At 70.2% G+C, this 115,343-nt stretch carries 107 protein-coding genes and 1 pseudogene (2 of these 108 running past the window's edge); 50 read left to right on the forward strand and 58 right to left on the reverse strand.

All coding sequences use genetic code 11. The features are described 5' to 3' along the window. A protein-coding gene (locus R8F63_11425; GenBank protein MDW3219211.1) for a phosphatase PAP2 family protein crosses the window boundary here: on the forward strand, positions 1 to 518 show its 3' portion. 19 nt of this gene lie to the left of the window's left edge; 518 of the gene's 537 nt are visible here — the last part of the coding sequence; its start codon lies off the left edge, out of view; the stop codon is at positions 516 to 518. 6 nt (positions 519 to 524) lie between these two features. On the opposite strand, the gene R8F63_11430 is transcribed toward R8F63_11425, so the two are convergent. Continuing rightward, a complete protein-coding gene (locus R8F63_11430) occupies positions 525 to 707 on the reverse strand; it encodes a hypothetical protein (protein MDW3219212.1) in 183 nt (60 codons plus the stop codon). A 118-nt stretch (positions 708 to 825) separates the two neighbouring features. Between R8F63_11430 and R8F63_11435 the strand changes: the two genes are divergently transcribed. After that, positions 826 to 1,905: a uracil-DNA glycosylase family protein gene (locus R8F63_11435; protein MDW3219213.1), complete on the forward strand. Its 1,080-nt coding sequence runs from the start codon at positions 826 to 828 to the stop codon at positions 1,903 to 1,905. Here R8F63_11435 and R8F63_11440 read toward each other — a convergent pair. Next, entirely contained in the window at positions 1,902 to 2,900 is a 999-nt protein-coding gene (locus R8F63_11440; GenBank protein MDW3219214.1) for an LLM class F420-dependent oxidoreductase, read from the reverse strand. The genes R8F63_11435 and R8F63_11440 overlap by 4 nt on opposite strands. A 57-nt stretch (positions 2,901 to 2,957) precedes the next feature. On the opposite strand from R8F63_11440, the gene R8F63_11445 reads away from it, so the two are divergent. From R8F63_11445 to R8F63_11455, 3 genes are read left to right on the forward strand one after another with little or no spacing between them, the layout of a single operon-like run. Next, entirely contained in the window at positions 2,958 to 3,140 is a 183-nt protein-coding gene (locus R8F63_11445; GenBank protein ID MDW3219215.1) for a hypothetical protein, read from the forward strand. 40 nt (positions 3,141 to 3,180) lie between these two features. Further along, on the forward strand, positions 3,181 to 3,732 hold the full coding sequence (locus R8F63_11450) for a thermonuclease family protein (protein ID MDW3219216.1): 552 nt from the start codon (positions 3,181 to 3,183) through the stop codon (positions 3,730 to 3,732). 18 nt (positions 3,733 to 3,750) lie between these two features. Beyond that, positions 3,751 to 4,581, forward strand: a complete 831-nt coding sequence (locus R8F63_11455; GenBank protein ID MDW3219217.1) for a ChbG/HpnK family deacetylase — start codon at positions 3,751 to 3,753, stop codon at positions 4,579 to 4,581. Positions 4,582 to 4,583: 2 nt separating this feature from the next. Here the strand turns inward: R8F63_11455 and R8F63_11460 are convergent, their stop codons facing one another. From R8F63_11460 to R8F63_11485, 6 genes are read right to left on the reverse strand one after another with little or no spacing between them, the layout of a single operon-like run. Next, complete coding sequence (locus tag R8F63_11460) at positions 4,584 to 4,964, reverse strand: SCP2 sterol-binding domain-containing protein (GenBank protein MDW3219218.1); 381 nt, start codon at positions 4,962 to 4,964, stop codon at positions 4,584 to 4,586. Next, a complete protein-coding gene (gene mca / locus R8F63_11465; GenBank protein ID MDW3219219.1) occupies positions 4,961 to 5,836 on the reverse strand; it encodes a mycothiol conjugate amidase Mca in 876 nt (291 codons plus the stop codon). The genes R8F63_11460 and mca overlap by 4 nt, the downstream gene beginning before the upstream one ends. A 10-nt stretch (positions 5,837 to 5,846) precedes the next feature. After that, positions 5,847 to 7,076 (reverse strand): TrkA C-terminal domain-containing protein, encoded by a 1,230-nt coding sequence (locus R8F63_11470; GenBank protein ID MDW3219220.1) that lies wholly within the window; start codon positions 7,074 to 7,076, stop codon positions 5,847 to 5,849. A gap of 38 nt (positions 7,077 to 7,114) precedes the next feature. Next, positions 7,115 to 8,350, reverse strand: a complete 1,236-nt coding sequence (locus R8F63_11475; GenBank protein MDW3219221.1) for a magnesium transporter — start codon at positions 8,348 to 8,350, stop codon at positions 7,115 to 7,117. Between the two features lie 48 nt (positions 8,351 to 8,398). Next, the gene (locus R8F63_11480) at positions 8,399 to 9,334 is read right to left on the reverse strand and encodes a nitronate monooxygenase (GenBank protein MDW3219222.1); all 936 of its coding nucleotides are present in this window, start codon (positions 9,332 to 9,334) and stop codon (positions 8,399 to 8,401) included. A 4-nt stretch (positions 9,335 to 9,338) separates the two neighbouring features. Further along, on the reverse strand, positions 9,339 to 11,576 hold the full coding sequence (locus R8F63_11485) for a hypothetical protein (protein ID MDW3219223.1): 2,238 nt from the start codon (positions 11,574 to 11,576) through the stop codon (positions 9,339 to 9,341). A gap of 104 nt (positions 11,577 to 11,680) precedes the next feature. On the opposite strand from R8F63_11485, the gene R8F63_11490 reads away from it, so the two are divergent. Genes R8F63_11490 through R8F63_11520 form a run of 7 tightly spaced genes read left to right on the forward strand, consistent with a single transcriptional unit; the run spans position 11,681 to position 23,708 of the window. Next, positions 11,681 to 13,993, forward strand: coding sequence for a hypothetical protein (locus tag R8F63_11490; GenBank protein ID MDW3219224.1), 2,313 nt, complete (start codon positions 11,681 to 11,683; stop codon positions 13,991 to 13,993). Then, positions 13,990 to 14,850 (forward strand): ABC transporter ATP-binding protein, encoded by an 861-nt coding sequence (locus R8F63_11495; protein MDW3219225.1) that lies wholly within the window; start codon positions 13,990 to 13,992, stop codon positions 14,848 to 14,850. The genes R8F63_11490 and R8F63_11495 overlap by 4 nt, the downstream gene beginning before the upstream one ends. Beyond that, entirely contained in the window at positions 14,847 to 15,740 is an 894-nt protein-coding gene (locus tag R8F63_11500) for an ABC transporter permease (protein ID MDW3219226.1), read from the forward strand. The genes R8F63_11495 and R8F63_11500 overlap by 4 nt, the downstream gene beginning before the upstream one ends. A 10-nt stretch (positions 15,741 to 15,750) precedes the next feature. Further along, complete coding sequence (locus R8F63_11505) at positions 15,751 to 17,400, forward strand: hypothetical protein (GenBank protein MDW3219227.1); 1,650 nt, start codon at positions 15,751 to 15,753, stop codon at positions 17,398 to 17,400. Continuing rightward, positions 17,397 to 18,392, forward strand: a complete 996-nt coding sequence (locus tag R8F63_11510) for a MoxR family ATPase (GenBank protein MDW3219228.1) — start codon at positions 17,397 to 17,399, stop codon at positions 18,390 to 18,392. The genes R8F63_11505 and R8F63_11510 overlap by 4 nt, the downstream gene beginning before the upstream one ends. A gap of 7 nt (positions 18,393 to 18,399) precedes the next feature. Continuing rightward, on the forward strand, positions 18,400 to 19,269 hold the full coding sequence (locus R8F63_11515) for a DUF58 domain-containing protein (protein MDW3219229.1): 870 nt from the start codon (positions 18,400 to 18,402) through the stop codon (positions 19,267 to 19,269). After that, positions 19,266 to 23,708 (forward strand): VWA domain-containing protein, encoded by a 4,443-nt coding sequence (locus R8F63_11520; protein MDW3219230.1) that lies wholly within the window; start codon positions 19,266 to 19,268, stop codon positions 23,706 to 23,708. Before R8F63_11515 ends, R8F63_11520 begins: the two co-directional genes overlap by 4 nt. 37 nt (positions 23,709 to 23,745) lie before the next feature. Here the strand turns inward: R8F63_11520 and ccsA are convergent. Together ccsA and R8F63_11530 are read right to left on the reverse strand one after the other, a co-directional pair. Then, positions 23,746 to 25,386: pseudogene (gene ccsA / locus R8F63_11525) on the reverse strand (cytochrome c biogenesis protein CcsA). A 56-nt stretch (positions 25,387 to 25,442) separates the two neighbouring features. Further along, positions 25,443 to 28,790 (reverse strand): error-prone DNA polymerase, encoded by a 3,348-nt coding sequence (locus tag R8F63_11530; GenBank protein ID MDW3219231.1) that lies wholly within the window; start codon positions 28,788 to 28,790, stop codon positions 25,443 to 25,445. A gap of 37 nt (positions 28,791 to 28,827) precedes the next feature. On the opposite strand from R8F63_11530, the gene R8F63_11535 reads away from it, so the two are divergent. The 3 genes from R8F63_11535 (at position 28,828) to R8F63_11545 (ending at position 32,305) form a co-directional block, all read left to right on the forward strand. After that, complete coding sequence (locus tag R8F63_11535) at positions 28,828 to 30,057, forward strand: acyl-CoA dehydrogenase family protein (GenBank protein ID MDW3219232.1); 1,230 nt, start codon at positions 28,828 to 28,830, stop codon at positions 30,055 to 30,057. Positions 30,058 to 30,635: 578 nt separating this feature from the next. Beyond that, on the forward strand, positions 30,636 to 31,025 hold the full coding sequence (locus tag R8F63_11540) for a DUF4267 domain-containing protein (GenBank protein ID MDW3219233.1): 390 nt from the start codon (positions 30,636 to 30,638) through the stop codon (positions 31,023 to 31,025). Between the two features lie 26 nt (positions 31,026 to 31,051). After that, entirely contained in the window at positions 31,052 to 32,305 is a 1,254-nt protein-coding gene (locus R8F63_11545; protein MDW3219234.1) for an amidohydrolase family protein, read from the forward strand. Positions 32,306 to 32,309: 4 nt separating this feature from the next. On the opposite strand, the gene R8F63_11550 is transcribed toward R8F63_11545, so the two are convergent. The 6 genes from R8F63_11550 to R8F63_11575 all read right to left on the reverse strand — a co-directional run bounded on the left by R8F63_11550 (position 32,310) and on the right by R8F63_11575 (position 41,007). Beyond that, positions 32,310 to 34,178 (reverse strand): ABC transporter ATP-binding protein, encoded by a 1,869-nt coding sequence (locus R8F63_11550; GenBank protein ID MDW3219235.1) that lies wholly within the window; start codon positions 34,176 to 34,178, stop codon positions 32,310 to 32,312. Next, positions 34,178 to 35,998 carry an ABC transporter ATP-binding protein gene (locus R8F63_11555; protein ID MDW3219236.1) on the reverse strand — a complete coding sequence of 607 codons (1,821 nt, stop codon included), beginning with the start codon at positions 35,996 to 35,998 and terminating at the stop codon, positions 34,178 to 34,180. Before R8F63_11555 ends, R8F63_11550 begins: the two co-directional genes overlap by 1 nt. Then, entirely contained in the window at positions 35,995 to 36,408 is a 414-nt protein-coding gene (locus R8F63_11560; GenBank protein MDW3219237.1) for a MarR family transcriptional regulator, read from the reverse strand. The genes R8F63_11555 and R8F63_11560 overlap by 4 nt, the downstream gene beginning before the upstream one ends. 35 nt (positions 36,409 to 36,443) lie before the next feature. Next, entirely contained in the window at positions 36,444 to 39,209 is a 2,766-nt protein-coding gene (locus tag R8F63_11565) for a DNA polymerase Y family protein (protein ID MDW3219238.1), read from the reverse strand. Further along, complete coding sequence (locus tag R8F63_11570; protein MDW3219239.1) at positions 39,172 to 39,909, reverse strand: hypothetical protein; 738 nt, start codon at positions 39,907 to 39,909, stop codon at positions 39,172 to 39,174. Before R8F63_11570 ends, R8F63_11565 begins: the two co-directional genes overlap by 38 nt. A gap of 630 nt (positions 39,910 to 40,539) precedes the next feature. Further along, positions 40,540 to 41,007, reverse strand: a complete 468-nt coding sequence (locus R8F63_11575; GenBank protein ID MDW3219240.1) for a cupin domain-containing protein — start codon at positions 41,005 to 41,007, stop codon at positions 40,540 to 40,542. A 68-nt stretch (positions 41,008 to 41,075) separates the two neighbouring features. Between R8F63_11575 and R8F63_11580 the strand changes: the two genes are divergently transcribed. After that, complete coding sequence (locus R8F63_11580) at positions 41,076 to 41,675, forward strand: TetR/AcrR family transcriptional regulator (GenBank protein ID MDW3219241.1); 600 nt, start codon at positions 41,076 to 41,078, stop codon at positions 41,673 to 41,675. Between the two features lie 340 nt (positions 41,676 to 42,015). On the opposite strand, the gene R8F63_11585 is transcribed toward R8F63_11580, so the two are convergent. The 4 genes from R8F63_11585 to R8F63_11600 all read right to left on the reverse strand — a co-directional run bounded on the left by R8F63_11585 (position 42,016) and on the right by R8F63_11600 (position 44,938). Further along, a complete protein-coding gene (locus tag R8F63_11585) occupies positions 42,016 to 42,438 on the reverse strand; it encodes a hypothetical protein (protein ID MDW3219242.1) in 423 nt (140 codons plus the stop codon). Positions 42,439 to 42,814: 376 nt separating this feature from the next. Next, positions 42,815 to 43,174: a VOC family protein gene (locus R8F63_11590; protein MDW3219243.1), complete on the reverse strand. Its 360-nt coding sequence runs from the start codon at positions 43,172 to 43,174 to the stop codon at positions 42,815 to 42,817. 13 nt (positions 43,175 to 43,187) lie between these two features. After that, entirely contained in the window at positions 43,188 to 43,775 is a 588-nt protein-coding gene (locus R8F63_11595; GenBank protein ID MDW3219244.1) for a GNAT family N-acetyltransferase, read from the reverse strand. Then, positions 43,775 to 44,938 (reverse strand): serine hydrolase domain-containing protein, encoded by a 1,164-nt coding sequence (locus tag R8F63_11600; protein ID MDW3219245.1) that lies wholly within the window; start codon positions 44,936 to 44,938, stop codon positions 43,775 to 43,777. Before R8F63_11600 ends, R8F63_11595 begins: the two co-directional genes overlap by 1 nt. Positions 44,939 to 45,001: 63 nt before the next feature. Here R8F63_11600 and R8F63_11605 point away from each other — a divergent pair, with 63 nt between their 5' ends. The 9 genes from R8F63_11605 to R8F63_11645 are packed head-to-tail and all read left to right on the forward strand — an operon-like array spanning position 45,002 to position 53,934. Further along, positions 45,002 to 46,393, forward strand: a complete 1,392-nt coding sequence (locus R8F63_11605; GenBank protein ID MDW3219246.1) for a hypothetical protein — start codon at positions 45,002 to 45,004, stop codon at positions 46,391 to 46,393. 17 nt (positions 46,394 to 46,410) lie between these two features. After that, positions 46,411 to 46,848: a nuclear transport factor 2 family protein gene (locus R8F63_11610; protein ID MDW3219247.1), complete on the forward strand. Its 438-nt coding sequence runs from the start codon at positions 46,411 to 46,413 to the stop codon at positions 46,846 to 46,848. Continuing rightward, entirely contained in the window at positions 46,845 to 47,588 is a 744-nt protein-coding gene (locus R8F63_11615; protein ID MDW3219248.1) for an NUDIX hydrolase, read from the forward strand. Before R8F63_11610 ends, R8F63_11615 begins: the two co-directional genes overlap by 4 nt. Then, positions 47,585 to 49,903 (forward strand): HAD-IC family P-type ATPase, encoded by a 2,319-nt coding sequence (locus R8F63_11620; GenBank protein ID MDW3219249.1) that lies wholly within the window; start codon positions 47,585 to 47,587, stop codon positions 49,901 to 49,903. The genes R8F63_11615 and R8F63_11620 overlap by 4 nt, the downstream gene beginning before the upstream one ends. Positions 49,904 to 49,924: 21 nt before the next feature. Further along, a complete protein-coding gene (locus R8F63_11625; protein ID MDW3219250.1) occupies positions 49,925 to 50,764 on the forward strand; it encodes an SDR family NAD(P)-dependent oxidoreductase in 840 nt (279 codons plus the stop codon). Further along, positions 50,761 to 51,603 carry an enoyl-CoA hydratase-related protein gene (locus R8F63_11630; GenBank protein MDW3219251.1) on the forward strand — a complete coding sequence of 281 codons (843 nt, stop codon included), beginning with the start codon at positions 50,761 to 50,763 and terminating at the stop codon, positions 51,601 to 51,603. Before R8F63_11625 ends, R8F63_11630 begins: the two co-directional genes overlap by 4 nt. Further along, positions 51,582 to 52,247: an SDR family oxidoreductase gene (locus R8F63_11635; protein ID MDW3219252.1), complete on the forward strand. Its 666-nt coding sequence runs from the start codon at positions 51,582 to 51,584 to the stop codon at positions 52,245 to 52,247. The genes R8F63_11630 and R8F63_11635 overlap by 22 nt, the downstream gene beginning before the upstream one ends. Then, complete coding sequence (locus R8F63_11640; protein ID MDW3219253.1) at positions 52,244 to 53,041, forward strand: SDR family oxidoreductase; 798 nt, start codon at positions 52,244 to 52,246, stop codon at positions 53,039 to 53,041. Before R8F63_11635 ends, R8F63_11640 begins: the two co-directional genes overlap by 4 nt. Beyond that, on the forward strand, positions 53,038 to 53,934 hold the full coding sequence (locus tag R8F63_11645) for a diacylglycerol kinase family protein (protein MDW3219254.1): 897 nt from the start codon (positions 53,038 to 53,040) through the stop codon (positions 53,932 to 53,934). Before R8F63_11640 ends, R8F63_11645 begins: the two co-directional genes overlap by 4 nt. 6 nt (positions 53,935 to 53,940) lie before the next feature. On the opposite strand, the gene R8F63_11650 is transcribed toward R8F63_11645, so the two are convergent. The 4 genes from R8F63_11650 to R8F63_11665 form a co-directional block, all read right to left on the reverse strand. After that, positions 53,941 to 55,674: a hypothetical protein gene (locus tag R8F63_11650; GenBank protein ID MDW3219255.1), complete on the reverse strand. Its 1,734-nt coding sequence runs from the start codon at positions 55,672 to 55,674 to the stop codon at positions 53,941 to 53,943. 61 nt (positions 55,675 to 55,735) lie between these two features. Beyond that, the gene (locus R8F63_11655) at positions 55,736 to 56,188 is read right to left on the reverse strand and encodes a nitroreductase/quinone reductase family protein (GenBank protein MDW3219256.1); all 453 of its coding nucleotides are present in this window, start codon (positions 56,186 to 56,188) and stop codon (positions 55,736 to 55,738) included. Then, positions 56,185 to 57,060 carry a formylglycine-generating enzyme family protein gene (locus R8F63_11660; protein ID MDW3219257.1) on the reverse strand — a complete coding sequence of 292 codons (876 nt, stop codon included), beginning with the start codon at positions 57,058 to 57,060 and terminating at the stop codon, positions 56,185 to 56,187. The genes R8F63_11655 and R8F63_11660 overlap by 4 nt, the downstream gene beginning before the upstream one ends. Positions 57,061 to 57,117: 57 nt before the next feature. Further along, the gene (locus R8F63_11665; protein MDW3219258.1) at positions 57,118 to 57,465 is read right to left on the reverse strand and encodes a WhiB family transcriptional regulator; all 348 of its coding nucleotides are present in this window, start codon (positions 57,463 to 57,465) and stop codon (positions 57,118 to 57,120) included. 293 nt (positions 57,466 to 57,758) lie between these two features. Between R8F63_11665 and R8F63_11670 the strand changes: the two genes are divergently transcribed. After that, the gene (locus R8F63_11670) at positions 57,759 to 58,412 is read left to right on the forward strand and encodes an alpha/beta fold hydrolase (GenBank protein MDW3219259.1); all 654 of its coding nucleotides are present in this window, start codon (positions 57,759 to 57,761) and stop codon (positions 58,410 to 58,412) included. 54 nt (positions 58,413 to 58,466) lie between these two features. Here the strand turns inward: R8F63_11670 and R8F63_11675 are convergent, their stop codons facing one another. Further along, positions 58,467 to 59,663: a CoA transferase gene (locus R8F63_11675; protein ID MDW3219260.1), complete on the reverse strand. Its 1,197-nt coding sequence runs from the start codon at positions 59,661 to 59,663 to the stop codon at positions 58,467 to 58,469. A 1-nt stretch (position 59,664) separates the two neighbouring features. Continuing rightward, positions 59,665 to 61,128 carry an aldehyde dehydrogenase family protein gene (locus R8F63_11680; protein ID MDW3219261.1) on the reverse strand — a complete coding sequence of 488 codons (1,464 nt, stop codon included), beginning with the start codon at positions 61,126 to 61,128 and terminating at the stop codon, positions 59,665 to 59,667. Positions 61,129 to 61,245: 117 nt separating this feature from the next. On the opposite strand from R8F63_11680, the gene R8F63_11685 reads away from it, so the two are divergent. Continuing rightward, positions 61,246 to 62,442, forward strand: a complete 1,197-nt coding sequence (locus tag R8F63_11685) for an acetyl-CoA C-acetyltransferase (protein MDW3219262.1) — start codon at positions 61,246 to 61,248, stop codon at positions 62,440 to 62,442. A 61-nt stretch (positions 62,443 to 62,503) separates the two neighbouring features. On the opposite strand, the gene R8F63_11690 is transcribed toward R8F63_11685, so the two are convergent. Continuing rightward, entirely contained in the window at positions 62,504 to 63,313 is an 810-nt protein-coding gene (locus tag R8F63_11690; protein MDW3219263.1) for an amidohydrolase family protein, read from the reverse strand. Positions 63,314 to 63,332: 19 nt separating this feature from the next. Here R8F63_11690 and R8F63_11695 point away from each other — a divergent pair, with 19 nt between their 5' ends. The 8 genes from R8F63_11695 (at position 63,333) to R8F63_11730 (ending at position 74,693) form a co-directional block, all read left to right on the forward strand. Beyond that, positions 63,333 to 65,735: a DUF87 domain-containing protein gene (locus R8F63_11695; protein ID MDW3219264.1), complete on the forward strand. Its 2,403-nt coding sequence runs from the start codon at positions 63,333 to 63,335 to the stop codon at positions 65,733 to 65,735. A 251-nt stretch (positions 65,736 to 65,986) separates the two neighbouring features. Continuing rightward, the gene (locus R8F63_11700; protein MDW3219265.1) at positions 65,987 to 67,483 is read left to right on the forward strand and encodes a sugar transferase; all 1,497 of its coding nucleotides are present in this window, start codon (positions 65,987 to 65,989) and stop codon (positions 67,481 to 67,483) included. A 53-nt stretch (positions 67,484 to 67,536) separates the two neighbouring features. Then, positions 67,537 to 68,787 (forward strand): MFS transporter, encoded by a 1,251-nt coding sequence (locus R8F63_11705; GenBank protein MDW3219266.1) that lies wholly within the window; start codon positions 67,537 to 67,539, stop codon positions 68,785 to 68,787. 25 nt (positions 68,788 to 68,812) lie between these two features. Further along, entirely contained in the window at positions 68,813 to 70,021 is a 1,209-nt protein-coding gene (locus R8F63_11710) for a cytochrome P450 (GenBank protein ID MDW3219267.1), read from the forward strand. Continuing rightward, the gene (locus tag R8F63_11715; protein MDW3219268.1) at positions 70,021 to 70,839 is read left to right on the forward strand and encodes an SDR family oxidoreductase; all 819 of its coding nucleotides are present in this window, start codon (positions 70,021 to 70,023) and stop codon (positions 70,837 to 70,839) included. Before R8F63_11710 ends, R8F63_11715 begins: the two co-directional genes overlap by 1 nt. A 275-nt stretch (positions 70,840 to 71,114) precedes the next feature. Continuing rightward, positions 71,115 to 71,363, forward strand: a complete 249-nt coding sequence (locus R8F63_11720) for a hypothetical protein (protein MDW3219269.1) — start codon at positions 71,115 to 71,117, stop codon at positions 71,361 to 71,363. A 7-nt stretch (positions 71,364 to 71,370) separates the two neighbouring features. Beyond that, a complete protein-coding gene (locus tag R8F63_11725; GenBank protein ID MDW3219270.1) occupies positions 71,371 to 73,809 on the forward strand; it encodes a DUF3516 domain-containing protein in 2,439 nt (812 codons plus the stop codon). Positions 73,810 to 73,853: 44 nt separating this feature from the next. Further along, positions 73,854 to 74,693, forward strand: coding sequence for an SDR family oxidoreductase (locus R8F63_11730; GenBank protein MDW3219271.1), 840 nt, complete (start codon positions 73,854 to 73,856; stop codon positions 74,691 to 74,693). Here R8F63_11730 and add read toward each other — a convergent pair. The 3 genes from add to R8F63_11745 are packed head-to-tail and all read right to left on the reverse strand — an operon-like array spanning position 74,676 to position 77,484. After that, on the reverse strand, positions 74,676 to 76,079 hold the full coding sequence (gene add / locus R8F63_11735; protein MDW3219272.1) for an adenosine deaminase: 1,404 nt from the start codon (positions 76,077 to 76,079) through the stop codon (positions 74,676 to 74,678). The two genes, R8F63_11730 and add, sit on opposite strands and share 18 nt — an antisense overlap. Beyond that, positions 76,076 to 76,774 (reverse strand): hypothetical protein, encoded by a 699-nt coding sequence (locus tag R8F63_11740; protein MDW3219273.1) that lies wholly within the window; start codon positions 76,772 to 76,774, stop codon positions 76,076 to 76,078. The genes add and R8F63_11740 overlap by 4 nt, the downstream gene beginning before the upstream one ends. After that, complete coding sequence (locus tag R8F63_11745) at positions 76,771 to 77,484, reverse strand: maleylpyruvate isomerase family mycothiol-dependent enzyme (protein ID MDW3219274.1); 714 nt, start codon at positions 77,482 to 77,484, stop codon at positions 76,771 to 76,773. Before R8F63_11745 ends, R8F63_11740 begins: the two co-directional genes overlap by 4 nt. Positions 77,485 to 77,543: 59 nt before the next feature. Between R8F63_11745 and R8F63_11750 the strand changes: the two genes are divergently transcribed. Then, positions 77,544 to 78,341 (forward strand): SDR family oxidoreductase, encoded by a 798-nt coding sequence (locus tag R8F63_11750; GenBank protein MDW3219275.1) that lies wholly within the window; start codon positions 77,544 to 77,546, stop codon positions 78,339 to 78,341. A gap of 9 nt (positions 78,342 to 78,350) precedes the next feature. Here R8F63_11750 and R8F63_11755 read toward each other — a convergent pair whose 3' ends face one another. Next, positions 78,351 to 79,040, reverse strand: coding sequence for a hemolysin III family protein (locus tag R8F63_11755; GenBank protein MDW3219276.1), 690 nt, complete (start codon positions 79,038 to 79,040; stop codon positions 78,351 to 78,353). Between the two features lie 59 nt (positions 79,041 to 79,099). Here R8F63_11755 and R8F63_11760 point away from each other — a divergent pair, with 59 nt between their 5' ends. Beyond that, positions 79,100 to 80,623, forward strand: coding sequence for an MFS transporter (locus tag R8F63_11760; protein MDW3219277.1), 1,524 nt, complete (start codon positions 79,100 to 79,102; stop codon positions 80,621 to 80,623). A gap of 18 nt (positions 80,624 to 80,641) precedes the next feature. Then, the gene (locus R8F63_11765) at positions 80,642 to 81,514 is read left to right on the forward strand and encodes a L,D-transpeptidase (GenBank protein MDW3219278.1); all 873 of its coding nucleotides are present in this window, start codon (positions 80,642 to 80,644) and stop codon (positions 81,512 to 81,514) included. On the opposite strand, the gene R8F63_11770 is transcribed toward R8F63_11765, so the two are convergent. From R8F63_11770 to R8F63_11810, 9 genes are read right to left on the reverse strand one after another with little or no spacing between them, the layout of a single operon-like run. Further along, positions 81,483 to 82,664 (reverse strand): MraY family glycosyltransferase, encoded by a 1,182-nt coding sequence (locus tag R8F63_11770; GenBank protein MDW3219279.1) that lies wholly within the window; start codon positions 82,662 to 82,664, stop codon positions 81,483 to 81,485. The two genes, R8F63_11765 and R8F63_11770, sit on opposite strands and share 32 nt — an antisense overlap. Before the next feature lie 13 nt (positions 82,665 to 82,677). Continuing rightward, positions 82,678 to 83,931, reverse strand: a complete 1,254-nt coding sequence (gene glyA, locus R8F63_11775) for a serine hydroxymethyltransferase (GenBank protein ID MDW3219280.1) — start codon at positions 83,929 to 83,931, stop codon at positions 82,678 to 82,680. Positions 83,932 to 83,982: 51 nt separating this feature from the next. Next, positions 83,983 to 84,429 (reverse strand): ribose 5-phosphate isomerase B, encoded by a 447-nt coding sequence (rpiB, locus tag R8F63_11780; GenBank protein ID MDW3219281.1) that lies wholly within the window; start codon positions 84,427 to 84,429, stop codon positions 83,983 to 83,985. A 9-nt stretch (positions 84,430 to 84,438) separates the two neighbouring features. Then, entirely contained in the window at positions 84,439 to 85,032 is a 594-nt protein-coding gene (locus tag R8F63_11785; protein ID MDW3219282.1) for an L-threonylcarbamoyladenylate synthase, read from the reverse strand. Next, a complete protein-coding gene (prmC, locus tag R8F63_11790; protein MDW3219283.1) occupies positions 85,029 to 85,895 on the reverse strand; it encodes a peptide chain release factor N(5)-glutamine methyltransferase in 867 nt (288 codons plus the stop codon). Before prmC ends, R8F63_11785 begins: the two co-directional genes overlap by 4 nt. Continuing rightward, positions 85,895 to 86,959 carry a peptide chain release factor 1 gene (gene prfA / locus R8F63_11795; GenBank protein MDW3219284.1) on the reverse strand — a complete coding sequence of 355 codons (1,065 nt, stop codon included), beginning with the start codon at positions 86,957 to 86,959 and terminating at the stop codon, positions 85,895 to 85,897. The genes prmC and prfA overlap by 1 nt, the downstream gene beginning before the upstream one ends. 10 nt (positions 86,960 to 86,969) lie before the next feature. Then, complete coding sequence (locus R8F63_11800; protein ID MDW3219285.1) at positions 86,970 to 87,533, reverse strand: alpha/beta family hydrolase; 564 nt, start codon at positions 87,531 to 87,533, stop codon at positions 86,970 to 86,972. Further along, complete coding sequence (locus tag R8F63_11805) at positions 87,533 to 88,243, reverse strand: hypothetical protein (GenBank protein MDW3219286.1); 711 nt, start codon at positions 88,241 to 88,243, stop codon at positions 87,533 to 87,535. The genes R8F63_11800 and R8F63_11805 overlap by 1 nt, the downstream gene beginning before the upstream one ends. A gap of 37 nt (positions 88,244 to 88,280) precedes the next feature. Next, complete coding sequence (locus R8F63_11810) at positions 88,281 to 89,060, reverse strand: hypothetical protein (protein ID MDW3219287.1); 780 nt, start codon at positions 89,058 to 89,060, stop codon at positions 88,281 to 88,283. A gap of 44 nt (positions 89,061 to 89,104) precedes the next feature. On the opposite strand from R8F63_11810, the gene glpX reads away from it, so the two are divergent. Further along, entirely contained in the window at positions 89,105 to 90,097 is a 993-nt protein-coding gene (glpX, locus tag R8F63_11815; protein MDW3219288.1) for a class II fructose-bisphosphatase, read from the forward strand. A gap of 14 nt (positions 90,098 to 90,111) precedes the next feature. On the opposite strand, the gene R8F63_11820 is transcribed toward glpX, so the two are convergent. Then, on the reverse strand, positions 90,112 to 90,942 hold the full coding sequence (locus R8F63_11820; protein MDW3219289.1) for a hypothetical protein: 831 nt from the start codon (positions 90,940 to 90,942) through the stop codon (positions 90,112 to 90,114). A gap of 79 nt (positions 90,943 to 91,021) precedes the next feature. On the opposite strand from R8F63_11820, the gene R8F63_11825 reads away from it, so the two are divergent. Beyond that, complete coding sequence (locus R8F63_11825) at positions 91,022 to 91,825, forward strand: polyphosphate kinase 2 family protein (GenBank protein MDW3219290.1); 804 nt, start codon at positions 91,022 to 91,024, stop codon at positions 91,823 to 91,825. Continuing rightward, positions 91,822 to 92,784, forward strand: coding sequence for a hypothetical protein (locus R8F63_11830; GenBank protein MDW3219291.1), 963 nt, complete (start codon positions 91,822 to 91,824; stop codon positions 92,782 to 92,784). Before R8F63_11825 ends, R8F63_11830 begins: the two co-directional genes overlap by 4 nt. On the opposite strand, the gene atpC is transcribed toward R8F63_11830, so the two are convergent. The 11 genes from atpC to R8F63_11885 are packed head-to-tail and all read right to left on the reverse strand — an operon-like array spanning position 92,759 to position 101,039. Continuing rightward, on the reverse strand, positions 92,759 to 93,154 hold the full coding sequence (atpC, locus tag R8F63_11835) for an ATP synthase F1 subunit epsilon (protein ID MDW3219292.1): 396 nt from the start codon (positions 93,152 to 93,154) through the stop codon (positions 92,759 to 92,761). The genes R8F63_11830 and atpC overlap by 26 nt on opposite strands. 5 nt (positions 93,155 to 93,159) lie before the next feature. Beyond that, positions 93,160 to 94,608 (reverse strand): F0F1 ATP synthase subunit beta, encoded by a 1,449-nt coding sequence (gene atpD, locus R8F63_11840; GenBank protein ID MDW3219293.1) that lies wholly within the window; start codon positions 94,606 to 94,608, stop codon positions 93,160 to 93,162. Positions 94,609 to 94,625: 17 nt separating this feature from the next. Continuing rightward, positions 94,626 to 95,807, reverse strand: coding sequence for a F0F1 ATP synthase subunit gamma (locus tag R8F63_11845; protein ID MDW3219294.1), 1,182 nt, complete (start codon positions 95,805 to 95,807; stop codon positions 94,626 to 94,628). A gap of 8 nt (positions 95,808 to 95,815) precedes the next feature. After that, positions 95,816 to 97,438 carry a F0F1 ATP synthase subunit alpha gene (gene atpA, locus R8F63_11850; GenBank protein MDW3219295.1) on the reverse strand — a complete coding sequence of 541 codons (1,623 nt, stop codon included), beginning with the start codon at positions 97,436 to 97,438 and terminating at the stop codon, positions 95,816 to 95,818. 34 nt (positions 97,439 to 97,472) lie between these two features. Beyond that, a complete protein-coding gene (gene atpH / locus R8F63_11855) occupies positions 97,473 to 97,997 on the reverse strand; it encodes an ATP synthase F1 subunit delta (protein ID MDW3219296.1) in 525 nt (174 codons plus the stop codon). Between the two features lie 17 nt (positions 97,998 to 98,014). Further along, a complete protein-coding gene (locus R8F63_11860; protein MDW3219297.1) occupies positions 98,015 to 98,548 on the reverse strand; it encodes a hypothetical protein in 534 nt (177 codons plus the stop codon). Positions 98,549 to 98,561: 13 nt separating this feature from the next. After that, complete coding sequence (gene atpF, locus R8F63_11865; GenBank protein ID MDW3219298.1) at positions 98,562 to 99,080, reverse strand: F0F1 ATP synthase subunit B; 519 nt, start codon at positions 99,078 to 99,080, stop codon at positions 98,562 to 98,564. A gap of 19 nt (positions 99,081 to 99,099) precedes the next feature. Continuing rightward, positions 99,100 to 99,387, reverse strand: coding sequence for an ATP synthase F0 subunit C (gene atpE, locus R8F63_11870; protein MDW3219299.1), 288 nt, complete (start codon positions 99,385 to 99,387; stop codon positions 99,100 to 99,102). Positions 99,388 to 99,433: 46 nt separating this feature from the next. Further along, positions 99,434 to 100,204, reverse strand: a complete 771-nt coding sequence (gene atpB, locus R8F63_11875; GenBank protein MDW3219300.1) for a F0F1 ATP synthase subunit A — start codon at positions 100,202 to 100,204, stop codon at positions 99,434 to 99,436. Beyond that, the gene (locus tag R8F63_11880) at positions 100,201 to 100,719 is read right to left on the reverse strand and encodes an ATP synthase subunit I (GenBank protein MDW3219301.1); all 519 of its coding nucleotides are present in this window, start codon (positions 100,717 to 100,719) and stop codon (positions 100,201 to 100,203) included. The genes atpB and R8F63_11880 overlap by 4 nt, the downstream gene beginning before the upstream one ends. Next, entirely contained in the window at positions 100,716 to 101,039 is a 324-nt protein-coding gene (locus R8F63_11885; GenBank protein MDW3219302.1) for an AtpZ/AtpI family protein, read from the reverse strand. The genes R8F63_11880 and R8F63_11885 overlap by 4 nt, the downstream gene beginning before the upstream one ends. 145 nt (positions 101,040 to 101,184) lie before the next feature. Here R8F63_11885 and R8F63_11890 point away from each other — a divergent pair, with 145 nt between their 5' ends. Both R8F63_11890 and R8F63_11895 read left to right on the forward strand, forming a co-directional pair. Next, entirely contained in the window at positions 101,185 to 102,105 is a 921-nt protein-coding gene (locus R8F63_11890) for a glycosyltransferase family 2 protein (protein MDW3219303.1), read from the forward strand. Between the two features lie 43 nt (positions 102,106 to 102,148). Beyond that, on the forward strand, positions 102,149 to 103,342 hold the full coding sequence (locus tag R8F63_11895) for a DUF222 domain-containing protein (protein MDW3219304.1): 1,194 nt from the start codon (positions 102,149 to 102,151) through the stop codon (positions 103,340 to 103,342). Positions 103,343 to 103,346: 4 nt separating this feature from the next. Here R8F63_11895 and R8F63_11900 read toward each other — a convergent pair whose 3' ends face one another. The 6 genes from R8F63_11900 to R8F63_11925 all read right to left on the reverse strand — a co-directional run bounded on the left by R8F63_11900 (position 103,347) and on the right by R8F63_11925 (position 109,992). Next, positions 103,347 to 104,240 (reverse strand): glycosyltransferase family A protein, encoded by an 894-nt coding sequence (locus R8F63_11900; protein MDW3219305.1) that lies wholly within the window; start codon positions 104,238 to 104,240, stop codon positions 103,347 to 103,349. Next, complete coding sequence (locus R8F63_11905; GenBank protein MDW3219306.1) at positions 104,233 to 105,675, reverse strand: O-antigen ligase family protein; 1,443 nt, start codon at positions 105,673 to 105,675, stop codon at positions 104,233 to 104,235. The genes R8F63_11900 and R8F63_11905 overlap by 8 nt, the downstream gene beginning before the upstream one ends. Continuing rightward, positions 105,672 to 106,298 (reverse strand): hypothetical protein, encoded by a 627-nt coding sequence (locus R8F63_11910; protein ID MDW3219307.1) that lies wholly within the window; start codon positions 106,296 to 106,298, stop codon positions 105,672 to 105,674. Before R8F63_11910 ends, R8F63_11905 begins: the two co-directional genes overlap by 4 nt. Before the next feature lie 11 nt (positions 106,299 to 106,309). Continuing rightward, positions 106,310 to 107,098 (reverse strand): hypothetical protein, encoded by a 789-nt coding sequence (locus tag R8F63_11915; protein ID MDW3219308.1) that lies wholly within the window; start codon positions 107,096 to 107,098, stop codon positions 106,310 to 106,312. Between the two features lie 90 nt (positions 107,099 to 107,188). Further along, on the reverse strand, positions 107,189 to 108,355 hold the full coding sequence (locus R8F63_11920; protein ID MDW3219309.1) for a hypothetical protein: 1,167 nt from the start codon (positions 108,353 to 108,355) through the stop codon (positions 107,189 to 107,191). Next, the gene (locus tag R8F63_11925) at positions 108,307 to 109,992 is read right to left on the reverse strand and encodes an S-layer homology domain-containing protein (GenBank protein MDW3219310.1); all 1,686 of its coding nucleotides are present in this window, start codon (positions 109,990 to 109,992) and stop codon (positions 108,307 to 108,309) included. Before R8F63_11925 ends, R8F63_11920 begins: the two co-directional genes overlap by 49 nt. Positions 109,993 to 110,110: 118 nt before the next feature. Between R8F63_11925 and R8F63_11930 the strand changes: the two genes are divergently transcribed. The 7 genes in view from R8F63_11930 to R8F63_11960 are tightly spaced (at most 16 nt apart) and all read left to right on the forward strand, a layout consistent with a single transcriptional unit that may run on beyond the window. Continuing rightward, positions 110,111 to 110,575 carry a hypothetical protein gene (locus R8F63_11930; GenBank protein MDW3219311.1) on the forward strand — a complete coding sequence of 155 codons (465 nt, stop codon included), beginning with the start codon at positions 110,111 to 110,113 and terminating at the stop codon, positions 110,573 to 110,575. Further along, positions 110,572 to 111,048, forward strand: coding sequence for a glycosyltransferase (locus R8F63_11935; GenBank protein ID MDW3219312.1), 477 nt, complete (start codon positions 110,572 to 110,574; stop codon positions 111,046 to 111,048). Before R8F63_11930 ends, R8F63_11935 begins: the two co-directional genes overlap by 4 nt. After that, a complete protein-coding gene (locus R8F63_11940) occupies positions 111,041 to 111,625 on the forward strand; it encodes an acyltransferase (protein MDW3219313.1) in 585 nt (194 codons plus the stop codon). The genes R8F63_11935 and R8F63_11940 overlap by 8 nt, the downstream gene beginning before the upstream one ends. Positions 111,626 to 111,641: 16 nt before the next feature. Further along, positions 111,642 to 112,784: a glycosyltransferase gene (locus tag R8F63_11945; protein ID MDW3219314.1), complete on the forward strand. Its 1,143-nt coding sequence runs from the start codon at positions 111,642 to 111,644 to the stop codon at positions 112,782 to 112,784. Beyond that, positions 112,781 to 114,247 carry a lipopolysaccharide biosynthesis protein gene (locus tag R8F63_11950; protein ID MDW3219315.1) on the forward strand — a complete coding sequence of 489 codons (1,467 nt, stop codon included), beginning with the start codon at positions 112,781 to 112,783 and terminating at the stop codon, positions 114,245 to 114,247. The genes R8F63_11945 and R8F63_11950 overlap by 4 nt, the downstream gene beginning before the upstream one ends. After that, the gene (locus R8F63_11955; GenBank protein ID MDW3219316.1) at positions 114,244 to 115,179 is read left to right on the forward strand and encodes a glycosyltransferase; all 936 of its coding nucleotides are present in this window, start codon (positions 114,244 to 114,246) and stop codon (positions 115,177 to 115,179) included. The genes R8F63_11950 and R8F63_11955 overlap by 4 nt, the downstream gene beginning before the upstream one ends. Beyond that, positions 115,176 to 115,343, forward strand: the 5' portion of a protein-coding gene (locus R8F63_11960; GenBank protein ID MDW3219317.1) for a glycosyltransferase family 2 protein. The gene runs 756 nt beyond the window's last position; 168 of the gene's 924 nt are visible here — the first part of the coding sequence; its start codon is at positions 115,176 to 115,178; its stop codon lies off the right edge, out of view. Before R8F63_11955 ends, R8F63_11960 begins: the two co-directional genes overlap by 4 nt.

Below are 115,343 nucleotides of genomic sequence, written 5' to 3' on the forward strand. Positions count from 1 at the left end.
ACGACGCCGCCGGCACGGTCGACGCGATCGACGCGGCCGTCGATGTCTGGTGGGAACGACTGCGGGGCATCCCGGCCGTCGACCGCGTGTACTACGCGGCGTCGGAAGCGGCCGACTTCTCCGTGCTCTGGCACGCGGCCGGCGTGATCCAGGCGATCATCGAGGACGACCCGAAGATCGCGATCGGCCTGAGCGCCGCCCTCGGCGTGGAGTCGGCCCTGATCAACGGGCCCGTGAAGTCGATGTTCAAGCGCAGCCGACCGGTACAGGACGTGCCTCGGCCCTACGCACTGCGCCAGCCCCGCACGAGCAGCTTCCCGAGCGGGCACGCGTCGGCGGCCATGGTCGCGGCCGCACTCCTGTCCCGCCACACGGGCGGGGCGGCCTGGTACGGCGTGGCCGCGATCGTCGCGACGAGCAGGATCCACGTGCGGATCCACCACGCGTCCGATGTCGCCGGTGGCCTCGTGATGGGCGCCGCGCTGGGGGCGATCGCCCGGCGGGTGATCGCCGGGTAGAGCCGGCTAGTTGACGCCGGCGGGCTCGGCCGCCGGATCGGGAACGAACGTGAGAATGGTCCGCAGATCGAGCAGGAGGTCGGCGACCTCGCTCGTGGCCACAAGATCGCGTCGCATCATCTCACCCAGCCCGCGGTCGATCACCGCAAGTGCTTCGTCGAGCTGCACGCCATCGATGGCTTCCGTCATCCTGCAGGACCTCCAGGTCGTTGGGTTGAGGGCACCATAGTCGCGCGCGATGACACCCAAGGGTTGGTCGGGCGGCCCCCGAACGGCGGAAAGAGCCGAACGACCTACGATCGACCCGGTGAGCCTCGATCGCCAGACCGCCGCCGTCTACGAAGCGCGGGCCGCAGCGTGGGCGACGGCCCGGGTCGGGAAGTCCGTCGATGCCGCACGACGTCTGGTGGCCCGTCTCGGGGTCGACCACGCTCCGGTGCTCGATCTCGGATGCGGGCCCGGCTATCTCACGGCCGCGCTCCCGTCAGCCACGATCGCCCTCGACCCCGCCGCCGCCATGCTCGGCCTGCTGCGCGAGACACTGCCGAACGCCCTCGCCGTGCAGGGCGAGGCGGGTGCCTTGCCCTTCGCCACCGAGTCACTCGGCGGCGCCGTCGTCAACGCCGTCTTCGTGCACATCGATCGACCCCACCTGCCGATGGCGTTGGCGGAGCTCCACCGGACCCTCGCCGTGGATGCGCCGGTCGAGATCGGGATGTTCGGCGGCGACCAGGATCTGACCGCGATGACGACCGGCGACTTCGCCGGTCGTCGCTTCTCGTTGTGGCAGGACGACCACCTGCTCGACGTCTATGTCGGCGCCGGCTTCGCGGTGGACGAGCACCGCCACCGCGAGACCGAACACTGGCCCAACCTGTTGAGCAGTCTCACCCGACGCCGCTCGCTCCCGGACACGGTCGGGCCCGGGATGCGGCTCCTCGTGTGCGGCCTGAACCCGAGCCTCCACGCGGCAGACATGGGCGTCGGGTTCGGCCGGGGCGGCAACCGCTTCTGGCCGGCCGCACTCGCCGCCGGGATCGTCACGGTCGATCGCGACCCACGCCACGCGCTGCGCGAGCACGGCATCGGCATGACGGACCTCGTGAAGCGGGCCACGCCGCGAGCCGACGAACTCGACCGGCGGGAGTATGTGGACGGGCTCGCCCGGCTGGAGCGGCTGTGCGCGTGGCTCCGGCCCGAGGCCGTGTGCATGGTGGGGTTGTCCGGCTGGCGCGCCGCCGCGGACCGTAAGGCAACGGCGGGCTGGCAGGACCGCACACTCGGCGGGTCACCGGTCTACGTCATGCCGTCGACGAGCGGCCTCAACGCACATGCGCAGTTGCCGGACCTGACCCAGCATCTGCGAGCGGCGGCCGCGGGGCGCTAGCGACTCGGCGCAAGCCCCTGGATGGCCTCGTCGATGTCGACACCCGGGAACGGCATCAGCGCGATCGCGGGGCAGGTGATGCCGTTGTCGATGTAGCGCTGGAGGTGGGCCCGGCACTCGTCGTAGCTGCCGTGGACGATCAGCTCGTCGATGATGTGGTCGGGGATCTTCTCGAGCGCGCCCTGGCGATCGCCGGCGGCCCACTGCTCCCAGTGTTCGCCCAGATCGTCGCCGCGGCCCATCCACTCGTGGAAGGCCTTGTAGACGGGCACGTTGAGGTACGCGGCCGCCGCGAACTTGCCGGTGCTGCGGGCGGACTCGGCGTCGGTCGTCGGGGCGACGAAGATGCGGGCGACGATCTCGGCATCCGGGTTCTGTTCCTTGACCACCGCGGCGACCGTGCGCACGTTCTCCGCGGACAGCCAGTTCACGATCGCCCCGTCGGACTCCCGCCCGGCCATCCGCAGCATCCCCTCACGCAGGGCCGCCACGAGGACCGGGACCGGCTGCTCCGGGACGAGACCGAGGCGGAAGCCCTTCACGGAGAAGCTGTCGTAGTCCTCGGTGATCTTCTCGCCGGTGAGCGCAGCCTTCACGAACCGCACCATGTCGCGAGTCTGCTTGTAGGGCTCCTCGAACGGTATCCCGTTCCAGCGTTCGACGATGACGTTCGACGACGAGCCGATGCCGAGGACGAAACGCCCCGGGGCCGCGGACGCCATGCCCGCCGCCGACTGCGCCATCAGGGCCGGACCGCGGGTGTAGGCCGGCAGGATCGCGGTGCCGAGCCGCATGGAGGGCGTCCACACCGAGCCCAGCGCGAGCGGGGTCAGCCCGTCGGCCCCCATCGCCTCGGCCGACCACAGATCCGTGTAGCCGAGCGCCTCCAAGCGCTGGAACCGGTCCCGCTGGGCATGGAGGGGCATCCCGTCGAAGGGCACCGTCATGCCGTATCGAGCGGACGGGTGCGGATCGGAGCTCGCAGAATCAGACATTCCGTGATCCTGTCACTACGGCCGGTGAGTGTCACACCCCCTCTGCACAATGGGGCCATGACCAACCAGCTCAGCCTCATCACCCCCCACCGCAGCTGGCGCCTCGACGGGCGGACCAGGCAGCGGGGCCTCGACGGCGTCGCCGCCGCCCGTGCCGTCCTCCAGGAGTCGCGGGTCCGGGCCCGCGAAGTCGCCCTCGCGGAGGGGGAATCGCTCGAACTCCACGCCGACGCGGCCTGATCGGGCGGGATCCCCGTCCCGGCTCGCCAGACTGTCCGTCGTGACTCGTCTCGTGCCGTTCGTGATCGCCGCCCTGCTCTTCGGCGCGTGCACGGACCCGGAGCCGGCCGAGCCGGCAGCACCACTCACGCCGGCCACGGTGCCCGACCAGACGTCGTTGGCGCCCAATGCCACCGTCGAACGAGTCGTCGACGGTGACACGATCGTGGCCGACATCGACGGACGGTCCGAGCGGGTGCGGCTCCTGGGCATCGACACCCCGGAGTCGGTGGCGGAGAACCGCCCGGACCAGTGCTACGGCGAGGAAGCGAGCGACTATCTGAAGGCCCTGCTGCCGGAGGGTGCCGCGATCACGCTGATCCTCGACGAGGAGGCGCGTGATCAGTACGACCGGCTCCTCGCCTACGTCGTGCGCAGCAGCGACGATCTCTTCGTCAACCTCGATCTGATCGAGCAGGGCTACGCGGGCGTGCTGATCTACGACCCCAACGACCACTACGAGTCGTTGTTCCGTTCGGCGGAGCGCGAGGCCGTCGCGGCCGGGGTCGGGCTGTGGACCGTGTGCGGCGGCCCCGACGTTCCGCTGGAGTAGGGCGCTACGGTCTGCGTCGTGGAAACCACCGCGGAGGCACTCGGGCACCCGGCCGACGCCAAGCTCCTGATCCTCAGCGCGGATCTGCTCGGCTCGACCCACGCCGCGACCGCCGGTGGGTTCACCGCCCTTCGTGAGGGCATGGCCACCACGGCGACGGTGATGATGCCGGGCCCGTGGTCGCGCTACGCCGCCGACCGCGACGAGGGCGCGGACATCGGCGTGCACCTCACCCTCAACAGCCAGCTCGACTGCTACCGCTGGGGACCGCTCACCGCTGCGCCGAGCCTGCTCGACGGCGACGGCGGCTTCCCGCGAACGGCGGACGACCTCTGGGACCACGCGGATCTCGACGAGGTGCGCCGCGAATGCCGCGCCCAACTCGAACGGGCCCGACTGTGGGGGTTCGACGTCACCCACCTCTCGACCCACATGGGCACGCTCCAACAGCGCCCCGAGTTCTTCGACGTGCTGCTCGACATCGCCTACGACGCCGAGCTCCCCGTGCGGCTGGAGAGCGGCGACGCCGAGGACCGGGCCGGGTTCCCCTTCCGCCGTCTCGCCGCGGAGGAGGGCGTGCTCCTGCCCGACCACTTCACCCTCGTGCGGGGCGGCGCCCGCGACCATCTCGATGCCACCCTCGCCTCCCTGGAGTCGGGCGTCACCGTCGTCGCATTCGAGCCCGCCATCGCCGCCGAGGAGCTACGGGCGATCGACCCGGACGCGTCGAGCCGCATGGACGATCTCGATGTGTTGACCGACCGCGGCCTGGGCGATCGGATCGCCGCGACCGGAGCAACCCTCATCGGCTTCCGCGAGATGCGCGACGCCCAACGGGCCCGACGCTGAGCTCAGGTCTCGGTGACGGCCATCACCGGGGCGAGCGCCTCGGCGACGGCGTTGCGCACCGGGCGCAGTTCGAGCATCCATCGCTCGTGGGCGCCCTCGACCTTGATGGCGCCGTTCATGTAACCGGCGTCGCCGGTCATCTCGCCGGTGAGCAGAGCGAGCGCCACGTCGTACTTGAGCGAGATCACGAGGTCGGGGTCGGCGGACTTGCCGATCTGCATCGCCGTGACCCGGCCCTCGGTGAGGGTGACGCCGATCGTGGTCTTGCCGTCGGGGGCGCCGGCGATCACATAGTCGATCACCGCGGAGGCACCGGCCTGCTCCGGGAGCGCGCCGAGCGCGTCGGTCGCGGCGGCGAGCCAGTCGTCGTCGAAGATGTTCACGGCGCGGCAGCCTCACTGCGGATACCGGCGAACAGGTCGGTCTCGATCTCGCCGTCCGCCGGGCCGGGGCCGAACGCGAGCCGATAGTCGTCGACCGTGTACAGGGTGCGTTCCACGTCGGCCGGCAGCCCGAACCAGAACGTGGATTCCGGGTCGATCTGGGTGGCGTGGGCGAGGAGACCGTCGCGGCGGGCGTCGGTGAAGCCCTCGACGGGCACCTTGGTGGTGATGGAATCGTCCTGGTCCGGACGCGAGAACCAGCGATCGTCGTAGGGCGACTCGAGGCCGAGATCCAGGAACGCCTGGTGGCGGGCTTCGAGCCGGGCCCGCGACCAGCTCGAGTAGTACACCTTCGTCACCTGCCACGGTTGGCCGAGGTCGGGGCGGTGGTCCGGGTCCGCCGCCGCGTCCACCGCCGGGTGGGTGATGTCGTGGACCCGGAGATGATCGGGGTGCTGGTACGTGCCCTGGTCGTCCGGGTAGGTGATGACGACCTGAGGGCGCTCGGCGCGGATCGTGGCGACGAGGCGGTCGACCGCCTCGTCGAGCGGCGCCATGGCGAAGCACTCGGGGTGGGCGTTGGCGTCGGACTCGGCCATGCCCGAGTCGCGGTAGCCGAGCATGTGGACGGTTTCGTAGCCGATCACCTCGGCGGCGGCGGCGAGCTCCTCGAGCCGCACCTGGCCGAGGTTGGCCCGCACCTCGTCGCGGTCCATCGCCGGGTTGAGGATGTCGCCCTCCTCGCCGCCGGTGCAGCACACCAGCACCGTGTGCACGCCTTCGGCGTGGTACTTCGCGACCGTGCTCGCCCCCTTCGACGCCTCGTCGTCGGGGTGCGCGTGGATCGACAGCAGGCAGAGCGGGGCGTCCATCGGATCGAAGCTATCCGCGCGGGGCGGGCTCCAGCTCCATCTCGCCGTCTCCATCCGGATCGACGAGAAGCCAGCCGCAGCGCCGGGCGAGCAACTCGCGGCCCTCGTCGGGCCCGCTGGCGATCAGCTCGTCGCCGGCGAGGAGCCGGACGCGGCCCCGCGGCCGGTAGAGATACTGACCACCACGGCGGATCGCCAGCACGGTGAATCCGGGCTCGATGTTCAGCTGCAGGTCCGAGAGAAGCGTCTGGTCGGCTTCGCTCCCGTCGCCCACGGGCAGGCGCAGGACGACGTCGTCACTGTCGCCGAGGGCGAGTCCGAGGATCGGGTGGACGTCCTCGCGCTGCTCGATCGGCGCCACCATCTGCTGGGCCTGGTCGCCGATGTCCTCGGCGGCCTGCGACAGGTGGAGCAGGCCCCGCAGCGGCGACGGATCGACCTTGTCGGACGCGGCCCGCAGGACCCACAGTTCGAGCCGGTCCTTCATCTCGTCGAGGCGATCCTCGAGGTGACGGACCTCGGCCGCGAGACCGAGGTCCGCGAGGACGAGGGCCGAGTAGGCCAGACCCACCGCAACCTCCGACAGGTTCTTCATCTCGACGAGGACGTCGACGGCGCGATCGAGATCTGTCGTGAACGGATCCTCGGGTGTCGGGGGCGGCGTCCACGGCGGTGCGGCGGCGAGTTCGCGCAGCCGGGTGATGCCATCGGGCGATCCCCGAAGGAAGAGCACGTCGCCGGGCACGAGGACCGTGTCGCCGCCGACATCGGTGATCCAGTTGCGCTCCCGGCGGATCGCCATCACCCGCATGCCGGTCTGGACCGGCAGCTCGTGGGCGGCGAGCTCCCGATGGGCCATGTGCGAACCGTCGGAGACCAGCACCCGGTGGCTCACCTCCTCGGCCTCACTGAGATCGGCGAGGAGCTCGGCGGGAATGCCGAGCTTGTGGGTGACGATCCGGGCGATGTCCACAGCGTCGTTGGCGATGCGCTCGATCGCGCTGATCACCTGGAGCACGGACGACATGCCCTCGGCCTCGGCGGGGCGACGAACGGCCATGATGCAGACGCCGCGCATGTCCTGGACGAGGTCGCTCATCGTCTCCTCGAGTTCGCCCACCTCCTCGGCCATGTCGGGGTCGCTGAAGAACAACGATGCGTAGGCGAGATCGACCATCAGTTCGGAGAGGTCCTTCGCCTCGGCGAGCATCTCGCGCAGATTTCGTGGTCGGTCGTCCATCAGTGCCTCGGTTCGGAATTCTCTGACTCGGTCATGGGCTATGCAACTCCAAAGGCCACGATGGCCAGGATGAGGGCGAAGGCACCGACGAAATCGAGCGTCGAAGTGACCATGGGGATGCCGTAGGTGTCCGGGTCGAGCCCGAAGCGGACCGCGACGACGGTCGCGTAGTACGCGACGACGACCACGCACGAGGTCGCCAGCAGTCCGCCGGTGACCGCGATGAGCACGAGATCGACGACCCCGGGACTGGCCTGGTCGGCGAGCAGGCCACCGAGCTCCGCGATCAGGCCCGCCACCACGAAGACCGGCACCGACAGCGCGAAGATCATGGCCACCTCGCCGCCGGCCGAGCCGCGAGGGATCGGGCCCGGCTCGATCAGGCCGAGATGCAGCTTCGTGGCGAGCCGGCTGGACAGCACCCCACCGAGGGCCCCGGCAGTGCCCAGGAAGCCGGGCAGGAGCACGAGGAGGACCGGGAACTCGAGGAAGTCGTCGAGCCGCTTCTCGATCGTGATGCCGGCGATCAGGTCGAGGAGACCGGCCACGACCAGGATCGGCATCGACTCCCGAACAATCGTGCGGAGCAGCGCGATGCGGGTGAGCAGCGCCCACAGCAGCGAGATGCCCGCGATCACGACGGCGATCCATGCGAGCACCGGGGTGACCCCGTCGACGCTCGCGAGCTCGGCGGCGAGGACCAGCGCCGGCAATGTCGCGACATCGCTCGATGCCGTGACGAGCGGGGAGACGACATTGTCGAGGTCCCACCCGAAACGAACCGATCCGGCGGCCAGCAGCAGGGTGACGACGAGGATGACGACGGACGCCAGGAGGCCGCCGAGCGTCGAGACGACGATGAAGTCCGCCACGGACATGGTGGGCGAGATGGAGAACGCGATCGCCACGCCCTTCGCGAGCAGGGCGATGACCACCGCGATGACGAGGCTGAGCAGCAGCGCCGCGGCGACGTTCGCCCCCACGATCGTGTCGAGCCTCGCACTGAGCCGGAAGGTGCCGGCGTGGATGCTGGTGCCGAGGCGGCTGCCGAGCGCACCGAACACGTTGCCCTTCACCGCCAACGCGGCCGGCACGAGCAGGAGCAGACCGGGGAGTTCCTCGAGCGTGTCGGTGGTGAGGGCGAGGGTCACCCCCGCGACAAGGCTCGTGATCCCGGCGATGATCAGCGCGACGAGGCTGTCGCGGTACGCGCGCGGGTCACCCCCCGTCAGCGCGCGTCCGACGCGCGCGGCGCGATCGCCGACACCGACCATTCGCCAAGTCTGCTGTGCCGACGCGGTCGCGCGCTCGATCCTCGCGGATCAGCGGCCGGCCCGCTCCCCCATGGTCGCCATGATCGCCTGACAGTCACGCCAGGCCGTCTGCAGGATGTCGGCGACGGGCTCGATCGAGCGGATCCGACCCTGGACCTGGCCGCTCATGGCGACGCCGGATTCCATGTCGCCGCCGAAATAGGTGCCCATCATCGCCGCGGGGTCGAGCGACACCGGAACACCCTCCTCCTCGGACCGGCTGGTGCGCTCCGTGCGCAAGGTGCGCATGGCCGGTCCGCCCTGCCCCCGCACGAGCACCGTGTCGGTCTCCTTGCCGTCGACGATCGACTGCTTCCAGTTGTCGTGGATCGGCGATTCGACCGACGCCACCATCCGGGTGCCCATCTGCACCGCATCCGCCCCGAGAGCGAACGCGGCGGCCATCGACCGTCCGTCGACGAAGCCACCGGCCGCGACGATCGGCAGCTCGGGGAAGCGGTCGGCGATCTCCGGCACGAGGACCAGGCTGGACGCGCCCTTGGCGTTCTTGAAGCCGCCGCCCTCGATGCCTTCGACGACGATGCCGTCGACGCCCGCGGCCGCGGCCTTCTCGGCGCCCCGGATCGAGGGGACGACGTGGAAGACCGTGACGCCCGCGTCCTTCAGGCGGGGCACGAGCACGGCCGGATCCCCGGCCGAGGTGGTGACGAACCCCACCTCGTTCTCGAAGAGGAACGTGAGCAGCCCCTCGATGTCGCGGACGAACATCTGGGCGACGTTCACGCCCCACGGCTTGTCGGTCAGCTCGCGCATCGCCGCGATCTCGCCCTTGATGACGTCGAGCTCCCCCGACGACGTCTCGATGATCCCCAACCCGCCGGCCCGGGAGACGGCGGAGGCGAGCGGTGAGCGGGCGATCCACCCCATCGGCGCCTGCACGATGGGGATCTCGATGCCGAGCATGTCGGTGATTCGGGTCTGCATACGGTCAGGCACCGTAGGGCGGCTCCAGCGAGTGGACCGAAATCTCGTCGACCCCGCTCACGAGACGGGCCACCCCGGTGGTCGTGGTCACCCAGAGATCGCCGTTGTCCGTCGGGAGCTCGCGCAGCGGCACGTCGACGGTGATCGGAGCCTTGGCCCGACAGGCGATCACAGTGCCGCCCGCTTCGGTGACGGCCCGCAGGTCGGCGAGCTCGGCCTCGATCTCGGAGGTGTCCTCGATGCCCCAGTTCCACCGGAGCATCTCGGGGTCGATCTCGCCGAACTCCGCGCCCCAGCACGAGTACCCGACGACACCGGCACCCACCCCCGGATCACAGGTGAAGAGCTGGCTGTTCCAGAGTCCGGCCACGTCGAGGAAGAACTGGTCGACGGTCGCCCGTTCACAATCCGACGCGCCGATGTCGTCCGGTTGGGTGGGCACGAAGCTGATGCGCTCCCGCTCGACGAGCGCATCGCCCACGACGTCGAAGGTGACCGCACCCGTGAAGAGCTCACCGCCGAGGATCGGCGGTTCGTCCGGGTCGCGTAGGCCGGCGACGCCGACCACGACCGTCCCTTCGTCGGGGTCGGCGGACACGACCCACAGACCGAACGCATCGCCGGACCACTCGGCCACCATGTCCTGCTGCTCGGTGCCACCCTCGCGCACGTCGAGGCTCACGCTCCCCGGCTGACCGAACCAGTCCTCGAGCCGCGGTTGCCCGCCGAATTCGTTGGCCACGATCTGCTCGAAGAAGATCTCGACCGAACCCCAGTCCGACACGATCTGACCGCCACTGCTCGCGACGAAGGAGTCGTCGCCGTAGGGGAAGAGCTGGGGTGCCGCCTCTCGGAAGCCCTGGTTCCAGCGGGTCTCGATGGTCTCGACCTGGATGTCCCCCGGCACGGAGACGTCGATGATGGCGGTACCGCCCTGACGGCTGAGCACGACCGTGTCCTCGTCCAGCGTCGACGTGCTGAAGACGCCCCACCAGTCCAGGTTGAGGCTGCGTGCGTCGAGATGGGTCAGCTGGTTGGTGCCACCGAGGCTGGTGACCTCCATCTGGTTGCCCCACTGGTCCTCGGACGTGAAGAGCAGGATGCCGTCCTCGCCGACCGCGACGCCGCCCGGCGTCTGGAGCCGCCCCGCGACGATGCCGGCCGCCTCGGCCTCGTAGCCGTCCTCGCCCGCAGCGAGCCTGACCGTGACGACCCGCTCCGTGCCGAAGCCGCCGGCGCCGCCCTCGCCGCCGAAGTCCACGAGCGACGTGCGCGACGACAGGAGCCACGCATGGTCCCCCTCGAAGGCGACGACACCTTCGCCGAGCACGAGTTGACCGCTCACGTCGGCGAGCGACGCCCCGTACTCGTGTTGGAGCAGCGCGGTGGTGCCGAGCGCGGTCTCCGATCCGGGCGGCGTGACGACGTCACAGCCGCCGACGAGCGTGTCGACCGCCTCGTCGTCGCCGGCCTGGTGGCGCAGCAGCGGGACCCAGTCGTCGATCGTCGTCGACGCGATCGCTGCTCGATTCACCTCGAGCGCGATCTCCTCGGCGCCGGCGGTGGTCGCCTGGACGAGATCGAGCGCGGGAGCCTCGCGGCGCACCGCCAACTGGAGCACGTCGCCCTCGAGGTCGGCGCCGGCGAGGTAACCGAGAACCTCGACGGACTCCTCCACGACAGCCTGACCGTCGTCGCCGATGGTCACGCGGGCGATGCGCACGGCTCGCCCGACCTGTTCGCCGATGCTGGCCGAGGTCTCGTGGATGACCAGGAGGCCGTCGTCCTCCGCGACGAGGAGGGGATCCTCGCCGACCGCTACCGAGCCGAGCCACGAACTGTGGACCGGCGCGTCGGCGTCGGGGGCGAGGACGTGGAGCCAGCCGTCACGTACGACCACGACTCGATCGCCGAGCACGACGGCGTCGGCCGTGCCCTGGGGAAGCGTGGACGCCTCGCCGGATCCGTCGTCCCAACCGAACGCGGCGCGGTCGATGATCACGAGACCGCCCCGGAAGTCGTTGAACTGGTTGAACGGGTCGTCGTCGGGAAGACCGTTGGGCCCGACCACGGCCAGCGCAGAGTCCTGGACGGCGCGAAGCAGCTCGGCGCAGGCGCCCGGCGTGGCTTCGACGCCCTCCGCGATCGGGTCGACGACATCGCTCGCCCCCGGGCGCAAGACACCGTCACTGTCGACGGCGCAGGCCGCGACCGCGAGCGCAGCCGCGGTCACGATCGCCATCGTTCGGACTCGCCGGATCCCCCGCGTCATCCCGCCAGTGTCGCATGCCCGGAGCAGGGACGGGCCGCGGGGGCGCGGCGTGGTTCGTGTGTCATGCTCGCACGGTGCGTGCGAGGGGTGAGGCGGACGTCGGAAGAACCGGGCGGGGCGCCGTCTTCGCCGCGCTCGCGCTCGCCCTCGTGGCCGCGACGTTCATCCTGCTCCCGACCCCGGCGGGGGCCGACCGGGCCGCGCCGGTCACCGAGACCACCACGACGGTCGGGCCCGGCGACTTCGACCCCGGTCCGATCGACGATCCCATCACGGTCCCCGAACCGATCGACGTACCCGCCTACCCCGGCACCGGACCGGACGAGCCCGATCCCGGCGAGCCCGACCCGGAGGAGCCCGGCGATCCCGAGGCCGAGATCACCCAGCCCGAGGTGGCGGCCGAGCACGGCTTCGCGATCGAGATCCACGGTGGCGTCCGGGGCCTCGCCCGGGCGGGTCAGCCGCTTCCCGTGGCGGTGGAGATCGCCGCCCAGCGCCTGATCACCGGCGAGCTTCGGCTCGTCGCCACCGAGGGCGATCGCACCGTCACCGCCGAGCGCACGATCGAGGTGCCGGGCAGTTCGACGAAACGGTTCGTGCTCGTCGCCCCGCTGGCGATGGGCGCCTTCGACGATCTCGTCGTCGAACTGTCGATCGAGGGCGAGGTGATCGTCTCGCACGAGGTCGTCGCGGCCGTGGACCCGCAGGTCGAGATCGTCGGCGTCATGGGTCTCGTGAGCGCCGCCGACTCGCTTCCGGCCACCGCCGAGCTGGCCGTCCCCAGCGGATCCGCCGTGCTCGTCGGGCTCGACACCGAGACGCTCGGAGCCGGTCTCGCCGCCCTCTCCGTGTTCGACAGCATCGTGGCCTCCGCCGCGGACCTCGACGCGTTGGCCGGCCGGGAGTTCGAGGCGTTGTCCGCGTGGGTCACGGCGGGCGGGCAACTCGTCGTGGACGAGGTGAGCGGGCCCGTGCCCCGCATCCCCGAGGCGTGGCAACCCGCAACCGGCGAGGCTCGCACGGCCGGACGCGGCCTCGTGCGGCTCTCCGCGGGCGAGGCCAAGGTCGGCGCCTGGGACACCGTGCTGTTGCCGACACCGATCGACGACGCCAGCGAGGCCGGCGGGTTCGATCTCCGGGCGGGCGAGGACGAGGCCGCGGGTCTCGACGCGATCCTCAGCGAAGACGCGGGCTTCTCGCTGCCCTCGATCGTCGGCATCCTGATCCTGTTGACGGTCTACGCGCTCGTCGTCGGCCCCATCGGCTATCTGGTGCTCCGTCGCCGGGGCCGGACCGACCTGATATGGGTCACCGTGCCCGCAGTCGCGGCGATCGCCACCGTGGGCGTCATCGTCCTCGGCGCCGATCTGCGGGACAACACCAGCGCGGCGCATCTCACGGTGCTCGTGACCGGCGAGGGCACGGATGTCGCCACCACCCACGTGCTCGTCGACAGCGAGGAGTCCGGGATCCGGCTGCCCCGCGGGTGGACGAGCGTGATGACCGACGTCGGCGAGACCACCCGGGACGCGCTGATCGAGGGGGGCGACGAGGGTTCGACGGCCCGGCTCGACCTCGACGCCGGTGACTACGGCCGGATCGCCGCCATCGGGCCCGTCGAGGCCCCCGGTCTCGTCGTCGAAGCGACCTCCGATGGCGCCGGGCGCGTCGAGGGACGCGTGGTGAACGAGACGGACACGACCCTGCACGACGTGAGCGTGCTCACCTCGGCCTACGGACAGTCGTTCGGATCACTCGGCCCGGGCGAGGAACGGACGTTCTCCCTCTCCGGCGTCGACGGATTCGAGCTGCGGGCCGACGCCGCTGCCCTCTTGTGGGGCAGCAGCCGCCTCGCCGCGATCGACGCGTGGGAAGCGCTCTACGACGAACGAGGGGGCGTGAACACGGCCCCGATCGGCGCCGTCGCCGCCGTCGGCTGGTCCGATTCGATGCCGGCCCCGGTCACCACGGCCGACGGGACCACGATCGGCTCCGGTCGGACGGTCGTCGTCTCGCACCACACGATCGACGCCGCGCCCGGCTCCAACATGGCCACTCGCCTCGAGATGGTCCGCGGCCCCGCCGGGATCGGCAGCGGATTGAGCGCCACCTATCAGGGCGTCGTCGACCTGCCCGACGGCACGGAACGGGTTGCGGTCACCATTCCCCGCTTCGCCCTCGAACTGGAGGTGTGGAACGGCACCCGGTGGCAGTCGATCTCGACCACCGGCCGCGAGAGCACCCGCAACTTCCGGGTGGAGGACGTGGTGATCGACGGCCTGATCCACGTCACCATGGAGATCGACCGCCGCCAGGTCTTCGAGTTCGCCAACGGCAAGACGCTCGCGATCGGACCCGTGGACGAGGACGAGGCGGTGGACGGATGAACGCACTCACCATGAGCGGCGTCGTCAAACGCTATGGGTCGACTCTCGCGGTCGCCGGCCTCGAACTCGACGTCGCCGCCGGGGCGCTGCTCGGGCTCATCGGCCCGAACGGGGCGGGCAAGAGCACCACGCTCGCCATGGCGGCGACGCTCACCCGTCCGACCGAGGGTTCCATCGAGGTGCTCGGCATCGACGCGGCCGCCGACCCCCGCGAGGTGCGTCGCCGGGTCGGATTCATGCCGGACCAGATGGGCTTCTACGACGACATGACGGTCGACGAATACCTGCGGTTCTTCGCCGATGCCCACGAGATCGGCCGCAAGGAGCGACCGGCCCTGATCGACAACCTGCTCGAGCTCGTCGAACTCGGTCCCCTGCGTGACCACCCGGTGGCCGGCCTCTCACGGGGGCAGGCGCAACGCCTCGGGATCGGCCGGGTGCTCGTGCACGATCCCGACCTCCTGCTGCTCGACGAACCGGCCAGCGGCCTCGACCCGGTCGCCCGGGCCGACCTGCTGGAGTTGCTGCGCCAGCTGCGCGATCTCGGCAAGACCATCGTGATCAGCACCCACATCCTCTCCGAGCTCGAACCGATCTGCACCGAGGTGGCCGTCATGGCGGCGGGCCGCGTCGTCGCGATCGGAGCGCCGGACGAGCTGCGGACCGACCCCGACCCGGCCCGAACGATCGAGGTCCGCTTCGTGGACGGCACCCGCGAGAGCTTCACCGTTCTCGACGACGAGGAACAGGAAGCACTGCTGCGCCGGCTCGTCGCCGACGAGACCCGACCCCTGCTGGAGTTCCGGCGGAGCCACCGCGGCCTGGCCGCGCTGTTCGAGCGCGAGGTGGCGGAATGAGGCCGCTCTCGAATCCGATCGTGTCCCGCGAGCTCGGGTCACGGATGCGCAACTGGCCGGCGACGCTCGTGCTCTTCGGATTCCTCGCCGTCGTCACGGCTGTCGCGATCGTGGCGTACGAGGCCGAGCGCTCGTCGAGCACCGACGCGTTCGACGCCGTCACCGCGGTCGAGGGCGCCCAGGTCGGCCGGACCCTCTTCGACTGGACGCTGTTCCTCGTCCTGTTGCTCATCCACTTCGTGGTGCCGGCCGTCGCCGGCGCGGCCATCGCCGGCGAACGCGAACGCCGCACGCTCGCCCCGCTGCAGCTCACCCTCGTGCGGCCCCGGTCGATCGTGCTCGGCAAGCTCGTCTCGTCGCTCGCCTACGTCCTGCTGCTCGCCGTCGCCGCCGCGCCGATCCTCGCGATCGGGTATCTCGTCGGTGGCGTCGACCTCGGCGACCTGCTGCGGGCCGCCGTGGCGGTGGTGTTCACCGCCCTGGTGCTCGGCGCGGTGTCGATCCTCTGCTCGGCGTTCTCGACCCGGGTGCAGGTGGCGACCGTGGCGGCGTACGCGATGGTGGTGCTCATGACCCTGGGGAGCCTCGCCGCCTACAGCGCGGTCGCGATCATCGACGACCGCCAGGGCGACGACCCCGTCGACCCTCCCGCCGCCCTGCTCGTCGCCGCCCCGCTGGCCACCGTGGCCGACTTCCTCGCGGCCGACAGCAGTGGCGATTCCGGCCCGTTCGACGCCCTCGCCTCCCTGACCGAATCGGAGGACGCGTCGGGCCGAACCGTGCGCGGCGAGTTCTGGCCGTGGTCGGCCGGGACCCTTTTGGTCGTTTCCGTCGTCGTACTGGGTGTGGCCACCCGGCGCGTCCGTGCTCCGGGCGCGCGAGACCGATGAGGAGCGTTCGATGAGTTCTCGAGTGGAAGACCTTCTGCACCGGGTGATCCGGCGTCTGCGCGTGGTGTGGGCCGTCGACTGGTTGAGCTTCGTGGCGCCGATTCTCGCCGTCGTCGCCCTCCTCCTGCTCTTCGCCGCCCGCCAGTGGCCGATCACCTGGCCCGAACCGGTGGCGCTCGCGATCGTGGTGGTCGCGATCGTCGTGATCGGCGTCGCCGCGGTGGTTCGGCGGATCAGCCTGCGCCGAGCCGCGCTGGTGGCCGATCACGCGCTGGGCACGAAGGACGTGTTCAGCACCGCGTTGGAGTTCGACGGCAGCGATGGACCGTTCGTCGACGCCATCCGCACGCGCGCCGACCAGGCGGCCACCGCGCACCGGGCAACCGAAGCGGTGCACTGGCCCCGACGGACCCGCCGGTGGATCGTCGCCGCGGTCATCGGCGGGCTCGCCATCTCGCTGCTGTTCATCACGAACCCGCAGGACGCCGCCCGGGCGGCGCGCGATCGCGCCCAGGAGCTGATCGCCGATCAGATCGCCGAACTCGAGGAGATCGCCGAAGCGCTGGAGGCCGAACGGCCCGAGGACAGCGAGGCGGCCGAGCGGCTGGAGGAACTCATCGCCGAGCTGCGCGGGACCGATGATCTCGAGCGGGCCGACGAGCTCCTGGCGGAGGCACAGCGCGAGTTGGAGAACGAGATCAGCGACGACCTGCTCGCCCAGCGGGCCGCGAACCGCGGCCTGGAACGCAGTCTGGCGGCCGATCCGATCTCGAGCGCCGAGAACGGTGACGCCGCCGAGCAGCTCGAAGCACTCGCCGAGGAGCTCGACGGTCTCGACGCGGCCGCCCGTGAGGAGCTCGCGGACCGTCTCGAGCAGCTGGCCGAAGCACAGGAGGTCGGCAACCCGGAAGCCGCAGAGGCGCTGCAGCGGGCCGCCGAGGCGCTCGCCGAGGGCGACACCGAAGCGGCCGCGGACGCCCTGGCCGACGCTGCAGCCGCCCAGGAGGCGTCGAGTGACGCGATCGCGGCCCAGGCCCAACTGGGCGAGGCGGCGAACGCCGCGGCCACCGCCCGCGACGGGCTGGCCCGGGCCGCCGAAGGATCCGGCGAGCCGTCCGGGCAGGGCGAGGGCTCCGGAGAGGGCGAAGGCCAGGGCGAGGGTGAGGGCGAGGGTGAGGGCCAGGGCCAGGGCCAAGGCGAAGGCGAAGGTCAGGGCGAGGGATCCGGCCAGGGCGAAGGCCAGGGCGAGGGATCCGGTCAGGGCCAGGGACAGGGTCAAGGCGCCGGCAACCCGTCGGGCAACGTCGGCGGAAGCCAGGCCCAGACGGGCTCGGGCCAAGGCGGCCAGGGCAACATCGCCGGTGTCGGCAATGCGGACGTCGCTCCGCTCGACGGCGCGACGGTCCTCGTCGGCCCGGAGGGCACCCCCGGTGAGACGATCAACGTCGACGGGACGGGCGACGGCCCGAGCGAGACGATCGGTCAGGGCGACACCGAGTCGAGCGACGGCTCGATCACCGTGCCCTTGAGCGACGTGATCACCGACTTCCGCGACCAGGCGATCGAGAGTCTCGACGGCAGCCCGATCCCGCCCTCGTTGCGCGACCAGATCGCGGCCTACTTCGAAGCCCTCGCGGCGACCACCAACGGAGGACCATGACGGAGACGACCACGCTCACCCCGGAGGACTACGCCGCCACCGGCGAGGCCATCCGCCAGCAGATCGCCAAGGTGATCGTCGGCCAGCGGGACCTCGTCGACACGGTGCTGGTGGCCCTGCTCTGTGAGGGCCACGTCCTCCTCGAGGGCGTGCCGGGCCTCGGCAAAACCGAGCTGCTGAAGACGCTGGGCGAGGCCATCACGGTCGACCTCGGCCGTATCCAGTTCACGCCGGACCTCATGCCGGCCGACGTCGTCGGCACCCAGGTGCTCGAGGAGGGCGACGACGGGCGACGGACCTTCGAGTTCCGGCCCGGCCCGATCTTTCACAATCTGGTGCTCGCGGACGAGATCAACCGGGCGACGCCGAAGACCCAGTCCGCCATGTTGGAGGCGATGCAGGAAAGGGCCGTCACCGTGGCCGGTGCCACCCGCCCACTCCCCCGGCCGTTCTTCGTGATGGCGACGCAGAACCCGATCGAGAACGAGGGCACCTACCCGCTGCCCGAGGCCCAGCTCGACCGCTTCCTGATGAAGGCGCTCGTCATGTTCCCGCCCGCGGAGGATCTCACCGAGATCGTGGCCCGCACCACCGGCACGGCCCGGCCGACCCTCGACGCCGTGGCCGATGCCGCTCACCTGCGCGAGATGATCCGGCTCACCCGCGAGGTCCCGGTCGCCGCCCACCTGATCCGCTACGCCGTCGATCTCGTCGCCGCGACCCACCCCGGCCGGGGCGGTCCCGACATCGTGCAGCGGGCGGTGCGCTTCGGCGCGTCACCGCGTGGTGCGCAGGCGCTCATCCTCACGGCGAAGGCGGCGGCGCTGCTCGACGGTCGCCCGAACGTGGCGGCCGACGACATCGCGTCGATGGCCCGCCCGGTGCTGCGCCACCGACTCGTCACGGGCTACGAGGCCATCGCCGACGGCACCACCACCGACGAGGTGGTCGACGCGATCGTCGACGCCACCCCCCGGCCCGGCGCGAACTGAGATCCCCGTGCCCGGCGAGCCCCTGTTGGACGCGAAGACGCTCGCCCGACTCGAGCGTCTTCAACTGCGCACGTCGCAACGGCTGGCCGGACAGTTCAGTGGCGACCATCGGTCCCAGCGCCGGGGCACATCGCTCGACTTCGCGGACTATCGGGAGTACCACCCGGGTGACGACTTCCGCCGGATCGACTACCACCTCTACGCCCGCCTCGATCAGCTCCTCCTGAAGCTCTTCGAGGCCGAGGAGGACGTCACCGTCCGACTGCTCGTCGACACCTCGTCGTCGATGTCCGCCCCCGACAAGTTCCGGCTCACGAAGCAGGTGGCCGCCGCCATCGGGTTCGTCTCGCTCGTGCGCCGCGATGCGGTGACCGTGGCGACGTTCCCGTTCCATCTGCCCCCGCCCCGCTTCAACGGGCGCGCCGCGCTCGGGGCGCTGCTCCACCATCTCGAACAGATCGAACCGGGCGGCGTCACCGAGTTCGCGAACGCGGTCGGCGACCTGCTCGCCCGCCGCTCCACCCCCGGCCTCACGGTGGTCGTGTCGGACCTCCTCACGCCGGACTGGGCCACGGCGATCCGGCGCCTGCCGGCCCGCGGCGACCAGGCCGCGGTCGTGCACATCGTCGACCCCCGTGACCACGAGCCGGACGTCGGCGGCGACATCGACGTCGTCGATCGCGAGACGGGGGCGACGGTCGCCGTGTCCGCCAGCCCGCTCGACCTGCGGGCGCTCCAGACCCGGGTCGCCGAGTGGCAGGACGAGGTCGCCGAGCGGTGCCGGATGTCGGGCGTCCACTACACCCGCATCGCGGTCGGCGACGACCTCGAGCGCACCCTCTTCGGGTCGTGGCGGGCCGCGGGGATGGTCTCGTGACCTTCGCCAACCCCGCCGCGTTCCTCCTGCTCGGGCTGACGATCCCGATCCTGCTCCTGCACGTCCTGCGGCCCCGCCGCGAGCGGATCGAGGTGCCGTCGACCTTCCTCTGGGACGAAGCCCCGAGCCCGGTGTCCGCCGCGGTTCCCTGGCAGCGGCTGCGACCGAGCTGGCTCCTGCTCGCCCAACTGCTCGCCGTCCTGCTGCTCGCCACCGCGCTCGCCCAGCCGACCCGGGCCACCGACGCGATCCTGGCGGACCACACGGTCTTCGTCATCGACACGTCCGCCTCGATGGCCGCCCGCGACGGATCGCCGGACCGGCTCGCCGACGCCCTCGGCACGGCCCGCGACCTGCGGGGACAGATGCGCGACGGCAGTCTGGCCAGCGTCGTCGTGGCCGGGCCCCGGAGCCGCGTGCTCCTCTCCGCCAGTCCGGACCGCACCGCGTTCGACGATGCGCTCGATCGGATCGAGGTGTCGGGTGCCCCCGCGGACTTCGTCGACGCGTTCCTGCTCGCCGAGAGCCTCGAGACGCCGGGGGTGCCGATCGGTTTCGCGCTGATCAGTGACGGTGGGCTGTCGATCGCCGAGCAGCGGCTGCTGCCGCCGGACACGACGTACCACGGCGTCGGTCGGTCGAGCACCAACCGGGCGGTGAGCTCCCTGGTCGTGGAGCCGACCGTCAGCGGGCTCGGCATCATCGCGACCGTCACCAACCATGGTGCGGATCGGGTCGAGCAGCCGGTGCGGGTCGACGTCGACGGCCTCACGGCGGCCGAGACCGTGCTCGACATCGGCCCGGGCGACGAGGCCGTGTGGGAGATCGACACGGTGCCCGGCGACCGAGTCGACGTCTTCCTCGAGAGCGAGGACCTGATCGACGCCGACGACCACGGCTACGCCGTCACCGCGCGGCGGCGCGAGCTCACGGCCCTCATCGTCGGCCCCCGGGACCCGTTCCTCGACCGCGCGTTGGCGGTCATTCCGTCGGTCACGGTCGAGCACGTCGAGTCGCTTCCGCTCAGCGGCACGGATGCCGACGTCGTCGTCTTCAATCAGGTCAACCCACCCGATGACCCGGGCGCACCGTTCCTCGCGATCGCGCCGCCAGACGGCGCCGGGCCGATCACCGTCCTGGGTGAGGTCACCGCGCCGTCGATCACGCTGGTCGACCCCGACCATGCCATCACCGAGGACCTCGACCTGGTCGACGTCGTCGTCTCGGCCGCTCAGCAGGTCGACCCCGGGCCGGGCCAGGTGCTCGTCGCCGCCCCGGGCGCCCCGCTGCTGATCGAGAGCACCACCGGCAACCGTCCGTTCCTCTATCTGGCGTTCGACACCGCGTCGACCAACCTGCCGCTGCAGGTCGCCTTCCCCGTCCTCATGGACCGGGCCGTCACCCTGCTCGCGGGCAGTGCGCTCCCGCCCACGGGGGTGGAGGTCGGCGACTCGATTCCCATCACCGCGCCGGACGGCGCCACCGTGATCACGCCGGGCAAACAGGAGATCGCGGTGCCGCCGGGCACCCGTCCGCCCCGCGCCGACCGCACCGGCTTCTGGCGGGTCCTCGACACGGACGGCAACGAGACGGTCATCGCCGTCAACGCACCGGCCGCGGAGAGCAAGGTCGATCCCGTCCCCGGGTTGCCCACCGAGCTGAGCGTGGTCCGCGACGGCGAGGAACGGCCCCGCGGGGAACGGTCCGTCGTCTACTGGTTCCTCTGGCCGCTGCTCGCCGTCGTGGTCGCGGAAGCACTGCTGGCCCGGCGCCGGCTCGGCGTCGGCCGTCGCCAATGGCGCTTCGCCGCAGCCCTGCGGGTGGGGGTGGCGGCGCTCGTCGTCGCCGCCCTGTTCGGCGTCACGATCAACCGGCCGGCGGGTGAGGTCGCGACGGTGTTCCTGATCGACGCCTCCGATTCGTTGAGTACCGGCGGACGCAGCGAGAGCATCGAGTGGGTCCAGGACGCCCTCGACGCCCAGCCGGGCGGCGTGCGCAGTGCCGTCGCGTTGTTCGGCAAGGACGCCCGCCTCGAGTCGACGCTCCAGCAGGACAACTCGCTCGGCGTGCCCGCGGTACAGATCGACGCGGCGGCAACCGACCCGGAGCGGGCGCTGCGCCTCGCCGGGGCCGTCCTGCCGACCGACGCCCGCCGGCGGATCGTGATGCTGTCCGACGGCCGCTTCACCACCGGCGACGGGGAGCTCGAAGCGTCGATCCTCGGCAACGCCGGGATCCAGATCGACGTGGTCCCGGTCGGGCGCCAGTCGGGCGTCGACGTCGCCATCGTGTCCGTCGACGCCCCGGGGGCCGTGCAGGAGGGCGAGACCTACTCGATCACCGCGACCCTCGACGCCACCGACGCGGCCACCGTGGTCGTCGGCCTCCTCGCCGACGGCGACCTCGTCGAGGAACGCATCGTGGAGGTCGAGCCGGGCGCCACCACGGTCACGTTCGAGCGCGAGGCCGAGGAAGACGGCGTCGATCGCTACCAGATCCAGGTGGCCGCTCCGGGCGACGAGATCGTCCAGAACGACAGCGCGTTCAGCGCCGTGCGGGTCGAGGGTCCGGCCCGGGTGTTGATCATCGAAGGCCAAGCGGGCGACTCCCGCACGTTGCGCACCGCTCTCGAGGCGGGCGAACTGCTGGTCGACACCGTGAGTCCGGCGTCCATTCCCGCCCTGGAGGAGCTCGCCACCTATCGCGCCGTCGTGCTCGTCGACGTCGAGGAACGGGCGCTGACCGACGAGCACATCGAGCAGCTCGGCATCATCAGCCGTGACCTCGGTCGCGGTCTCCTCGTCATCGGCGGCGAGCGCAGCTACGGCCTCGGCGGCTATCTCGACAGCGAGCTCGAGGAGCTGCTGCCGGTGGTCAGCGAGATCCTCGACCCGGAGCGACGCCAGACCGTCGCCGAGGTCCTCGCCATCGACACCAGCGGGTCGATGGGCAACTGCCACTGCAGCGAGGGCGGGAACGCCAGCGACCGACCCGACGGCGGCTCGAACAAGACCGACATCTCCCGTTCCGGTGCGGCCCGGGCGATCGACGCGCTGAGCGAGAACGACGAGGTGGGCGTGCTGGCCTTCAACTCGTTCGACCAGTGGGTCATCGATCTCCAGAAGCTCCCGAGTGAAGAGGTCGTGACAGCCGGGCTCAACCGTCTCTTCCCCTCCGGTGGTACCAACGTCACCACCTCGCTGATGACCGCGGCCAACGCCCTGCGGGAGAGTCAGGCGAGCCTGAAGCACATCATCTTCTTCAGCGACGGCTTCACCGAGGTGTCGGCCCTCGCGGACCTCGCCACCGAGGCCGGCCAGCTCGCGGCGGAGGGCATCACCGTGTCGGTCGTGGCCACCGGCGAGGGTGCGGCCGACGAGCTCGAGGCGATCGCCACCCAGGGCCAGGGCCGGTTCTACCCGGGCCGCGATCTCCAGCAGATCCCGGAGATCCTCATGGAGGAGGCGGTCATCGCCAGCCGCGACTTCGTGACGGAGGGCCAGTTCTTCCCCGAGATCACCACCGCCTCCGAGGTCGTCGAGAACCTCACCTCCTCCCCCGCCCTGCTGGGCTACGTCGGCACGACCGAGAAGCCGACGGCGCGCACACTGCTGCGGATCGGCCCGGACCGTGACCCGCTCCTCACCACCTGGCAGACCGGCATCGGCACGGTGTCGGCCTGGAGCAGCGACAGCGGCGAACGCTGGGGTCAGCTCTGGGCGGAGTGGGACGGCTATGTCGACTTCTGGAACCGGGTGGTGCGCGACACGTTCCCGGCCGGCGTCGGTGCCGGATCGGTCACGGCCACCGTCGGGCAGGAGTCCATGTCGATCCTGGTCGAGGGGGCCGAGACGTTCCCCGAAGGGGCCGAGGCCATCGCCCGCGTGACCCAGCCCGACGGCACGACCGTCGAGATCCCGCTCCAGCGCACCGCCGGTGCCCGGTTCGAGGCGGAGATCACGCTCGATCAGGTCGGCACGTTCGCCGTCGGAGCCGCCGTGGAAGCCGCCGGCGAGGGCGTGCTGTCGGTGTCGACGATCACGAACTCCACCTTCGCCCCCGAGTACCTGCCCGGGGCTCCGGAGCCGGAGGCCCTGCTCCGACTGTCCGAGCTGTCCGGCGGCCGGGGTGCCATCGGGCCGACGCAGGCGTTCGACGTCGCCGACCTCGCGGTGGGCACGAGGGAGATCGACCTGGCCAACTGGTTCCTGCTGGCCGCGATCCTGCTGTGGCCGATCGCCATCGCCCTCAGCCGGCTGGCGGTGCGGGCTCCGGCGGTGTCGATCTCGCTGCCGACCCTGCCGAGTCGACCCGATCGACCGGCCCGCGAGCCGACGGAACCGCGTGACGAGCAGCCGACGGCGGAGCCGGAGACGACGGTCGGCGAGCTGCTGCGCCGGAAGCGGGGCGAAGGGTCAGGCCAAGACCCACCAGCATGAGGGCCGCGCCGATCCAGATGAACGACGCGAGCGGTCGGTCCCGCACATCGACGACCGCGAATCCGTCGGACCCGTCGCGCAGCACCACCTGCACGTCGCCGGTCCAGCGCTGATCGAGCGCCGTCTCCGCCAGGAGGACGCCGACCCGTTCGTGGGCGACGAGGCTCGGCACCATCGCCACGTCGTCGACCAGCAGGTGGGCTTCCACCGCCCGACGATCGCCGTCGAGCTCGCGGACCTCCAGCGACACGAGCTCGATGGTGTGACCGGCCGCGTCGGTGGGCCGTCCCGGGAACAGGCCGACCTGTTCCTCCACCGTGGCGGTCGATCCGGCGACGCCGAGCAGGAGCAGCGCGATGCCGGCGTGGGCGAGGTGGGTTGCCGACCGGCGACGGTTGGCGAGCACCGCGGCCCCGGCCACGACCAGCGCGGCTCCGGCCGCGGTGGCGAGCACGACCCCCGACCAGGGCGCACCGGCGACGACCCCGGTCACGCCCCCGCCCAGCGCCCCGACGATGAAGAGGCGCGGGCGGGGCCGCACGAGGGTGCCTTGCGCGAGTAGGGCGATCAGGGCGACCGGCCAGGCGCTGCGGGAGAAGTACTGGCCCTGCACCGTCAGCTTCTCGCTCCAGCCGATGTCGCGGACCACCGGGTAGGCCGTGCCGAGCGCGACGACGAGCAGGAACCCGACGCCGATCGCCGCGCCGACGGCGGCCGGCGGGCGACGGGGCGGCGCTCCCGAGGCGGGCCGGCGGAGCACGACTATCGCCGTGGCCGCCGAGACGACCGCGGCCATCGTCGCGAAGCCCCGGCCGACCCCGGGCGTCTGTGCGAACGCGTGGACCGAGCCAGTCAGGCCGGCCCGTGAGACCCACGCGCCGACCACCATCACCGCGAAGGGCGCCATCGCCAGCGCCGTCCTCGCTCGGGGTGAACGCCACCGGGCCCGGTCGCCGTGGAGCGAGATCAGCAGGGCGATCCACGGGAGCAGGGCGGCGTTCTCGACCGGGTCCCACGCCCAGTAGCCGCCCCAACCCAGCTCGACGTAGGCCCAGTTCGCCCCGAGGACGAGGCCTGTGCCGAGCAACACGGCCGCGATGCGCAACGCCTTCCGGCCGGGGAGCGCCGTCGGCGCCGGCCGGTCCAGCGCGAGCAGGAACGGCACGACGGCCGCGAGCAGGCCGGCGTAGAGCACGGGCGGATGGATGAGCATGACGGGGTGTTCGAGAATCGGCGTGAGCCCGCGCCCCTGCACGGCGGGGATCGCCAGCCGCTCGAACGGATCCGCGGCGACGAGGACGAGCGCGGCGGGCGTGGCGACGATCCCGCCACCGACTGCGACGGCGGTCCGCCCGGTCAGGCGTGGCGCGGTCAGCGTGACGAACGTGGCGAGCATGGCCGTCCACAGCAGCAGCGATCCGCCCATGCCGGCCCACAGCCCCGAGAGCCGGTAGAAGGACCGGCTCGTCTCGCGGGAGTGGTCGACGACGTAGGCGATCGACAGGTCTGACACGAGCAGCAGCCGAGCGAGGCACGCAACCGCGATCACCGAGGCGAGCGTCGCGACCACCAACGCCCAGCGGGCGGCGCGCAGCCGGCCACCCATCGCCAGGACCGCCGCGCCAGCGCCCCCGACGACGACGAGCACCGTCGCGACGGAGCCGATGTCGACGGTCATCGGCTCAGCATCGCATGTGCGACGCCGCTCAGGGCGACGGCACCGGTCCGTTCCGTCTACCGAAAGTCTCGCGACGCGGGGGCCGCGCCGACCGGGAGGGGCTCGACCCGGTCGGCCACCACATTGATCACCCCCTCCTCCTTCTCCAGCTTTCCCCGGATCAGCAGGGCCGGGGCACCCCGCACGCTCTTCTTGTAGCGCTGCCAGCATCCTTTGGAGACGACGACATTGATCAGCCCGGTCTCGTCCTCGAGGCTGATGAAGGTGGTGCCGCTGGCCGTCGCCGGGCGCTGGCGGTGGGTGACGACGCCGCCCACGAGCACCCGGCCGCCGCCCTCGGCGTCCTCCAGTCCCTTGGCGGTGATCACCCCCCGCTTGGTCAGTTCGTCGCGGATGAACTTCGTCGGATGACCGTCAGGGGCGACGCTCGTGGCCCACAGGTCCGAATGCGACAGCTCCTGGGGCGACATGCCGGGCAGGGTGGGGGCGTCGACCCCGGTGACGATGCCGGGGAGCCGGTCGGACGCGGTCTGCGCCATCGCCCCGGCCGTCCAGAGCGCCGAGCGACGGTCGATGCCGAAGCAGCCGAAAGCACCGGAGGTGGCGAGGGCTTCGAGGATCGGCAGGGAGATCTTCGGCACCCGCCGACGGAGGTCCTCCACCGAGGCGTAGGGCCGGCCGGCGTCGATCTCCTCGGCGAGCTCCTCGCCGATCCCGCGGACATAGTCGAGGCCGACCCGCACGGCGAAGCCCCCTTCCGACGTCGGCTCGGGCTCGAGGGTTGCCTTCGCCGCCGACTCGTTGAGGTCCGGGGTGCGCACGACCACGCCGTGGCGGCGGGCGTCGCCCACGATCGTGTGGGGCGACCAGAACCCCATCGGCTGGGCGTTGAGCAGGGCCGCGGTGAAGGCGGCCGGATAGTGGTACTTGATCCACGAGGAGGCGTAGACGAGGTACGAGAACGACACCGAATGGCTCTCGGGGAAGCCGTAGTTGGCGAAGGCGGCGAGCTTCAACCAGATCTGCTCGCCGATGTCGTCGGTGATGCCGTTGGCCCGCATGCCGTCGAAGAAGCGGGCCTTCAGCTGTTCCATCCGTTCCTTGCTGCGCTTGGACCCCACCGCCTGGCGGAGCTGGTCGGCGTCGGACGGGGTGAAGTTCGCGACGTCGATCGCGATCTGCATCAGCTGTTCCTGGAAGAGGGGGACGCCGAGGGTCTTCGCCAGGGCGTTCTCGAGCAGCGGGTGGAGGTAGGTGACGGGCTCCTCGCCGTTGCGGCGACGGATGTAGGGGTGGACCGAGCCGCCCTGGATCGGACCGGGGCGGATCAGGGCGACCTCGACCACGAGGTCGTAGAAGCAGCGGGGCTTGAGCCGGGGCAGCGTGGCCATCTGGGCCCGGGACTCGATCTGGAACACGCCGATCGTGTCGGCCTGCTGGAGCATGTCGTAGACCTCGGGCTCCTGGGGCAGGGTGGCCAGGTCGACGTCGACGCCGTCGGTCTCCGCGATGAAGTCGATGGCGTAGTGCAGGACCGACAGCATCCCGAGCCCGAGCAGGTCGAACTTCACGAGGCCGGCCGCGGCGCAGTCGTCCTTGTCCCATTGCAGGACGCTGCGGTCCACCATGGCGCCCCACTCGACGGGGCACACCTCGATCACCGGCCGGTCGCACATCACCATCCCGCCCGAGTGGATCCCGAGGTGGCGGGGGAAGTGTTCGATCTCGGCGGCCAACTCGAGGACCGGGAGCGGGATGGACGTGTCGGGGTCGACGGCGCCGGCCTTCACGTCCCTCCACCGGTCGACCTGTTTGGAGAAGGCGTCCTGCTGGCCGGTGGCGTAGCCGAGGGCCTTCGCCATGTCCCGGATCGCGGACTTGGACCGGTAGGTGATGACGTTGGCCACCTGGGCGCAATGGTGGCGGCCGTGCTTGGCGTAGACGTACTGGATGACCTCTTCTCGACGGTCGCTCTCGATGTCGATGTCGATGTCGGGCGGGCCGTCACGCTCGGGCGACAGGAAACGCTCGAAGAGGAGGTTGAGCGACACCGCGTCGGCGTTGGTGATGCCGAGGGCGAAGCACACCGCGGAGTTCGCGGCCGAGCCGCGCCCCTGGCAGAGGATGTCGGCCCGCCGGCAGAAGTCGACGATGTCCCACACGACGAGGAAGTAGCCGGGGAACCCGAGGTCGTCGATGAGGGCGAGCTCGCGGTCGAGCTGGGTCCAGGCGCCCTCGACCCGCTCGGCGGTGCGGGGGCCGTAGCGGCGGGTGCCGCCCTCCTCGACGAGGCGGCGGAGGTAGCCCATCTCGTCGAGCCCGTCGGGGCACGGGTAGGGCGGCAGGTTGGGGGCCACGAGGGCGAGGTCGAACGCGCATTCGAGCCCGATCGCCGCGGCCCGCTCGACCACGCCGGGATAGCGGGCGAACCGCAGGGCCTGTTCGTCGCCCGACCGGAGGTGGAGACCGGCCGGCGGGAGCCAGCCGTCGATCTCGTCGAGGCTGCGGCGGGCCCGCACCGCGGCCATCGCCGAGGCGAGCCGCTGACGGGCGACGGAGTGGTGGTGGACGTTGCCGGTGGCGACGAGGTCGAGTCCGGTCGACGCCGCGAGTTCGGCGAGGACATCGTTGCGCACCGAGTCGGCCGGGAGGCCGTGGTCCCAGAGTTCGACGGCCACGTTGGCTCTGCCGAAGTCGCTCACCAGCCGTTCGAGGGCACGTCGGGCCGCGGCCGGGCCGGCCTCGGTGAGCGCCTTGGGCACCGGGGCCTTGCGACAGCCGGTGAGGATCAGCCAGTGGTCTTCGCCCCGCTCGCTGCCGACCCCGCCGAGTTCGACGAGTCGCTCGTAGCTGATCCTCGGCGCGCCCTTCTCCCCCGCGAGCTGCCCTTCGCTGATGGCCCGGCCGAGCGTGGCGTAGCCCTCGGGGTCGCGGGCGAGGACGAGGAGGTGTTCGCCCACCGGATCGGCGGGACCGGGTCGCGAGAGGTCGAGGGTGGGTTCTCCGAGCGTGAGTTCGGCGCCGAACACCGTGGGCAGACCGACCGCTCTCGCCGCCTCGGCGAAGCGGACGATGCCGTAGAAGCCGTTGTGGTCGGTGAGTGCCAGGGCCCGCAGGTCGAGCCGCGCCGCCTCCTCGGCCAGCTCCTCGGGATGCGAGGCGCCGTCGAGGAACGAGAAGTTGGAGTGGCAGTGGAGCTCCGCATACGGGGTCGCGCTGCGGTACTGCTCGGGCTCGGTCGGGGGTTCGTACGCCCCTCGTTTGCGCGACCACGCGGGGCTGTCGCCACCGTCACCGAAAACATCGTCGCCCAGCCAGTACTCGCGGGCGCGACCCGACGGCGGGCGGTCCGAGAGTGTGCGTTCGATGTCGGACCATGGCACGTTGGGGCTGTTCCAACCCATCCCCCGACCTTAAGCGAACAGGTGTTCGGTCCACAAGATGACGATTCTCGAAGACGCACGCACATGGGCACAGGCCAACTGGGATCCCGACATGACGGTGCGGGAGTGGTGGCAGTGCCTCGCCGATGCCCGCTACGCGCTCCCCTCGCTTCCCGAGGAGGCGTTCGGTCGCGGCTACTCCCGCCAGGAGGAGCAGGAGGTCAAGCGGGCGCTCGCCGAGGTCGGCACGCTCGGCCCGCCGTCCAACATCGGCACGATGATGGCCGCGCCGACGATCGCCACCCACGGCACGCCCGAACAGATCGAGCGGTTCGTGCCGCCCGTGCTGAACGGCACCGAGACGTGGTGTCAGCTCTTCTCCGAGCCCGGCGCCGGTTCCGACCTCGCCGGCCTCACCACCAAGGCCGAGCGCGACGGTGACGAGTGGATCGTCAACGGCCAGAAGGTCTGGACGAGCCTCGCCGTCGGCACCGACTTCGGGATGCTGCTCGCCCGCACGGACCCCGATCAGCCCAAGCACGCGGGGATCTCCTGGTTCGCCTTCCCGATGCGCCAGGACGGCGTGGACATCCGGCCCCTCGTCGAGATGACCGGCAACGCCATGTTCAACGAGGTGTTCATGGACGACACCCGCGTGCCCCACGCCCACCTCATCGGCGATCTCAACAACGGCTGGCGGGTCGGCAACACCACCCTCATGTTCGAGCGGGGTTCGCTAGCCGGTGCCGTCGTCGAGCTGCCCTACGCCCGGGGCGGGTCGCAGTCCGAGGATCTCGATCTGCCGGCCGGTTCGTTCGGCCTGCGGACCGAGGGCGGTCCCCGGGCCACCGTGGACAGCGCGCCCACGGCCGTTCGCTACGGCGACTACGCCCGCGCGCTCGGCCGTGACGACGCCGCTCGTCGAGACGCCCGCACCCGCCTGCACATCCGCGAGGAGGTCAACCGCCTCCTCGGCCAGCGGGCCCGGTCCGGGGCCGTGCCGGCGATCGGCAATCTCGGCAAGCTCGCCATGAGCGAGATCGCCCGCATGCGGCGCGAGGCCGGAAACCTCGCCATCGGTGCGGCGGGGATGCTCGCGGGCGACGACGCCGCCGCCGGTCCGGGAAACGGCGAGGTGCAGGCCACCACCGTGCACTCCCCCGCCCCGTCGATCTATGGCGGGACCGATCAGGTCCAGCGCAACATCCTCGGCGAGCGCTTCCTCGGCCTGCCCAAGGAGCCGGGACCTCCCAAGGAGACGCCGTTCCGGGATCTGCCGAGGAACTGACAACGATTCTTCCGGACGCCGACGGCGCTACCGTCGGGCCCATGCGCTCGGTGGAGGACTTGATCGAGGAGGACGAGCCAGCGATCGAGCTCATCGCCGAGTGGGCAGATGGCTCTGGGGTGAGGGTGGACGTCCTCGATCCGTCCGCGAATCGCCAGGCCACGTCCACTACTGGGGGCCAGATTCGCTGCAGTGGGTGTCGCTCGGGGTTGGATTCACGGGCTTCGTCCAGTGGGCACTTGCCGGCGACTTGCATGTCGTTCTACCCATTCCTCTGGACGGAACAGGGAGCGGCCGCGGCGAGCTCCCGCACGGAGGTACCCATCGAGGAGGGAGTGGTCGGTTCGGGCCGAGGCGGTCCGACAGCTACAGAGCTAGCTGTATTGATTGTGTGGGGCGTCGACGGTGGCGATGTGGCCCCGCCGAACCGCGTGGCAAGACGGGAACCGACTCGGATGTTCGTCTCACGTATTGCGACATGCGACAGGACGGATCTGTCGCATGTCGCAAAACGTGGCACGGCAGGGCGCACGGATCGCCGCAGGGAACCCGCGCCGCCGGGCACTAGCTTCGGCGCCATGCACACCTCCGCCGTCATCGCCGGGTCGATCCGAGCCCTCTCCGGGGCATCGTTTCTCATCGCACCGGAGCGGGCGCAGAAGCTCTGGTCGCAGCGGGAGGCAACGGACCCCACGGCTCGACTCCTCCTCCGATCGATGGGCTACCGCGACCTGTTGATCGGCGGGGGGCTGGTCGCCGCGGGGCTCCGCGACGACGACCGGGTGCCGGCGTGGTTCTTGGCGTCGGCCGGGGCGGATGTGGCCGACCTGATCGGTGGGCTCGCGGTGAAGGACGAGCTTCCCGAACGCGACCATCTCACCGGGATCGGCGGGGCCGCATTGGGTGTGGCCGTCGGCCTCGCGGGCGCGATCGCCGCGTACCGGGGTCGGGTCACGACTGGCGGTTGACCCCTCCCAGCGGCAAGGCTGGACACATGGCCGTCACCGAGAAGACCTCCACCGGATCCGACACCCACTACATCGTCATCTCCGCCGACACGCACGCCGGCGGCAGCCACTCGGCGTACCGCGAGTACCTCGATGCCGAGTTCCTCGACGAGTTCGACGCGTGGCGGGGCAAGTACAAGAACCCCTACAAGGACCTGGGCGACAACCGCCGTCTGCGCAACTGGGACAAGGAGATGCGCGACACCCAGCAGCTCGACGAGGAGGGCGTGGTCGGCGAGGTCATCTTCCCGAACACGGTGCCGCCGTTCTTCCCGTCGTTCGTGCTGTTCGCCCAGCCCCCCGGCCCCGAGGACTACCGCAAGCGTCGGGCCGGAGTGCAGGCCCACAATCGCTGGCTGAAGGAGTTCTGCGAGGAGGCGCCCGAGCGCCGCGCCGGGGTCGGCCAGATCTTCCTCAACGACGTCGACGACGCCATCGAGGACGCGATCTGGATCAAGGAGAACGGCCTGCGGGGCGGGATCCTCCTCCCCAACATCGCTCCCGACGTCAAGTGGGTCCGCCCGGTCCACGACCCCTACTACGACCCGCTGTGGAAGGTGCTCGAAGACCTCGAGATCCCCGTCAACTGTCATGGCGGCACCGGCGCGCCGGACTACGGCAAGTACCCGATCTCGATGTTGCTCTACATCAACGAGGTCAGCTTCTACAGCCAGCGCCCGCTCGTCCACATGATCCTCGGCGCCGTCTTCGAACGGTTCCCGAAGATGAACTTCGTGCTGACCGAAACCGGCGCGGCCTGGATTCCCGGTCTGCTCCAGACCCTCGACGGCACGATCAAGACGATCCGCGACACCGGCGAGACCGGCGAGATCAAGTACGACAAGGGAACGCTCCCGTCGATGCTGGCCAGCGAGATGTGGGCCCAGAACTGCTGGGTCGGCTGCTCGCAGCCCGGGCCGGCGGACATCGCCGCTCGCGACAAGATCGGCGTCGACCGCTACATGTGGGGCAGCGACTATCCCCACGACGAGGGCACCCATCCGCACACGAAGGAGCATCTGCGTCGCCGCTTCGCCGACGTCGACCCGGCCACGACGGAGAAGATGCTCTACGCCAACGCGGCCCGGCTGTACGACTTCGACCTCGATGCCCTGGCGCCGCTGGCCGAGCAGTACGGGCTCACCCGCGAGGAGATGCACACGCCGATCGTCGGCGGCGAGGATCCGACACTGCGGGACAAGATGACGATGTCCGACGACATGTCGTCCGACGCGCTCTAGATGACTAGCTGACGCCGCCCGTCGCCCACATGTCGGCGAAGTGGCCGCCCGCCGCGATCAGCTCGTCGCGGGTGCCGACCTCGGCGATGCCGCCACCGTCGACGACCACGATCCGATCGGCCCGCATGGTCGTCTGGAGGCGATGGGCGATGATCACCGCGGTGCGGCCGTCGAGCACGACGTCCAACGCGGCCTCGACCGCCTGTTCGGTGCGCAGGTCGAGCGACGACGTCGCCTCGTCGAGCACGAGGAGCCGCGGCTGGGAGATGAACGCCCGGGCGAGCGCAAGGAGCTGACGCTCGCCGGCGGAGAGCGCGACCCCACGTTCGAGACACGGCGTGTCGAGGCCGTCCGGGAGCCGGTCGAGCAGCGGGCCGAGTCCGACGGTGCGACACGCGGCCATGAGCTCGTCGTCGCTCATCGTGCGGTTGCCGATCTGGAGGTTCTCCTTGATCGAACCGCCGAACAGGAACGGCTCCTGCGGAACGACGCCGATCTGACGGCGCAACGAGGCGAAGGTGACGTCGCGCACGTCGTGCCCGTCGATCGTGACCCGACCGGCCTGCGGGTCGTAGAAGCGGTTGAGCAGCTTCGCGATGGTCGACTTGCCCGCGCCGGTCGGCCCGACGACGGCGATCGTCTCGCCCTCGTGGATCTGGAGGTCGACATCGGAGATCACCGGTGTGTCCGGGTCGTAGCCGAAGGTCACGCCCTCGAGCCGCACCTCGCCCTGCACCGTGGGCAACTCGTAGGCGTCGGGCTTCTCGGCGACCGTCGGCTCGTTGCGGAACACCCCGTCGAGCTTGAGGACCGACGCCCGACCCTGCTGGTAGATGTTGTACAGCGCGACGAGTTCGGTGATCGGTGCGAAGAAGGCGCCGACGTAGAGCACGAAGGCGATCAACTCACCCAGCGACACCTGCCCCTCGAGCACGAGCCCGCCGCCCACGACGAGCAGCACCATCTGGGCGAACGGCCCCATCGCCTCGGCGCCAGGGCCGTAGACACCGTTGATGTAGGCGGTGCGGTCGTTGGCGTCGAGATACTCACCCGCCTCGTTCTGGTGCTCGATCACGGTGCGCCGGCGCCGGTTGTGGGCGGTGATGATCCGGATGCCGGCCAGGCTCTCCTGGAGATGGGCCAGCACGTCGGCGATCGTGTCGCGCACCCGCAGCTGGGCCACCTCGGCGACCCGCCGATACCACAGCGACAGCACGAGGGTGCCGGGCACGACGGCGAGCAGGGTGATGACCGCCAGCAGCGGGTTGAGGATGAACAGGGCGATCGTGACCGCGGCGAGGGTCACGCCCTGCACCGCGAGCTGCACGAGCCCCTGCTGGAAGAGTTGCTGGAGCGGCTCGAGGTCGCTGGTCATGCGGCTCAGGAGCCGACCGGCCCGCTCGTTCGTGTAGTAGTCGATGCTCAGCCGCTGGAAATGGGCGAACAGCTGCACCCGCAGGTTCGCCATCACCCGGGCCCCGACCCGCCCGGCGAACATCGTCCGCACGACGCCGACCAGGATCGACACGGGCACGAAGACGGCGAACAACACGCCCATGAACACGACGAGATCGCGGTCACCCTTGGCGATGCCCTCGTCGATCGAGATCTGGAGCAGGAGCGGACCCGCCTGGGCCATCACCGCTTCGAGCGCGATCAGCACGAAGACGCCGACGAAGGCGAGCAGGTAGGGGCGCAGGAAGTGCGTCATCGTGAACGGCGCCCGGTCGTACTCGCTCTGGCTGAACGGCGGCGGGTCCTCCGAGACGTCCGGGGGCCCCTCGTCCATCCAGCGTTGGACCTTCTCCGCGACCTCCGGCGGGATGCCGCTGAACCCCGTGTCGGCGATGCCGCCCCAGCCTGCGTGCGCCATCAGCCGGCCTCGACGTCTGCCGCGTCCTCGGCCTCGTCGTCATCCATGTGCTCGAGCAGCTCGCGATAGCGGGGCTCGCAAGCGAGCAGCTCCTCGTGGGTACCTTCCGCAGCCACGACGCCGTCGGCCAGCAGCACGACGCGATCGGCCAGCGAGATGGTCGACACCCGATGGGCGATGACGATCACCGTGCGATCGGCCGTGGCCTCGCGCAGCCCGGCATGGATCTTCTCCTCCACCCGCACGTCGATCGCGCTCGTCGCGTCGTCCAGCACGAGCACCTGCGGGTCGTGGAGCAGGGCGCGGGCCAGCGAGATGCGCTGGCGCTGGCCGCCGGAGAGCGTGTAGCCCCGTTCGCCCACGACCTCGTCGTAGCCGTCGTCGAGCTCGGCGATGAACCCGGCGGCCTGGGCGGTGCGGGCGGCGGCCTCGATCCGCTCCTGCGAGGCCGTCGGATCGGCGAACGCGATGTTGTCGCGGATGCTCATCGAGAACAGGAACGGATCGTCGAGCGCGACCCCGACCACGGACCGCACCGAATCCAGCGTGGCGTCGCGGATGTCGACCCCGTCGACGCGGACGGACCCGCTGCGCACGTCGTAGAGGCGGGGCAGCAGGCGGGCCACGGTCGACTTGCCCGACGCCGTGGCGCCGACCAGGGCGACCGTCTCCCCCGGCTCGACCGTGAGGTCGAAGCCGCGCAGGACGTCGGCGTCGTTGCCGTAGCCGAAGTGGACGTCGTCGAACCGGATCGCACCGCGAGCACCCGTGAGGTCGACCGGGTCGTCGCACTCGACCACCGTGATGGGCTCGTCGAAGACCTCGTAGACCCGCATGGCCGACGCCTTGGCCCGCTGCGCCATCTGCACGAGATGGCCGATGAAGCGGAACGGCACCTGCACCATCGCCACGTAGGAACTGAAGGCGACGAGGGCTCCGATGCCGATGTCGCCGCTCTCGACCAGCAGGCCGCCGTAGAGGAGCACCGCGACCTGACTCATGCGGGGCAGGTGCTCGAGGGCGGGGATGTAGCGGGCCGACACGTCGGCGCCCTTGACCATCGCCCACCGGAGCTGGTCGGCGACGCCGGTCATGCGGGCGATCTCGTGCTCCTCACCCGCGAAGTTGCGCACCACCCGCACGCCGGCGACGTTCTCCTCGACGACGGTGGCGACGTCGGCCTGGCGGGCCATCACCAACCACCACGCGGGCAGCTGGGGGTGGCGGCTGCGCAGTCCGAGGTAGGCGACGATGGGGACCGGGATGATCGTGACGAGGGTCAACGGCACGCTGACCGCGAGCATGAGGACGAGCGCGATGCCGAGGCTCGCGAGCGAGAGCGCCATGAACGGCCCGAAGTTGAGGAACATCTGCACGGCGCGGATGTCGCCGTTGGCGCGGGCGAGCAGCTGTCCGGTCTCGCTGCGGTCGTAGTAGGACGACGACAGTCGGGACAGGTGATCGAACACGGCGTGGCGCATGGCCGTCTCGACCCGGAACGCCACCCGGAACATCGCCCGCCGGGCGATGAAGCCGCTGACGAACGCGACGACCGTGAGCCCCGCGAGGGCGAAGGCGTAGGGCGCGATGTCGTCGGTCTTGTCGTCCAGCGCGTTGTCGATCGCGAGCATCAGCACGGCGGGCACGAGGGTGCGGGCGAGCATGCCGATCGCGGTGCCGCCGATCGAGGCGATGAGGCCCAATCGCATCGGGCGGATGACGGGCCACAGCCGACGGAGCCAGCCCAGGCTCGCGTCCGGATGGGGCCGGCCGAGGGGCTCGGGATAGCGGGCGAGTTCGTCGGTGGCGACGGCGGTCATGACTCGTTGCGCCGGGCCAGCGCCTCGCGCCACAGGCCGAGGCCGGCCCGGGCGGCCTCGCGGTCGGCCGGGTCGAGGTTGGCGAGCAGCCCGTCGAGCGCGGCCGAGGCCGCCTCGTCCGCGGTGTCGAGGGCAGCGCGGCCCGCGGGCGTGAGCTCGAAGTCCACCCGTCGTCGATCGTCCTCGGCGCGAGCGCGCGCCACCAGCCCGTCGTCCACGAGTCCGTTCATCACGGTCGTGACCGTGGGCGGCCGCACGGCGAGGAACCGGGCCAGCACGGCGCCGGAGGTGACCCCGGCTTCGACGAGGGAGAGGGCGCGGAACTGCGAGCTGGTGAGGCCGGTCTCGTTCACCGAGATCTCGATCGCCCGCCCGAGTCCGATCACCGCGAGCGCCGGCGCGCGGTTCACAGCGATCTTCTTAGCCCCCATAATGATTAGCGTAGCTAATCGTCGGCGGAGACCAACACCCGGTGGTAGGCGGCCCGCACGGCGAGGGCCTCGCGGACCTCGGCCGTCATGTCCTCGGCGAACTCCTCGCGGTAGGCGTCGTCGGTCAACACCTGCACCGCGAACTGGAGCCCCGACATCAGCCCGATGAACGCGGACACGACGATGAGTTGGCGGGTGAAGATCAGCTCGCCGCCGAACACGGACCAGGTGCGCAACCAGTCGTCCGCCCGCGTGAGTTCATCCGTCGTCGTCCACTGGGTGAGCGTGTCGGCTCGCACCGTGAACAAGCCGAAGAAGAGATAGAACGCGGTGATGACGAGGGCGACCAGGAAGATCTGGATCGCCTGGGAGACGAAGAGCAGCAGGGCCACGTTCCACTCCGCCGGGCGACCCAGGGCGGGAGCATCCGGCGCGGGTGCGTCGTCGCCCGGCACGCAGCCTTCCATCGGCGTGCCGTCGCAGAACGGCCGCACCTCGGCCCATCGACTGAACCGGGCGAGGTCCACCGTGATGCGCTTGACCGAGAGCATGACGAACGCGCTGCCGATGCCGAGGATGACCACGGCGACCACCAGGAAGTAGGGCCACTCGAAGTCGTTGGCGACCTGCCACATCTCCGCGTTGAGGAAGATGAAGGCGCTGAACAGGAGCAGGATCGGCAGCGACTTCAGGGCGAGGTTGGCGATGTCGTACATCTGTGCCCCCACCTGGCCGAGTGACCAGCGCAGCATGGGGAGGATGCCCCAGGCCGTGATCACGAACCCGACGCCGAGGATCAGGATGTTCGCGCCGAGCAGCCAGAGGATGTTCTCGCCGAGGGCATCCTGGGCACCGATCGCCGTCGGGATCACCGGCAGGATGAGGTAGAGCAGCACCTCGGGAGTGCCAACCGTGTCCGGCAGCATCAACAGGGGGCGACGGCGCAGGCGGTTGACGAGGATGAAGGCGCCGAGCATGAGGGCGACGCCGCCGAGAAAGGCGAGCGCCTGGCCGATCCCCGACCAGCGGTCACCGAAGACCAGGAACAGTTCGAGGAAGACGACCAGCGAGAGAAAGGGGAACATGCGGGTGAGCACGTCCTCGCGGACCGAGTATTCGTCGATCAGGTGCGGGAGGCCCTGACGCACGAACCATCGTTCGGTGCGATCACGCTGGACAGCAGGCGACTCCTCCATCGTCGCAAACCCTAGGTCAGTCCCAGATCGCGGTGACCCACCACTGCCGATGTTCGAGGGTGAGCAGCCGTGCCTCTCCGTCGTCGGCGAGGATCTGGAAGCGGGCCCGGCGCCGGTGCTCGTCGGTGTCCCACCAGCGTTCGTCGACCGGCCAGGGCCCGGCCCACCCGACCACGGCGACCCGGCGCCGGTCGACGACGAGGGTCGTGGGCGGCGCCGACGGGAGCCCCCGACCGGTGACGGTGACCATGCGGTCGTCGGCGTCGAGCAGCTCGGCCGGCGTCGGCGCCGCCGGCACCCGGGTGGGCGACGGGCGGGGCAGGCGGCCGGGCCACGGCGCCTCCTCGTCGTCGGTGAGCAGCTCGCGCCCCGCAGCTCCACGGTGGCCGCCGGCACCAGCACGAGCTGCTCGTCGGCGTGGCGCCCACCACGGTGCTCGGGCACCATCACCGCATCGGCCCCGAGCTGCCCCTGGAGACGGGCGGCGACCCGCGCGGCCCGTTCGTCCACCTCGGTCTCCCCGCCCCAGAACCCGAGCTGGCGACCCTTGGCGGCGACGACCTCGTCGGGGATCAGCGCCACCCGGGCGATGCCGCCGCTCGGACGGGTGGCGGCCGAACCGTGCAGCCAGCCGTCGAGCTGCCAGCGGACCCGGTCGGCGATCGCCGCGGCCGACAGTGATCCCTCGTGGCGCCAGAGCCGCAGGAGCGTCTCGCCGTGTTCGGTCTCGGCTTCGATCGCGATGCGGACGCAGGCGATGCCCTCCCGATCGAGCCGCTGATGGAGATCGTCGGCGAGCGATCTGGCACAGAACGCGACGCGGTCGACCCGGTCGGCCGGCGGGTCGATCTCCATCGTGACCGACCAGTCGACCGGGGGGAGCCGGGCATCGGGCGGACGTTCGTCGAGGCCGGCGGCGAGCCGGTGGGCCTCGCGGCCCTCGTCGCCGAAGCGGGCGAGCACGTCGGTGGCCGGCAGCGCCGCGAACGCGCCCAGCGATCGGAGGCCGAGCCGGAACAGCACATCGGTGAGCTCGGGCCGTTCGAGCACCGAGATGGCCATCGGCGACAGAAAGGCCGGGCTCTCCCCCGCGTCGACGATCCGGGTCGACGCGGCCTCACCCTGGGGCGCGGCCCGGGCCGCGAGGCCGGCGGCGAACGGTCCGTCGGCGATGCCGATGCGCAGGTCGGTGCGTCCGGCGAGGGCGACCGCCATCCGCTCGTGGACGAGGTCGGCCACCGCCGCATCGCCGCCGAAGTAGCGCCCCGGTCCCCGCATCGCGAACGCGCAGGTGCCGGGCCGGGCGACCTCCACCCGCGGGGTGATGTCGTCGAGGGCCGCCAGGATCGGCTCGAACGAGCGGGCCTCACGGGCCTCGTCGCGTTCGAGCACGTCGAGATCGGCGCAGCGCGACTGGGCGACCCGGCGGCGCAGCCCGCGGGCGACGCCGGACCGACGAGCGGCCGGCGAGGCCGCCACGACACGGTTCGCGTGGACGACGGCGACGGGTTCGTCGAGGGGCCGGCCGAGGGCGACGACCGGCCAGTCAGGACACCAGGCGACCAGTGTCCGCACCGCGGTCATGCGGATCCTCCCTCTCGCCGATCACGACCGGTTCGCCTTCGGGGCCGGGCAGGAGCATCGCCGTGGCCCTCGGGCGGGAGAACGCACCACGCCCCTGGGCCTGCACCCGCACGCGGCGGGCCCGCAGGACCCCGTGGCCGACACCGAGGCCCGCCCATTCGTGGTCGACGATCGACAGGCCCACGTCGATTCCTTCCTGGGCGCCGGCGCCGATGCGGATGATCACCGATCCCCGCTCGCGCATGCGGGCGTTGAGCCGCCGCATGTCGGCCGGGCGTACCCGCACCGCCGGACCCACCAGCACGATGTCGACCGAGCCGACGAGGGCGGCAAGAACATTGCCCACGAACGACTTGCCGGTCCGGTCGCCCGACGGATCGACGATCAGCATCCGCTCGAGCGCCACCCCGGCCTCCCGAGCCGCCGCGAGCCCCAGGTCCGGGTCGCCCACGACGGCCACCCACGAACCGGACGCCGACGGCCCGGCCGCCACCGCCAACGCCAGCGCCGTCGCCCCCGTGCCGTCGACCGACACGACGGACCCGCGCTTCAATCCCCCCTCGGGGAACAGCGACGCCAACGCGGCATGGACCGGCAACGTGCGTTCACGGGCCAGGGCGAGCGGCGCCACCCGATCCGCGACGAGGCGCAGTGACGCATGTCGAGGGTCGTCGACGAGGGCGTGCTCCGCAGCTGCCATCGATCCAGTATCGAACACGTGTTCGCTTTCCGCAAGAGGGGAATGCGGCCGGGCTCGACGTGGTTCACTGCCCACATGGAACTCGCCCTCACCGACCGCGCTGCGGCCGTCATCGCCCGCAAGGGCGGCACCGCCGTGGTCGACCTGCTCGAACCCTTCGGTTGAGGAAAGAAGTTCGAGGTATCAGTTGATACCAGGACCAAGGGCCGGCGACTCGACGGCTACACCGTCCGCCGCATCGACGACCACGAGGTCCTGCTCGACCCCGACCTGCTCCGCCTGCCGATCGAGTTGACGATCACCTCAGGCGGTCTCTTCGGCCGCGGCCTCAGCGCCACCGCCGACGGTCTCAACGGCGCCGCCTGCCCCATCGAACTGCTCTGAGGCTGCGAGCCGGTTCGAGCTGGCGTCCCCGCGGGGGACGTATTTGCGTCGCCGATGTGACGCAACCGGTGACTCTCGGACGAGGAGATGCGTCGGTCGTCAGTCTTGGTTGACAACGGCGACGGTTTGTCAAGCGAAACTGACGATCGTCGTTGGCAGACCCTCATCGAACTGCCAATGAGCACGATTAGGTAGCCCTGTACGGGACGGGGACTCACCACGGCCGGAGACGTGCCAAGGGCCTCGTCAGACTCCCGCCTCCAAGGCCGAGAGGGGTGGGCCGTGCAGGGTGAAACCGTGCCGGTCGGCAACTTCGGCGAGCGCCTGCGGATCTGGTGGTCCATCGGCGAACACCTCGGCGATGTCGGCGTACACGATGTGGAATCCGCCGGGCCACTGGTACTGCACGATTTCGGCATGTTCGTCGCCGATCGCCATGAAGGCGTGCACGGCATCGGCGGGGGTGTAGATGAACGAGCCCGCTTTGAGGTCGAAGGTCTCGCCGTCGACGTGGAACCGGACCTCACCGCGGGTCACGACGTCCCATCCGGCCCAGGGGTGGCTGTGCAGCGGGGGGCCGTCGCCGGGCGCCAACCGCTCGACCATGACGTCGGGCATCACTTCGTCGCCCTGGCAGAGGAATGTCATCTGGTCGGTCGGCGACGTCGTGAACGTCAGACCCTCGCCGGGTCGCGTGATGAGGGGTTCGTTCATGTCGTCTCCATCCCGAGGTTGTCGATAACGGTACTGTACCGTACAGTTCCGTGACGTCAAGGGGAGCGATGAACGCAGCCGACCGTCGTTCGCGCTACATCGAGAGTGCGCTTGGCCTGTTCATCGAGCATGGCTACAACGGGATGTCGATGGACGACCTGGTCTCGGCCGTCGGTGGTTCGAAGGCAACCCTCTACCGCTACTTCGGCAGCAAGGAAGATCTCTTCTCCGCGATCGTCGACGAACTCCAGACTGTTCTCGGAGGTGCACCACCCGCCCAGGACGTCGGCGACCTCGCCCTCGCTGACGGACTCCGGATCCTGGGACGTGCCACCGCCGACGCCGCCCTGAGCGAGCGCGCCATCGTGCTACTGCGACTCGCTGTCGGTGAGCAGAACCGATTTCCCGAGCTCGCACGCCTGCTGTTCGACCTCGCCCCTCAGCGGAGCTACGAGAGGTTCGTGGCGTTCCTCGAACTCAAGCGTGAGCGAGGCGAGGTCGACTTCGAGGACGCCCAGATCGCCGCCGAGCACTTCCTCGCCGGACTGGTTGGGCACCAGCAGCTCCGCATGCTCCTCGTTGGAGACAAACCGAGCCCAGCCGCCGTAGACCGCCGGGTCGACGCCGCAGTCCGGATGTTCCTCCGGACCTACGCAACGAGACAGTGACCGGCGAAACGGCGCAGCATGCCCCATCGAGCCGGCTCTGAGGCTTCGCGCCGGTTCGAGTTGGCGTCCCCGCGGGGACGTGTTTGTGTCGCCGATGCGACACAACCGGCGACTCTCGGACGAGGCGGTGGGTCGGTCGCGAGAGAAACCCTGCATCGTCCTGCTCGTCGTCCTCTGTCGCGACGCAACCGCGGGCTGCGAGCCGCGGGTCTGGGACGGCCCTCGTTGGCAGACACCATTTGATCTCCGCGAAGTCTCGGGTTGATACCAGGACCAAGGGCCGAGAGGCCTCAACGGAGCCGCCTGCGCGATCGAACTGCTCTGAGGTGGTCAGCAGGAATCAGCCTTGCGCTGATCTCCCGAGACGAGCCAGCCGCACCACTTCGTCAGAATCAAGGAGCGTCACCCACAGATCTTCGCCGGCGACCTGGATCCTCTGATCACCGGTACGGCGAGGAGGCGGCGTAATCGCATCCCTTGGCAACCGGACCAGCACCGCGTTGGGCGCCGGTCTCAGTCGCCTGTCCAGCTCGACCTTCACGACGTTTCTGTCGGTCAGACCAACAGCAAGCCGGCGACGCCACCGATTCACGCCACCGGTCGCCGTCAGCACGCCGAACAAGCCGACGAGAGGTCCCAACAACACGAGCCACGCCTCCGCGCCGGGCCGCGGTCCCCGAATCGCGACAAACGTCCCCAGCAGACTCTCGCCCTTCTCGAGCAGTGTCTCGACTTCCCGAGCGAGAGCATCGGACTGCGCCATCAACAAACGGTAGGCGGTCCACTCCAGGGCGTGTGTACGTGGCTGCACGGCTGAGGACCAAACGCCGTTTCGAGCCGCGGCCTCAGCGCCGCCGACGACGGTCTCACGGCGCCGCCTGCCCCATCGAACTGCTCTGAGGCTGCGAGCCGGTTCGAGCTGGCGTCTCCGCGGGGACGTATTTGCGTCGCCGATGTGACGCAACCGGTGATTCTCGGACGAGGAGATGCGTCGGTCGTCAGTTTTGGTTGACAACGGCGACGGCCTGTCAAGCAAAACTGACGAGCGCCGATCGCACGGACAACGCCTCGTCCTGCTCGTCGCTCTGTCATCTGACATCGACCGTAGGCGGCGGCGTGCCCGCGGGGACGCCCGTCGGTCACGACTCCTGGCTGAGGGATCGCAGCACGCAGAACTCGTTGCCCTCGGGATCGGCAAGCACCACCCAGGACTGGTCACCCGGCCGGACATCAGCACGCACCGCGCCGAGCCGTTCGAGCCGCTCGACTTCGGCGTCCTGATCGTCCGGCCTGAAGTCGAGATGCAGCCGACTCTTCGCCATCTCGAGCTCGTCGACGGCCACGAAGAGCAGCCCGGGCATCCGGTCGGGTGACGGCCGAATCTCGAACTCGCCGGGGCCTTCGTCCACGACCACCCACCCGAGCGCCTCGCACCACCAGCGGCCGAGCGCGGCCGGATCGCGGGCGTTCACGATCGTCTGCTCCCACGTCAGAGTCATACGGTCACCGGAGTCATGCGGTCACCGGACGCAGGTCGCGCCGCATGAGCACCCGGGGGAAGCCGTTGAGCACCGACGTGGTGTCGGCCGCCTTCACGAACCCGGCCTTCTCGAACGTGGCCATCGTCCCCACATACGCCATCGTCGTGTCGATCGTGGCGCCCCGGTTGTCGAGCGGGTAGCCCTCGATCGCGGCGGCGCCGTACGACCGGGCGAACTCGACGGCGCCGGCGAGCAGGTGGTGGGAGATGCCCTCCTTGCGGTGACCCGGCCGCACCCGCATGCACCACACCGACCACACGTCGAGGTCGTCGACATGGGGGATCTTGCGGTTGCGGGCGAAGCTCGTGTCGGCCCGCGGGTGCACGGCGGCCCAACCGACGACCTCGTCGCCGTCGTAGGCGAGCACGCCGGGCGGCGGATCCTGGGCGACGAGCAGCTTCACCCGTTCACCCCGGGCCGGGCCGACCAGTTCCCGATTCTCCTTCGACGACCGGAGGCGGTAGCTCAGACACCAGCACACGCTCGCATCGGGGCGCTTGGGCCCGACGATCGCCTCGACGTCCTCGAAGACGGTCGCCGGCCGTACCTCGATCGCCATCAGGCTCCGGCGCCGCCCATGAGCGCGCCGTAGGCGGACAACACGACCTGACCGCCCCGCAGGTCACCGAGCAGGTCGGCCTCCATATGGTTCATCACGTAGGTGGCGGTGAGCTCGTTCTCGAGATCGATGACAGCGATCGAACCGCCCCACCCGCCCCAGTAGAAGCAGCGTTCGTTGGGCATCGGCATGGCGTCGGTGCCGAGGCCGAAGCCCAGGCCGTGGCGCAACGGCGTCATCATCACCAGATCCGTCCGATCGGTCTGGACCTCGAGGATCGACTCGACCGTCTCGGGTGACATCAGGCTCACCCCGTCCACCGTGCCGCCGCAGGCCAACGCCGAGTGGACCCGGCCGACAGATCGGGCGTTGCCGAACCCGCCGGCGGCGCCGATCTCGGCGGCCCGCCACTCGCGGGTGCGGGGTTCGGTGGCGTCGATCGAGCAGCTGGCGAACGCCCGGGCCGCGACCGAGTCCGCCGCGACGGCGCCCATCGAACCCGCCAGCGACGACATGTCGGGTGGCACGAGCTCACCACACCGATGGTCGTGCTCGGGTCCGAACCCGATGTGGAAGTCCGCCCCCAACGGCTCGGCGACCTCCTCACGGAAGAACGTGCCGAGCGACCGTCCGTCGACGCGGCGGACGAGTTCGCCGAGCAGATAGCCCTGCGAGACGAGGTGGTAGGCCGACGCGGTGCCGGGCTCGAACCACGGCTCCATCGCGGCGAGGATCTCGACACAGCGGTCCCAGTCGTAGAGCGTCGACGCGTCGATCGCCGGGTCCCACCCGGGCACGCCGGCCTGATGGCTCATGCAGTGGGCGACGGTGACGTTCTCCTTGCCGTTCGCCGCGAACTCGGGCCAGTAGGTGGCGACGGTCGCCTGCGGGTCGAGGAGCCCCCGGTCGATGCACATCAGGACGCACGTGGCCGTCATCGTCTTGGTCGTCGAGTAGACGTTGACGATCGTGTCGTCGACCCATGGCGTGCCGTCGGGCGCACGGTCACCGGCCCAGATGTCGACGACGGGACGTCCGTGGTGGGTGATGCACGCGGACGCCCCCAGTTCGGTCGCGTTCGTGAAGTTCGCGGCGAACGCCGTCGCCACGGGCTCCCAACCCGGCTCGATCGTGCCGCTGATCTCCAACCCGTCGATGTTCATGGTGCTCCGTTCCCCGATCTGCCCGAGGACCGTACCGCGGACCTCCCCGGTACGTTGAAGCCCATGCCGCTGCGCCGTGTCGCCCTGCTCCTCGCGGTCGTCGCCACCGCGTGCGCACCGGGACCGGACCTGAACGCCGACGCCGACGATCCCGACGAGCCGACGGCCACCACCACGACGCTCCCGAGCGAGTCGACGACGACCACCGTCGCGCCCGACGAGCCGACCCTGCCGACCCTCCCCGAGATCGAACCGGGACCCGTCGACGACGCCCCCGCCGGCCCCGTCGACCCGATCGACGGCCGCGCCGTGTTGCAGAACCGGGTGGTCACCATCCGCGCCGGCGAGGAGGTGATCGAGGTCCCGACCACCGGGCTGCCCACCCAGCCGACCTGGTCGCGCGACGGCGAACGCCTCGTGTTCCTCACCAACCGCAACGGCGCATCGTCGGTGGTCGTGACCGACCCGGACGGCACCGTGATCGCCGATCAGGCGGCGACCCGGCCGTACTTCTTCTTCTCCTGGAGCCATGACGGCACCCGGATCGCCGCCCTCGGACCCGGCGACGAGCGCACCACGCTCGACGTCCTCGACGCCGACGGCGCGGTGCTCCAGACCGACGTGGCCGACGCCCAGTCGCTGTGGATCGCGTGGGATCCACAGTCGCTGCGCCTCGCGGCCCACGCCGACGAGCGACTGCTGCGCGTCGACGCCGACGGCACCGCGACGGACCTGGGCGAGGTGGGCCTCCAGTTCTTCGCCCCGAAGTGGATCCCGGGACGCGACGAGATCCTGCTCGTCGTCGACATCGAAGGAACCGAGACGCTCGTCCGCCGGGGGCTCGACGGCGGCGACACGCTCGTCGCCCTCGGATCCGTCGAGACCGAGACGAGCATCGTCGTCAACCCCGACGGCCGCACCGCCGCACTCACGATCCTCTTCGATGTGGAAGGCGGCGGCGGTGGCGTGGGCGAGCGGACCGCCCTCGGCCCGCCGCTCGCCCAGGAGACCCCTGCCCGTTCCGGCCGCGTCGACATCATCGACCTGGACACGGGCGAGCGGGTGCCCGTCTTCACCGGCCACGCCCTCTGGGTCGAGTGGAACCCGATGGGCGACCGATTGCTCGTGGGTACCGCCGACATCGCCGAGGGAACCGGGGCGTGGTGGGTCTACGAACACGACGATCCGTTCGCGGACGCGGCCGCGGAGATCGAACCGACCGTCACGCTCGCCGTCGCGTCCTACGTGCCCACCCGCGTCTTCCTCGCGAGCTATCTGGTGTTCGCCGACCAGTTCGTCGAACAGCCCCGCCTGTGGGCCCCGACCGGCGACCGGTTCATCTACACGACGGACACGACCGACGGCGGATGGGCGATGGCGGCCGCCCTCGACGATCTCGGCCGACCGGACAAGATCGGGCCGGCCGCGGTCGCGTTCTGGAGTCCGGTCGGGTGAACCCGTAGCCTGCCCCCGTGGAACTGCACGAAGTTGCCGACCGGCTCGAGATCACGGCCCTGCTCACCCGCTACGCCAAGGCGGTGGACCGCAAGGACTGGAACCTCTACCGCGAGGTGTTCACCCCCGACGCCAGCATCGACTACACGTCCGCCGGTGGCATCACGGGCGACACGGAGACGCAGGCCGCCTGGCTCGCCGAGGCGCTCGCCCAGTTCCCCGCGACCCAGCACATGATCGCCAATGTCGACATCGACTTCGGCGACGACGACACGGCGACCGTCGAGGCGGTCTTCCACAACCCGATGGTCATGCCGGACAAGTCCGCCTGGGTCACCGGCGGCTGGTACCACCACGAGATGATCCGCACGCCCGACGGCTGGCGGAGCCGCAAGCTCGTCGAGGAGTCGGCGTACTTCTCCGGGATGCCGACCGACCTGGATCGACCGGAGTGAGCGCCGAAGACCGCGTCGCCCGTGACAAGGCCCGCTTCGACGAGTGGGCCCGCCATGCCGCGACCAGCGGCGAGACCCCGGCCATCGACGCGGCCACGGTCGTGGTCCTGCGCGACGGCGACGACGGGCTCGAGACCCTCATGCTGCGCCGCAACTCGAAGATCGCGTTCGGCGGCATGTGGGTCTTCCCCGGCGGCCGGGTCGACCCGGACGACTGGCGGGGCGGCGACGATCCCCTTGCCGCGGCCCGCGCCGCTGCCGTGCGCGAGGCGCAGGAGGAGGCGGCGCTCGCGATCGCCGAACCGGACCTCGTCCTCTTCGCCCACTGGATTCCCCCGCCGATCGCCCCGAAGCGCTACGCCACCTGGTTCTTCGCCGCGGGCGTGGACGACCACGTCCACACCATCGACGACGGCGAGATCATCGACAGCGACTGGATGACACCGGCCACCTGCCTCGGCCGTCACCACGAGGGCGAGGTCGAGCTCGCCCCGCCCACCTGGGTCACGCTCCACAGCATCCGCCAACAGCGCTCGGTCGACACCGCCCTCGACCTCCTGCGGCACCGACCGCCCCGCCACCACGCGACGCGGATCGTCCCGACGGACAACGGCCCGATCGCGATGTGGGACGGTGACGCGGGCTACGAAACCATCGACCACACGATCGTCGGGCCCCGCCACCGGCTCGAGATGTTCCACGACGGCTATCGATACGACGATTCGGGGATCGTCGAGTGACCGACGCCCTCACCGGTCTGACGACGGCCGAGGTCGATGAGCGGGTCGCGGCCGGACGGGTCAACAACGTGCCCGACGCGCCGGTCCGCACGTTCCCCGAGATCGTGCGGGCCAACGTGCTCACGCCGGTCAACGGGATCATCGGCACCCTGTTCGTCCTGATCCTCGTGGCCGGCTTTCCCGCCGATGCCCTCTTCGCCGGCGTCGTCGTGTCCAACAGCGTCATCGGCATCGCCCAGGAGGTGCAGGCCCGGCGCACCCTCAACGCCCTCGCCGTGCTGTCAGCACCCCGCGCCCGGGTGCGCCGCAACGGCGACGCCGAGGAGATCGGGGTGAGCGGCGTCGTCGAGGACGACCTGCTCGAACTCGAACCGGGCGACCAGATCGTGGTGGACGGCGTGATCGCCGCCGCCCACGGGCTCGAGGTCGACGAATCGCTGCTGACCGGCGAAGCCGACCCGGTGGACAAGGCCATCGGCGACGAGGTGCTCTCCGGCTCCTTCGTCTCGGCCGGCTCCGGCGCCTACCGGGCGACGAGTGTCGGCGCGGACTCCTACGCCGCGAAGCTCGCGGACGAAGCGCGGCGCTTCGAGCTGGCCGGCAGCGAGCTGCGCCGCGGCGTCAACACCATCCTGCGCTGGCTCCAGATCATCATCCCGCCCGCCGCCGCGCTCCTCCTGCTTCGCCAGCTCGACACCGAGGACCGTTGGCAGGAGGCCCTCCAGGCCACCGTCGCTGCCGCGGTGGCGATGGTGCCCGACGGCCTCGTGCTGCTCACCAGCCTCAGCTTCATCACCGGCGTGATCGCGCTGGCCCGTCGCAAGGCGCTCGCCAAGGAACTGGCGTCGGTCGAGCTCCTGGCGCGGGTCGACACCCTTTGTCTCGACAAGACCGGCACGATCACCACCGGCGAGATCTCGCTCGGCCGGGTCGAGCCGCTCGGGGACTTCACGGCCGAGGACGCCGCCGCCGCGCTCGGCGCGCTCGGCGCCGCGGATCCCACGCCCAACGCCACCCTCGCCGCGATCGTCGGCGGCCACGCCGATCCCGGATGGTCGGCTCGCGAGAGCCTGCCGTTCTCGTCGGCTCGCAAGTGGGCCGGGGCCGAGTTCGCCGAGCAGGGTGTCTACTACCTCGGCGCACCGGACATCCTCTTCGACGACGACGACATCGACGCCCGGGCCCGCGCCGACGCGGCTTCGGCCGCCGGCACCCGGGTGCTGCTCGTCACCCGCGCCGACGGCTCGTGGCTCGGCGAGGAGCTGCCGGAGCAGCGCCATCCGGTCGCCCTCGTGCATCTGGAGGACACCGTGCGGGAGGACGCGCCCGAGATCCTGGCCTTCTTCCGCGACCAGGGCGTCGACCTGAAAGTGATCTCCGGCGACAACGCAGCCACCGTCGCCGCTGTCGCCCAGCGGGCCGGCATCCACGGCGCCGACCGCTTCGTCGATGCTCGCTCCCTGCCCGCCGACGGCGAGGGACTCGGCGACGCGCTGGAGTCGACCACCGTGTTCGGCCGGGTGACGCCCCACCAGAAGCGGGCGATGGTCCACGCTCTCCAGGCCCGCGGCCGCACCGTCGCGATGACGGGGGACGGCGTGAACGACGTCCTCGCGTTGAAGGACGCCGACATGGGCATCGCGATGGGCGCGGGCTCCTCGTCCACCCGCGCCGTCGCCCAGCTCGTGCTGCTCGACAACAAGTTCGCCACGCTGCCGCGGGTGCTCGCCGAGGGTCGGCGGGTCATCAACAACATCGAGCGGGTCGCCAACCTCTTCATCACGAAGGCCGCCTATGCGGTACTGCTCACCGCGCTGGTGGGCATCGCCGGTTCCCCGTTCCCGTTCCTGCCGCGCCAGCTCACCCTCATCGGCACGTTCTCGATCGGCGTCCCCGGCTTCTTCCTGGCCCTCGCCCCCAACCACTCCCTCGTGCGACCCGGGTTCCTCACCCGCGTGCTGCGGTTCTCGATCCCCGCGGGGATCGTCGCGGGCGGCGTCACCTACGGGCTCTACGAGATCGTGCGGCGACGCGAGGGGGTCGACCTCGCCGAGGCCCGGACTGCGGCCACCGCCACGCTGCTGCTGCTCGGCCTCGTGATCCTCGTGATGATCAGCCGGCCGCTGAAGCCGTGGAAGCTCGGGCTCGCGGCAGCCATGGCTGCGTGCTACATGCTGGTGATGATCTGGCCCTTCGCCCGCGACTACTTCGAGCTCGACCTCCCCGAGGCGGGGGCGCTCGGACTCGTGGCCGCCGCCGGCGTCATCGGTGGCGCCGGCATCGTGGCCACCACGCGGTTGTTCTCCCCCGACTGACGCGGCGTAGGGTCAGCGATCATGACCGCCCGACTCGCCGGCCGCCGCGCCATCGTGACCGGGGCGAGCCGGGGCATCGGCGCCGGTATCGCCGAACGGCTCGCGGCCGAGGGCGCGGCGCTGACGCTCGTCGCCCGAACCCTGGACCGGCATCCCACGCTGCCCGGTTCGCTGAACGAGACGGCCGAGCGCTGCCGCGCCCTCGGCGCGGCCGTCACGACGATCGTCGCCGACCTCAGCGACGAGGACGCCCGCGCCCGCGTGATCCCCGATGCCGCCGACGCGATGGGGGGACCCGTCGACGTGCTCGTGAACAACGCGGCGGCCGCGATCTACCAGCCGCTCCACACCTACCCGCTGAAGCGGCGCCGCCTCATGGTGGAGATGAACGTCCACGCCCCGCTCGACCTCGCCCAGGCCGCCCTGCCGGCGATGGCCGAAGCCGGCGAGGGGTGGATCGTCAACCTCTCGAGCGGCTCGGTCGCCCCTCCTCCCGGCCCGCCCTACGACCTGGGCGGCGTGCGGGGCACGTTCGGCTTCTACGCCGCGACCAAGGCGATGCTCAACCGGCTCACGCAGGCGATGGCCGCCGAATGGCACGACCGCGGCGTGCGGGTGAACACGGTCGAGCCGCGCGCGGCCGTGCTGTCCGCGGGGGCCGACGAGCTCGTCGGCCACCAGCTCGCCGAGGACCAGATCGAGTCGATGGAGGCCATGTGCGAGGCCGTGCTGTGGCTGTGCGACTGCCGGGCCGACCACACCGGCCAGGTCGAGGTCAGCCTCGACCTGCTGACCCGTGAATCCGTGACGCCGATGAACCTCCAGGGCACGGCACCGCACCCCGGAGGCTTCCGTCGATGACCGACGTCTCCGGCCTCGACGCCGAGTTCGAGGACCTGCGGGTCGAGGTCGACGGTCAGGTCGCGATCCTCACGCTCGACCGGCCCGACTCGATGAACGCGTTCTCCGGTGCGATGGGGCGAAGCCTGACCGCGGCCCTACGCGCCGCCGACCGCGACGACGCGATCCGCGTCGTCGTGATCACGGGCGCGGGACGGGCCTTCTGTGCCGGCGCGGACTTCTCCGGCGGGTCCGCCGTGTTCGGGGCACCGACGAAGGAGACGTTCTCGTCGGATCCGCTCGACGACTTCCACCCCTGGGACGTGCGCAAGCCGGTGATCGCCGCCGTCAACGGCCACGCGGTCGGACTCGGGATGACGATGACCCTCCAGTGCGACATCCGCATCGTCGCGGCCGAAGCGAAGCTGGGGATCGTCCAGGTCCGGCGGGGCATCCTGCCCGACCTCCACTCCCACTGGACCCTCCCCCGGCTCGTGGGGCACGCCCGCGCCGCCGAGATCCTGCTCACCGGACGGATGTTCCGCGGCACGGACGCGGGCGACTGGGGAATCGCCACCGAAGTGCTCCCCGCCGAGGACGTGCTGCCCCGCGCGCTCGAGCTCGCCCACGAGCTCGCGACCCACACCGCACCGATCTCGGTCGCCGCCTCGAAGCGGCTGCTCTGGATGTCGAGCCCCGGGCCCGAACGGATCAACGAACTGGAGCGCGACATCCATCTGCACCTGATGGGCACGTCCGACTCCCGCGAGGGTGTGACGGCCTTCATGGAGAAGCGCGATCCCGAGTGGTCCCTGACGCTGAGCGAGGATTGGCCCGAATGGCTCGACGAACTGCCCTGATCGTCGGCGCGGGCGACCCCGCGACGTCGGTGGCCGCCGGCCTCACCGCGCTCGACTGGACCGTCCATCACCTCGACGACGACTCGCTCCCGTGGACGGACGCGACGGTTGCCGGCGAGGTCGGCGACGACCCGCTCGACCTGGTCGTCCACGCGCGCTATCCGGCCGCGAGCCGTCGCCGGGCCGAGCTCACCACCCTGTCCGCCGAGGACTGGCACGCCGCGGCCGACGAGCCGCTCGAAGCCGCCATCCGTCTCGCCCGCGGCGCCCACGGCCCGCTGGCCGCCGCGTCGGGCACGCTCGTTTTCCTGGTGCCGCTGATGGCGTCGGCCGGCGGGGAGGGATTCGCCCCGTTCGCCACCGCGGCGGAGGGCGCCCGGTTGTTGGCGAAGTCGCTCGCCAAGACGTGGGGCGACGACCGCATCCGGGTTCATGCCCTCACCCTCGACCCGGCCGCGTTCCTCGATCCGGCCGACGCGGCCGGCATGGCCGAGGCCAATGCGCTGCACGATCCACCCCTGGGGCGCGTGCCCGATCTGCACGACGACGTCGCACCCGTCATCGACGTCCTCACCCGGGGCGAGACGGCGGCCCTGACCGGCGCCTCGCTCGTGGTCGACGGCGGACTCTGGATGCCCGGATGAGCGAGACCCCCACACCCCGCACCGCCGACCTCGGCGGACTCCTCACCGGCCGCGTCGCGATCGTGACCGGGGCCGGCCAGGGGGTCGGCCAGGGCATCGCCGAAGCGCTCGCCGCCGCCGGCGCCGCGGTCGTCATCGCCGCTCGACGCACGGAGACGGGCGAGCCCGTGGCCGCCGGCATCCGCGACCGCGGCGGCGACGCAATCTGTGTGCGCTGCGACGTGGGCGTCGGGGCCGACGTCGAGGACGCAGTCGCCGCCACCGTCGAGCGCTACGGCCGGCTCGACATCATGGTCCACAACGCCGTGTCGCCCCCCGGCCCACCCCGCCCGCTCGAGGAGATCGACGACGACACGATCGCGGCCCAGATCGCGACGACGACCACCGCGAGCTTCCATTGCGCCCGCGCCGCGTTCCCCCACCTCGCCGTCGACGACGGCACCCTGATCCTGCTGACCAGCCCGGCCGGCATCGAGGGCAGCGGCCATCTTCCGCTCTACGGCTGCGTGAAGGGCGCCCAGCGGGGGCTGCTCAAGAGCCTGGCTCGCGAGTGGGGCCCGTCCGGCGTGCGGGTCAACGCGATCGCGCCGGTGGCGTGGACCCCCGCGATGGACGTCGCGACCGCGGCGAACCCCACCCTCGAAGCGCGCCTCCGGGGCCGAACCCCCTTGCAGCGCATCGGTGAGCCCGCGGCCGACATCGGGCCGGTCGCCGTGTTCCTGGCGTCGCCGATGGCCCGACACATGACCGGTCAGACACTGGCCGTCGACGGCGGCCGCTACCTCGGGCTGTGAGCGAGACCGTCCACCTCCTCGTGAGTCCCGACGCCGGCCGGGGGCGGGCGGGTGGCGCTCGCGAGACGGTCCTGCGCGAGCTGGCGGCGGCCGACGTCGAGGTGATCGACATCACCGGCGCGGACGCCGACGGCAGCCGCGCCGCGGCAGCCGACGTGGTGGCCGCGGGCGCGACCCGGGTCGTGGTGGTCGGCGGCGACGGCCTCGTGCATCTCGCCGTGCAGGCGGTTGCGACCAGCGACACCGCCCTGGGCGTGGTCCCGGTCGGCACGGGCAACGACTTCGCCCGCGGCGTCGACGGGGTCGGCGACGACGACCTCCGCGCCTCGGTCCGGGCCGCGCTCGGGCCGCCCGGGCCGATCGACGCCATCCGGACCGATCACGGGTGGGTCGCCTCCGTCGCCACCGCCGGCTTCTCCGGCGACGTCAACGGCCGCGCGAACCGGCTGCGGTTCCCACGGGGGCCGTCGCGCTACACCGTGGCCACGGTCGCCGAACTCCCCGGGCTGCGCACCCACGAGATCACGGTCACGGTCGACGGCGAGACGTTCACCACGCCGGCGGCGCTGCTCGCGGTCGCCAACACCGGCTGGTTCGGCGGCGGTATGCACATCTGCCCGGACGCGGACCCTGCGGACGGCCTGCTCGAGATGACCGTCGTCGCCGACGTCGGGCGGCTCGAGCTCCTGCGGTTCTTCCGCCTCGTGTTCAGCGGCCGCCACCTGGAACACCCGAAGGTCCACACGCACCGGGGCCGAGAGATCCGCGTCGACGCCGGGGATCTCGCGTTCTGGGGCGACGGCGAACCGCTCGGACGGGCGCCGACGACCATGACCGCCGAGCCCGGCGCCCTGCTCCTCGCGGGCGCCGTCGGACAGCCGCGCGACGACTGACGCGGGTCAGCCCGGCCACTCGGCCCGGCTGAGCCCCTCCGACTCGTTCATCCACACCACGGCGGTCGCCGCGCCGAGGAGCTGGCGACGCTCGTTCAGACCGAGCCCGCCGAAACGGGCGGCCGCCGCCCGCACCCGGTCCTGATCGATCACATCGAACGCGGGCGAGTACGGATTCTCGTCGAGGATCTCCGTCACCGCGCTGCCCCAGTCGTCGCCCCGATGGCTGAAGAGCTCACCACCGACGGGCGCGCCGACCGGCGGTGTCGCTTCGACACGAGGCACCGGCCGGACGTTCCAGTGGCCCTTGGTGAGCGGGTGGTCGAGCAGGTCGTGCGACACGGCGCTGATGATCGGCACGTGGATCGGCTCGGTCGAGCGGAACGCCCGGCCCCTCGACCACGCGTAGCGGACGCCGGTGTGGGGGATCGCGGCATAGACCCGGGGCGGGCCGGCGAGGGGACGGGGCGAGATCCATCGATTGCGGTTGCACGCCTCGTACAACTCGTGGAGTTCGGACACGTCATCGGTGAAGTCGAGACCGGCGACGAAACGCTCGCGATCCTCCTCTTCGAACTGGCGGGCCAGGTCGGGCACGACGAAGTCGCCCCGCCCGAACGGGTTCCAGGCGAACCGAGCCAGAGCCTCGTCCAGATCGCCCGGATCGTCGTCGGCGATCGGGGCGCCTCGCATGATCTCGCCGGCGTGCGACGCGATCGCGAGGCGGCGGTCAGGGCTCGCATGGCTCGTGTCGAACGCGCTGCTCAGACCATCGGTGCGCTCGGCCTGGGCCCGGATCCGATCGACCAGACCGAGCGAGCGCGGTTCGAGCGGCGGCAGCGTCGCCGCCAGGTCGAAGCGCCCGACGATTCCCGCGGCGATGCGGGTGTCGGCGTTCTCGACGAGCCCACGGGTGATGACGTTGACGTCCGCAAGGAGACCCGCACCCATCGTCACGGCGAGGAGCAGGCGGGTGTCCTTGCCGCCGGTCAGGTCGAGGACCGGCGGTTCCGGAGCCGAATCGATGGCGAATCGGACGGCGGCGACCATCTCCTCGGTGGTTTCCCGCAACGTGGGTTCACGCCCCGGCACCGCGGCGAGGTAGTGCCGCTCCGGTGCTTCGACCCGCGCCCCGTCGGGCGGGAAGTGCACGGTGTGGCCCTGCGGGAGGAAGGCGACGTCGCAGAACCCCGTACGGGTGCCGATCGGGATGCCGGCCCACGCCACGAACGCAGCCAGCTCGGGATCACGACGCTCGGGTGTGCCGCGGTGAGCGGCCAGCACCTCGGCGACGGCGCGGCTGCGGTTGCCGACGACGGTGAGCGAGCCGGCCGACGCGATGTACAACGCCTCGAACGCGAACGGGTCGGCGATCGCGAACCCGTCGGCGGCGCCGAGCGACGCGATCGTGTAGTGGCCGGCAAGCTCCGTCGCCGCGTCGGTACCCGTGATCGTGGTGGCGATCTCGTCCACGACGACGCGACCCGAGGCCCAGCGACCGAGCCGGGGTCGCGGTCGGCCGGAACAGACGACCATCCGCTCCGGCGTCGCCCGTGCCGGCGGCGGCTCGCCGGCGGGGGCCCAGGACGTGAGACGCCGGCTTCCGTCCGGACTCGACCAGCACACCGGCGAGGCGGGCGGGTACGGCAGCCAGGACGGATCACGCCGGGCGAAGAGACGTTGAACCTCGCTCCGGAGCGGCACGCCGCCCGCGGCGACCGCCGCGACCCAGATCGACACGATCAGCCCGGACTGGACCGGAGGAACGCGCGGTGGCGTGTGGCTCGTGGGGCGTGAGGTCTCACGCGAACAGGGTTACCGCACTCTCCCGACCGAGGAAAGCCTCGGCTTCGGGCGTGAGCCCGATGGCCGGGTCGTAGTCGACCCCCATCGCCTTGCTCACGATCTTGCCGCGTCCGAAGATCGCCTCGACCCAGCGGCGGTACTCGTCGGTCCCGGGCTGCAGGACCCGCCCCTCGACGTCGCGCCACTCGCCCTTCACACAGAGGCGCGCGGGGTGACCGTCGGTGAAGTTCCGCCACCAGTTCCGTTCGGGCGCGATCGACGTCGAGACGACCACGGCCCCGTCGAGGTCGTGATAGCCGACCGGGAGCCGGAAGCGGCGTCCACTCCGTCGCCCCTCGTACTCGATGACGCAGAGTCCCGCGCTGAGCAGCCGGTGCGCCCGCGACGTGAGGACGCGGATCATCAGCGGATTCGTCCGGTCGAAGAACCGCAGCATCGCCCGCTTCACGACGCCACCCGGAAGCCCATGTTGCCGGTCGAGGTGTCGAAGGTGTTCGACGATCGGGCGCCGACCCGGTAGCGGTTGCAGTAGCTGTCGTGGCAGAGGTAGGAGCCACCCTTGATCACCTTGTGGTCCGGACGCCCGTCGAAGTCGTCGGCGCACCACTCCCACACGTTGCCGGCGACGTCGTGCAGGCCGAAGCCGTTGGACGGGTAGGTGGCGACGGGCGACGTGCCGTACCAGCCGTCGTCGAGCGTGTTGTCGGTCGGGAACGTGCCCTGCCAGATGTTGCAGTGTGACTCGCCGCCCGGCGTGAGCTCGTCGCCCCAGGCGAAGGTGGCCTGGTCGAGTCCGCCCCGCGCCGCTCGTTCCCACTCGGTCTCGGTGGGCAGCCGGCCACCGACCCAGGCCGCGTACGCGGCGGCCTCCTGCCAGGTGACGTGGACGACCGGATGGTCACCGAGGCCGGCCAGGTCGCTCTGCGGGCCGAACGGGTGTCGCCAGTCCGCCCCCTCGACCGCCCGCCACCATTCGGCGCCGACCACGCCGCGCGTCGGCGGGAAGTCGTCCGGCAGGAGCCCGCCGAAGACGAACGACCATCCCTCGGACTCGGCGAATGTCGTGAGACCGGTCGCATCGACGAAGTGGGCGAAATCGTCGTTGGTGACGGGTGTGAGGGCGATTGCGTAGTCGGCGGTGGTGGCCTCGCGGACCGGACCCTCCCGGTCCGCGGGGAACCGGCCGTGGTCCGTGCCCATGCGGAACGAGCCCGCCTCGACCGCAGCCATCGCCGGCAGCGATCCGGCCGGCGAGTACGCGACGGTTTCCGGCGCGGCACCGCCGTCGCGGGAGGGCGCGCAGCAGGGTTCGTCGTTCACGACACCATCATCGCATCGCCCGCCCGGGGAGCAGGAATGTGACGAGCGGGAACGGGATCAGGAAGCGCTGGCCATCGCGTCGCGAGCACGCTGCTCGGCGACCCGCTTGCGACCGATGATCGGCGTGGTGGGAGGGAAGCCGGCTTCGGCCCGCTCCGACTCGCTCTCGCCGCCCCAAAAGCCGAGCTCCCGATTGCTGCGGGCGTACTCCTGGCACGCGGCGATGCCGGCGCACCCCTGGCAGATCACACGGGCCGCGGCCTCGCGGCGCACCCGCGCCTCGGGCCGCTCGGCGAACGGCGCGAAGAACAGGTCGCTGTGACCGGCACACGACGCTTCGTCCATCCAGTCCGTCGATCCGATCGGTCCCGTCGGCGTCTCCGCCGGTTCGATGATCTCGAGCACCTCGTCACCCGCTTCCCTCGAGCCCGGGCCGCACACCATTGTGCGGTCCTCGGTGCCCTGTTCGGCTACGCCCGTAAACGTAGGAAATCATGGGCCGAATGTCCCGTGAACGCCGATGATTGTTCGCGCTAGCACCCATCGCGAAAAGTGATCGACCACGCAGCGTCGGACTGTGGAGCAGAACCGTTCCTGACGGTGCATCAGATTCGGCACGCGCCAAGTCGGGCTCGGCCGGTGACCGGTGCGCCGATCCGCGGTTCGCCCCGGCCCGCGTCGCTGACTAGGAAAGAGCCATGGCCCCACCCGTCGTCCTCCTCCACGGCTTCGCCACATCCACCGAGCGCACGTGGCGCGAGCCCGGCTGGTTCGACCTGCTGAAGGACGCCCGCCGCCGGGCCTTCGGCATCGACCTCCTCGGCCACGGCGACGCGCCGAAGCCGACCGACCCGGCCGACTACGACGACCTCGTCACGCCGGTGATCGAGCAGTTCCCCGAGACGCCCGCCGACATCGTCGGGTACTCGCTCGGTGCCCGCACCGCCCTGCAGATCGCCATGCAGTATCCGGACCGAGTCAACCGGATCGTGCTCGCCGCGGTCGGGCGGAACCTGGTGGCCGCCGACGACGCCGACGAGATGGCCAACCACACCGCGAGCCGTTTCGAGTCCCTGATCACGACGCCGGGTAACGACCCCAATGCGTTGCGCGCCTGCATCGGTCGGGAGCGGCCCCGGTTCACCGCGGACGAACTCGCAACGGTGCAGGCCCCGTGCCTGATCATCATCGGCAGCGACGACTTCGCCGGCCCGCCCGAGCCGCTCGCCGACGCGCTCCCCGACTGTCAGGTCAAGGTCCTGCCCGGCGTCGACCACTTCGGCCTCCCCAAACAGTTCTCCTTCATCGACGCCGCCCTCGAGTTCATCGACGCCGTCCCCACCTGGGACTGACCGCATACTTTCTGGGGTCAGACCCCAGTACTTTCTCGGAGGCCCGGCCGTGCGCTAGGCGACGATGCCGTCGTCGTGGAGGGTGCCGATCTCGGCGGCGCTGAGGCCGAGATCGTCGGCGAGGATCTCGTCGGTGTGCTCGCCGAGGCGCGGCGCCGGCGCCGGCTCGACGGGGAGCCGCTCGTCGAAGGCGATCGGTGACCCCGGCGTGAGGTACGTGCCGATGCCGGGCTGGAGGACGTCGCGGAAAAGCTCACTCTCCGTGGAACACCGCGGGTCCTCCTCCACGAGCTGCGTGAAGGTCTGGTAGCGCCCCCAGCAGACCCCGAGCTCGTCGAAGCGGGCACCGACGGTCGCCAGCGGGTTGGCGGCGATCCACGGGCCGACGGCGGCGATCACCTCGGCTCGCGCCGCGAACCGGTCGCCCTCGTCGCGGAAGTCGTAGCCACCGGCCGCCTCGATCGCGGCGACTGCCTCCGTCGCCTCGGTGGCCTCCAACAACGACGCCCACTGCTTGGGGCTGATGCCGACGGCGTAGATCCGCTCGCCGTCGGCGGTGCGGAACTCGGCGCCGAACGCGCCGTACAGGTCGTTGCCGTACCGCTGCCGCTCGGTGCCGTTGACCTGGGCCTCCCCGACGTGGCCGAGGGCGGCGACCGCCGCGATCGCGACATCCGAGAGGGCCACGCTCATGTTCGACCCCTCGCCCGTGCGCAGTCGGTGCCGATCGGCGGCCAGGATGCCGAGCGCCGCCGTCTGGCCGCAGACCAGATCCCACGCCGGCAGAACATGGTTGACCGGCTCAGTGCTGTCCACCGGCCCGGTCGCGTACGGGTAGCCGAGCGCACAGTTGACCGTGTAGTCCAGCGCGGTCGACCCGTCGCGGTTCCCGGTGACGGCGAGCATGACGAGATCGGGCCGCTCGGCGGCGAGCGTGTCGTAGCCCATCCATCCGCGCGCCGGGAAGTTCGTGAGGAACGTGCCCGCGCCGCGGATCAGGTCGGTCAGGATCTCCCGGGCCCGGGGCGATCGGAGGTCGACCGAGATCGACTTCTTGCCCTTGTTGAGCCCCGCCCAGTAGATCGACTCGCCGTCGGCGGTGAGCGGCCAGCGCTTGGCGTCGAGACCGCCGCCGATCTGGTCGAAGCGGATGACCTCGGCGCCGAGCTGGGCGAGCGTCATCCCCCCCGACGGCGCGGCGACGAACGCCGAGCCTTCGACCACCCGGAGCCCGTCGAGCGGAGGTACCACCTCAGCCCAGCCAGTTGATGGCCTGGAGTTCGCTGTAGGCCTCGATGCCGTAGGCGCCCCGGTCCCGACCGACGCCGGACATCTTGAAGCCGCCGAACGGCGCCTCCATGTGGGGCTGGATCACGTTGATGCCGACGCTGCCGGACTCGATCTGCTGGGCCAGGGCGAACGCCCGCATCGAGTCACCCGAGAACACATAGCTGTAGAGCCCGTAGTCGGAGTCGTTCGCCAACGCGATCGCGTGGTCGTCGTCCTCGTACGGCAGCACGACGATGACCGGCCCGAAGGCCTCCTCCTGCACGACGTGCATGTCCGGCGTGCAGTCGGCCAGCAGGGTCGGGGCGATGTAGTAGCCGTCGAGCTCGGGACGCTCCCCGCCGCAGACGAGCGTCGCGCCGGCGTCCTTGCCCGTCTGGATGAACTCCTCGACCCGGTTGCGGTGGAGCTCGGTGATGACCGGACCGATGATCGTGTCGCGCTCCTTCGGATCGCCCACCTTCATGAACCCGGAGAACGTCTTCAACGTCTCCACGAGCTGGTCGTAGATGTCCTTGTGGGCGATGACGCGGGTCGGCGCAGTGCAGATCTGCCCGGAGTGGAAGCCCCAGACCGTGGCGATGGCCTGGGCGGCCTGCCCGATGTCGGCGTCCTCCGTCACGACGGCGGCCCCTTTGCCGCCGAGCTCCATGAGCAGGCGCTTCATGGTCTTGCCGCCGTTCTCCATGATCTTGGCGCCGACGGGCGACGAGCCGGTGAAGCTGATCATGTTGACGTCGCGGCTGTCGACGAGGGCGGCGGGGACCTCGGGGCCGGACCCGTTGACGATGTTGACCACGCCGGGCGGGAGGCCCGCGGCCTCGACGGCCTCCCCGAGCAGGAAGATGCCCAACGGGTCCTGTGGCGCCGGCTTGATGATCGTGGTGCACCCGGCGGCGAGCGCCGGCGCGATCTTGCCCGCGACGTTCGTGATCGGGAAGTTGTAGGGCGTGATCGCCGCGACGACCCCGACGGGCTGGCGCTTCACATGGGCGCTCATCAGGCCGGCGGGGCCGAGCGGTCCCTTCGCGGTCGGGATCGGACGCAGGTTCTCGTCGAGATCGATCGGGTTCGCGTAGTACCGGAAGCGGTCGACGGCGGGCCCACCGACCTGGAGGTTCTCGGTCGTCCCGATCGTCGCGCCGGTCTCCGCCTGCACGGTGTCGACCCAGTCGGGCGACCGTTCGGCGATCTCCTCGCCGAGCCGGCCGACGTGGGCGCACCGTTCTTCACGCGACAGTCGGCGCCAGCCGGCGAGGGCCTCCTTCGCCGCTGCCGCACTGTCGTTCGCCTGCTCGACGGACGCCTCCGGCGCGTGTCCGACGACCTCCGTGGTCGCCGGATCGATGATGTCGTAGGTGCCCGCGGCAGGGTCGACCCACTCGCCGTTGATCAGCAGCTGCCAGTTCTTGTCGACGTCGATAGCCATGGGCGCGGATCGTAACCCCCGCCGGGGCCGAACGGCGAAGCGGTACGGGCCCGCCGACGATGGGCACGCAGAGAAAACGTGTCTATCGTGATGACACATTCTCGCCAAGGAGCCGAAATGCCAGAAGCTGTCATCGTTGCCACGTCCCGTACCCCCATCGGGCGGGCCAACAAGGGCTCGCTGGTCGACGCCCGTCCCGACGACCTGTCGTCGTTCATCCTCGCCGACGTGATGGGCAAGGCGGGGGTCGAGGCCTCCGACGTCGAAGACGTCATGTGGGGCATCGGTCAGCCCGGTGGTGAGGGCGGCTACAACATCGCCCGCGTCATCTCCGCGATGCAGGGACTCGACATCCCCGGCGTGACGGTCAACCGGTACTGCTCCTCCTCACTGCAGACGATCCGCATGGCATCGCACGCCATCAAGGCCGGCGAGGGCGACTGCTTCGTCGCCGGCGGCGTCGAGACCGTCAGCCGCTACATGTACGGCGCGGCCGACACCGGACCGCACAACGAGACCTTCGCCGACGCCGAGGCCCGCAGCGCCTCCCGCAGCGAGGGCGGCCAGGGCGACTGGGCGCCGCCGGAGGGCGTGCCCGACATCTACATCGCGATGGGTCAGACCGCCGAGAACGTCGTGGAGTACACGGGCATCAGCCGTGAGCGTCAGGACGAGTGGGGCGTCAGCTCCCAGAACCGGGCCGAAGCGGCGCTCAACCGCGGCTTCTTCGAGCGGGAGATCACGCCCTACACCCTCCCGGACGGCACCGTCGTGTCGACCGACGACGGCATCCGGGCCGGCACCACGCTCGAGAAGGTCAGCCAGCTCCAGCCGGCGTTCCGCCCCGGCGGCACGGTCACGGCCGGCAACGCCTGCCCGCTGAACGACGGCGCGTCCGCCGTGGTCGTCATGAGCGACACCAAGGCCAAGGCCATGGGCATCGAGCCGATCGCCCGCATCGTCTCCTCGGGCGTGTCCGCCCTCAACCCGGAGATCATGGGCCTCGGCCCGATCGACGCCTGCCGTCAGGCCATGGCCCGCGCCGGCATGTCCATCGGTGACATCGACCAGGTCGAGATCAACGAGGCGTTCGCCGTGCAGGTCATCGGTTCGGCCGACGAGCTCGGCATCGACCTCGACAAGCTCAACCCCAACGGCGGCGCGATCGCCCTCGGTCACCCCTTCGGCATGACCGGCAGCCGCATCATGACCACCCTGCTGAACGGCCTCAACGACTCCGGCGGCACCGTCGGTATGGAGTCCATGTGCGTCGGCGGCGGCCAGGGCATGGCCATGATCGTCGAAATGCTCTGACCCCGCCTCGTACCCGAGTTGTGGCTTCTTAACCGAGTTGTGGTCGTCTGACGACCACAACTCAACGCGGATCGGAACGGAACCAGAGACGGGCGGTGGTTCCCTCGAGGACCGCCGCCCGTGTCGCGTCCGGCAGACCGTCGACGCTCGCCCGGGCGAGGTCAGCGAGCGTGCGGTAATCGCGGTCGCGGATCTGCGGATGATCGCTGCCCCAGGCCAGCCGGTCGGCGCCGACGAGATCCAGGAGCCGGCGCACGGTCGCGGCCGGATCGAGCGCGCTGTGGTCGAAGACACCGGTGCTGATCTTGAGCACGACGTTCTCGTGGGCGACGAGCGCGCCCAGCTCGCCCTCGTCGCCGCCGATCGCGACGAAACCGGCGTGGTCGATGGCGAACTCCAGATCCGCCACCGCGGCCACGAGCCGAGCCGCGGCGGGGAGCTCCTCGGGCAGACAGCAGATCATCGGTGTGAGCCCCAGGTCACGGCATTGCTCGGCGACCACCCGGCCCCGGTCGGCGTCGAGCCAGCTGACCTCCGGGAGCGGCACGGAGAACAGGCGCGCCCCGGTCGCGCCGGCTCGCGCGGCCCGCTCAAGGGTGGCGGCGGGGTCGGGGTCGTCGGCCCCGACCGCGGCGACCGCCCGCCACCGATCGCCGAGCGCCGCCGCGCTCTCGAGCGCGAACGTGTTGTCGAACCCGTGGGCCCCGACGGCCTGGACGAGCACCCCACCGTCCACGCCTGCGGCGGCGAGGCGACCCGCGACCGTCGGCGGCGACGCGTCGAGCGCCTCCCACCAGGCGCCGTCGGGGTGCCCGGTGCGATCCGGTCCCGCGGTCGCCGCGTCGACCACATGGAGATGTGCGTCGATCATTCCTTTAGCATCGCACCCCATGGACACCACGACGGTCGATGTCACCCCCGGTCACTTCTTCCTCGGGCCCGTGGAGGGCGGCGAGGACGAGGCGAACATCATCTACGAGGCCGCCGACCTCACGACGCACGGCGTCATCGTCGGCATGACGGGATCCGGCAAGACCGGCCTCGGCATGATCCTGCTCGAGGAGGCGCTCCTCCAGGGCATCCCCACGCTCGTGATCGACCCGAAGGGCGACATGGGCAACCTGCTGCTCACGTTCCCCGATCTCGCCCCGAGCGACTTCCGGCCCTGGATCAACGAGGGCGAGGCCGAACGCGACGGCGTCACCCCCGACGAGCTCGCGGCGTCGACTGCCGAGCTGTGGGAGAACGGACTCGCCGGGTCCGGTATCGGCAAGGACCGCATCGCCCGCCTCCGCGAGATGGCGGACTTCACGATCTACACGCCCGGCTCGACGGCAGGCGTGGCGCTGAACGTGATCGGCGACCTGTCGGCCCCGGCCGACGGGGCGGACGCCGAAGCGATGCGCGAGGAGATCGACGGTCTCGTCCAGGGTCTGCTCAATCTCGTCGACGTCACGTCCGATCCGCTCTCCGGACGCGAGCACGTCCTGCTCGCGAATCTCATCCACCACGCCTGGGACGCGGGCACCGACCTCGACCTCGCCAAGCTCCTGGCCCAGATCCAGGACCCGCCGATGCGCAAGCTCGGGGTGATCGAGCTCGACACGTTCTTCCCGCCGAACGATCGCACGGCGCTGGCCATGAAGCTGAACGGCCTCCTCGCCTCTCCGTCCTTCGCCGCGTGGGGTGAGGGCATCCCGCTCGACATCGCCTCGATGCTGGAAGGCGGCGGCAAGCCGAAGGCGGCCATCGTCTCGATCGCCCATCTGTCCGACGAGGAACGCCAGTTCGCGGTCACGCTCATCCTCTCGAAGCTCGTCACCTGGATGCGCAGCCAGCCGGGCAGCCCCGACCTGCGGGCCCTGGTGTACATGGACGAGGTGTTCGGCTTCGTGCCGCCGACCGCCGAACCGCCGGCCAAGCGACCGATCCTCACGATCCTGAAGCAGGCGCGTGCCTTCGGTGTCGGCATGGTGCTGTCCACGCAGAACCCGGTCGATCTCGACTACAAGGCAATCAGCAACGCGGGCACGTGGATGATCGGCCGACTCCAGACCGAGCGGGACAAGGCCCGGCTGCTGGAAGGGATGCGCGCCGCGGGCGGCGACGCCGACATCGACGCCATCGGCGACACGATCGGCGGACTCGGCAAACGGAAGTTCCTCCTGCACACGACCCGTGGCGGCGCACCGACCACGTTCGGCACGCGCTGGGCGATGTCGTACCTGCCCGGGCCGCTCACCCGCGATCAGATCGGCACCCTGATGGCCGATCAGCGACAGGCTGCGGCCCCTGCCCCGGCCGCGGCACCAGCCACCGCGGCCGCCGCGCCCGCCCCCACGCCGGCCGCCCTCGCCGACGACGAGTCGGCCGTCGCACCGGACGTGGCGGACAATGTGGAGGTCGCGTACCTCGACCCCGCCGCCCCGTGGGCGGCCGAGATCGGCGCCGTCGCCGGTGGGCGACGCCTCCGCGCCGCGCTCGCCGCCCGGGTCCGGCTGCTCTTCGACGAAGCCAAGGGCGACCTCCGTCACGAGGCGGAGTGGGAGGCGATCGTCTCGCCCCTCGGTTCCGACGTGGACGGCGGCGACTTCCGACCCGTCGACTACGACGATCGCGATCTCCGACCGACCCCGCCCGACGGCGCCGTCTACGTGCTGCCGGACGGCAAGATCCACACGAAGACGTTCTTCACGTCGGCCCAGCGAGCACTCAAGGACCAGCTGTACCGCAACGAGGCACTCACCCTGCTGCGCAACACCGAGCTGAAGCTGTACTCACGGGTCGGCGAGACCGAGGAGGAGTTCGCGGCCCGGTGCGCTCGCGCCGCGGACGACAAGGCCGACGAGGAGGCCGACGAGCTCCGAAAGTCGATGGCGAAGAAGGAGGACCGCATCCGCGCCGCGATGTCCAAGGCCGAGGACCGGCTCCGGGAGCTGGAGAACGACTCCAAGGACCGCAAGCGCAACGAGGTCCTGAGCGGTGCCATCGACGTCATCGGCGGCCTTTTCGGCGGGCGATCCAGCCGTTCGATCATGTCCGGCGTCCGCCGGGCCAGTTCGTCGCGGCGCACGTCCGCCAACGCGTCACAGCGGGTGGAGACGGCCAAGAATCGCCTCGCCGAGAAGGCCGACGAGCTCGAGGATCTGGCGGAGGCCCTCACGGACGCCCTCGGCGAGAGTCAGGACGCGTGGGACGAGGCCGCCGAGGCCATCGAGTCCTACGAGGTGGGCCTGGAGAAGACCGACATCACGGTCGAGGACGTCGTCCTCGTGTGGGTACCCACCGACTGACGGGTGGACAAACGGCGTTCAGTTCGGCCACACTGCAACAAAACCGGCACACGATGGGCGCGAGAGATCGCCACGGAGTGTGCCATAATCGACCGGTTGGTCCCCGGCGGGACACTTTGTGACCAAACCCCTCCCCCATCTCTCTTTTCTTGCAGTTCAGGCGGCCGAATGCCCTCTTTCCCAGTGAGTTCGACGACCTACAGACGTCTCACCCCTCAGCGTCTACGCTCGTGCACGGAGCGTGAACTCTCATGACGTCAACGGAGACCCCCGCCACCGAGACAGAGATGTCGAACCCGGTGCTCCTCTACCCCGACAGCGCTTCGCTGCCGGGCGGCCCGACGCGTCACAACGCCCTCAACTCGTCCAAGATCACGCTGGTCATCGCCGATCTGTTGGTGGTCAGCATCGCCCTGGTCGCCGGCACCTGGATCCACGAGTGGACCAACCCGACGGATCCGACGTCCGCCGCCCAGTACATGGGGCTCGTCCTCGCCTCGCTTCCCGTCTGGCCCCTCGTCTTCACGCAGCAACTGCTCTACCGGGCCCGCTACCTCAGCCGCCGGATCGACGAGATCAACCGCGTCGTGCGCAGTGTCGCGATCGGCGTGCTCGTCACCGGTGGCATCTCCATCATCCTGAAGGTGCAGGTCGGGCGACAGTGGATCGCGATCGTCGCCGGCCTCCTGCTCACGCTGACCATCGTCGAACGGCTCATCGCCCGCAGCCTGTTCGATCGGGCCCGCCGCAACGGCACGTTGCTCCGCCCCGTGGTCATCGCCGGCCGCAACGCCGAGGGCCAGTTCGTCCGGGAGATGCTCGAGTCCGACAGCAGCCTCGGCTACGTGTTCCACGGCTTCATCGAGGACCTGGTCGAGCGCGAGCCGGGGGAATCGCCGCTCGCCCTGCTCGGCAACCCCGCGAAGATCGTGCGCAAGGTCAACGAGATGGGCGTCAACAGCGTCATCATCGCGGCGACGGCCATCGACGTCGGCAGCTCCAACCGACTGATCCGCTCGCTCACCGAACACGGCATCCACGTCGAGCTCTCGTCGACCCTGTGCGACATCGCCGCCCACCGCCTGACGGTGCGCCCTGTCGGCCGGGTGCCGATGATGTACGTCGAGCCGGTGCAGCGCTGGGGATGGCGCCCCCGCGCGAAGCGGTTCTTCGACGCCCTGACCGCCGGCATCCTCCTCGTCCTCGCCACGCCGGTCATCCTCATCGCCGGTCTGGCCGTGAAGCTCACCAGCCCGGGGCCGGCGTTCTTCTCCCAGGCCCGCGTCGGGCGTGACGGTGAACTGTTCGCGATGCACAAGCTGCGCACGATGGTCATGGACGCCGAAGATCGGCTCTCCTCCGTCGAGCACCTCTCGGAGACCACGGGTCCGCTGTTCAAGATCGAGAACGACCCCCGCATCACGCCGGTCGGCCGCTGGTTGCGTCGCCTCTCGATCGACGAGCTGCCCCAGCTGGTCAACGTCATCAAGGGCGAGATGAGCCTCGTCGGTCCCCGACCGGCCCTGCCCCGCGAGGTCGAGGGATGGGACAAGGAGCTCCACAACCGACTGCGGGTCCAGCCGGGCATCACCGGCATGTGGCAGGTCAACGGGCGCAGTGACGGCGACCACGACTCGAAGTACGCCCAGTTGGACCTCTACTACGTGGACAACTGGAGCCTGGTTACCGATCTTGCGATCGTCGCTCGTACGATCCCCGTCGTGTTGGGACGCAAGGGTCAGTACTGACCGGCAGTGCCGAACGGGTCCGCACCGGACCCACCGGCCTCGCCGCACGCTTCATCCGGTCGGAGAAGGGCCGGGGCTTCGTCGCGTTCCGCCACGCGTCGTACCGGCTGATCTTCAGCGCGTTCCTCATCCAGCAGATCGGCTTCTGGATGAGCCATGTCACGCTCCAGGGCCTCGTGGAGGACCGCGCCGCCGACGGTGACAACCTGGCGGTCACCTGGTTGTTCGTCGCTCTGTTCAGCCCCCAGCTCGTCATCGGCCCGTTCGCCGGGGTGCTCGCCGACCGGGTCGACCGCAAACGGGTCGTCGTCGCCTGCTACCTCGGCTCGGCGCTGACCGCGGCGGGCTTGGCGACCCTCACGACGGTGTCCGATGCGCCGCCGCTCGGCGCCGTCTACCTGCTCGCCTTCACCCTCGGCGCCACGTTCTCCTTCATCGGGCCGTCCGCCGGCGCCCTCACGGTGAACGCGGTGACCCCGGAGGACGTTCCCAGCGCCATCTCCACCCAGGCCGCGGTGCAGAACGTCACCCGGGTGGCCGGACCGATCCTCGCCGCCGCGATCATCGCGTCCGGGTCCTTCGAGCTCGGGTTCGCGGGCTTCACCGCGGCGACGCTGATCGCCGCGATGCTGATGCGCCGGGTCGACGTCCCGGCGCGCGACATCGTGGCCGACGATCTCGGCGTCTTCGCCCGCATGGGAATCGGCTTCCAGCACGCCCGGGAACGGCGGCCGGCCGTCCTCGGCATCTCGACGGTCGGCGTTGCATCGATGTTCGGCGTGGCCCACACGGCGCTGATCCCGTCGTTCACCTCGGAGGTGCTGGGCGAGCCGGAGGGTCGCTTCGGTCTCATCGTGGCGTCCACCGGGGTCGGCGCCATCGTGGGTGCGCTCACCGTCGGCTACAGCAAGCGAGAGGCGAGCCTCTCCCGGGGTGCCGCCGCCCTCGCCGCCTACGGCCTGTGCCTCACCGGGTTCGCCCTGTCCGGGGTGCTGTGGCTGGCGATCCTCTTCCAGGTGGTTCTCGGCTTCTGCTACTTCATGACGATGACGACCATCCAGACGCTGGTGCAGCAGGTCGTGGCCGACGACATGCGGGGCCGCGTCATGTCGCTGTTCGGGATCGCGTGGGGCGGGCTCGTGTGGGTCGGCACGATCATCCTCGGCCTCATGGCCGACGCCCGCGGCCTCGACCTCGGCGAACGCACGACCCTGCTGCTCACCGCCGGCCTGCTGATCACCTACGGCACCGTGGTGGCCCTCGTCGGTCGAGGCATGCCGACCGGTCAGGACTACGCCGACTGACCGCCGATTCTCTAGGGTGCGACGCATGATCGATCCGCGTCCCCTCGACATCCTGGACGGCGACTTCTACGTCAACGACCCCTACGCCCGTTACGCGTGGCTCCGCGAGAACGACCCCGTCCACTGGGATGCCGTCAACGAGCTCTGGGTCGTCACCCGCTACGACGACATCGTCGAGATCGAGAAGAACAAGCGCGTCTTCATCAACTCCGATTCGGAGAAGGGGTATCGCCCGAACATCGGGGCGGACCAGTCGATCATCGGTTCCGACGACCCGCTGCACCTCGCCCGGCGAAACCTCGTCTCGCGGCGCTTCACCCCGCGGGCCGTGCGCCGCTGGGAGGACCACGTCCTCGAGACCGTGGACGGACTGCTCGACGCCGCCCTCGCGAAGGACGATGTCGAGATCGTGGCGGAACTGGCGGCTCCGCTCCCGGCGATGATGATCGGTCTGCTGCTCGGGTTCCCCGACGAGATGTGGCCGAAGCTCCAGCACTGGTCCGAGACCACGATCGCGCTCGGCGGCGGGCCCCGCTATCACGACGAGGCCGGCATCATCTCGGCGATGGAGTTCGGCGGCGCGGCCGCCGAACTCTACGAGGAGAAGAAGGGGTGCCCGGCCGAGGATGTGATGTCGCACTGGATCGACGTGGAACGCGAGACCGGTGGCGAGGTCGGTGGCGCCCCGTTCGGTCTCGACGAGATCATCTCCGACTGCCTGCTCCTCCTCGACGGCGGGGCCGAGACGACCCGTACCGTGATCGCCCGGACGCTGCTGGCGCTCACGGAACACCCCACCGAGTGGGAGAAGTTGAAGGCCGGCGCGGACATGGAGATCGCGGTCGAGGAGTTCATCCGCTGGGTGACGCCGATCCACAACTTCTGCCGCCGGGCCACCGAGGACCACGAGGTGCGGGGGGTGACGATCAAGGCCGGGGACCAGGTGTTGCTCGCCTATGGCGCGGCCAACCGAGACCCGGATCACTTCGAGGACCCCGAGGTCTTCGACGTCACCCGTGACCCGAACCATCACATCTCGTTCGGATTCGGCACCCACTTCTGCATGGGGGCGTCGCTCGCCCGGCTCGAGATCAACACGTTCTTCCAGCGCCTCGTCGACCGGGTGGACTCGTTCGAGCGCCTGACCGATCGCCCCCATGTCGAGATGCCCAACGCGTTCGTGTTCGGGCTCAAGGAAGCGCACATGTCATTCAAGAAGAGGAAAGAATCTTGATGTCGAATCTCTTCAGCTACGAGGGCAAGAAAGTCGTCCTGACCGGCGGCACCACGGGGGTCGGCGCGGCCGCCGTCGAGCTCATCGCCGACCTCGGATGCACCGATCTCACCGTTCTGGACATCAAGGAGCCGACCGGACCGGCGACGCGGTTCATCCCGACCGACATGGCCGACCCCGCCTCCATCGACGCCGCCGTTGCGGCCATCGGGTCCGGCGTGGACGTGTTGTTCAACAATGCCGGTGTCGCCGGCGTGCACGCGACGGACTTCGTGATCCGCGTCAACTATCTCGGTGTGCGCCGACTCACGCTCGGACTGCTTCCCGGCATGACCAGAGGCGGGGCGATCGTGAACACGGCGTCGATCGCCGGCCAAGGGTGGCCCGACAATCTGGCCGAGATCCTCGAGCTCGTCGCCATCGACGACTGGGACGAGTCACTCGCCTGGGTCGCCGACCACGACGAGCTCGTCTCGGCCGACGTCTACGCGTTCTCGAAGCAGATCGCCCAGGTCTGGACCATGTACTCGTCGGTGCAGACGGCGTCGACCCGGGGCGTGCGGACCAACTCGGTCTGCCCGGGTCCGATCGACACCCCCCTCATGGACGACTTCATCAAGACCATGACCGAGCAGGTCATCCAGTGGACCGTCGAACAGTCTGGCGGCACGATGCTGACCGGCGACGACATCGCCCGGGCCGTCGTCATGCTCGGCACCGATGCGTCGATCGCCATGAACGGACACAACACGATCGCCGACAACGGGTTCAGCGCCTCGATGACCACCGGACAAGTGGACTTCAGCGGGCTCGGCTGAGCGGGCTGGGCTGGGCTGGGCGGACCGACCCGATCGAACCAGCACGCCACGTTTTGCGACGTGCGACGAGCGGCCGCGGGGGTGAATCGGGGCGGCGGGCAACCACAACGGCGGCCATGTTGTCGCATGTCGCAAAACGTGGCGCACGCCACCGCCGGGCGGCGGGTGCCGGGTGCCGGGTGCGGGGCGCCGCGCCTCGAGAGCGGTGTCACACCGGCTGGCTACGTTCGGCCCCATGCTGACCGACACGAACCTTACGCCCGTGACTGGACGGCGTGACGACACCGGCGACCGTCGGCGAGATCGCCGACGCCATGGAGCGCTTCGGGGTGCGCCCGCCCGAGCGCCGCGGCAAGTGGGTCTCGGATGCCCTGCGGACCGAGGTGCGCAAAGGCCGCATCGTGCAGGTCGGGCGAAACCGCTATGTGGGCGGGCTCGCACCGTCGACGCGGACGCGAAGCCGGATTCGGTCGGCGTTGCGGGAGGCGGCCCATCGGGGAATCGGCGACAAGCGCCTATGGTGACCCGCGCATGAGCCTCATCGAGCAACTCCCCGCCGGGCCGACGGACGGCGACGAACTGCTCATCGCCTTCATGGAGTGGGCGGGGGACCGCGGGCTGGAGCTGTACCCGCACCAGGAGGAGGCGATCCTCTCCCTGCTGAGCGGGGAGCATGTCGTGCTGGCCACCCCGACCGGGTCGGGGAAGTCGCTCGTCGCCCTCGCGGGCGCCTGGGCGATGCTCGCCGAGGGCAAACGAACGGTGTACACGGCCCCGATCAAGGCCCTGGTGAGCGAGAAGTTCTTCGAGATGGCGGCGGAGCTCGGGCCGGAGAACGTCGGCATGGTGACGGGCGACGCCGCGGTCAACCCCCAGGCGCCGGTGATCGTCTGCACCGCGGAGATCCTGGCGAATCGGGCGCTGCGGGAGGGCCCGGCGACCGACGTCGACCTCGTCGTCATGGACGAGTTCCACTACTACGGCGACCGCGACCGTGGATGGGCGTGGCAGGTGCCGCTGCTCGAGCTGCCGAATCCTCAGTTCCTGCTGATGTCGGCGACGCTCGGCGACACCGCGGATCTGCGGGCCGACATCGAGCGCCGCACGGACCGGGCGGTCGAGCTCGTCGACCAGGCCGAGCGGCCGGTCCCCCTCGACTTCGAGTACCGGGAGACCCCGCTGCTCGAGACGATCGGCGACCTCCTCGACGACGGCCGCACGCCGGTCTACATCGTCCACTTCACGCAGAAGGAGGCGACGGCGCGGGCCCAGAGCCTGACGAGCCTCGACGTGCTGACGAAGGACGAGAAGACGGAGGTCAAGGCGGCGATCGGCGGGTTCCGCTTCGACACGCCGATCGGCAAGGACCTGAAGCGCTTCGTCGAGGCCGGCATCGGCGTGCACCACGCCGGCCTGCTCCCGAAGTACCGCCTCCTCGTCGAGAAGCTCGCCCAACAGGGCCTGCTGAAGCTGATCTGCGGCACCGACACGCTCGGCGTCGGGGTGAACATCCCCATCCGGTCGGTGCTGTTCACCCAGCTGTGCAAATACGACGGACGCCGCGTGCGGGTGCTGACCGTGCGGGACTTCCAACAGATCGCCGGCCGCGCGGGCCGGCGGGGGTTCGACGTCGCGGGCAGCGTGCTGGTCCAGGCCCCCGAACACGTCGTGGAGAACAAGCGGGCCGAGGCGAAGGCCGCCACCGATCCGAAGAAAAAGAAGAAGCTCGTGAAGAAGAAGCCGCCCGAACGGGGCTACGCCCACTGGGACGGCGACACCCTCGTCCGGCTGAGCGAGGGCACGCCGGAGACCCTGGCGTCGAGCTTCACGGTGACCCACGCGATGATGCTGAACGTCCTCGATCGCGAGGGTGACGGCTGCGCGGCGATGAAGCGGCTCCTGACGGACACCCACGAGACCCGCAAGGCGCAGCGGGGCCACATCCGCCGGGCGATCGCCGTCTACCGGTCCCTGCTCGAAGCGGAGATCATCGAGACGGACCCACTCCGGGTCAACCTCGACCTCCAGGACGACTTCCGGCTCAACCAACCCCTGTCGCTGTTCGTCGTCGAGGCCATCGAGGCGCTCGACCCCGACGCACCGGACCACCACCTCCAGGTGCTGAGCCTGGTGGAGTCCATCCTCGAGGACCCGATGGCCGTCCTCATCGCCCAGAAGGACAAGGCGAAGGACACGCTCATCAGCGACCTGAAGGCGCAGGGCGTCGAATACGAGGAGCGCATGAACCGGCTCGAGGAGGTGACGTGGCCCCGACCCGAGGCCGACTTCATCGAGCCCGCCTTCGAGATCTTCGCCCGTCACCATCCCTGGGTGGGGCGTGACCGGGTCAGCCCGAAGGCCGTCGCCCGCGAGATGCTGGAGTTCGCCGAGACGTTCAATCAGTTCGTCGCCCGCTACGGGCTGAAGCGGTCCGAGGGTCTCGTCCTGCGCTACCTGACCGACGTCTACAAGACCCTCGTCCAGACCGTGCCGGTCGAGCACTCGAGCGACGACCTCGACGACGTCGTCGAGTGGCTCGGCGCCATGATCCGACGGGTCGACTCGAGCCTGATCGACGAGTGGGAACGACTCCGCAACCCGACCGAGGAGGGAGCCACCGCGGCCGCGCCGCCCGCCGATCCGGACGACATCACGGCGAACGCGCGCGCCTTTCGCGTGCTGGTGCGCAACGAGGTGTTCCGCGTGGTCATGGAGCTCGCGTCCCGACGGACCGATCTCCTGGCGGACGACATGGCGCCCTACTGGGACGAGCACGACTGGATCGGCATCGACGCCGAGGCCCGCAGCAGCACCTGGTTCGATCTGTCGCCGGACGCCACGACAGCCACCCAGATCCTCTGTGATCCGGACGACCATCACGAGTGGTACCTCGAGGTCCGGGTCGACCTCGACGCCTCGCGGTCCGAGGACCGAGCGGTGATCGTGCCGCTGGCCGTCACTCGACGCTGACCGGCGTCGACCGGCGACGGCCATCACCACTAGGGTGCCGCGCCATGGGATCGATCGAAGGCTTCGCAACACTCATCACCGGCGGCGGTAGCGGCATCGGCGAGGCGGCCGCCGCCCGCCTGGCCGCTGACGGCGCCCACGTCACGATCTGCGGCCGCACCGAGGACAAACTGATCGCCGCGGTCGAGCGGATCGCGGCGCAGGCACCGGACGGTGTGACCGTGCAGCACATCGTCGCGGACGTCACCCAGGAGGCGGACGTCGAGGCCGCCGTCGCCGCGGCGGCTGCGGTCACCGGACGACTCGACGCGCTCTTCGCCTGCGCCGGCGGGTCGACCCACATGGGCCCGCTCGCCACCGCGGATCTCGATGCCGTGCGCAGCACCCTCGAGCTCAACTACATCGGCACGTTCCTGTGTCTCAAGCACGGTGGACGCCAGATGGCCAAGCAGGGCGGGGGCGGCTCCATCATCGGCTGCTCCTCGCACGCCGGCCAGGATCCGATGCGCTACCTCGGCGCCTACGGTGGCGCGAAGGCGGGCCTCGACCACCTCTGCCGGGTGAGCGCCGACGAGATGGGCCGGTTCGACGTGCGGGTCAACAGCATCCAGCCCGGGATCATCGCGACCGACCTCATGGACCCGATCACCAGCGGTGGCCCTCTGCTCGACGACTACCTCCCCCAGATCCCGCTCGGCCGGGTCGGCGAACCCGAGGAGATCGCCGAGATGGTCCGCTTCCTCGCCGGCCCGGAGTCGTCGTGGATCACCGGACAGGCCTTCGCCGTCGACGGAGGCCAGAACCTCCGCCGCGGCGCCGACTACGGCACCCTGCTGCGGGCCTTCGGTCCGGACCCGCTCGACGAGCTAGCGCCCGAGGGGTGAGCGCACCGCCCGCACCAGCGCGGGCGGCAGCAGGAATCCACCGTCCGGCTCCGAGTGGAGCGGGACCTCGGCGAGGACGGCGTCGGCCGTGATCGCCCCGTAGAGGTGCGGGAAGCGCTCCACGGTGCCGGTGCCGGCCTCCCAGACCACCGCCGCACCGAGCAGGTGGGCATCGAGCACGACGGCCACCAGGTCGTCACGCCCCCGGTAGAAGCGGTTGGCCGGCGTCAGCAGCTGGGGCAACGACGACAAGTGGATGAACCCATCGCGATCCCACTCCCGGGGCAGGTACGAACCCGACGGCCCGACGGCCTCCCAGACCTCGCGTTCGGTCAGGTGCACGAGCCGAGCCGGCCGCGCGTCCCAACCCGCGGCGATCCGGGCGACCAACGACTCGCGCTCGTCGTCCGGCAGGAACGCGGCAACGGCGGCCCGTTCCGCGCACGCGGCCAACTCGACCCGCGTGAAACCGTGGTGCGCAGCGGCCAACTCGAACTCGCGGCGGGCCGAGGTCGTGGTGATCGCCCGGTCGTCGGGATGGAGCGTGATCCGGAACCCGGCGTCGAACAGGAGGCGGACCGGGTGGTCCTCCACGCGTAGGCCGAGACAGGCATTCGAGGTGAGGCAGATCTCCAGGGGAATGCCCCCGTCGCGGACCGCGGCAGCCGTCGGGCCGAGACGGGTGATCCGCCCGTCGGTGACCTCGCAGTCGTCGATCAGTCGCCAGCCGTGGCCGAGCCGGTCGGGTCGACAGTGGTCGAGCGCGCTCGCGACCTGGTGCACGCCATCCATCTCGCCGGCGTGCACCGTGCGGGCCAACCCGTGGTCGGCCGCGAACACGAACGCGGCACGATGGCCCTGCGCCGGGTTCCCGACCTCGCCACCGGCGAGATCGAGTCCGACGACCCGCTCCCCCATCCAACGCACCGCGACCTCGGCGGCCTCCACGGAGACCTCCTCGGGCAGGTGCCGCATCGCGCAGACGATCAGCCGGGCATCACAGCCGAGGTCGGCCGCGTCATCGATCCCCGCGTGGACCGCCGCCATGACCTCGTCGGCGGTGAGTCCGCCCGCGACATGGTTGAGCGGCGCGAAGCGGAGCTCCGCGTGGACGACGCCGTCCGCGGCAAGATCCTCCACCGCCTCGCGGGCGATGCGGCGCAGCGCCGCCTCGGTCTGGGTGGCGCCGATCACGAGATGGAAGCGGGAGAACGCCTCCTCGAACGGCATCCCCGGCGTGATGGTGAGCCACCGAGCCAGTTCTGCCTCGTCGTCCGTCGGCGTCGCGATGCCGGCCTCGTGAGCGAGCGCCAGCGTCGTCGCGGAACGGACGCCGCCGTCGAGATGGTCGTGCAGGACCACCAGCGGGCCGGAGGCCGCGGTCACGTCTCCTCGACCCGGGCCGTCCCCTCGATCAGATGCACGAGCCCGGGATAGCTCTCGATCGGGTCGAGTTTGCGGTCGATGTACATCAACCCGCCGGTGATGGCGATGAAGCCGACCGTGAAATTGACCCCGAAACGGGTCACGAGGAAGAGGTTGATCCCGCTGTTGTTGTAGAGCCAGATGTCCCACACGGCGGAGACGATCTCGAACACGACGATGAACATGGTCGCCGTGCTCATCGTGCGGCGGTAGCGGGGGTCCGCGACGAGCGCGGGCTCGAGCGGCAGCACCTTCGGGACGGCCCAGGCGAGGAACGGACGACCGGCGAAGACCGTGATCGCGAGCACCACGCCGACCAGGATCTTGGTGACGAACCCGATGCCGAAGTACACGGCCTCGGAGCTGATCCCGAAGTCGACGATGTCCTCGTCGACGAGGATCGTGACGACCGAGCGCAGGATGAGGTACACGGCGACGCCGGGCAGCCAGTAGCCGATGTCCAGTCCTCGTCGGCGCCGTCCGATCGCGGCCTTGATCGACCACAGCGTCGACGCGACGACCGCCGCCTTGATGTCGACCACGTTGTAGAAGAACAGGAACAACAGGACCGGCATGAGCTGGTCGAGATTGCTCCCGCTGCGAAAGGCCGGCGGCGTGGCGGCCGAGGCCGGGGTCGGGGTGGGGGTGTCGGTCACGGTGCCAACGACGTCCACGCGGCCGCCACGGCGGCGTCGCCGAACACCTCGAGCCCGTCGAGCGGACGCCGCCCCCACACGACCTCGAGGAGCTCGTGCCCCGACGCACGCAGCGCGGCGTCGCCCTTGCCGTGTTCGTGGGCCACGACGATCCGCCCGTCCTCGACCGACAGCATGAACTCCCCGTCGCCGTCGGTCTGGTGCATGTGGAACGTGCCAGCCGGCAGCGTCGGCGGGTTGGTCATGATCTCGCCGTAGAACTCGTCGACGCCATCCGCGGCGACGACCGGATCGACCGGCGTCGGATCGCCCGCCGCGGCCTGGGCATCCAGTCGGTGGACGACCGTCTCGAGGTGGGCGCGGCGCTGGTAGAACGCCAGCGTCCGCTCCCCCCACCAGGTCCAGACCGGGGTGGCCGGGTCGGCAGCGGCCACCGCCGCGATGATGCGATCCCGCGCCGCCTCGGCGAACGCGACGAGCCCGTCATCGTCCTCGGGGGCACTGTCGAGCCGGGAGAAGTCGGGCGCCTCGGTCGACGCCGCCTCGGTGAACACCGCGAACGCGGTCCACGCGCCGGCGACGTGGGCGAGGAGATCGCGGGTCTGCCAGCCGGGGCAGGGCGGGACATCGCGTTCGAGATCGGCGACGCACAGATCGATGAGGCGTCGACCGTCCCGGGCGAGGTCGGCTTCACGGGCGGCGGGGTCCATTTGCCCAGTTTGGCGCGGCCGGACGATCATCGTGCACCAGCGACCGGAAACGGGGACGAGTGGGGACATACGCCATCAGTGGAGCAGCGTCCGGGATCGGCGCGGCCACCCGAGCGAAGCTGGAGAACGACGGACACACGGTCATCGGCATCGACCTTCGGGAGGGCGAGGTGACCGGTGACCTCGGGACACCCGAGGGCCGGGCCGCCGCCGTCGAGCAGACCCTCGAACGCTGCGACGGAACGCTCGACGGACTGGTCACCGCGGCCGGCCTCGGCCCGCCCCTGCGGGGCCGGCTGATCGCCCGCGTCAACTACTTCGGATCGCTCGCCCTCCTCGAGGGACTACGCCCGGCGCTGGCGGCGGCCGGGGCGGCCCAGGTCGTCCAGGTCGGATCGAACTCATCGACCACGACACCCAACCTGCCGCCGGCTCTCGTCGACGCCTTCCTGTCCGGCGACGAGGACGAGGCCGTACGCCTCGTGAACGAGGTGCCCGAGCCCTTCGATGGCGCCGTTGCCTACGGCGGAGCGAAGCTCGCGATCTCACGCTGGTGCCGGCGCGCCGCCGTGCGCGACGAGTGGGTCGGCAACGGCATCACCCTCAACGTCATCGCGCCCGGCCCGGTGCAGACCCCGCTGTTCCAGGCGGGGAAGGACGACAAGGACTTCGCACCGCTCATGGACGGTTTCCCGATCCCGACGGGCGAGCCGTCGACGCCGGACCTCATGGCCGACTGGATCGTCTTCCTGCTCTCGCCGGCCGCCCGCTTCGCCTGTGGCTCGGTCATCTTCGTCGACGGCGGCGCCGACGCGCTCATCCGGGGCGACGCCTGGCCCGACACGTTCGAGATGTAGCGCCGCGACTCACCAGGCGAGCGACACGGCCATGGCGATGTGGAGGGCGACAGCGATGACGACGAACACGTGCCAGATCTCGTGGTAGCCGAACGAATCGGTCCACGGATCCGGCCAGCGGGCCCCCACCACGATCGCACCGAGCGTGTAGGCGGCGCCGCCGCCGAGGAGGAGCGCGATCTGGCCCACGGTCAGCGCCGAGATCAGCCAGGGGACGAACACGACCATCGACCACCCGAAGACCAGGAACGCACCGTTCATCACGCCGGCCGGCGGATGGATGGGCACCCACTCCGCGGCGATCCCGAGCGTCGCTCCGAGCCAGGCCACGGCGAGCATCCATGTGGCAACGGACCCGTCCAGCCCGAGCATGGCGATCGGCGTCGCGGTCGTGGCGAACGTGAGGAAGATCGCGGAGTGGTCCAGCCGCACCATCAACTCGACGCGTTCGATCGGCCAGTCGCGCAGGTGCACGATCGCACTGACCCCGAGCATGGCCGTGTTGCCGATGGCGAAGACGGCCATGGCGATCATGGCCCGGTTCCCGTCGGCGCCGATGGTCAGGACGACGCCGGCGATCACCGAAACGAGCGCGGCCCAGCGGTGCAGGACGCCCCGGTAGCGGGGGCGGGGGCGACGCAGGAGACGGCGGGCGGAGGGCGAGAGGCGGTCGGCGCGCGGGTCATCCAGCAGATGCACGAACGGAAGGATACGCGAGGGCGCGCCTCGACTCGATGCCGGGCCTACGCTTTCCAGCCGTGAGCACCCACGTCCTCTCCACAACGACGTGGTGTGACGACACCGAACTCGAGGCCCGCCGCCGGCCCCGGACCGACATCGTCGCCGAGCGCTCCGCCGACGACGCCGGAGTCTACGAGCTCGCGGACGGGCCGTTCCGCGAGTACCGGCGGGAGCTGACGGCCGAGCAGACCGCCGACGGCCGGTGGCGGGTGGAGGAGACCACGACGTACCGCCTGGCGATCCCGGTCTGGGGGTGGCTGTTCCGCCTCCCGGTCGCCCGGGCGCTGCGCCGTCGTCAGGACCATTTCGGCTACTGGTGGGCACCGCCGGACCGCCTCGACGCCCGAGCCGCCAAGGTGCTGGGCCTGCTCGCCGCCGTGCAGATCGTCGATGGGTACCTCGGAACCGTTCTCACCCAGACACTCACGTTCGCGACGGACGAGTTCGGCCACGGCAACAACGCCCAGGGGTGGGTTCTCGGCGTCGTACGGGCCGGCGTGCTGTTCAGCCTCGTGGCCGTCACGCTCGCCGACCGGCGGGGACGGCGCGCGATGCTGGTCGCGGTCGGCGTGACGAGCTGCCTGTTCACCTTCCTCGGCGGCCTGTCGCCGAACATCTGGGCGCTCGGCGGCACCCAGCTCGTCGCCCGTGGCCTGTCGACCGGCCTCGGCATCCTGATCGCGATCATCGCGGTCGAGGAGATGCCCGCCCGGAGTCGGGCGTGGGCCGCGTCGGTCCTCGTGCTGAGCGCCGGGCTCGGCTCGGGCATGGCGGTCTGGGTCCTCCCGATCGCAGATCTCGACGAACAGGGTTGGCGGGCGATCTACCTGCTGGCCGGTTTCGGCACCTTCCTCGTCCTCTGGGTCGGCCGCAGGCTCCCCGAGACCCGCCGATTCGCCGACGCCCTGGCCCACGACCCCGGCGGGGCGCCCCTCCCCGAGGAACGGGACCGGCGCCGCCAACGCCTGATCCTGCTGGGGGTCTCCGCCTTCCTGCTCTCGATGTTCTTCGCGCCGGCCTCGAGTTTCCAGAACGACTTCCTCAAGGACGAGCGGGGGTTCTCGGCCACGAGCATCTCGATCTTCACCGTGGTCACCGCCACGCCGGCCGGGCTCGGCGTTCTCGTCGGCGGCTATCTGGCGGAGACCCGGGGCCGAAAGCCCGTCGGCGCGCTCGGGCTCGTCATCGGTGCGGCCTTGGCCACCACCGCCTACTTCGTGAGCGGCCCCTTCCTGTGGCTGGCCACCCTCGGAGGCGTCGTCCTCGGCGGCATCGCCGTCCCCGCCCTCGCCGTGTACGGCCCGGAGCTCTTCGGCACCCACGACCGGGGGCGGGCCAACGGGGTGATCGTGACCGTCGGCGTCCTCGGCAGCGCCGTCGGGCTCGTGTTCGTCGGCCAGCTGTCCGACCGGTGGGGCGAGATCGGGCCCGCCCTGGCACTGCTCGCCGCCGGGCCGCTGATCGTGGCGTGGCTCGTGCTGCGGCGCTACCCGGAGACAGCCGGCATGGAGCTCGAGGAGATCAATCCGGAGGACCGCTGAGCGGTACCGTTGGTCGCCATGAGTGAGATCGACCGCCGCGCGTTCCTGATCGGCACGGGGGCCCTGGGCCTCGCCGCGTGCGCGGCACCGGAGCGCGATCTCCTCGACGCCTACGAGGACGTGGACATCCCGCTCGAGCCGGGGCCCACGACCCTCCCCTCGAACGACGGCTCGGCCCCGGACACGACCGTCAGCGCCGTGCCCGACCCGACCGGCGCGGCGGCGGGCACGCCGATGGAGCAGCTCATCGCCTCGATCGAGCCGCCCCAGGACCGCATCGGGGTGTCGTTCGTGGCCCGGGCGCCCGATGACCGATCCGAGGTGCCGGTCTACGCCGCCGTCGGAGACGCCGAACCCGCCTGGACGTTCGCCAACCCGATCGACTCCGGCGGCAGCCTCGTCTTCCTGGTCGACGACTTCGACGGGATCGACCACTATCGCGTCCTCCTGCCGATCCGCCCGAACGGATCCTTCGGTTGGGTCCACAAGAACGACGTCGACGTGCTCCGCCACAACCACGCCATCCGCGTCGATCTCGACAACTTCACGATCACGGTGTTCGACCACGAGCAGGAGGTGCTGTCCACCACCGTCGGCGTGGCGCGCGACAACGCCCCCACCCCGCGCGGGCGCTACTACACGACCGAGGTCATACGCCCGACCACCCCGGATTCCGTCTACGGAGCGTTCGCCTACGGTCTGTCGGGCTTCTCCGACACCTTCGTGTCGTTCAACGGCGGACCCGGGCAGCTCGGCATCCACGGCACGAACGACCCGTCGACGATCGGCACCACGGTGTCGTCCGGCTGCGTGCGGCTCACCAACGAGGACATCACGTTCATGGTGGAGGAGCTCGAGGTCAGGAGCGGCGTGCCCGTCGAGGTGATCTGAGCCGCCCCCGGGCCGCCTCGATCGCATCGAGCTCCGCCTCGTCCACCTCGACCGCCGCCCCCCGCAGGCGGGGATGGAAGATGCTGAACAGACCCAGCGCGAGCGCGGCGATCCCGATCGGCACGACGGCGTCGCCCTCGCCCGTGTAGGTCGGGTAGAGCACGAAGGCGGACAGCAGGGCGGTCCAGAGCCACAGGATCAGGACCGACCGACGGTGCCCGTGGCCGAGCCGCATGAGCCGGTGGTGGAGGTGTTCCTTGTCGGCCTCGGCGACGCCGTAGCGTTTCACGGCCCGGCGCATGATCGCGAAGACGGTGTCCGCGATCGGTACCGCGAGGATCAGCAGCGGGATGAAGATCGGGGCGAAGAAGAAGAACGCCTGGCCGGAGAACTCCTCCGTCGTGCGACCGCCGACCGACATCGTCGACGCCGCCATCAGCAGCCCGAGCAGGAGGGCACCGCCGTCGCCCATGAAGATGCGGGCCGGGTGGATGTTGTGGGGCAGGAAGCCGATGCACACGCCGAAGGTGATGCACGCCCAGAGGGCACCGGGGTTCGCCGGGTCGAGCACGCCCTCGTTGCCGAGCTGGAGCGCGTAGAGGAAGAACGTGGCGGAGGCGATCGCCACGATGCCGCCGGCGAGCCCGTCGAGGCCGTCGATCAGGTTCACGACGTTCGCCATGCCGACGACCCACAGGACGGTGACGAGGGCCGACCAGTCGGCGGACAGGAACAACAGATCGAAGAACGGCACCCGGAAGAACAGGATCGACACGCCGGTGAGCGACATCACCGAGCCGGCCAACACCATGCCGGCCACCTTCGCCGGGGCCGAGATCGCCCGGACGTCGTCGACGAACCCCACACTCCAGATGATCCCGGCCGCGAGAACGACCCCGACCATCTCCGTGCGAGCGGCCATCACCCCCGAGAACTCGTCGAGCATCGCCGCGATCGCGAAGGCACCGAGAAGGCCGACGAGCATCGCGGCACCGCCGCCCTGTGGTGTGGCGACGAGATGGACACGGCGCTCGTCGGGCTCGGCGACCGCGCCGATCCGGATCGACAACCGCCGGACCAGCGGGACCGTCAGGAAGGTGATGACTGCCGCGGCGGCGCCGACCGTCAGGTAGGCGGACAGGGCCGGCACGACGAAGCGGGGCTCAGGCCCCGAGCTCGGGGTAGGGCGGGAACCGGCTGCACAGCTCAGCCGCTTCCGCCTTCACCGCGGCCACGGCGGACGAGTCGGCCCGGTCCCGCAGGGCCCGGGCGATGAGGTCGGCCACGGTCGCCATGTCCGCGGGCTGCATGCCCTGGGTGGTCACGGCGGGAGTGCCGATCCGCACGCCGGACGTGACGAAGGGCGAGCGGGGATCGTCCGGCACGGTGTTCTTGTTGAGGCTGATGCCGGCGTCGTCGAGCACGGCCTGCGCCTCCTTGCCCGTCAGGTCCTCGTCGAAGCTGCGGAGATCGACCAGCAGCAGATGATTGTCCGTACCGCCGCTGACGAGACGGAATCCGTGACCGGCGAGCGCCTCGGCCAGTGCCTGGGCGTTCGCCACGATCGCCTTCGCGTAGTCGCCGAACTCGGGAGTGGCCGCTTCACCGAACGCGATCGCCTTCGCCGCGATGACGTGCTCGAGCGGGCCGCCCTGGATCCCGGGGAACATCGCCTTGTCGATCGCCGCCGCGTACTCCTCCCGGCACAGGATCGCGCCGCCCCGCGGCCCGCGCAGCGTCTTGTGCGTGGTGAAGGTCATGACGTCGGCCTGTGGCAGCGGGTTCGGGTGGGCGCCGCCGGCGATCAGGCCGGCGATGTGCGCAGCATCGAACATGAGCAGGGCGCCGACATCGTCCGCGATCTCGCGCAACGGGGTCGGGTCGATGATCCGGGGATACGCCGTGGCCCCCGCCACGATCATCTTCGGCTTGTGCGCCGCGGCCTTGGCCGCCATGTCGTCGAAATCGATGCGCTCGTCCGACGCGGTCACGCCATAGCTGACGAAGTCGTACAGGAGACCCGAGAAGTTCACCGGCGAGCCGTGGGTGAGGTGGCCACCGTGGTCGAGGCTCATCCCGAGCACGGTGTCACCCGGCTCGAGCAGCGCCTGGTAGACGCCCATGTTGGCGACGGCGCCGGCGTGGGGCTGCACGTTGGCGTGGTCGGCACCGAACAGGGCGCAGACCCGACGGCGGGCCTCGTCCTCGATCTGGTCGACGACCATGTTGCCGCCGTAGTAGCGCTTGCCCGGGTAGCCCTCGCTGTACTTGTTGGTCAGGACCGATCCGGTCGCCTTCATCACCGCCGGCGACGCGAAGTTCTCCGACGCGATCAGCTGGATGGTGGTGTTCTGGCGGGTCTCCTCGTCGGTGATGAGACCGAGGACCGGATCGTTGGCGGCGCTGGGCCAGGGCATTCGAGACTCCTCGTGGGCGCGATCACGGCATCGTACCGCCGAGCGTCTCCCTCAGACCGATCGGCCGCCAAGTGCGTCGAGCTTGGCCACGCGACCTTCGTGACGGCCGCCTTCGAACGTCGCGCCGAGCCAGGCGTCGACGGCGTCCATGGCCACCTGGGGCCCGACCAGCCGTTCACCGATGCAGATCACATTGGCGTCGTTGTGTTCGCGGGAGAGTCGGGCCGACGTCGCATCCCAGACGACCCCGGCACGGATGCCGGCGATCTTGTTCGCCGCCATCGCGATCCCGATGCCGCTGCCGCAGACACACACGCCGCCATCGGCGTCGTCGCCCGCGACCGCACGCCCGACCGCGGCGCCGAAGTCCGGATAGTCGACGCGTTCGGTCGAGTCGGTGCCGCAGTCGACGACCTCGTGGCCCGCGTCGCGCAGATGCTCGGCGATCCGCTCCTTCAACTCGAAACCGGCATGGTCGGAACCGACGGCGATGCGCATCACCCGAGCTTATGAGTCGGCGCCGACGACCGCGTCGATGTCCGCCTGGCTGATCGGCCCCTCGCGCAGCACCACCGGCGAGTCGCCGACCACGCTCACGACCGTCGAGGCCGCCCCCGGCCGGGGGCCGTCGTCGATGACCACGTCCACGTCCGCGAACAGTTCGGCGACATCGGCGGCCCGGGCGGGCGGGTCGTCACCGTGCAGGTTCGCGCTGGTCGCCGCGATCGGGCCGACCCGTTCGGCCAGGGTGCGCGCCACGGCGTCGTCGGGGCAGCGAACGCCGAGCGTCTCGTCGTCCCCGGCGGCCAGCGACCCGATGACATGGCGTGGCGCGACGATCGTCAGCGGGCCGGGCCAGAAGCGAGCGGCGAGGGCTTCGCCCGCGGCACCGAGATCGACGAACTGACGGGCCTGGTCGACGTCAGCCACCAGCACGGCGACCTTCACGTCGACGGGTCGGTTCTTCAACCGGAACATCGCCTCGACCGCTCCCGTGTGCTCCGCCGCCGCAGCGAGGCCGTAGACGGTGTCCGTCGGGATCGCCACCACCCCACCGGCGAGCATCGCGGCCACGGCGTCGTCGAGATCGGTCGGGGTCATGGGGCGTCCTCTCGGGTGGCGACGACGGCACGATCGCGGCCGGCCAGGTCCTGGTGGATCGAGGCGACGAAGCCCCGCTGTTCGCATCGGCGCGCGATCGCGACGGTCTGGTCGGGCGCCATCTCGAGCACCAGCGTGCCGTCGGCGGCGAGCCAGCGGACGGACTGGTCGACGATGCAGTGCAGGTCGTCGAGTCCGTCCGGGCCGGCCCGCAACGCGCCGGGCGGCTCCCACTCCCCCACGACCGCGGGAAGGTCCTCGTCGTCGGCGACGTAGGGCGGGTTGGAGACGATCACGTCGAGACTGCCGCACAGCCCGTCGGGCAGGGCGTCGAACCACGAGCCGTCGTGGAGCGACACGCGTGCCGCGGCCCGGCCGAGTCCGGCGAGGTTCGCCCGGGCGACGGCGAGTGCGTCGGCCGAGGCATCGGTGGCCAGCACCCGCGCTGCCGTGCACTCGGCGGCCACGGCCAGGGCGATGGCACCGGATCCGGTGCCGAGGTCGGCCACGAGCACGTCCCGCTCGGTCCCCCGCGCGACCACGGCGTCGATGGCGAGTCCGGCGACGACCTCCGTCTCGGGGCGGGGGATCAACACCCGCCGATCGACCATGAGGTCGAGCGAGCGGAACCCCCACCGACCGAGCACGTACTGCAACGGTTCGCCCGCGGCGCGGCGGGCAACCATCTCGTCGAATCGGGCCAGGGCCCGTTCGGTGACGAGGTCGTCCAATTCGCGATGGAGTTGCCCGGGCGCCGCGTCCGTCAACTCCTCGACGATGCGGCGGGCGTCGCGCTCACCCACCCGGGCCGCGGCCTCGGCCAGCAGCTCCCGCCAGGCGATCGTGCCGTCCCCGTTGCCCATCACTCGCCGGCTTCGAGCTGGCGCTGTCGCTCCTCGGCGACCAGGGCATCGCTCACGTCGTCGAGCTCGCCGGCCAACACACGATCGAGCTTGTGGATCGTGAGGCCGATCCGATGATCGGTGACCCGGTTCTCCTTGAAGTTGTACGTGCGGATCTTCTCGCTCCGGTCCCCCGTGCTCACCTGGCCCCGCCGCAGGTCCGAGGCCTCCTCGGCCGCCTTCTCCTGCTCGATGGCGAGCAGCCGGCTTCGCAGCACCCGCATGGCCTTGTTCTTGTTCTTCAGCTGGCTCTTCTCGTCCTGCATCGAGACGGTGACACCGGTCGGCAGGTGGGTGATCCGCACCGCGGAGTCCATCGTGTTGACCGACTGACCGCCGGACCCACTCGATCGGTATGTGTCGATGCGGAGGTCGTTGTCGCTGATGTCGACCTCGACCTCCTCGGCCTCCGGCAACGCGATGAGCGTCGCCGAGCTGGTGTGCACCCGGCCCTGGGACTCGGTGACGGGCACCCGCTGGACGCGATGGGTGCCCGCCTCGTGCTTCATCCGGGTCCACACCGCATCACCCGACATCAGCGCGGTGACCTCCGTGAAACCACCGAGGTCGGAGGGCGACGAGCCGAGCATCTCGAAGCGCCATCCCTGGCGTTTCGAGAACGCCTCGTACATGTCGTAGAGGTCGCGGGCGAAGAGGTTCGCCTCCTCGCCCCCCGCGGCGCCCCGGATCTCGATGATCACGTTGCGATCGGCGTTGGGGTCCCGGGGCAGCAGGAGCAGCCGGATCGCCTCCTCGTCCGTCGCGATCGCCGCTTCGAGCTCGGCGATCTCGGCCCGCAGCTCCTCCCGATCGTCGCCCGCCGTCTCGGCGAACATCTCGTTCGCCACCTCCAGGTCCCCCGCGGCCGCTCGCAGGCGGCGACCGACACCGACCACCTCGTCGAGCTCCTTGTAGCGACGACCCAGGTCCGCCAGTTGGGACGCGTCGGACTGGACCGCCGGATCGCTCAGGCGGATCTCGACGTCACGGAGCTCCTGTTCGAGGCTCTCGATGCGATCCCACACGCTCGCGAGGCTAGAGGGACCGGAGGAAGGCGCCGACGACCTCGATGATCTCGTCGTCGAACGAGGGCTTGGGGTCGTGGCGCTGCCCCTCCAGCCAGTGGACCTGCGTCGGACCCGCGATCGCGCCGATATGGGCCTCGAGCTCGTCCGGCGTGCCGAAGGGGTCCCGGTCGCCGTTGACGAAGAGCGTGGGCACCGCCAGATCCGCGAAGTGTTCGATGCGCAGACGTTCGGGCTTGCCGGGCGGGTGGAGCGGATAGCTGAGCAGCACCACCGCCGACGCCGGAAGTCCTTCGGCGATCGCCATCGAGCAGATGCGCCCGCCCATCGAGCGGCCGCCGAACGCGAGCCGGTCGGCCCGCACGCCGAGCGTGGACGCGGCGATCTCGACCTCGTCGTGCAGCGCAGCGATGAGCTTCGGCGCCCGGTCCGGTGCCTTGCGGCCCTCCTTGCGGTACGGGAAGTCCATCCGGTACACGGGCAACTGGAGGTGCTCCTCGAGCGCCACGAGCAGCCGGTGCGACGAATCGCCGCCCGCGCCATGGGTGAGAACGAGGCCGGAGGGCTTCACCATCAGCGGGCCAGGAGGATACGACGGGCCTCGCCGATCTCGGCGATCTTCTGGGCCGCGTCTGCGTCGGCGCCACCGTGGTCGGGATGGGCGGCGAGCAGGGCATCGCGATAGCCCCGCTGGACGACGCCCTTCGCCGGCCGGGCGTCGAGACCGGAGAGTCCGAGCACGCTCATCGCCCAGCCCACCGGGTCGGCCATCGCGCTGGTGGAGAGGGCGTGGCGGCCGCGGCCCGCGAGATGGGCGAGCAACGCCGGCCCGATGTCGCCGGTCCACGCGAGGCCCCGACGGATCGCCGCCAGCACCTCGCCGCGGACCGCGGGCGGGAGCAGGCCCGCGGCGTAGACGGCGCCGAGCACCTGCTGCGACGGACCACCCTTGCCGGTGGTGAACTGGAGGCGCATGGCGTCGGTCTCGTCGTCGCGATGCAACCGGTGGGCACTGCGGGTGAGCCCTACCCGGTCGTCCTGGAAGCGGTGACGAAGGCGGGGTTGCGGGATCCGTCGACCGGCTTCGAGCTCGTGGGTCAGGGCGACGATGTCCGGAACATCGTCGGGATCGAGGTCGAGGACGAAACGCGCCGCGACAGCACCGAGGAGCAGGCCGCCGAACCCGGGGGCGGGGTCGCAGGGCAGCACCGTGTTGCCGACCGCGACCCGCCGGGTGGGCGCGATGGGGCGGGAGTGACACACCTCGATCTCGGCCAACAACATCGTCCAACGCTAACGCGCCGGGCGGGGTTTCGAGAGGTCAGATGATGCGCTGGAGCGTGTCGCGCAGGCGCACCGCCAGATCGGTCACGTCCGCGTCCGTCGCGTCCTCATCCTCGAGCAGATCACACAGCTCCCCGGCCCCGTCGCGCAGCGACGTCCAGTTGGTGGCCGAGAAGCCGAAGGGTGTCGCCGTTCCCGCGAGACGGCGCCCGTGTTCGAGCACGCCGAGCACCCCCTTCGAATCGTGCACGTCACGACGGAGTCGGTCCGCCGCCCCGAAGAGGGCGCTCAGCAGATCGTTCGCCTCCAGGCCGTCCAGCTCCTCGAGGCCCTCGTCGGCGGCACGGGCGAGCAGCTCCTCGATGACGAGCTCGACCTGCTCCTCGTCGGCTTCGTGACAGACGAGATCGCCGTCGGCGTCGAACTCGTGGGGTACGCCCACGGCACCGAGCCGCTCCGCGAGGAGCGCCTGGAGCTCGCCGCCCCAGCCCTCCATCTCGAAGGCGACCTGCGGCTCATCGGGGTCGAGCTCACGCGCCTCGGCCTGTTCGACCTCCTCGAGGAGCGCGTCCACCTCCTTCTCGACCGACTCGTGGGCCAGCAGGGTGGTGCCCTGCCAGCTGTGGGTGACCCCGTCGGCCAGCAGCAGTTGGGCGAGCATCGACCTCGACTCGGCCGCCCACTCGTGGAGTTCGTAGGCCAGCCACTCGCCGTCGGCGTCGTCGGTCAGCTCCTCGACCGCCTCGTCGTCGACGGCCGGGGAGGAGTCCTCCGGATCGGCGTCGTTGCGGTCCTTGCGTCGATTCCGGAATGCCACGGCCAACATCCTCGCATGCCGTCGGGCCGACTACCGTTCCCAGGATGACGAATCAGGACCTGCCGGACCGCAACCTCGCACTCGAACTCGTGCGCGTCACCGAGGCCGCCGCGATGGCTGCGTCGCGCTGGATGGGCCGGGGCGACAAGGAAGGAGCCGACGGTGCGGCGGTCGACGCGATGCGGATCGTGCTCGACACCGTCTCGATGGACGGCATCGTCGTGATCGGTGAGGGCGAGAAGGACGAGGCCCCGATGCTGTTCAACGGGGAGAGCATCGGCGACGGTTCCCCGCCCCAGACCGACATCGCCGTGGATCCGATCGACGGCACCACCCTCACGGCGCTGGGTCGCGGCAACGCGATCGCCGTGATCGCGGTGGCCCCGCGCGGAACGATGTTCGACCCGGGACCGTGCGTCTACATGGAGAAGATCGCGGTCGGTCCCCAGGCCGCCGGCGTCATCAGCATGGACAAGTCGGTCCGGGAGAACCTGGAGGCCGTGGCCGAGGCCAAGCGTGAATCCGTGCGGGACCTCACGGCGGTCATCCTCGACCGCGACCGGCACGCGGAGATCATCGCCGAGGTCCGTGACGCCGGCGCCCGCATCCGCCTGATCCCGGACGGCGACGTCGCCGGGGCGATCAGCACCGCGTGGCCCCAGTCCGGCGCCGACATCCTGTTCGGCATCGGGGGCACGCCGGAAGGTGTCATCACCGCCGCCGCCCTGAAGTGCATGGGCGGCGAGCAGCTGGGTCGGCTGTGGCCCCGCAACGAGCGGGAGCGCAACGATGCGGTCGACGCCGGCTACGACCTCACACAGGTGCTCACGGTCGACGATCTCATCCGCAGCGACGACTGCTTCTTCGCGGCCACCGGAATCACCGACGGCGAACTCCTCCGCGGCGTCCGCTTCGACAGCTACGGCTGCCACACGGAGTCATTGGTGATGCGGTCCCGGTCGGGCACCGTGCGCAAGGTCGACGCCCACCACCAGATCGACAAGCTGAGCGAGTTCAGCGCCGTCGACTACGGCTGAGCGGTCGACGGCGGTCAGGCGTCGGCGGAGACGCCGGCGTCGTAACGCTCCAGCAGGAGTTCCTGCAGGCCCCGCAGCGGCGCCTGGAGGCGCACGGCGGACTCCTCGACGATGCGCTCGGCTTCGCTCCGGGCCCGCTCGTAGCCGACCAGGGCGAACTCCTGGTGGCGCCACGGAGGCTGCCCGGCGAGCATCGAACAGCGATGGTTCACCCGCTCGGCGAAGGTCTCGGACCACTGACCTTCGGCGAAGCGCTGATGGGCGTCGTCGCCGCCCGCGTCGCGGAGATAGGCGGCCTTCAGCGACTCGACGTCGGCGGTCGCCTGGGCTCGCATCGCCTCGTCGCCGTGGCGACGGGCCTCGTCGAGCGTGTCGCTCGTGGGGAGCACGCTGAGCACCTCGGCCATCTGGTGATGGAGGTCGAGGCAACGGGATCCGACCTCCTCGGCGATGAGCACCCGCAGCGCGGTCGGGTCGTCGCCCGGATCGGCGGCGGCGGCGTCGACCAGCGACTTCAGATCCGTTTCCGCGACCTCCATGGTCGTGATGATCCGCTGCTCGAGCCACGAGACGATCTCCTCGACGGCGGTTCGGACGCTGCGGCTCTGGGGCTTCACCGTCGCATCCCAGTACGCGTCGGCGTCGGCCAACTCGGGATAGGGCACGGCGTCCGGCGTGGTCATCGCCCGCTGGACCTCCTCACGCAGTGCTTGCAGGAACGCCGGTGTCGGACACGCCGGCTCGAGCACGGCGTGGACCCGTTCCCGGGCGTCGTCGATGGCGCTGCGGAACTCGTCAGCAAGTGCGATTTCGGTTGCGCGCGTGGTGTTGTCTTCGGGGGACAACAGACACACCTCCCCTACGGATTGGACTCCTGCATTCCTTGTCGGCACATTCATGGCCCGGATCAAGCAAGCTACACGGATGGACCACACGCCGTATCTCGTCGCCCCCGGTCAACCCGTCGACCTCCGCGCCTGGACGACCGACGACGACGGGGGTCTCGACAAACGAGCCGCGAAGGACCGGACCGACGACCTGAACGATCGGCTCGAAGCTCTCCAGGAGCTGCTCTACGCCGAGGGGAAGCACAAGGTCCTGGTGGTCATCCAGGCGACCGACACCGGCGGCAAGGACGGCACGATCCGCCACGTGTTCGACAAGGTGAACCCCCAGGGCGTGAAGGTCGCCTCCTTCAAGAAGCCGACGGACGAGGAGCTCGGCCACGACTTCCTCTGGCGGGTCCACCGCCAGACACCGAAGTCGGGCGAGATCACGGTCTTCAACCGCTCGCACTACGAGGACGTCCTCGTCGTGCGCGTGCACGATCTGGTCCCGCCGGAGCAGTGGGAGCGGCGCTACGAACACATCAACGCCTTCGAGAAGCTGCTGGCGGACGAGGGCACCACGATCGTCAAGCTCTACCTGCACCTCTCCAAGGACGAGCAGCGCCAGCGGCTTCAAGATCGGCTGGACGAGGCCGACAAGAACTGGAAGTTCGATTCCGGTGATCTGCGCGAGCGAGCCCACTGGGACGACTATCAGGAGGCCTTTCGTGTGATGCTCGAGCGCACCAGCACCGACCACGCTCCCTGGCACGTCATCCCGGCCGACCGGAAATGGTTCCGGAATCTCCTCGTGAGCGAGATCATCGTGGACACGCTCGAACAGCTCGACATGGCGTTCCCGCCGGCGGAAGAGGGCATCCGGGATCTGGTGATCGAGTGACCCGAGGCATCCCACGGGTCAGCTTCCGTGACGTCGGTGACCTGGACAACGCGATCAAACGCGCCCTCAGCGCGTTTCCGGCCGACATCGACCTCGTCGCCGGCATCCCCCGCTCCGGGCTGCTCGCGGCCAACCTCTTCGCTCTGCACCGCGGCGTCCCCCTCGCCGACCTCGACGGCCTGCTCGAGGGACGCGTGCTCGGAACCGGGGCTCGACTCGACCACACCGCCGACACGGACATCATCGAGTCCGCCCGTCGGATCCTCGTTTTCGACGACAGCGTGTTCTCCGGCTCCGCCATGGCCAAGGCCCGCACGCGCATCGACGCCTCGCCGCTCGCCGACCGGGTGATCTACGGCGCCGTGTTCGTCATCCCGTCGGCCGCCCATCTCGTCGATGTGGCGTGCGAGCTGGTCCCCCCGCCCCGGGTGTTCTCGTGGAACCTCATGAGCCACAGCGTCCTCGAGCGCGCCTGTGTCGACATGGACGGCGTGCTCTGTGTTGACCCGACGCCCGAGGAGAACGACGACGGACCCCGCTACCGGGAGTTCCTCCGCACCGCTGCGCCGCACATGCTCCCGGGCCGCGAAGTCCAGGCGATCGTCACCTCACGGCTCGAGAAGTACCGACCCGAGACCGAGGCCTGGCTCGCCGAACACGGGGTCGTCTACCGGGCGCTGCACATGCTCGACCTCCCCGACGCCGAGACCCGCCGGGCCCTGAACCCGCACGCGGCGTTCAAGGCGGAGATCTACAAGCAGAGCGACGCGATCCTCTTCGCCGAGTCGCACCCGGGGCAGGCCCGCGAGATCGCCCGCCTCGCCCGCAAACCCGTGGTGTGCACCGACGACGGCAGCTTCCACCAGGGCCTGATCGGCCCGGCCCGGACGGTACGCAGCCGACTCGGTCGGGTGCGCCGTCGGCTGCGAAAGCTCAGTCCGCGCCGCTGGCGACCCTGAGCCGGAGCTCGGCTCGACCCAGCGCGGCCGCCGCCTCGGCATCGTCCGCATCGGCCTGGAGCGCCGCTTCGGCCCGCTGCCTGGCGGCCTCGGCCCGGCCGACGTCGATCGCGTCGCGCGTCTCGGAGACATCGCTCAGGATGGTGACCTGGTCGCCGCTCACCTGCACGAAGCCGCGATGCACGGCGAAGGTGTCGCGGTCGCCGTCGTCACGGATGACGTCGACGGACCAGACGGCGAGCGTCCCGATGAAGGGCACGTGGCCGGTCTGGAAGGCGATGTCGCCACCGTCGACCGTGCGCGCGACGACCATCTCGGCCTGACCGGTGTAGGACACCGACTCCGGGGAGACGACCTGGACCTCGAACATTCGGCTCAGTCCTCCGCCTGCAGCTCGGCGGCCTTGCGCTCGGCGTCCTCGGCGCCACCGACCATGAAGAAGGCCTGCTCGGGCAGGTGATCGAGATCACCGTCGATGAGCGCCTCGAAGGACTCGATGGTCTCCGTGACCGGCGTGAAGATGCCGTCCTGGTTGGTGAAGGTCTTCGCGACGAACATGGGCTGCGACAGGAACTTCTGCACCTTGCGGGCCCGGTCGACCGTGATGCGGTCCTCCTCGGAGAGCTCGTCGAGGCCGAGGATGGCGATGATGTCCTGCAGCTCCTTGTAGCGCTGGAGGACCTCCTGCACGCGGCGGGCGACGTTGTAGTGACGGTCGCCGACGACCAGCGGGTCGAGGATGGTGGACGAGGAGGACAGCGGATCCACGGCGGGGTAGATGCCGAGCGCCGCGATGTCACGCGAGAGCTCGGTGGTGCCGTCGAAGTGGGTGAACGAGGTGAACGGGGCGGGGTCGGTGTAGTCGTCCGCCGGCACGTACACGGCCTGCAGCGAGGTGATCGACTTGCCCTGCGTCGAGGTGATGCGCTCCTGGAGCTCGCCCATCTCGTCGGCCAGGGTCGGCTGGTAACCCACCGCCGACGGCATGCGGCCGAGGAGGGTCGACACCTCGGAGCCGGCCTGCACGAAGCGGAAGATGTTGTCGATGAAGAGCAGCACGTCCTGGTTCTGCACGTCACGGAAGTACTCGGCCATGGTGACGCCGGAGAGCGCCACGCGGAGGCGCACGCCCGGCGGCTCGTCCATCTGACCGAAGACGAGGGCGGCCTTGTCGAGCACGGTGGTCTCACCGTCGCCCATGACCGTCTCACCCATCTCGATGAAGAGGTCGGTGCCCTCACGGGTGCGCTCGCCGACACCGGCGAACACGGACACACCACCGTGGTTCGAGGCCACACGGGTGATCATCTCGGTGATGAGCACCGTCTTGCCCACACCGGCACCACCGAACAGACCGATCTTGCCACCCTCCTTGTAGGGGGTGAGCAGATCGATGACCTTGACGCCGGTCTCGAACATCTTCGCCGACGGCTCGAGCGAGTCGAACGACGGTGCCGCCCGGTGGATGTTCCAGTACTCGTCCACCGTGAGGCCCGGCTCGTCGAGGCACTCGCCCATGACGTTCCAGATGTGACCGAGGGTGCCGTCGCCCACGGGGGCCTGCACACCGTGACCGGTGTTGCGCACCGGCGCACCCCGGGTGAGGCCGTCGGTGGGCTTCATGGCGATGGCCCGGATGCGGTTGTCGCCGATCTGCTGGGCGACCTCGGCGGGCACGTTGATCGTCTCGCCTTCGACGGTGACGTCGAAGTCGAGCTGGGTGTTGATCTCGGGCAGGTGCCCGGGCGGGAACTCGACGTCGACCACGGGGCCGGCGATGCCGACGATGCGGCCTTGCTTGAGATCGTTCTCGGTGACGGTCATTGCGGTGGTGCTCCTGGTCAGGATTCCGGAGAGGGGTGGGTGTTGGCGAGGGTGAAGCCGGCGGCCTGGGCCGATGCTTCGCTGTCGAACCAGACTTCGGCGCCGGTGACCGCATAGGAGCGGCTGTCGGGCCGGTGGTACAGCATCGAGTCGGCGTTGCCCTTGATGATGAACGCGGCGGACGGTGCCGAACCGTCGGCGAGCGGGGCCGCGGACCCGGGGCCGTAGGGGCCGGCCTCGAGCACGGCAGTCGCGGTGTTCGACGAAACGGTCGACGCCTCGAACGAGGGGGACTTCGCGTCCTTTTCCGAGCCGAGCGCCTCGGCCCCACCGACGATCTCCATGATCTCGGTGGTGATGGAGGCCTGGCGGGCGGCGTTCATCTCGCGGCTCAGCTTGGTGATCAGGTCCTCGGCGTTGTCGGTGGCCGACTTCATCGCCCGCTGGCGGTTGGCGTGCTCCGACGCGGCGTTGTCGAGCAGGGCGCCGAAGAGCCGCGCCTCGATGTAGCGGGGCAGCAGGGACTCGAGTACGGCTTCGGGTGACGGCTCGAACTCGAAGGCCGCCGCGGCCGCGGCGTCGCCGCTACCTCCCTCGGCCATGACCGCGGTGTCCTCGAGCGGCAGGAACCGGCGGACCGAGACCCGCTGGGTGCCCATCGAGACGAACTCGGTGTAGATGAGCTCGACCTCGTCGACCTCGCCGCTGATGAAGGCGTTGGCGACGTCGTCCGCGATGCGGCGGGCGTCCTCGTAGGTCGGATCGGCGGTGAAGCCCTCGTACGAGTAGTCCACCCGATAGTTGCGGAAGCGGAAGTACGCACCGGGCTTCTTGCCGACACAGAAGAGGGTGTAGTCCTTGCCCTCCGTCTGGTGGGCCATGAGCTGACGCTCGCCGGCCCGGATCGGGTTGGTGTTGAAGGCACCGGCCAGACCGCGGTCGCCGGCGATCACGATGAAGCCGACCCGCTTGACGTCCTCGACCTCACGCAGGAGCGGATGGTCGACGGTCGCCCCGCCGGCGGCGAGGTTCTCGATGACCGAGGTGATCTGGCGGGCGTAGGGTCGGGCCGCATCGGCGCGCTGCATCGCCTTCACGACGCGGGTGGCGGCGATGAGCTCCATGGCGCGCGTGATCTTCTTCGTCGACTGGATGCTGCTGATGCGGCGGCGGAGCTCACGCTCCTTCCCTCCCGGCATGGGTTACCTCAGCCCTCGTCTCGCGTGATGTCTTCTTCGGGCAGGGTGACATCCGAGTCGACCAGCTCGGTGTGGGCACCGCCCTGCGCCTCGGCCTCGGGCTCGTCACCGGCGACGACGCTGGGGACGAACTGGTCGGCGAAGCCCTGCACGGCGGCGGCGAAGGCGTCCTCGTCACCGATGATGCCCTGGTCGCGGATCGTCTCCATGATGTCGCTGTGGCGGGTGTTGAACCACTCGATCAGCTCACGCTCGAAGCGCAGCACGTCCTCGACGGGCAGGGCGTCGAGGAAGCCGTTGGTGCCGGCCCAGATCGAGACGACCTGCTCCTGCACGGGATACGGCGAGTTGACGCCCTGCTTCAGCAGCTCGGTGAGGCGGTAGCCCCGCTCCAGCTGGGCCTTCGACACGGCGTCGAGGTCCGAACCGAAGGCGGCGAACGCCTCGAGCTCACGGAACTGGGCGAGGTCGCCCTTGAGCGTGCCCGTGGCGGTCTTCATGGCCTTCACCTGGGCGGCACCACCCACGCGGGACACCGAGATGCCCACGTCGACGGCCGGACGGATACCGGACTTGAAGAGGTCGTCCTGCAGGAAGATCTGACCGTCGGTGATCGAGATCACGTTGGTCGGGATGAACGCCGACACGTCGCCGGCCTTCGTCTCGATGATCGGCAGGGCCGTGAGCGAGCCGGCGCCGAGCTCGTCGGAGAGCTTGGCGGCCCGCTCGAGCAGACGCGAGTGCAGGTAGAACACGTCGCCGGGGAAGGCTTCGCGCCCCGGCGGACGACGCAGGAGGAGCGACACCTGGCGGTAGGCCTCGGCCTGCTTCGAGAGGTCGTCGTAGATGATGAGCGAGTGCTCACCGTTCTCCATCCAGTGCTGGCCCATGGCGCAGCCGCCGTAGGGAGCGAGGAACTTGAACGGGGCCGGGTCGGACGCCGGCGCGACCACGACGGTGGTGTACTCCATGGCGCCGAGCTCTTCGAGCGTGGCGACGGACTGGGCGACCGTGGAGGCCTTCTGGCCGATCGCCACATAGATGCACTTCACCCCGAGACCCTTCTGGTTCAGGATCGTGTCGAGGGCGATGGTGGTCTTGCCGGTCTTGCGGTCACCGATGATGAGCTCGCGCTGGCCACGACCGACCGGGATGAGCGAGTCGATCGCCTTGATGCCGGTCTGCATCGGCTCGTGCACCGGCTTGCGGCCGGTGATGCCGGGGGCCTGGATCTCCATGCGGCGGGGCTGGACGTTGGTCAGCGCGCCCTTGCCGTCGATCGGCTCGCCGAGCGGGTTGACGACACGACCGAGCAGGCCGTCGCCGACCGGCACGGAGAGGATGTCGCCCGTGGCGACCACGGTCTGTCCCTCCTCGATGCCTTCCACGTCGCCGAGGACCACGGCGCCGATGGAGTCCTCGTCCAGGTTGAGCGCCAGGCCGATGAGGCCGTTCTCGAACCGGAGCATCTCGTTCACCGCAGCGTCGGGAAGACCCGACACCCGGGCGATGCCGTCGCCGACCTCGAGCACGCGGCCCACCGTGGTCTGTTCGACCGACGGGGAGAACCCTTCCAGGTTCGCCCTCAGGGCGGCGGTGATCTCGTCGGTGTTGATCTGCAGATCAGCCATGTTTCTGTGTATCTCTCTGTGCGAAGAATGCAGGTCAGCCGAGATGGCTCTTGACCTGGGCGAGGCGGCTACGGACACTTCCATCGATGACGGTGTCGCCGATCGTGGTCACCACTCCCCCGAGCACGGAGGGATCGATGATGACCTTGATCTCGACATCCTTGCCGGTGGCGCTCTTGAGCGAGGCCGCCAGCCGGGTCTTCTGATCGTCGCTCAGCGCGACGGCGGAACGAACCTCGGCGACGTCCTTGCCGTGGGCCGCGGCGCCCTTGGCCACGAGGGCCCGGGCGATGGCCGGCAGGTCCGCGGCCCGACCGGCGCCGACCACGAGGGACACGGCGGCGGAGGTCACCTTGGACGCCTTGCCCTGCAGGAGGTCTTCGACGACCTGCTGACGACGCTCGGCCGGCACGTAGGGGTCGGACAGGGTGTTGCGGAGTTCGTCGTTGCCCTCGAGTGCCTGGGCGAAGCGGAAGATCTCGTCGTCCGCCCCGGTGGCACCCTCGGCGCGCAGGACGGCGAGGAGAGCCTCTGCATATCCGTCGATGGTGTCGCTCATGGTTCTGTTCCTGTGGGTCAGCGGGCGAGCTGACTGATGTAGTCGTCGATGAGGGCGGACTGGGTGGATGCGTCGTCGAGGTTGGACCGCACGACCGCATCGGCGGCGGTGCGGGCCTGGTCGGCGACGGCCGCCCGGAGATCGCTGAGGGCCTGGTCGCGCTGGGCCTGGATCTCGATGCTCGACCGTTCCTTCGCGTCGGCGATGTCGGACTCGGCCTTCGCGATGAGGTCCGTCTCGAGCTTGGCCGCCTGCTCACGGGCGTCGGCGATGATCTTCGCCGCTTCCGCGTCGGCGTCACCGAGCTGTCCGGAGAGCGTGGTCAGCTCGGCCTCGGCCTCGGCCTTGGCGGCCTTGGCGGCGGCGAGCTCGGCCTCGATGCGGGCGGTGCGGGCCTGCATCGCCTGCTTGATGGCGGGCACGCCCTTCCACACGAAGGCGATGACGATGATGCCGAAGGCGAGCGAGCCCCAGAGGAACTCGTTGAAGTCGCTCGGGATGAAGTCCCCGTTCGGGCCTTCAGCGGCGAGGATCGCGGTCAGGTTGGGCATGGGGAGTCTCCGATCACTCGGCCGCGAGGGCCTGGTCGATGACGGACTGCTGGGAACCGGCGTCGAGCTCGCGACCGAGGACGACACCGGCCGCGCCGACGGCGAGCGAGGCGACATCGCCCCGCATGCCCCGCAGTGCGGAGGCACGGGCGTCGTCGATCTCGGCCTGCGCCGCACGGCGCAGCTCCGCGATCTCCGCGTCAGCCTCGGCCTGCTTGGCCGCCCGCTGTTCGTCGGCCCGGCCTCGGGCCGCGGCGATGATGTCGGACGCCTCGCTGCGAGCCGCAGCCAGGGATGCCTCGTAGTCGCGACGCGTCGAACCCAAGGCGGACGTCGCCGCATCGGCGGCGTCGCGGTCGCTCTGGATCGTCGACGCGCGGTTCTCCATCGCCCGCTGGATGGGCGGGAGGAGCACGTACTTCATCAGCGTCCAGAGCGCGATGAAGAAGATGGCGGCCCACACGATCTCGTTCACCTCGGGGATGACGGGATTCGGTGGGTCCTCCGTGCTCTCAGCGGCAAGGACCAACATCAGGTTCACGACGGGTACCTCAGACGAACTTCAGCAGAATGAAGACCACGAAGCCGATGAGGGCGAGTGCCTCGGTGAAGGCGATGCCGAGGAACATGGTGGTCTGGACCTGACCGGCGGACTCGGGCTGACGGGCCATGGCCTGGACGGCCTGACCGACGAGGTAGCCGATGCCGATGCCCGGGCCGATGGCCGCGAGGCCGTAGGCGTAGCCGGCGCCGGTGGCGGCGGCTGCGTTCTTGGCATCGTCAGCAGTCGGGGCTTCAGCATCAGCGGCAAGCGCAGCAAGCTGGCTCAGGGTGCTCATTTGGGTGCTCTCCTGGATTGTTTGGGTAGAAGACTTGGTTGAAGGATCAGTGCGCCGGGTGAAGCGCCATGCCGATGTAGACGGCGGTGAGGATCGTGAACACGAAGGCCTGGATCAGCGACACACCGACCTCGAAGGCGGTGAAGGCGAGCAGGCCGGCGAAGGTGAACGGCTCGACGATGAACAGCAGCGAGGCCGAGAACACCGAGATGCACAGCACCGAGAAGGTGACGAGCAGGATGTGGCCGGCGAGCATGTTGGCGAAGAGACGAACGGCGTGGCTGAAGGGCCGGATCAGGAAGTTCGACAGGAACTCGATCGGCGTGACGAGCAGGTAGAGGGCCTTCGGCACGCCCGGCGGCACGAGGACTTCCTTGATGTAGCCGAGCCCGTTGTGCTTGATGCCCACCGAGATCCAGGTGACGTAGACGATCAGGGCGAGGACGAGTGGTCCGGCCATGCGGGCGTTGCCCGGCATCTGGAAGAAGGGGATGACCTCGGTGATGTTGCCGATGAAGATGAAGAGGAACAGCGAGGTGAGCAACGGCATGTAGCGCCGTCCGTCGGGGCCGATCGCGGCCTGGACGACCTGGACGTCGATGAACTCGACGATGCCCTCGGCGACGGTGCGGACTCCGCGGGGGACGAGGCCGTCGCCACGGGCGGCGATCAGGAACAGCGCGGTGGGGAGCAGGAAGCCCAACCCGTAGATCAGACCGATCTTGTTGAAGGCGAAGTAGTCGCTGCCCTCGAAGAGGAACGCCGGCCACTCGATCACGTTCTCGATCGGTGGGAACTCCACGGCTCCGAAAATCACGTTTGCTCCTGTTGCTGGACGTTGCCCGTCTCAGGCTGCTCGACGACGATGCGGCGTTCGTTGGCGGGCGGCTTGAGCCCGGGAAAGGCTAGCGAAGCCGACACGAAACGCATCTCCCAGAAGAGCAATCCGAGATGGGAAATGATCAGGGAAAGACCGAGCGGGACCAATTCGACCCACGGCTCGTTGCGTACGAGTAGCACGACGATGGTGATCAGGCCGAGTCGGATGAGGAATCCGAACAGGGCCGCGCCCGCCATCACGGCGAGCGAGATGCGGGCGGCCCACCCGAGCATCGCTGCGGCGAGCAGGAAGTTGACGACCACGATGCCGAGGCCGAGCGCCACGGAGACGGCGCCGTCCGTGCCCCAGAAGAGGGCGCCGATGATGATCGAGATCGGGGCGATCATCGTGCCGCGGCGGGCGAGGTCCTTCGCCACGGCGACGGCGGGTGAGGGCCCGTCGAGACGTTGAGCGAGCACGTTCGGCTGCGAGGTGGTCGGGAAACCGCTCACGACGCGACCTCGCGGTCCGCGGCGCGAGCCGTGTCCTTGGCGGCGCGGGCCTGCGCGCGAAGCGCCGCGGCCTCGGCGAGCATGCGATCACGTTCGATCGCCGCTGCCTCCATGCCCCGCTTCCACTCGTAGTAGACCTTCGCCGCGGCACCGACGGCGCCGAAGAGGAGCAGGCCGATCGTGAACAGGGGTGTCGTCTCGAGGCGCCGGTCGAGCCAGAGCCCGCCGAGCGACAGGATGACGGGACCGAGGACGAGGTCGTAGCCACCGCTGGATCGCCAGAGGGCTTCTTGAAGCTCGCGCTGCGCGTTCCGTGCCATCGGGGACCTCGTGCGGTACGAAACCGCTGGCCGGCGGGCCCCATTGCCCGCTCGTGAAACCATTCACAACCTAGCCGCGCGACCTGGACGAGGCAACCCGAACCACAGCCGGTGGCCGCATCGACGACACTAGGGTGGCCCGACGATGACCACCGATGCGGCGCCCACCGAACCCGGACTCTCGATCGTGGTCGTCACGTGGAACAGTAGTGCCACCCTCGCTCCGCTGCTGGCGGAGCTCACCGGCCATGACGACCTCGAGATCATCGTCGCCGACAACGACAGCGCCGACGACAGCCTGGCCGTCGCCGCGGCCGCCGCGCCCGACGCGATCCGGATCCGCACGGGCGGCAACTGTGGATTCGCCGGCGGCGTCAACGCCGGCGCCGCCGCGGCGTCGAAGGACGTCCTCGTCCTCCTGAACCCCGACTGTGTCGCCGCTCCCGACGACCTGCGCCACCTCGCCGACCGCGTGCGGGGCGGTCTCGGGATCGCGGCGCCGCGCCTCACCGACGAGTCGGGCGCCGTCACCCGATCGGTCCGACGGCGGCCGACCCTGCTCGACCAGTTCGTGGTGGCGGCCGGGCTGCACAAGGTCTCCGACCGACTCGACCCGGACAGCGACGGCGGCGCGTCGAGCGCCACCGCCCCCGTCGAGGTCGACGTCGTGTCCGGCGCCTGCTTCGCCACGCCCCTCGCCCTCTTCCACGAGCTGGGCGGGCTCGACGAGCGCTTCTTCCTCTACGGCGAAGAGGTCGACTACATGGTCCGCGTCGCCGAGGCGGGTCACGCCATCGAGTACGACCCGGCGGCCACCGTGATGCACATCGGAGGCACCGCGGCCGATCAGGTGTCGACCGGCACCGACTTCCTCCTCATGGAGTCGCGGGTGCGCTGGTTCCGCAAGCACCACGGCCGGGTGGCCGCCCAACTGGCCCGGGTCGCGCTCGCGGCGTGGGCGCTACGGCGTCGCGACCGAGCGGCGATCCGGGCGATGTTCCGGCCCATGAAGACGATCCTCACGCCCACCCACCCGAGGCCGAAGCCGGTGCGCGTCGACGAGTAGTCGGGGCTTGCAAAGCGAACACATGTTCGTGTAGGGTGAAGGTGTGTTCACGGCGATACACGCCACCCTGGCGGGGGTGACAGCAACCAACAAGACTCGCAACGATCTCGAGTCGCTCATTGCGGCGCTCGCCCGTGTGGAGTCCCATGCGGCGGAGCGGCGTCTGGCGATGTTGGCCGCGATCGATGATCTCGACGATGGCGGTCTGTCGGGGGAGGACACCGATCGGGTGAAGGCGCGCCGGTCGAAGAAGAAGGCGAAGCGGAACGCGCGGACCGCGTCGAAGCTCAAGGACATGCCCAAGACGCGTACGGCGCTGGCCAACGGCGAGATCACCACCGAGCACGCCGACGCCGCGGCGGACGCGGCCGAGCGGGTGTCGCCCGAGGAGGCCGACGAGTTGGCCGACGACGCGGCGTCGCGGCCGGCGGATCTGTTCGGCCGTCAGGCCCGATCGTGGGCCTCGGCGCGCGAACGTGAATCGGCCAAGCAGGACCGGGCGAAGCGGCAGCGTGACGCACGCGAGGCGTCGTGGTGGGTCGATGCCGACGGCATGTGGAACCTGTTCGCCAAGCTCGATCCCGACACCGGCCGCGAGCTGCAGAAGATCCTCAACAAGACCGTCGACGGACTGTGGCGTGACGACGGCGGTCGCGACGGACGGCCCGACGAGCTCCGCACGCCACCGCAACGCAAGGCCGATGCGCTCACTCGGCTGATCCGGGAGCCGCGCTCGGCCACGGGTGGTCCGTCACGTCGTCGCCCGCACCCGAAGCACCTGATCGGGATACGGGTCGATCACACCCGCCTCCGCGGCGACGACCCTGCGGGCACCGCCGAGTATGTGGATGGATCGCCCATCCCCCAGACCACACTCGAACGGTTGGTGTGCGACGCCGCGTTCGTCGGGTTCGTCTTCGACCAGAACGGCGAGACGTTGTTCCAGGGTCGGGCCACGCGGCTCGCCACCGATGCCCAGTGGGCCAACCTCATCGTCCGCGATGGCGGCTGCTTCTGCTGCAACAGCGCCCCCGAGCACTGCACGGCCCATCATCTCGTGCCGTACGCGCCACCGGCGCGGGGACCCACCGACATCGATCATCTGGTGCTCGTGTGCACCCGCACCCACCACCTGATCCACGACCACGGCTACCGGGTGATCCGCGGCCCCGACGGCGTCTGGCAGCTGCATCCTCCCAACGCAGGCTCGGGCGAAGCCGAACCGAGCGCCGCCTGACGGGTCAACGCCAGGCGCTGGACCGGCCGGTGAGGCGGCGCCACTGCTGTTCGCGCACGAACGCCAGCAACTCGGGGTCTTCGACCCGTTCGCGGCGGGTGATCACGGCCTTCATGTAGCCGGTGACGAGACCGGCGCCGGCGACGACCCACGGGCGGATGAAGCAGCGGCGCACAGCCTTCGCGAAAACAAACGCGGGGTGGTAGCCGCACACGTAGGCGGCCTCGCCGTTCTTCTGCCAGTTCGGCCACTGGCCCTGACCGTCGCCGGTGAACCGGCGCTGGATCATGACGATGTCGCGGAAACTGCGGGTCGTGTAGCCGTTGAGTGTGGCCTTCAGCTCGTCGAGAGTGTCCCAGCCCTTGACCGCGTGGATGCCGCCGATCGCGTCCCAGCACGCCCGCCGGTAGATCTTCGTTGCGCCGCGGACGTGGAACATCGGGTGCTCCTCGAGCACGAGTTTCCCGTCGATGTCGTTCTCGATCATGCCGCCCGCGATGCCGAGCTCGGGCTCGTCGAGCATCCGCTGGAGACACCGCTGGAAGTAGTCGAGCGGCAGGTCCAGGTCGCTGTCGAGCTTCACCGCGAAGTCCCACTCGATCCCGTCCATCAGGGCGAAGCCCTCCTGGAACGCCTCGACCACTCCCCCGCCGGGGCGACGGCTGCCCCGGTCGTGACGATCGATGACCTCGATCCAGTCGTGGTCGGCCGCGAACGCTCGGGCGATCTCGCCCGTGCCGTCGGACGACCCGTCGTTGACGATCACCCACTTCGCCGGGCGCCATGTCTGCGCCGCCATGCTCTTCAGCGTGTAGGGCAGGTAGTCCGCCTCGTCGCGGGCCGGCGACACCACCACATAGGTGGGCACCTCGGACGGGATGGGGGCGGTGTCAGACACGTCGATCCTTGTAGACGTCGCGGATGTCCTTGGCCACGGCGACCGTCCACCATCGGGGCTTGCCCTTCACCCGGTGACGGTTGCTCAACAGGCCACGTTCCTGGGCCAGCGCCTCGACCTCGGGCGGCGGCATCTGCACGTTCATCATGCGATGCAGCGCCCCGGCCGCGCCGATCAGCACGAAACAGGTGCCGACGTACTGCTGGTAGTAGAGCCCGTTCACGAAGAAGTTGGCGAAGAAGCCGGCGAGCAGCGACCCGAAGAGCACCTGACCGAGATGCTTGGTCGTGTCGTCGCGCGCGACATGGCGGATCTGACGCGCCACGGCGATCGCCAGGAGGAACATGAACGACAGGACGAGGACACCGACCCACCCGATCTCGAGCAGGGACAGGAGCATCTGGTTGTCCAGCAACAGATACGTGTCGCTGCCCCAGGTGCCGGCACCGCGTCCGAACAGGGGTCGCTCCGCGATGAAGTCGAAGGCGATCTCGTAGTCGTCGGTGCGGGCCGTGATCGACGTGTCGTCCTCGAGCCCGCGGAACAGCGAGAGGATCGAGCCCAGCAGCGTCGGCGACGACGCGTAGATGCCCATCATCGCGATGACGCCGATGAACGCACCCTGCACGAGCTGGCGGCGGCTCCAGACGGAGATGAGCGTGCCGAGCGACATCACGATCGCGAGGATCGCCGAGCGTGAGACCGTGGCCGGAAGCGTCGCCCCGATGAGGAACACCGCGACCCAGTAGGGAATCGCCTTCTTGCGCACCGGCTCGTGGAGGGCGTAGTGGAGCGCGACCGGCAGGATCATCGCCATCAGGATCCCGAGCTCGATCGCGTGGGCGGTCGTGCCGGTCGCCCGGTCGAACCCACTGCGGGCCCGCGACCGGGCGAGCTCACCACCGTTGAGACTCAACCCCGGATAGCGGATCTCGGCGACGAGATCCCACGCCAGATAGAACTGGAGCAGGGCGGTGATCGCCACGATGGCGCCGAGGAAGACCAGGCGCTGGAGCACCTTCTCGAGCTGATCGCGCCGTTCGATCGATGCGCCGACGAGCAGGCCGATGCCGATCATCGAGGCGGTCATGACCACCTCGCGCTGGCCGGCCGTGATCTCGTGGTTGTAGAGGTCGCGGTTGTAGCTGAGCATGTGGCTCATGAACACGACCGTGCCGTAGCCCCAGAGTCCGGCCGCCACGGGGTTGCGGCCCCGCGGAACCATCGACGGCACGAAGCGGGACACGACGTACAGCAGACAGGCGCCGAGCCCCACCACGATCGAGGGGCGGGCGATCGACCCACCGCCCGGGAGCACCCACTGCTGCGGGATGAGGAACAGACACACCATCCAGACGGTGACGATGGTGAGGGAATCGAACTGCCACCACGGCTTGGGACCGAGTTCGACGGGTTGTTCGAGCTGGGCGGTCATCGCGCCGCCTCCGCCGCGAGGTCGGCCGGGCGACGGCGCCGCCGGGGCGCCGCGGGCAGGATGAACTGATCGACGCCGTAGGCCGCGCCGGCGGCCAGCATCCCTGACGCCGCGACGAGGCCGAGCAGCGCCCGATTGCTCCCCGGCGGGCGGATCGGCGGATAGGTGATGGAGGTGACGGTGCCCCGGAAGCGGGCTGCGCCCACGATGTCACGCTCCGATTGAATCAGGTCGAGGCGATCGACATAGTCGTCCGCGACGAACTCGATCGCGTCCGACACCCCGGCCTCGGTCGGGCCCCGCAACGCGATCACGATGATCGGAAACTCGCTCTGTAAGTCGAAGTCGAAGGTGTCGGGAAGCCCCTCCGCCTTCAAGTTGTTGCGGTACTCGTCGTCGAGCATTTCCACCGCGGCGATGATCGCGGGGCCGCGATAGTTGCCGCGGGTGCTGTCGAGCAGGGTGTTCGACGTGCGGGGAAGCGTGACGGTGACGCGGGCTTCGGCGATGTACTCCGCGCCGGTCGCCCGCAGCTCGTTCGTCAGGAACAGCCCGACGGCCATCACCGGCACGAACACCCACCACTTCCGCAGGATGGCCCAGGCCATCTCCGGGAACGACATGACCGACCGACCTAGCCCTCGGCCCTTCGACCGCGGGCCCGCACCCACCGGCTGGAAGTCTTCTCTTCGAGTTGGGCCTGCCCCGGCGGGTGCGCCAGTTCCGCGGCCGGGCTCGCCGGCCGGAACTCCGCCGCCGTCTCACCGCCCACGCCGTACTTGGACGCGTCGGACTCGTACTTGTCGAACTCGTGGAACTCACGACGGCGGTCGCTGAAGAAGTAGAAGATTCCCTCCACCGCGAACGCCGCCACGAACGCGAGCAGGAAGCCCGCGGCGGCAACGGTGATCTGACCGGTGCGCACGGCCGAGAAGTCGGCGATCGGCTCGGAGATCTCGAGGAGTTCGGCCCTCGCGAGGGCACCGGCGTCCACGCCGAAACGCTGCTGCTGCACCGTCATCTCCTCGGTGAACAACCGACCGAGAAGGGCGGCGGACTCGACCGCGACCACTTCGTCGTCGTGGGCGACCTCGAAGGTCACGAACGGGTCGGCGCGGGCGACCGAGAAGTTGTAGCTCGGGGAGTAGCCGGCCTCCGCGACGTCGGTGCGCCGCTCCGAGGTGTGCATGACGACGACAGCGACGTTGGCGACAGAGTTGACTCCCGACGGCGTGGTGATGATCGGGTTCGTCGGCCCGTCATCGGTTGTGGTGTCCTGGGCGACGACGAGAAGGAAACTGCCCTCCACCGTGTAGCTCGGCGATCCGCCGCTGCCGGCCGCGACATAGAGCGCGAGCGCGGCGATGGGGACGGCGACATACCACCGACGCAACAGGATGAGAACGATCGTTCTGAGGTCCACGCAAACTCCATGCAGGCGGGAGCACGAGCACCCGCCACCGTACTCATCGGCCGAATGACGACGTTACCAACCGTTTCTCGTTTGAGTCGGTCAGGAACACGCGATTGCGGCGCCGAATCGCGGCGCCGCGCAGATGCCGTCACCCCAAATCGACGGGCCGAAGGGCTCTGACGCGACCGGCACCGCGGTGGGGTCCAGGAGGCGGAGATCTCCGACGTCGGGGGCATCGTCGACGAACGCGGGGAAGTCCGCCTGCACACTGCCCGCGTCGCAGGGCTCGTTGCTCACGGTGAGATTCTCGACCGTCGCCGGCGTGCAGGGCAACGATGCGACGATGTTGCCGGAGGCGATCAGGTTGTCGCCGGGGTCGACGGTCGAGCCGCCCGACGAGATACCGACGGAGCCCCGGATGGTGTTGTGCACGAGCTCCAGGACCGAGGTGTCCGTGGACGCCCACACGATCGCGTGGAATCCCTCGCACCCGACGCGCTGCTCGGGACACTCGTAGATGACGTTGCCTTCGAGCCTGACATGGCCGACGACGCCCCCCGCGCCGGACCGGATCTGGAACGCCTTGTCGCCACACGGCAGCACCACGTTGCGGGCGAAGTGAATCTGGTCACCGCCGAGGATCTGTACACAGTCGGTGTGGGCTTCCCCGTCGGAATCCTGGGGGCCGATCACGTTCGCCTCGAAGAGGAGATTCTCCGGCGTGTCGCCGTCGAACGTCTTGATCTGGACCCCATCCGGTCCGAGTTCGTAGGGCCGGATGAGGTTGCCCCGGATGAGCACGCCGTCGGCTCCGTTGACGAACAACTGACCGATGCGGCTCGACTCGATGGACGCGCCATCGGCGTTCGGGTTGACGACGATCACCTCGACGTCGACGCCGACGATGCGCACACCGGGCGCCGACACCTCGATGGACCCGATGGTTGCGCCGGGCGATCCGACCACGATCGCATCCGCGTCGGTGAGGTCGATCGACGCCGTGTGCCCCGCCTCGAGTTCGACCGTCGCCGGCGGCGGGTCGGCGGGCAGGGGCGGCCGGCAGGCGGCCGTCGCCGGATCACACGGCGCGTCGAACCACCAGGTCGGCGCGGCGTCCGACGCCGCCGGCAGCGCGGCGACCTGGGTGTCGCCCTCCGCCGAGAAGCTGCACGACCCGATCAGGAGCGCGGCGGTGACCGCGGCGCCGAGAAGGCGAGTCAGGCGCAGCGACCCACGGGGAGGGAGACCTCGTCGGAGAACCGACACAGCATCAGTGCGACGTGGCCGCGAATGATCGGGTCATCGGGACGGAAGGTACCGTCCGCAAAGCCGTTCATGACACCGACGTCGTTCGCCCAGCGAATGGCCTCGTAGTAATAGGCGTTCGTGCTGACGTCCGTCAGGCTGACGTTCGGCGCCGACGGCGACCCCGCCGCTCGCCACAGGATCAGCGCGAAGTCGCCACGCGAGATGGCGTCGTGAGGCCGAAAGGTGCCGTCCGGATAGCCCGTCACGGCGCCGGTCGCGATCGTCCACCGCACCGGCGGCGTGTACCACTGGTTCGCGATCACATCGCTCGGTCGCGCGGCACGCGGTTCGGCCGGTCGACCGTAGGCCCGCCACAGGAAGGTGACGGTGTGGGCCCGGGTGTTGGTGTCGAGGTGGCCGAACGCCCCTGCGCCGGGACCCTCGGTGGTGATGCCGACCTCATGGAGCCAGGCGATGGCCTCGCTCATCTCCTTGGACACTCCGCTGCTCGACGAGCCGCAGGTCTGGTCGGCACCGAGGTCGCCGGAGCAGCCGGCCTGGCCGTCGATGTCGATCGACGGCACGTGGGGACTGCCGACGCCGATCCCCTTGCTGCCCGTCGCGAGATGGAGATCCTGAACCGTCGACGCGGGGTCGACCCAGTTCGGCCGACCGTTGATGTCGTTGCTGCCGCAGGTCTTGCCGTCGATCAGGTTCCAGTCCGTGTGGGGGGTGCACGGGATCTCGGCCGCGATGTTGCCGTAGAAGTGGAGGTCGTCCTCGCCGCCGGACACCGAACCGGAGGAGAGACCGACGGAGCCGTTGATCGAGTTGTGCACGAACCGGATGTCGTTGCCCTCGGCCGACACGGTCACCGCGTGGTACCCGTTGCACAGGGTGGTACGCGGCGCGCACTCGCTGATGAAGTTCGACTCGATCAGGACGCTGCCGACGGTGCCGCCGGCCCCGCTGCGGATCTGGATGGACTTGTCCGCACAGGGGAAGAAGATGTTGCGGGCGACATAGATGTCGTCACCGCCGAGGATCTGGAGACAGTCGGTGTGGGAATCGCCTTCGAGCAGCTGCGGACCGAGGACGTTGCCGATGATGGTGACGCCGACGGGATTGTCACCGTCGAGACCCTTGACCTGCATCGCGTCGGGTCCGTTGGTCGCCGGGTCGATGAGGTTGTCCTGCCAGAGCGTGTCGTCGGCGCCGGTGACGTAGGCCTGGTCGATCGTGTTGCCGACCGCATGGTTGTCGTCGGCACCCGGGTGGAAGTACATGACGCCGGTGTCGATGAAGCCGGTGAAGGTGAGCGACGGGACATGGCTGCGGATGCCCCCGACCGTGACGGTGCCGGAACCGCTGTGGGGCCGGAAGGTGATGTTGGCCGACGCCGCGTTCCAGCTGACGCTGCGGTCGATCTCCTGGAGGCCGTAGCTTCCGGCCTTGACCCGGACGGTGTCGCCCGGCTTGGCCTTGCCGAGGGCGGCCTCGAACGAGCCGCACGGACTCGACGACGTGCAGGCGGTGCCTGATCCGGTCGTGCTGACGTACCAGGTGCTCGCCGCGGCGGCCGGCGATGCGGCCACCACCAGCGAGACAGCGAGAGATGCGAGGATGGCGATGATCGCGAGAGCCCTACGGTGCACTTGAATGGGTTCCTTGTTTGCCGACTGGGGGTGTGGTTTCCGTCGGTGCCCGCAACCGACACGTAATGTCCGTAACCAAAGTGCAATGTAATGGGTCCGAGGCCGGGAGGGGTGGCACATGAGCAGAAAATCACCACGCCGGGTCATGGCCGTCGCCTCCGGCGGTGGGCACTGGGTCCAATTGTTACGGCTCCGTCCCGCCCTGCGGGATCACGATGTCACGTTCGTCACCGTCCGTGACCAGTACCGGGCGGACCTCGACGCCGATGACCGGCTGATCGTGGTGGAGGACGCGACCCGTTGGGACAGGCTGAAGATGGTGAAGCTCACCCTCCAACTCCTCTGGGCCGTCCTGCGCCATCGCCCGCAGGTCATCATCTCGACCGGCGCCGCCCCGGGGGTGCTCGCCCTGCAACTCGGCAAGCTCGTCCGCGCCCGCGGCATCTGGGTCGACTCGATCGCCAACTGCGAGGAGATCTCGATGTCCGGACGACGGGCCGGCAGGCTCGCCGACCTGTGGCTGACCCAGTGGCCCCATCTCGCGACGGAGGACGGGCCCCGCTACGAGGGTTCGGTCGCGTGATCCTCGTGACCGTCGGCGCGCAGATGCCGTTCCCCCGCCTGGTCGACGCCGTCGACGACTGGGCTGCCGCCCACCCCGACGCCGACGTGTTCGCCCAGATCGGCGACCAGGTCCCGGTGCCGACCCACCTCGCCCACGTGCCCCTCGTCGACCCGCTCGAGCTCCGCACCCGCATCGAGGACGCCGAGCTCGTCGTCGCGCACGCCGGCATGGGCACGATCATCACCTGTCTCGAACTGGGTGCGCCGCTCGTGATCTTCGCCCGCGAGGGCGCCCGCCGCGAGACGCGCAACGATCACCAGGTCGCAACGGCACGGCACTTCGGCGATCGACCCGGCATCTGGGTCGCAGCGTCCATCGCCGACCTGCACGACCTGATCGACCGGCGCGACGCACTACGGGCCCAGACCCCCACCGCACCCGAGACCTCGCCCCGGCTCCTCGACACGATCCGGGACTTCATCGATGCGTAGCGGCTACCGGCTCCACCAGGCCTACACCCGAGCGCGCGACAAGTTCGTGTCCACCCTCGTGCGGGGCGCGTTCGCCTCGTTCGGCTCCCACAGCGTGCTCGCCCACCCCGTTCGCCTCGGAGGCGTCGAACGCATCCGCATCGGGTCCGGTGTCTACATCGGGGCCGCGTCCTGGTTGCAGGTCGTCGATCCCGAACCGGGCGGTGAACCGCAGCCGGACATCGTCATCGACATCGGTGACAACGTCCGCATGTCCGGCATGTGCGTGATCTCCGGCGCGGCGCGCATTCGTATCGAGGAGGGCGCGCTCCTCGCCCGCAACGTCTATGTCGCAGATCACGGCCACGCGTTCACCGCCGACGACATCGCGATCCACGAGCAGGGGATCAGCTCCGTCGAGCCGGTGCGTGTCGGCGCCGGGGCATGGCTGGGACAGAACGTGGTGCTCCTACCCGGGGCCGACATCGGCAGAGGCAGCATCATCGGCGCGAACTCCGTCGTGCGGGGAACGGTTCCGGATCGGTCGGTGGCCGTCGGCGCGCCGGCTCGGGTGGTCCGTTCGCTCGACGACGACTGAGACGAGACTGGCTGTGATGAGCGAACCGCGCGATGTCGTCTTCACGTTCTCCACGGAGACGCTGGCGGATGCGGCGGCGCGCGGTCTCGTCCGACCCCCCGAACGAATGCTCCAGACCCTCGTGCGCAGCGACCGGGTCGATCGCGTGCTGGTGGTGGACGCGCCCCGGTGGGTCCCGGCCAAGTGGCGGCGCGGGCGAACATCGTGGCCCCCGGCCCTCGGTTCTCCGCGGCCCCATCTTCGTCCCCACCGTTGGACGCGCCGGGAGGCCGTGGAGGTGGACGCCATCCGGGCGGAGCTCCTACGCCGGGACGCCGCGATCCGGGCGGCGGCCGATCGCGCCGGCATGACCTCACCCGCCGTCGTCACCTTCGATCCGCTGCTGGCCGGACTGGCGCCGCTCGAGTGGGCCGGCCCCGTCACGTACTACGGGCGCGACGACTGGTCACGTTTTCCTCCTCGGCGGCCCTGGTGGCCAGCCTACGAGGCCGCCTACGCCGGACTGCGCGCCACCGCACGTGGCGTGCTCGCCGTCAGCGCGCCCCTTCTCGAGCGCATCGGGCCGACCGGGCCCGCCGAGGTGATCCCCAACGGCATCGACCCGGGCGAGTGGACCGATCCCGGACCGCTCCCCGAATCGCTGGCCGCGCTCCCCCGCCCGCTGTTCACCTATGTCGGCACGGTGGACGATCGCATCGACGAGGACCTCCTGACCGACCTCGTCGACGGCGAGGGCACCATCCTGCTCGTCGGGCCGTGCCGCGACGACGAGCGTCGGGCCCGACTCACCGACCTCGGCGCCGTCCTCCATGTCGCGGCCGACCGAGCCGAGCTCGCGGCGATCGTGCGCCATTCGGACGTCGGCCTCATCCCCCACGCCCGGACGGAGCTCACGGAGGCCATGAGTCCGCTCAAGCTCTACGAGTACCGCGCGGCCGGGATTCCCGTCGCCACCGTCGACCTCCCGCCGATCGCGGCCGAGGCGGCCGGCGATGCGGCGATCGTCGTGGCCCCATCCGGCCCGAACGGCTTCGCGCAGGCGGCCCGCGCGGCCGCCGAACGCGGCCCCGACGACGAGGCGACCCGCCGCGCCTACGTCGACGACGCCTCCTGGGCTGGACGCCATGCCACCGCCCTCGACATCGCCCTGCGCGCATGACCAGCATCCGATCGTCCGTGCGCTGGAACGCCGTGTCACTCGGCGGCCGCCAGGGGATCCGCGTCGCAACCGCGCTGCTGCTCGCCGGCATGCTCGGACAGGCCAACTTCGGCATCATGGGGATGGCGACCGTCTACGTGACGTTCGTCGTGATCTTCGTCCAGTTCGGGTTCGGCACGGCCCTCGTCCAGAAGGAGGACCTCACCACCGGCGACATCGGCGCCGCCACCTGGTTGTCCCTCGGCAGCGGCGCGCTGGTGTCCGCGCTGACGCTCGGCCTCGCTCCCCTCGTCGCCGACTTCTTCGACACCGACGAGCTCACGTCGGTCCTGCGCGTGCTCGCGGTGCTCGTCCTGCTGAAGGCGTTCGCGATCGTCCCCTCGAGCCTGCTCATGCGCGAGATGCGTTTCGCGCCACTTGCCCGGGCCGAGTTGGCCGGCGCGGTCGCCGGGTCGGCTGCGGGCATCACGGCCGCGATCGTCACCGATTCGTATTGGGCGATCGTCTGGCAACTGATCGTCATGGATGCCGTCACCCTGATCGGAATTCTCTACGTCGAGCGCCGGCGCGAGTGGCGGACCTCCCGGGCCGAGGTCCGCGAGCTCTCGGGGTTCGGCGCGAAGTTGTTGGGGACGAACATCGTCAACTTCGCGTCGGGCAACGGCGACAACGTGGTGATCGGCCGCGTCGAGGGCACGGTCGCCCTGGCCGACTACTCGTTGTCGTACCGGGTGCTGTCGCTTCCGCTCCAGGTCGTCGGCCAGACGGTGGCCCGCACGATCCTGCCGACGTTCTCCCGCCTCCAGCACGACCGGCCGGCCGTCGCCGATCTCTACTACCGCAGCCAGCGGGCCATCGCCGCGATGGTGACCGGTCCGCTGGTCGTCGTCGCGCTCGCGTCGCACGACGCGATCCCGTGGGCGTTCGGCGACGAATGGTCGTCCGCCGTCACCGCGACACAGTGGATCGCGGTCGCCGGCATCCTGCGACTGGTCTTCGGCAACGGCGGCGCGACCATGGTGGCCATGGGACATCCCGGCTGGCAGTTCTGGTGGTCGTTGACCACCACGGCCGTCTCCGTCGCCGGCTTCATCGTCGGTGTGCGGTGGGGCATCGAGGGCGTGGCCGCCTCGATCGTGATCGTCGGCCTGCCGCTCGGCCTGCTGGGTGTCGCGATCGTCGGGCGTCTCATCCCTGTCTCCCCGATCGGCGTCCTGGTGCGACTCGCCCCGATCGCCGCCGCGGGCGCTTCGCTGCTCGGCCTCTGGTGGCTCGTCGCCCAGCCGAGCGGTGACTGGCCGGTCGTCGTCCGCCTCGTCGTCCGTTGCGCCGTCACGTCCGCGGTGTACCTCGGTCTCGTGGCGCTGATTCCCGCCGTACGAGACGACGTCCTCCGGCTGGTTCGCCGCGCCGACGCCAGTCCGCACGCCCCCTCCGCCGAGTCCTCCACCGAGCTGTCATGACCTCCCGCACCGTGTCCGTCGCCGCGATCATCCCCGCCTTCAACCGCGCCACCACGATCGTGCGCGCCGTCGAGAGCGTGCTCGACCAGACCCGACCTCCCGATGAGATCCTGGTCGTCGACGACGGATCCACGGATGACACCGTCGCGCGGCTGGCCCCGTACCGCGATCGCGTCCGGGTGGACACCATCGACAACGCCGGCGCGGCTGTGGCGCGCAACATCGGGGCGTCGCACACCACCGCCGAGTGGCTCGCGTTCCTGGACAGTGACGACTACTGGTTCCCCGACCACCTCGCCCGTATCACGGCCGCCATCGATGCAACGGGGGGCGCCGCGGGCGTCTACTTCGACGACACGAGCCGACCGGTCGACGATCGCGACGACGCCTCCCTGTTCGCGCTCGCCGACTTCGCGCTGACCGGGGACTGGGAACTCACCGAAGATGCAACCGACTGGGTCGTACGGAGACGCCAACCGACGATGCTGCAGTCCTCCGTGTTCGCCCGCGCCGCCTGGGACTCGGTCGACGGCCTCTGGCCCGAGCTACGATCCCGCCACGACACCCACATCTTCCTCCGGCTCGGAATCGGCCAACCGATGTGTGCGGTGGCCGGCACCGGCTGCCAGATGACGGACGACGACACCACCGGCAACCGCCAGATGGACGCGATGGGCACCCGGTCCCGTCGCTATTGGCACCACACCGTCGCTCTGTACGACGACGTGCTCGCTCGCCACGGGGATCAACTCGACGCTGAGCACCGGGCGATGCTCGCGACGAGGCTCGCCCGTGGTCATCTCTCGCTGGCCCGCCACGACCTGCCTCGCAAGCCGCTCGGGGCCGCAGCCCACGTCGCCCGGGCCGTGCGGGCCGACGCCGCCACGGCCTTCGGACCGATCAGCCGGCGACTTCCGGGCGGTGCCCGATGACGTCGGTGACCGTGGGCGTGCCGGTGTGGAACGGCGAGCGCTATCTGGAGTCGTGCATCGCGGCCCTGCTGACGCAGTCCCGCCCGCCGGACGAGATCCTCATCTCCGACAACGCCTCGACCGACCGCAGCCGGATCATCGCCGACGGCCTCGCCGCCGCCGAG

This window comes from Acidimicrobiales bacterium (assembly GCA_033344915.1).
In the GTDB taxonomy this organism is placed as follows: domain Bacteria; phylum Actinomycetota; class Acidimicrobiia; order Acidimicrobiales; family Aldehydirespiratoraceae; genus JAJRXC01.

Coding starts and splice junctions, on each gene's coding strand:
- R8F63_11430 (MDW3219212.1), bottom strand. CDS start 707: ATGACGGAAGCCATCGATGGCGTGCAGCTCGACGAAGCACTTGCGGTG.
- R8F63_11440 (MDW3219214.1), bottom strand. CDS start 2,900: ATGTCTGATTCTGCGAGCTCCGATCCGCACCCGTCCGCTCGATACGGC.
- R8F63_11445 (MDW3219215.1), top strand. CDS start 2,958: ATGACCAACCAGCTCAGCCTCATCACCCCCCACCGCAGCTGGCGCCTC.
- mca (MDW3219219.1), bottom strand. CDS start 5,836: ATGGACGCCCCGCTCTGCCTGCTGTCGATCCACGCGCACCCCGACGAC.
- R8F63_11470 (MDW3219220.1), bottom strand. CDS start 7,076: ATGGACGACCGACCACGAAATCTGCGCGAGATGCTCGCCGAGGCGAAG.
- R8F63_11475 (MDW3219221.1), bottom strand. CDS start 8,350: ATGGTCGGTGTCGGCGATCGCGCCGCGCGCGTCGGACGCGCGCTGACG.
- R8F63_11480 (MDW3219222.1), bottom strand. CDS start 9,334: ATGCAGACCCGAATCACCGACATGCTCGGCATCGAGATCCCCATCGTG.
- R8F63_11485 (MDW3219223.1), bottom strand. CDS start 11,576: ATGGCGATCGTGACCGCGGCTGCGCTCGCGGTCGCGGCCTGCGCCGTC.
- R8F63_11495 (MDW3219225.1), top strand. CDS start 13,990: ATGAACGCACTCACCATGAGCGGCGTCGTCAAACGCTATGGGTCGACT.
- R8F63_11500 (MDW3219226.1), top strand. CDS start 14,847: ATGAGGCCGCTCTCGAATCCGATCGTGTCCCGCGAGCTCGGGTCACGG.
- R8F63_11505 (MDW3219227.1), top strand. CDS start 15,751: ATGAGTTCTCGAGTGGAAGACCTTCTGCACCGGGTGATCCGGCGTCTG.
- R8F63_11510 (MDW3219228.1), top strand. CDS start 17,397: ATGACGGAGACGACCACGCTCACCCCGGAGGACTACGCCGCCACCGGC.
- R8F63_11530 (MDW3219231.1), bottom strand. CDS start 28,790: ATGGGTTGGAACAGCCCCAACGTGCCATGGTCCGACATCGAACGCACA.
- R8F63_11535 (MDW3219232.1), top strand. CDS start 28,828: ATGACGATTCTCGAAGACGCACGCACATGGGCACAGGCCAACTGGGAT.
- R8F63_11540 (MDW3219233.1), top strand. CDS start 30,636: ATGCACACCTCCGCCGTCATCGCCGGGTCGATCCGAGCCCTCTCCGGG.
- R8F63_11545 (MDW3219234.1), top strand. CDS start 31,052: ATGGCCGTCACCGAGAAGACCTCCACCGGATCCGACACCCACTACATC.
- R8F63_11550 (MDW3219235.1), bottom strand. CDS start 34,178: ATGGCGCACGCAGGCTGGGGCGGCATCGCCGACACGGGGTTCAGCGGC.
- R8F63_11555 (MDW3219236.1), bottom strand. CDS start 35,998: ATGACCGCCGTCGCCACCGACGAACTCGCCCGCTATCCCGAGCCCCTC.
- R8F63_11565 (MDW3219238.1), bottom strand. CDS start 39,209: ATGACCGCGGTGCGGACACTGGTCGCCTGGTGTCCTGACTGGCCGGTC.
- R8F63_11570 (MDW3219239.1), bottom strand. CDS start 39,909: ATGGCAGCTGCGGAGCACGCCCTCGTCGACGACCCTCGACATGCGTCA.
- R8F63_11575 (MDW3219240.1), bottom strand. CDS start 41,007: ATGAACGAACCCCTCATCACGCGACCCGGCGAGGGTCTGACGTTCACG.
- R8F63_11580 (MDW3219241.1), top strand. CDS start 41,076: ATGAACGCAGCCGACCGTCGTTCGCGCTACATCGAGAGTGCGCTTGGC.
- R8F63_11585 (MDW3219242.1), bottom strand. CDS start 42,438: ATGGCGCAGTCCGATGCTCTCGCTCGGGAAGTCGAGACACTGCTCGAG.
- R8F63_11590 (MDW3219243.1), bottom strand. CDS start 43,174: ATGACTCTGACGTGGGAGCAGACGATCGTGAACGCCCGCGATCCGGCC.
- R8F63_11595 (MDW3219244.1), bottom strand. CDS start 43,775: ATGGCGATCGAGGTACGGCCGGCGACCGTCTTCGAGGACGTCGAGGCG.
- R8F63_11600 (MDW3219245.1), bottom strand. CDS start 44,938: ATGAACATCGACGGGTTGGAGATCAGCGGCACGATCGAGCCGGGTTGG.
- R8F63_11605 (MDW3219246.1), top strand. CDS start 45,002: ATGCCGCTGCGCCGTGTCGCCCTGCTCCTCGCGGTCGTCGCCACCGCG.
- R8F63_11625 (MDW3219250.1), top strand. CDS start 49,925: ATGACCGCCCGACTCGCCGGCCGCCGCGCCATCGTGACCGGGGCGAGC.
- R8F63_11630 (MDW3219251.1), top strand. CDS start 50,761: ATGACCGACGTCTCCGGCCTCGACGCCGAGTTCGAGGACCTGCGGGTC.
- R8F63_11635 (MDW3219252.1), top strand. CDS start 51,582: ATGGCTCGACGAACTGCCCTGATCGTCGGCGCGGGCGACCCCGCGACG.
- R8F63_11640 (MDW3219253.1), top strand. CDS start 52,244: ATGAGCGAGACCCCCACACCCCGCACCGCCGACCTCGGCGGACTCCTC.
- R8F63_11670 (MDW3219259.1), top strand. CDS start 57,759: ATGGCCCCACCCGTCGTCCTCCTCCACGGCTTCGCCACATCCACCGAG.
- R8F63_11680 (MDW3219261.1), bottom strand. CDS start 61,128: ATGGCTATCGACGTCGACAAGAACTGGCAGCTGCTGATCAACGGCGAG.
- R8F63_11685 (MDW3219262.1), top strand. CDS start 61,246: ATGCCAGAAGCTGTCATCGTTGCCACGTCCCGTACCCCCATCGGGCGG.
- R8F63_11690 (MDW3219263.1), bottom strand. CDS start 63,313: ATGATCGACGCACATCTCCATGTGGTCGACGCGGCGACCGCGGGACCG.
- R8F63_11695 (MDW3219264.1), top strand. CDS start 63,333: ATGGACACCACGACGGTCGATGTCACCCCCGGTCACTTCTTCCTCGGG.
- R8F63_11700 (MDW3219265.1), top strand. CDS start 65,987: ATGACGTCAACGGAGACCCCCGCCACCGAGACAGAGATGTCGAACCCG.
- R8F63_11710 (MDW3219267.1), top strand. CDS start 68,813: ATGATCGATCCGCGTCCCCTCGACATCCTGGACGGCGACTTCTACGTC.
- R8F63_11715 (MDW3219268.1), top strand. CDS start 70,021: ATGTCGAATCTCTTCAGCTACGAGGGCAAGAAAGTCGTCCTGACCGGC.
- R8F63_11725 (MDW3219270.1), top strand. CDS start 71,371: ATGAGCCTCATCGAGCAACTCCCCGCCGGGCCGACGGACGGCGACGAA.
- R8F63_11730 (MDW3219271.1), top strand. CDS start 73,854: ATGGGATCGATCGAAGGCTTCGCAACACTCATCACCGGCGGCGGTAGC.
- R8F63_11745 (MDW3219274.1), bottom strand. CDS start 77,484: ATGGACCCCGCCGCCCGTGAAGCCGACCTCGCCCGGGACGGTCGACGC.
- R8F63_11765 (MDW3219278.1), top strand. CDS start 80,642: ATGAGTGAGATCGACCGCCGCGCGTTCCTGATCGGCACGGGGGCCCTG.
- glyA (MDW3219280.1), bottom strand. CDS start 83,931: ATGCCCTGGCCCAGCGCCGCCAACGATCCGGTCCTCGGTCTCATCACC.
- rpiB (MDW3219281.1), bottom strand. CDS start 84,429: ATGCGCATCGCCGTCGGTTCCGACCATGCCGGTTTCGAGTTGAAGGAG.
- R8F63_11785 (MDW3219282.1), bottom strand. CDS start 85,032: ATGACCCCGACCGATCTCGACGACGCCGTGGCCGCGATGCTCGCCGGT.
- prmC (MDW3219283.1), bottom strand. CDS start 85,895: ATGGGCAACGGGGACGGCACGATCGCCTGGCGGGAGCTGCTGGCCGAG.
- R8F63_11800 (MDW3219285.1), bottom strand. CDS start 87,533: ATGGTGAAGCCCTCCGGCCTCGTTCTCACCCATGGCGCGGGCGGCGAT.
- R8F63_11805 (MDW3219286.1), bottom strand. CDS start 88,243: ATGTTGTTGGCCGAGATCGAGGTGTGTCACTCCCGCCCCATCGCGCCC.
- glpX (MDW3219288.1), top strand. CDS start 89,105: ATGACGAATCAGGACCTGCCGGACCGCAACCTCGCACTCGAACTCGTG.
- R8F63_11825 (MDW3219290.1), top strand. CDS start 91,022: ATGGACCACACGCCGTATCTCGTCGCCCCCGGTCAACCCGTCGACCTC.
- atpC (MDW3219292.1), bottom strand. CDS start 93,154: ATGTTCGAGGTCCAGGTCGTCTCCCCGGAGTCGGTGTCCTACACCGGT.
- atpD (MDW3219293.1), bottom strand. CDS start 94,608: ATGACCGTCACCGAGAACGATCTCAAGCAAGGCCGCATCGTCGGCATC.
- R8F63_11845 (MDW3219294.1), bottom strand. CDS start 95,807: ATGCCGGGAGGGAAGGAGCGTGAGCTCCGCCGCCGCATCAGCAGCATC.
- atpA (MDW3219295.1), bottom strand. CDS start 97,438: ATGGCTGATCTGCAGATCAACACCGACGAGATCACCGCCGCCCTGAGG.
- atpH (MDW3219296.1), bottom strand. CDS start 97,997: ATGAGCGACACCATCGACGGATATGCAGAGGCTCTCCTCGCCGTCCTG.
- R8F63_11860 (MDW3219297.1), bottom strand. CDS start 98,548: ATGCCCAACCTGACCGCGATCCTCGCCGCTGAAGGCCCGAACGGGGAC.
- atpF (MDW3219298.1), bottom strand. CDS start 99,080: ATGTTGGTCCTTGCCGCTGAGAGCACGGAGGACCCACCGAATCCCGTC.
- atpE (MDW3219299.1), bottom strand. CDS start 99,387: ATGAGCACCCTGAGCCAGCTTGCTGCGCTTGCCGCTGATGCTGAAGCC.
- R8F63_11885 (MDW3219302.1), bottom strand. CDS start 101,039: ATGGCACGGAACGCGCAGCGCGAGCTTCAAGAAGCCCTCTGGCGATCC.
- R8F63_11890 (MDW3219303.1), top strand. CDS start 101,185: ATGACCACCGATGCGGCGCCCACCGAACCCGGACTCTCGATCGTGGTC.
- R8F63_11905 (MDW3219306.1), bottom strand. CDS start 105,675: ATGACCGCCCAGCTCGAACAACCCGTCGAACTCGGTCCCAAGCCGTGG.
- R8F63_11910 (MDW3219307.1), bottom strand. CDS start 106,298: ATGTCGTTCCCGGAGATGGCCTGGGCCATCCTGCGGAAGTGGTGGGTG.
- R8F63_11930 (MDW3219311.1), top strand. CDS start 110,111: ATGAGCAGAAAATCACCACGCCGGGTCATGGCCGTCGCCTCCGGCGGT.
- R8F63_11940 (MDW3219313.1), top strand. CDS start 111,041: ATGCGTAGCGGCTACCGGCTCCACCAGGCCTACACCCGAGCGCGCGAC.
- R8F63_11945 (MDW3219314.1), top strand. CDS start 111,642: ATGAGCGAACCGCGCGATGTCGTCTTCACGTTCTCCACGGAGACGCTG.
- R8F63_11950 (MDW3219315.1), top strand. CDS start 112,781: ATGACCAGCATCCGATCGTCCGTGCGCTGGAACGCCGTGTCACTCGGC.
- R8F63_11955 (MDW3219316.1), top strand. CDS start 114,244: ATGACCTCCCGCACCGTGTCCGTCGCCGCGATCATCCCCGCCTTCAAC.